Origin of the sequence: Niallia taxi (assembly GCF_032818155.1) — a bacterium.
GTDB classification, from domain to species: domain Bacteria; phylum Bacillota; class Bacilli; order Bacillales; family Cytobacillaceae; genus Niallia; species Niallia taxi_A.
On the sequence record NZ_CP102589.1, the window covers coordinates 2,723,643 to 2,835,266 of the forward strand.

A 111,624-nucleotide genomic window follows, 5' to 3' on the forward strand; every position below is an offset into this window, starting at 1 on the left:
GCTTGCTGCAATACCACCTTGAGCCAAATAAGAATTACTCGTTACAAGACTCATCTTTGTGAGAATCATCACATTTAAATGAGATGAAAGCTTACGTGCCAGCTGTAAACTGGCGATACCACTGCCAATTATCAATACATCTGTTTTCATTATCCCCCTCATGTTTTTACAGGTGTCTTGACACTTATATTTACATAGTTTTAAACTAATGACAAGTGTTTTTTTAGATTACTAGTTTTTGCTTTTTGAAAGGGTGAGCAAAATGATTTATTTAGATTACGCAGCAACATGTCCTCTTGATTCAGATGCAGGCAAGATGTACTTAGAGGTTTCAGCGGACTATTACGGGAACAGCAGCAGTCTTCACGATATTGGCGGAAAAGCAAGCGATTTACTGGAAGGCTGTCGAGGAGAAATGGCACGATTGCTTGGGGTGGAAAGAAGCGGCGTATATTTTACAAGCGGCGGAACTGAAAGTAATTTCCTTGCGATAACTGCACTCCTCTCTGCCAATAAAAGAACTGACAAGCATATTATTACAACAGCAAGTGAGCATTCATCTATCCATGGAACGATGAAAAGATTAGCAGCAGATGGGTATTCGGTAACCTATTTGCCGCTTGGTGCAAACGGAATTATTGATGTACAGATGCTTGAAGCGTGTATAAAACCGGAAACTGTGCTTGTATCGATTCAACATGTTAATTCTGAGATCGGCGCCATTCAGCCTATTGAAAAAATCGGTACAATGTTAAAGGAAAGAGGTATTTATTTTCATAGTGATATGGTGCAAAGCTTTGGAAAGCTGGATATTGCCGCGATTTCTGCCAAAGTCGATTCCCTCTCCATATCAAGCCATAAATTCTACGGTCCTAAGGGAGTCGGTTTAACTTATATTTCTCCTGCCATCCCATGGACCGGCTATCTTCCTGGTACAACACATGAAAATGGCTTCCGGGCGGGAACAGTGAATATTGCCGGTATTGCCGCAATGTGTGTCGCTGCCCAAAAAGCTGTGAAAAGGTTGGCAGTTGATTATGCTCATTATCAAGCATTACGAGAAATCGTAATGGAATTGGCCAGCTCTGCCGATTACTTAACTGTTTTTCAGTGCGGTAACCAGCTTCCAGCCATTGTTGGCATGCAAATATTGGGAATGGAAGGACAGTGGACAATGCTTGAATGTAATCGCAGAGGCTTTGCGATTTCTACAGGAAGTGCTTGTCAAACAGGACAGCAGGCACCTTCGAAAACGATGAAGGCTTTAGGATTATCGGACGAGGAAGCGAAGGAATTCGTACGTATTTCTTTTGGGAGAGCAACAACTATTGATGATGTGAAAGCCTTTATGCAAACAGTAATATCCGTTGCAAATGAGCGTAATGCCTTAAAGAAGTAAAAATGGAGGTACGCATTATAATGCGTACCCCCATTATTTTTTCAATGCTTGCCAATATACCTTCCAGCAAGCCGCCAGTTTTTCTTCGGCTTTCTTTTCGGTATGATCGTATACGAGTTCCACCATGATGCTCATCAAAATACCAGTGTATGCAATCGTGAGGGTCTTTTCATCTAAGCCTGTGATGACATCCTCTTCAAGCCATTTTTTAAAGGACTGTTCAAGCATGTTCTCCTGAAGCACGTCGACCTCAACCACTTCCTCGACAATTGCATCATATAAATGACTTGGTGGAAAGAAGCTCATTCTGAGCCAGAATTTCAAGCTCTGGTTTTCTTCGAACAGTCTTTTCACTGCCACTAAATATTCATATAAAAAAGTCTCTGGTCCAAGATCAGCAAATTCCCTGAAATAAGCTTTTTTCGTCTGGATCTCAACTGCCTTTGCTTCTCTTAGCACCTCTAAAAACAGGGCATCCTTGCTGCTGAAATGGGAATAAATAGAGGATTTTTTTATGCCGACCTCATCTGCAATCATCGAAAGTGATGCTCCTTCGTAGCCTGATTGCGTGAAATGCTTGATGGCCGCTTTTTTTAAATCTTCTTTTGTCATCTTTACTCGTTACCTCCTTTATCCGATAAGCTTTAAGCCAATTGCAGCAGCTAATATAAGTCCAATAAAAAAGAGTCTTTTTGCATCCTTCGGTTCTCCATATATAAACATTCCAAGAATAGCGGACCCGACCGTGCCAATTCCCGTCCATACACCGTAGGCTGTCCCCATCGGAATGGTATTCATGGCATATGACAGCAGGGAAAAGCTGCAGGCAAACCCGATAATTAACAAAATAATGGCATCCCATTTTTTCATGGCAGCCCGCTTCATATTAACAACACCGAACACTTCAAATAATCCTGCACCAACTAATGCTAACCATGCCATTAGGAGCCCTCCTCTGCTGAACTGTTTTCATCTGTGACGACTTTCAAGCCAATTACCCCTATAAGCAATACGATAACAAGCAACAGCTTCATAAGATGGAACGGTTCTCCGAAAAACAGCATTTCTGCAATAACTGTTCCAATTGTGCCAAGACCTGTAAATACTGCGTAGACTGTTCCAACTGGCAAAACCTTTGTTGCATATATTAGCACAGCAAAGCTGATTATAATAGCGATAGCTGTACCAGCCCATTCTAAGGCAGTATCAGCATGCTTTAATCCTGACACCCAAGCAACCTCCATTAGGCCTGCGGCAAGCACCATCATCCAATGTCGATTCATTGTTGTTCCTCCTTTGAAATTAACTACCGACCGTTCGTTAGTTATTATTTCATGAAAATTATTTGAAGTCAACTACCACAGCTTTGTCTAAAAATCATTATAAAGAAAGAAAGCAGCGGTTTTCAAACAAATATGTTTGAAAGCCACTGCTTTCTAAAGTGTTTAAGCTAATAGGTTGGCCAGCCGCTCGAGTCCCAATACAAATCATTTATGAGCATTGTTGGCATGCCATTGTTCAATGCATCATACGAATGGCGAACGATTAGATTGTTGTTTAATATATCTGAATGTCCTGGACCTTTCCAGCGGTCATTTCCTGTATCGAATATCGTGCCGCCGCCATTTAACATATTGACACCATTTTTATCTACATAAGGTCCAGTAATGGACGTAGATCTGCCAACAGCCATTTTGTATGTGCTGTTAACGCCTTGACAGCAGCTGTCAAAGGACACAAATAAATAGTAGTATCCATTGCGATAGACAATATTCGGCGCTTCAACTGCTCCATTATTATTCGGTCTTGCAGCAATGGAGTACAAGCTTCCTGTTGGCTTCATTGTTGTCTTATCAAGACGTGTCAGCTTAATACCGCTCCAAAATGAACCAAAGGACAGCCATGGATTGCCATCCTTGTCAATGACAAGATCACCATCGATTGCATTATAGTTATTGGAAGATACAGAGCGTGTAACAAGCCCATCATCGCGCCATTGGCCGGAAGTAATACTAGAGGTTGAAAGAAGACCGATCAAAGATGTATTGGAGCCGAAGGAAGAAACAGAATAGTAGAGCCAGTACCTGCCATTATAGTAGCTAATATCTGGTGCCCATTGGTTTTTCTCATAATTAGGCACATAGTTGGCCCACCAGGAGGGAGCAGTTGGAAAAATTGTTGGTGCCTGATACCAGTTTGTTCCATTATCACTTCGCAGCACCCTTATTCCATTTGGACTTCCTGTCCCAAATGTGTACCATGTGTTGCCTTCTTTAATAATAGAAGGGTCATGGATTTGCAGGTCCCCTGTCAAACTCCAAAAGCTGGCAGATGCTGAACTGCTGATAGATAAACAAGCCACCAGAACAAGTAATGCTATTTTCAGCTTAAAGCCCTTTCCTTTTCTTTTCATCGTTATCCCCTCATTTCTTTTTTTAAAAGACTAAAAAAACGATACTGGACCCTCCCTTCTGAAAAAATTTCAAACAATTATATATTCTCCCTTTACAATTGAAAACCCTTTCATAAATACACTGAAAATGAATAGGAATGGTAACTGTTTCAAAAAAAAGATACCCTTGCTTGTCAAGGATATCTGTCCATTTATTGCTCACTCTTTTCTCTAAGCAGCTTTACAATTGCGGCCCAGTCGAGATCACTCCAGCCCTGCTCGATTCCTTCTTCATAATGCTTTTTTGCTATTTCGGCAGTTGGCAGGGTGATTTTAGCATTATGCGCTGCTTCAAGCATTAAATTAACGTCCTTCAAGCCTAATGCAAGCTTGAATCCTCCTTCTTCAAATCTTTCTTCTACCATGATTTTCCCGTAGTTTTGATAAACTGGTGAAGCGAACAATGTATTTGCAATTTCTAAAAAGGCGTCTGCCTTGATTCCATACTTTTCAACGAATACAAATGCCTCTGATAATGCCTCAAGCATGGAGACAATTAAGAAGTTATTTCCTAGCTTTACAACATTGGCTAAATGTCCTTTTTCTCCAACTATAAAGATATCTTTGCCCAGCGCATTTAGGACTGGCATAATTTTCTCCCTCGCTTGCTTTGGTCCTGCTACAAGTAATCGCAACGCAGCTGCAGCTGCTGCATCAGGTCGCCCCAATACTGGACAAGACACGAAGGCTTGACTATTTTTCTCGTGATCTTCTTCAAGCTTTTTCGCTAATTCTACACTTAATGTACTGACTGAAACATGAATTCCGCCTTTTGGCAGTCCACTGATTATCCCTTTCTCTCCATAAACTACTGCTTCTGCTGCTTTATCATCAGAAAGTATTGTAAATACGATAGTTGCTTTTTCTGCTGCATCAGCGGGGCTTACTGCCATTTCAGCACCTTTTTCCACAAGTGATTGCCGTTTACTTGCTGTTCTGTTGTAAATGACAAGCTCATGCCCGCTTTTTAATATATTTTCTGCAATTGGTATGCCCATATTGCCAAGTCCAATCAATGCTACCTTCATTTCAGCTCTCCTCAATCTCTATATTGTTGTTATGCTTTATTCGGTGATTTCTGTCATTTTTCCTGCATTGACAAAAACATTTCCTCCTTGCATACATCCTGTTGGAACGAACAAGCTATTTTTATAACACAGTTTTGGAGGACATAATATGCTTATTAAAATAAATGAACATATAGAAAATATTCAGAAGCACAGCAAAGCCTTTCAAGGGATAGACGATCTTGAACCGCTTATCAAGGAAGCCGGGAAGGCTAAATATGTTTTGCTTGGTGAAGCGACACACGGTACAGCTGAATTTTATTCTCTTCGTGCAGAAATTACCAAAAAACTGATTCAGGAACATGGCTTTTCCTTTGTGGCAGTGGAAGGCGACTGGCCGTCTTGCTATGAGGTGAATAAATATGTAAAAAATAACTCAACAGCTGCAAATGCCAAGGAAGTGCTGGCCCATTTTAACCGCTGGCCGACATGGATGTGGGCAAATGAAGAAATCATTCCATTGCTCGAATGGCTGAAAAGCTTTAATAGCAATAAAGAGGCTGGCAATAAAGCTGGTTTTTACGGCTTGGATGTGTATAGCCTTTGGGAGTCAATGGAAGCAATTGTTCACTACTTGCAAGAAACGAAGTCTCCTCATGTGGAAAAGGCATTAAAGGCGATTGAATGCTTTGAGCCGTATAACAGAAAAGCCCAAACGTACGGGATGTCAGCGGCATTACTTGGCGAAAGCTGTCGGGAAGAAATGCTAGAGCTGCTGCAGGCTATCCAGCAGGCTAACAGCAAAAGCGGTGATTTTAACGAAGAAGAGCAGCTTAGTCTTGAGATAAATGCCTTAGTATCGAAAAATGCGGAGAATTATTATAAAACAATGATTACAGATGATCAGGAATCATGGAATATTCGGGATCATCATATGGTCGAAGCATTATCCCATATCAGCAGCTTCTATGGCAGTGATGCAAAAGGGATAATATGGGAGCATAACACTCATATTGGTGATGCGAGGGCAACGACAATGGAGCAGGAAGGCTTAGTGAATGTTGGCCAAATCACTCGTGAAAAATATGGGACAGACAATATCTTTTCCGTTGGTTTTGGGACATATAGCGGTACGGTTATTGCCGGAGACAAATGGGGAGCCCCTTATGAAAAAATGACATTACCGAAAGCAATGCGTGGCAGCTGGGAGGAAATGCTTCATCGTGCAGGGTCCCACGATAAATTTTTAATGTTTTCACAGGAGAATAAAACGCTGTTTGAAGAGCGTGTCGGTCATCGTGCTGTTGGAGTTGTATACCATCCTGAATATGAGCAATATGGAAACTATGTTCCATCCAGCATTTCAGAAAGATATAATAGCTTTATTTATGTGGACAAATCAACTGCCCTTTCGCCACTGCCTGTTGAAGTAATAAGTGATTAGCTTGTTTTTACCATAAAAAAAAGGAGTAGCATATGCTGCTCCCTTTATAAACGCTGATTATTTTCTTCTTATAAATGTTAACACGATTGCGATAACAGAAATAACGATCGCTGCAATGGATAAAACGTTGCTTGTTGAAGAACCTGCAGTGTCTTCATCGCTGTCAGCTGACTCATCAGTGTCTGCATCATGGTCTGAAGTATGGCCATGGCTATCTGTTGTTGCTGTAGACTTAGTAATTTCTGTTACAGAATGAGGAAGATCCGCATCTGCATCACCAGTCCATTCTACAATGCTTCCATCTGTGTAATATTGGAATGCATCCCAAATTACTTCACCTGCATCAGCAGGATTTTGGGCAGTAAAGCTGAAAAGACGGTATTCGCCTGGTTTGATTGCTGCATCATCATTTTCTGCTTCCCATGTAACAGTCGTTACTTTATCATCATCATTCTTTTCAGTAGTTACCTTCCAGCCATCAACAGGCTGATACATTTTAAAATCTACATTGTCTGCAATTTTGATGGATACTTTATTTGTGTTAACTTCCTTTTCAACAGGGATTTTAACCGTATACGTTTCCCATGCCTCTGTTGTGGATGTTGACGGGTTAACAGTTACATGAGCGTTAGCTGGAAGAGCAATTAAAAATACTGCTGCAAATGTAACTAAAAATGCTGTAATTCTTTTTTTCATATGTATCATGCTTTTAACTCCTTTTCGTTCTTTTTTTCACAAGCGTTTAAAACACTATGTAAATAGGAATAACCTTCTTTATCATAACAGATGTGTTAAGCGCTTTACATTTATATTTGTGGCAAATTTGTGAACAAGTAATATTAGCCAGTTTGGCCGCTTTTTCTACTTTTAAAACATATGGTGATAAAGCGTCCCATAATCTTATTTATAAGTCACATAATAGACACAACTTACAAACTAAGCCTGTAGCTACTCCTATATACAGAATTTAGGTAATTCCTATTTAACTAGCACAAAAATTTCTTTTAAGGCCATGCTATGCAATTATAAAATACAAAATAAAGCGATTAATTCCATTATTCTTGACCTGTCCTTACACGGCTGCCTATACTTCTCCCCAATCCCCCTCATATTGTAACGGTAAAAGGAGGGATTTTATGTTTCATAGTACAAGATTACATGGAGGTGTTCCAGTTGTTGTCGGGGCCCCCACAGTGGGAGGAGTGCATGTTGCACCAGTAGTTGGTCATGGAGCCGCAACTTTAACTGGCTTTGTTGCACCGTCTGCGGGCTTTAGTGCAGGAAATCCAACGATCATTTATCCATATAAGCAGTATCCACCCTACATGAACCCAAATCAATATTATCCTAATTATCCTTACAATCCTTATTATCCACCGTATTATTGACTTGCTGTCAAACAAAAAAGCATTTCGCCATATTAGCGAAATGCTTTTTTTATTAAACGATAGATGTTGTTTCTTGCTTTTTCGTCTTTTTCCAACCAAGCATCATTAATACAAGGCCACCAACAGAAACGACAAGACCAGCAATGCTAAGGGCTAATTCTAACACACTCTTATTTTCCGCGCCTGTACCTGGACCATTCATGCCATTCATTGCTGGCATATTACCTTGTGCCTGACTTGAATCAAATCCAGAATCAGCAGTTGCTGTAGAATTTTCTGTGCTGTCCGTGCTTTCCGTCGTATCACTAGTTGAACTTGTTGAACTATCCGATGATCCATTCATTTGCATGCTAGGCGCTTGTCCACTCATTTGCCCCATATCTGGTGCAGAGCCAGCGCTAAAGTAAGAGGTAACACCTAATATCGATTGTGCTAGTAATAAAAGCATTGCTGCAATAATTGCGATAGATTGTATTTTTTTCATTTTATCTCTCTCCTAATTCGTAATGTAGGTTCATTATGGATTAGGAAGCTTAAGTTTTTCTTAACTTTTATTAATAGATTTATTTTTCCTTGTAGCTTAGCTGCCATTGGATTTCATGGTGTCATCAATAAAATCTAGTTTAATCCCCTGCCAATAAAATTAGCACTTACACAGTCCTGCCCAATTTCTCTCGCCCATACGGACAGCTGCCCAATATGATGGACTTCGTGAACGATGCAGTGATTGATAATTTCCGCTCTTGAGAAGGCTTCATCTTGCCATGAGACTTTGATTCTTTCAGACTGGTCTTTGGCAAAATTTGCAATCAGCAACTCTCTAACCTCTGCTTTCACCTTGTCTGATAAGGTCTTTACCTTTTCAATGCTATTGTACTCAGAAGTTGTAAATTCTACTGTTTCCTTTCCTGTAAGGGCGAGCAGCCAGCTGTACTCTACATCAACAATATGTACAAGTGTTGCCAATATCCCTTGCAAGCCTCCTGTTCGCTTGGCAAGCAGCTCCTGTTCAGGAATGGACTCACACCATTTCAGCCACTCATCCCTTACTTGCCAGTTGTATTCAAATAATGATTGCATGGCAATCTCCCTTCTAGTGTTATGGTCTTTCAACAGGTATCCAAATTTCTGAATAATAATCCGCGCTGTGTAAATTTCCTTCTCCGTATACTTCTAACTGCGGGGAGGCTACTTGTACATAGCCGCTAGTCGGGAACCATTCTCCATAAATTTTTTTCCATGTTTGCTGCATGCTGTCAGGCATTGCTCCATGTACTGCAAATATCGCCCATTTTGATGGTGGAATTGTAATGATATCGTATCCTTGCTGAGCTTCTTTCGTGGAGGCTGCTGCAATCCAATAATCCATATCCTTGTTTTCGCTGTTTGTTTCTGTGCATATACCAAGAATCCCCTTAATTTGCCCGTTATTCCATGCTGCTAATGCTTCTGTTGATCCATCACCATTTGCCTCACTCCAAAAAAGCGGTATTTCTCGAAAATTCTCTCCTTCCTTATAAGAAAAGGATCTTTTCTTGCCAATTGCTTGAAAGCCTTCCATTTCGACAATTTTCACATTCATCGGTTCTGCTCCCTTCAAAAGAATTTGTATTGTAAAAGGATTATAGATAGTCAGCTTTCCCTTTCCGTTGCGGATATCACTCGGTGTTGAGCCATGCTGCTTTCGGAAAGCTTTTGTGAATGCTTCTGGTGATTCATAGCCATATTTAAGGGCAGCGTCTAACACCCGCAGCTCTTTATTCATCAATTCCTGTCCCGCACAAGACAGACGTCTTCTCCGTATATATTCACCAACCGTTGTGTCAGTCAAAACAGAGAATGTCCGTTGAAAATGGAAAGAGGAAATGCAAGCCTGCTTGGCAATTTCTGACGTCTCCAATTTCTCGTCCAGATGTTCTTCAATATATTGGAGTGCCTTTTGCAAACCTTCAAGCCATGTCACTAGTATCACATCCTTCCTTACAGTTTAGCTGCAATAATATCCTTGCGCCTGTCATTTCTTGCTCGATTCAAACAGGTTTTTCAACTAAGCATTCTTGATTGCTTCTCCTATTTCCTTCTTCATAATGTTGATATTTGGAGAAAATAAAAACAGCCCCATTAATTTGGACTGTTGTGATGAAACTTTATCCCTTATGCGCTGCCGCCATCTCCACCACATCCGCCGTCTGAGCTGAATGATGAACCGCAGTCATGATTCGAATGGTGGCTGTGACCGCCATCATGATATCCGTTTCCAGGTAAATCCCATGGTGTGTAGCTCGCATGTGAAGACTTGGAAATTTTAGATGCTTTTGAACCCTTTGAAAAAAGCGATGCGATAAACAGTATCCCTACTAATATAATGACAATGTACATAATTTTCAGCCTCCTTTTTACTATTTACGAATTAAAGTTCATTTAGTTTCACTTTTTTACAGAATTTTCACCATAAATGTAAAAAACTGCCGAATAAATCGGCAGCTTTCGTTGTTATTCATTATTGGCTGCTTTTGCTTTTACTTTTTTTTGCTTTTGAATGAAATAAACTACGACTGTCACTGCAAGGATAATCAGTACAATGAGAATAGGGTTAATATCGGTGGACAGAAAACCAAACGGGATTAAGGATAACACAAAAAAGTACAAAAAGTTGCCTGCAGCTGTTCCGGCCACAAATCCCTTTAAGGAGATGGTTGTTACTGCAGCCAATATATTTAGTATGCTTGTAGGGAAAAATGGTAAAACCCTCGCATAAAACACATATTGTCCACCTTTATTTTCAATTTTCCGAAGCGCCTCACCATGTGCTTTTTTTTGGACGAAATCCTGTAACCAATAACGGACTGCCACAAACACAATGATTGCCGCGACAATACTGGAAATCCAGCTCCACATAAACCCATAAAAAAAGCCGAAGGCATAATAATTTATTGTGATTACAAGTATTAACGGAATTACTGTAAAGCTATTTTGTATAATCATTATAATTAAGCTCAGTATAAGTGCATAAATTTCGTTATTCCGATAATAAGCTGTGAATTCCTTCAGTTCTCCATTTCTTATTGCATGAAATATTTCTAGCTGGTATAACATGAAGCTGATCAAAACAACTGTTCCAACAAAAGAAAGTAATTTCCATAATTTTTTTATAGCGATCACCTTTTTTCTTATATATATGGCAGGCTATTTTACGAATTAACCATAAGCTACCCTATTTACTTTTTCTCTTTTCCTAACATACCTGCTAAACATGTAAAAATAAACATAGCTTTTCTCCGTTTTATTTAGATAATAGTCGATTTCCATTACATTTTGATTAAATTTGTCAAATATACAAGAAATGGTATTTTATGAGGAGTATAATAGATTTAATCCACAAAGGAGGTTTATCTATGGCTATTTTATTAGAAACACATTTAGGCCAGAAAGATACAGAGCTTTATATAACTTATACAGAGGATGGACGAGTTATTGTTGCGATTCCGACAATCCATTGGTCTGCAGAGTTAAACATAAGCGATGATGACATGCAGAAAAATGAATACATCCAAGCATCCCTCCATTACCATATGTATGAAGGGGACATCATGAGCTTGGCTGATAAGATATTAGAGCATACTGCAAAATGCTAACATATTTTTTTCATTTGCACCACCTCCTAATTTACTGACTGACAAATCCCTTTTTCCTTTGGACGAATCGTGCGACTTCTGATACTCTAGGATATGATAATTCGTTAAAGGAGTTTTGAATGTGAGCTATATTTTTAAAAGCGAAAGGCTGGGCTTCCGTTTATTGACTGCTCAGGATGCTCCAAATTGTGATTTGTTTTGGGGCAATGATGAGGTTATGGCCTATACTGGCGGAAGCATTTCAGCAGAACTACTGCCGCAAGTCATTGATTTCTATGCTCAATCACAGCAGGATTACGGCATTACTGTATATGGTGTAGAAGATATCTCGTCTGGCCAGCTCATCGGTGCTGCAGGATTTGATATAGAATCCGCTGTTGAGGATATCGAGCTGGTTTTTCATTTTATGAAGGACGCTTGGGGCAAGGGCTTGGCTTCTGAAGCTGCTGTTGCCTGCATTCGATATGCAGCAGAAGTTTATCAGCCGAAAAGTATCATCGCCTCCAGCAGTGTTGAAAACAAAAAAGCATTAAATATCCTGGGTAAGATTGGGTTTGCCTATTTGGGAATTCATTATTTGGAAGATACTGCTCAAGACGAAGCCCTCTTTCAGCTTGTATTATAAAACATATGATCATTTGCTTTCCGCAAACAGAAAGCAAATGAAATACTGTAAAAAATTAGTTGATTATTACGAACTCTTTACTGTTTTGTAACACTGTGCCTGTTTTCTTGACTGTCCATATCCATCTGCACTACAATGTGTAGTGTGAGGTGCAGCAATCATGAAGATAAATAAATTTAAAGTTCATGAAAAAGGTTTAAATCGTTTTTTTGGACCGTTGGAAGCTAAAATAATGGATTTGCTCTGGGAAAAGGAAGAGCTTTCCATAAAAAGTGTGCAGACACACTTGGAAACAGACAAAGCTGTTAGCTTTAATACCGTGATGACTGTTATGAACCGCTTGGCAGATAAAGGGATACTTAACAAACGCCATGTTGGCAGAAGCTTTCTTTACTCCCCTATGTTGTCGCGAGAAGACTTTTTGAATACACAGTCCAAGGAGCTTACATATGAGCTTATGGATGAGTTTGGATCAAGTGTCGTCGTCAACCATATGCTTGATGCATTGCAAAATGTTGATGAAGGTTTAGTGGCAAAACTGGAACAAAAAATAAAAGATTGGAAAAAGGATCGATAAGAATGACGAAAAATTATGCTAATTACCTGTTGCTGATCAGCATATTGATAAGCGGCAGTATCCTCCTTCAGATGATATGGTATATTTATTCGCTCACAAGCAATTTTGACATTCGCTTTAACCTGTTCCAAGCTTGCCAGCAGCTGTTTGAGATGTTTGGAGTTCCTTTTTTGGAATATATCCTGCTTGCATTTGTCACCTTTACACTTCTTCATTTGTTATGGTTTTGCATGATACAAATAAAGAAACTGCATAACCTTAGAACAAAGATAACTGGTCTGACATGCAGCGAGTTGAGCCGTGAATGGAACAGTCGTTTTCAGACAAACCGCATCCATGTTATTCAGTGCGAACAGCCTTTTGCGATTACTGTTGGATTTACGAAGCCGCAAATTGTGCTGACAACTGGTTTATGGGATATCCTATCTGATGAGGAAATTGAGTCTGTAATTTATCACGAATTTCATCACTCCTACCAGTTTGACCCGATGAAAACCTTCATGATGGAGCTTTTCGCAAAGGTGCTTTGGTTCCTGCCTATCCTTAAATGGCTGGCCCAGCAATTTTCAATCGTTCGGGAAGTGCTTGCTGACAATTATGCAATCGATAAAAGTGGACAGAGATTGCATATATCAAGTGCTCTGTTAAAAATGATTAACAGTAAACAAGTGCAGCATCCTGCAAGCTTCGTTTCGTTTGCAGACGGCTCTGTTAACTACCGTATTCAAAATATGATTGAGCCTAATACGAGCAGTAAAATAAAATGGCCGCTAGTTAATAGTGCTGCTTCCCTATCCATTTTTACGCTGCTTAGTTTAGTTTTCTCTAAACTGCTGCATTACTAATTTTTTTTACACCGTTACACTACATAACGTAGTGTAAACAATCTTCTAAATATACACACTGCATTTGTAGTGTTTTATATACACTAATTAATTAAAGGAGGAAATCATTAATGAAATTTACACATATCGGTATTGTTGTTATTCGCGTTGTTCTTGGAGTGATATTTTTTGCACATGGGTTATCTAAATTCCAGGGAGGAATAGACAATACTGCTGGGTTCTTCACTAGTTTAGGCCTGCCTGGGTTTTCTGCCTATCTTGTCGCTGGAATTGAACTAATTGGTGGTGCTCTTATTATCCTTGGACTTGCAACGAGAATTATTGCCGCATTGTTTGCTGCTATTATGGTTGTAGCAATTGCGACAGTCAGCCTGCAAAATGGCTTAGTGGGCGGATTTGAATTTGATCTATCACTGCTTGCAATGTCTCTATTATTAGTTTTAAATAAAGAACAGGCATATTCTGTAGATAATGTTATACTATCTAGTAGGAAGAAAGAACAGAATGTTTAAAATGCTTGTTAAATAAAAGGAGAAGTCATTGTGGCAAAAACGAAAAATCAGAAACAAAAAAAAGCACAATCAACTGGGAACAAGCCTTCTAAATTTATTTATTGGATCATCGGCATCGTTGTCGTATGTATTGCAGGGCTTGTCATTTTAGCAAATCTTCCTGAAAAAGGGTTTGATTTCAACTATGAAAATCAACCTGTATTAGGAGAAGAATCTGCTAGTGTCAGTATCGTAGAATTCGGAGACTACCGCTGTCCTGTCTGTAAAAACTTTAATGAATCCTTTTTCCCTGTTGTAAAGGAAAACTTAATCGATACAGGTAAAGCGAAATTCTATTATATGAATTATCCGTTTATACATGCTGATTCCACTACTTCGGCACTTTTTGCTGAAACTGTTTATAGCGAACTAGGCAACGATATTTTCTGGAAGTTCCATGATTCCATTTTCGCTAATCAGCCTGATAATGAAACAGAAGAAACATATACAGAGGAATTCTTGAAAGAGCGTCTGAAGGATGCTGGAGCGACGGATGAAGACATCACAAAAGTGACAGAAGCGTTCCAAAAGCAAACAGCGAAAGACTCTTTGCAAAAAGATTTAGATTATGTGAATCAATTAAACATTACCGGCACTCCAACAATTTATGTCAACGGTGTTAAATTCGAAGGCTCAAGCTATAATGAATTATTGGATATGGTGAATGAAGCGGCTGAAAAGTAAACAAATCTAGAGAGTACACACTTGTACTCTCTTTTTTATGCACTATTTATTTTTCTGCATATGCCGTCTTGCATTTGATAGACCCCCATCCCTTCCATTCTCTCTAATATTCCATTATGAAAGTACATACCAGTTTTTTCATCAATACCATATACATAAGCATTTGGATGCTTCGCGAAAATTGCTTGTAAATGGGGTTTTTCGTTCCATTCAGAAAAATGAACGGCAAAATATGTATTAAAAAGCAAGCCAATGCCTTTTCGTTCAACATATCGCTGCTCCTTGTTATCTTTACTAGAAATAATGCAGTTTTGCGGACTTATCAATGCGCCTGCTGAAAAGCCTGCAACTGGTACTCCCCGCTCATACGCCTCTTTTATCGCTGCCCCGATATTAGTATCGGCGATATATTCTGCATAACGGCTCGTGTCTCCGCCGCAAATAATCACGCCTCCACTGTCTTTAATCGTTTTTATTACTTGCTCTTCTGTAGTACTTGGGAGCGGTAAATACCGAAACTTTTCTGCACCATATTGTTTTAGTTTATCTGTATAGTCAGGCATATAGGCAAGCCAGCCTTCCCGATCAACCAGCAAGATCGCAATCATTCCCCTTTTTGTCTGGTGCACATATTGCTGCGCCATTTTAGTAGTAAATGGCGGTCCGCCCCCAAAAGCATAAAAATGACGTGCCATCTTATATCCCCCTTATCCTGTATTCTCAAAAGGCTTCCTCTATTATTATATTAAAACTAAAGATTAAGTGTTTCTTTAACCAAATGTCTTTATTTCAAGCCTCCTGTTCTATGTGCAAATTAAAGCTCCAAACGATACGCCTAAGCCTACTATCACTATGCTTTACACGTTAATTCCCTTATCACCTTAAGGCATATTCCAAATATATCCTTATTGTATCACAGTATTTTTTAAAGAATTAAAAAAACCCCTCTCTTAACGAGAAAGGTTTCATTTGCTTTATTATTCACCTAAATCAACATTGTGGTAGACTTGGCGAACATCCTCTAAATCTTCAATAGCATCGATCATCTTTTCAAATTTCGCTTGTGATTCTTCATCAAGTGTTACATCGTTTTGCGCAAGCATTGTTAATTCTGCAACAGTAAATTCTGTAACACCAGCACTTTTGAATGCTTCTTGTACTGCATGGAATTGGTCTGGCTCTGCATAAACAATAACAGATTCGTCTTCAGCAATAATGTCACGAACATCAACATCTGCTTCCATCAATAATTCCAATACTTCTTCTTCTGATTTGCCTTCAACACCGATAACAGCTGTTGCATCAAACATATAAGCAACAGATCCACTGACACCCATGTTTCCGCCGTTTTTCCCGAATGCAGCACGAACATCTGAAGCTGTTCTGTTTACATTGTTTGTAAGTGCATCAACGATTACCATTGAACCACTAGGACCAAATCCTTCATAGCGAAGCTCATCATACGTTTCTTCCGATCCGCCCTTCGCCTTTTCAATAGCACGATCAATGATATTCTTTGGTACACTGTACGTTTTAGCGCGCTCTAAAACAACCTTTAATGCTTGGTTTGATTCTGGATCTGGCTCGCCTTGTTTTGCAGCCACATAAATCTCACGGCCAAACTTAGCGTATATACGGCTTGTGTTTGCATCCTTTGATGCTTTTTTTTCTTTAATATTATTCCATTTACGACCCATTTTGAACACTCTCTTTCTGATTTATCCATCATTACCTATTATAGATAACAACTGGCCGGCTCTTCAATGCCTGTTATGGTATTTTTAATTTGACTTTTTCTTTTAAGCAATGCTTAAGACGAATAATATTATACCGTAAATATGAAATTTGTTCATCTTTCTGGACTATGATTATTGATTTTTCATAAATTTACTAAAGTACCAGCATTCTTCATTCCTTTTAACAGTAATAAATGGTACAGTTAGGTGACAACTAAAAAGGAGCAATAGACAATTATGATTGAAGTAAAAGTATCTCCAATAAGTGATGGGGAATTCAACAGAGGTGTTTTCGCTACAGAAGATATCAAAAAAGGCGAGCTTATTCATAAAGCTCCTGTTATTTCCTACCCGAACGAACAGCACGAGCATATTGAAAAAACACTGTTGGCTGACTATGCATTTGAATACGGCATAAATCATACTGCCATTCTGCTTGGCTATGGCATGCTGTTTAACCATGCTTATGAACCAAATGCTGTTTATGATATTAATTTTGATGAACATACATTTGATTTTTACGCCTATAAGGATATTAAAGCAGGCGAAGAAATCTTAATCAACTATAATGGCGATGTAGATGATAAAGAACTGCTTTGGTTTGACAAAGAAGAATAAAAAAACAGACCTTCATTAAAGATGAAGGTCTGTTTTTTTTAACGGCCGTCCACAATCTCCTTAAAGATTTCGTAGGAGCGGATTTGCTTTTTCTCATCATAAATATAAGAAACGGCCATGATTTCATTTACATCGTATTTTTCCTGGAAGCTTTCTAGCTGTTCCTTCACCGTATTCTTGCTGCCGATGAATGCCATGCTGGACATGGAGGTAGCCATTTCTCTTTCCATCATGCTCCAAACTGCCTCCATGCTGTCAACAGGTGGGCTTAAAGGTGTGCGTGTTCCTCTGACAACATTCAAGAAAAATTGCTGCATTGTTGTTGCTTCCCTTTTTGCGTCTTCATCTGTTTCTGCGGCAATGACATTTAAGCAGACAATCATATACGGTTCAGCCAAATATTGTGATGGCTTAAATCTTCGTTTGTATATAGAGATTGCCTCTTCCATTTGCCCTGGTGCAAAATGAGCAGCAAATACATATGGCAGCCCTAATTGTGCTGCAAGATAAGCAGAGTCTGTTGAAGAACCAAGAATATAAAGAGGTATGTTCTTGTTAGCCCCAGGATATGCACGAACATAGCCCTGCTCTTCCTCTGGTCCAAAATACGTCAGCAATGCCTGTACATCTTCTGGGAAGGTATAGACAGTATCATGCTGTGCTCTTCTTAAGGCACTGGCTGTTTTCATATCTGTTCCCGGCGCCCGTCCAAGCCCCAAGTCCAATCTGTCAGGATACAGGACAGCCATTGTTCCAAACTGCTCTGCCACAACAAGTGGTGAATGGTTCGGAAGCATAATGCCGCCAGACCCAACCTTGATTTTCTTTGTGTGCTCTAATGTATGTTTTATTAAGATAGAAGTCGCCGAGCTCACTAATGTCGGAGAGTTGTGATGCTCTGCAATCCAATAGCGTGAATAGCCCATATCTTCTGTTGCTTGTGCTAAATTTACCATTGCATCAATGGCTTCTTTTTCTCCCTGTCCAAGGCGAATTGGTGCCAAATTTAAGACAGAGACAGGTATATTTATGTTAGACATGTCAAAAGTCCTTTCTTACAGTAGATTCTCTATTATAGTAACAATAAGTATAACTGAAACAAACTTATTTGCTCGTGGTTAAAGAATTCACCAAAAAAAATAGGGAGAAGCTGTTCTCCCTCATGGACCTTCAATGATAATTGACTGCTTTGCTTCATCCATCTTCGCAAACACTTTATGACATAAGCTATAATGCATCCAAGCAGCAGTGCTGAAAATAATGATGCCTGTAAATGGCATATAAAAAAGCACAACACTCAGCATTCCGAATACCACAAGTATAACTGCTGTTATATGAATATTCATCATGGAAAGCAGCAGAGAATTTTTTAATGCCGTTTTTGTTGGCAGTTTATAATGGGAGATCATCGGAAAAATATAAAATAAAGTGGTCAAAAAGAGGAAACTGACCAATAAAACAGGCACCGTCATCACTATTTTCAGCAGTGATTGGTCTTGGTTCAAATAAAAATAGTTAAAAAACAGCACGGCAAGCAAGACTGCCATAATGGCACCGATTGTTATGCTCTGCCTGAAATTTTCCTTGAAATAATGAAAATAGTTGCGGACAACGCTCGTATCACCGTTGACTTTCCATTGCCTGATCACACTGTACATCGCACTGGTTGCTGGTGCAATGGTAAAGAGGGGAAGGCATGACAGCAGCCAGAAAATATTCAGAATAAAGAGATTGGAAAGTTTGTCTATGACACTATAAAACTTACTGTCGATAATATTCACTAGCAACAGCCTCTTTCCTACATTAATTTAGATTGATTCTCCAGCAATAAATCTGTATGAAAGCTCCGTATTCTCGTTGTTTATGTAACTGCCCTTTTCAATTTTATAAACAAGGCTTTCCACCGCCTTATCGCCTATCGCCTCGACAGGATATTCAATCGTTGTTAGAGCGGGGGTAACGTACTTCAATACATCGATATTATCAAAGCCCATTATTCCTACATCGTGAGGAATACTATAGCCCTTGGTTTTCAAAAAGCGCATAACCTCTAAAGCATATAAATCACAAGAACATATGATTGCCGTCCGCTCTCTTTGCCTGAAGTTTATCTTTTCCAAGTAATCGAGATAATCATTATGCCTAATAATCTCCGCCTCTTTCAAATCGTTAGAAGCTAGTGCTTCTAAAAAGCCCTCAAGCCTTTCTTCCTGTGTATAAATATTCGTTATTCCCTTATACTTCAATGGTGGCGATATGTAGATGAACTGCTTATAGCCCTTATCAATAATGTGACTGACACCATTTTTCATTGCAGCCCTTTCAGGTATGCCAACATATTCCCAATCTGTGGACAGGAAATTGAAAATGGTGATGATTGGAATGGAAAACCCGTGGAGATATTCTTCAAACTCATTCCCTTTATTAACGGAAAAAAGAATGATTCCATCCACCTTATGATTTGCCAAATATTCAATGCATTGCTTTTCATTTTCCATATCCTTATCTGTTAAAGCAATATACAAAAAATAGCCGTATTCTCTTGCTTTGAGCTCGACTGCTGTTAAAAGCTGTGCATATGAACGGTTATAAAGATCAAACAGTACAATCCCAAGTGTCATCGTTCTTCCTTTTACTAAGCTTCTTGCTGTAAAGTCAGGACGGTATTTCAAATCCTTTGCTGCCTGCAGTACCTTTTGTTTTGTTTTTTCTTTAATGCCAGGGCGGTTGTTCAGCGCACGGTCTACCGTGCCTGATGATACCCCACAATATTTTGCGATATCCTTGATTGTAACCCTCATAATGCCTCCATATTAGCTGTTATTGCAAGCTTTTTTTGCCAGCATTCTGCGATGGAATGCTGGCAAAATTGGAAACTTTGCAAATAGTTTTAGTTATATGATTCTATTATACATATAATATCATTCCATTTCTTCCTATAATAGGAATATTCCATCCGCTTATCGTTTCATTTTGCTATTGCCAGCGGCTTGTGAAAACGGACATTTCTATCGCTTTCTAGCAATCACTTTTTTGCCACTTATTCAATCGGAATAGATTATCAGCCTTTTACGGAACCAATCATAACCCCTTTTTCAAAGTATTTTTGAATGAATGGGTAAATAATCAATATCGGCAATGTGGAAACAATGATGACTCCATACTTGATCTGGTCTGCATATTTCTGTGCATACCCGCCAGCAGCGCCGCCTGCGCCTGCACCTTCGGCAAATACTTGGTTTGATAAAAGAATATCTCTTAGCACAATTTGTAATGGCTGCAGACTATAATCTCTTATATAAATCAAGCCTGTGAAGAAGTCATTCCAATGACCAACTAAATAGTATAAGCCAACAACAGAAATGACTGCTTTTGATAAGGGCAAGGCAATTTTTCCGAAGAATTGAAAATGTGTACACCCGTCCATTTGTGCTGCTTCAAACAACTCTTTCGGCAAGGAGCTTTCAAAAAAGGTTCTTGTAATAATTAAGTTAAAGACATTAACGGAAAATGGCAGAATGAACACCCACATATTATTGATTAAGCTTAACTCCTTCATTAACAAATATGTCGGGATAAGTCCACCATTAAAAAACATTGTGACAACAAAGATGAACATCAAAAATCGTCTTGCCTTAAAATCCTGCCTTGAAAGCACATATGCTGCTGGCAATGTTAGCAGGAGGTTAACAAATGTCCCTAATACGGTATAAATAATCGTGTTTTTATAGCCGACCCATATTCTTGAATCATTAAATATCTCTTTATAGCCGAACAAGCTGAAGCCTTTCGGATACAGCGTCACTTGCCCTGTTGAGACTAGGGTCGAATCACTGACAGATGCGATGATGACAAAATATAGCGGGTATGCAACCAATAAGAAGATAAATAAACATAAGATTAAAATGATTGTATCAAAAACAATGTCGCTCTTTGTTTTACCTTTTGTGCTGAAAATCTTCATGACTTCCCTCCTTCTTTTGCATGCATCAATAATCGCCTACCATAAGCTAATATTGGAAAACCTTTTGGCTATATAGTTCATTGCGATAAGGAATACGAAATTAATCATTGTGTTAAAAAGGCCGATGGCAGCAGAATAGCTGAACTGGTTTGAGATTATCCCGATTTTATACACATATGTCGCTATGACTTCAGAGACTGGAAGATTAAGAGGATTTTGCATTAAAAAGATTTTTTCAAAGCCGGTATTAAGGATATTCCCCATGCTTAAAATAAACAGAATTATCATCGTTGGCACAATTGCCGGGAGGTCGACATAGCGAATTGTTTGCCACCTGCTTGCACCGTCGATTTTTGCAGAATCATAGAGCTGTGGATCGACACTTGCCAGCGCTGCCAAATAAATGATACTGTTCCAGCCTGCATGCTGCCATATATCTGATAGCACATAAACAGGAACAAATGCCTTTTCTGACGCCAAAAGGTTAATATCCCAACCGAAGGAATGCATAATATGCCCAACAACGCCTGAGTTAGGGGACAAAAGAACATTAAGCAAGCCCACCATAACTACCAAGGAAATGAAATGTGGCAAATAAACGGTCGTTTGGATCGCTTTTTTCCATCGCTTCCAAATGACTTGATTTATGATTAATGCAAGGATGATTGGTGCAGGGAAGCCAAGTATAATCGTCGCAAGGCTGATTACTACAGTGTTTTTCATCAAGTCGGCAAACATATAGCTGTTAATGAATTCCTTAAAGTAATGAAGCCCAACCCACTCTCCGCCTGTAATGCCCTTCGTGAAGTCATATTCTCTAAACGCTAACTGCACACCATACATCGGGATATAATTAAAGATGATAATAATGACAATCGCTGGCAGAATCATAATCCATAATTGGTAATCTCGTTTCAAGCTTTGTAAGATATTTCTTTTTTTTGCAGGCTTCGTCGTCATCTCTGGGACTGCTTTTTTTGCTTGAGGATTGATTAAGGCCACAAAGCTACCTCCCTTTTAAAAGGATGCAATTTTGAGGATTATGCTCAAATTGCATCCTTCATCATTTATGGTTACTTATTGGTTCTTTTTGTAGTCATCATAATATTTCTGCATGATTTTGATGTTTTCAGGCAACCCTGTTTTTTCGGCATTCTCTAAATATGCATCCCACTCTTTATCAACTCCGCCTTTTGTAATCCATTGCGAGTATTTCGCTAAGGCAAGGTTCATTAAGTTAGTGTTATTTAAGCTAAGCTTCGAGTTATCTTCCTTGCTGTATTTAATGAACATGCTCGGAAGAACATCATTTTCTACATCAATGGCATCTAACGCTTCTTGCAGTGGTTCTGTTTGTTTGCCGACAGACTGCATATCTGTTCCAAGCTCTAGCTTCAAATCGTCCGATACATACATTGGTCCGTTATCAGCCCATGTTGTTGTCCATTTCCATGTTCCTGGGTCCATGTTTTCATCTTTTGGCGGCAATACTTTGAAGCTGCCATCTGCATTTTCTTCAATATTTGTTCCAATCGAGCCGAATAGCACTTGCATGCTCACCTTAGGATCGTATAATTCATTGATGAATTTTAATGCGGCTTCTTTATTTTGGGACTGTGCAGATAATGTGATCATATTGACACCATAGTTTAAGCCATTATAGTCATAATCCCATGAGACTTGAACATCATCTCCTGCTGTCACTTGCAGTGGCGCCATGGAAGCATATTGTGGTGCAAGCTCATTGCCGAATCTGTCTGTCACTTCCCAGCCAAAGGTATAGCCGACCTTCGCAGTGTCTTTTTCGCCTCTAGCTAATGATTGGTATTTCGTGTAGTCCTGTGTAAATACTTCTTTATTAATCAAGCCCTCTGCGTAGCATTTATGCAAAAACTCGACAAGCTCTTTATAGCGCTCATCTGTTAGGAAGTTTTTGACCTGCCCATCCTCCACATAGTAGCCTGAACCGCTCGCATCAGTCAGTGTGATGCCGAAGCTTCCTAACAGGACAGTTGGCTGGAAGAAGCCAAAGCCGATTGTGCCCGTTGGTGAAAAGTCCATTGGAATTTCGTCATTTTTGTCTCCGTTTCCGTTTGCATCCTCATCCTTGAATGCTTTAAGAACTGTATATAGCTCATCCCAGTTTGTCGGCATTTTCAAGCCAAGATTATCAAGCCATTCTTGGTTGATGAATTGTCTTGTAGCTGTTCCAGGCCAAAATCTCTGGTATTTAGGCAGGCCGTATATCTGGCCGTCAAGCTGTGTCGCAATTGCTTTTGTTTCCGGCTTTGCATCAAACATCGCCTGGACATTTGGAAGACTTGAATCAACATCATCAGACAAATCCTCAAACAATCCTGGAAATTGCACATAATCTGCATCTGTAATGGCATTAGGACCAATAATTAAATCAGGCACATCACCACCAGCAAGCAAAGCCCCTTTCTTTTGATCCCAATCTGCCGAAACTTCCTGCCACTTAATATCAATCCCAAGACGGTCCTCTATTTCCTTGAGCCATTCAATTTTATTAACATCCTGTGTTAATGGATGCTTTGTTATGAGTGCTGTAAGCTGCGGCTTCCCATCCTTTGTGACGGCTGCCTTTTCCTCTTTGTCTGAACAGCCTGCTAAAACAAGAGCGGCGAGTGATGCAGCCAGAAAACCATAACCTAATCTTTTCATCTTGTTTTCCCCCAATAGAAAATTTTTTCGTCACTAAAACTACCGTTATCTTTTCGTTTTACCTCCTTTTATGAAAATAGCTTTAAAAGTTTATGTAATTGTGAACGTACACGAAAAAGTCCATGTGCGCTCAGCAGATACAACAAAGTTTGATAGCGTTTACATTATGCTAGAAAAATAAGAGTGAAATAAATAGTGAAGGCACTGTGTACGTACACGAAAAAAACTAAAAAAAGGAGAGGCAGTAATTGAGTAAGAATTCTAGATGAGCATGTTTGCAGGTAAGGTTTTTTTGTTTAAATGCAAGTTAATGATAACGCTTTCTTTTTAATCCGTCAATAAGATCCCCTCTGCAAATTTCTACTGATTTTGGCAAAAAAAGCAGGTTTTTTTTCATCTTTTCGCCTTTTCTATTTTCCTTCCTGTCGAAGCTTCGCCTGCAGCAACGAATCATGCGATATTTTAATTTATTAAAGGAATTAACGGAACAGCTTAAGCTAGTGGTAAGCTTCAAATCCATATAAACTAAAAAAATTTCAGCTCCCTCATAAAGCGCTAAAACTTCGTCTCGTTCTCTAATCCTTTTATAATAAATTCAACATGGTCCCCTGCCGAGGTTGACTATAGGTAGAAATAATATAGAATGCGCTTTACGTCTTACAATATGTAAAATAGATAACATCACTTCGCTGATATAAATCTTTTAATTGCACCTCTTTTTTTATTTATGTTAGTTGTTTTGGATGCATAAAATTTATTTTATAATACCACTTTTTCTATTGTCTGCATGTTTTTTTCCGCTTTCCTAATATTACAAATAGGACTTTTTTTTGAACCCTTCTTGATTACGAACGTTTGTTCTGATATATTAAATACTATAAGGAGATGATTTTCATGATACGAGACAGAGGGGCCATTAAATGGACGGCAATGATGCTGCCAGAGCATGTGCAAAGCATTAAAGACGCACTGAAGGAAGACAAAAAAATAACTCAGCCCGTCCTGGATGAGGATCAAATTCGCGAAATGGAAATGCTCATTTTAGAAAGCCTGGAATACGGATGGGTGCTTGAGTGCGAAATGTTTAAAAACGGTGAGATTTTCCATATCAGCGGCCATGTTGTATATATTGACAAGCTGAAGCAGGAAATTCGCATACAGGATACTAAAGACGGTCTACATTCTATTCCTTTTCGCAGCTTAGTAAACATTCAAAAAGATTAACAAGGAGGTGCTGCATGATGTTCGACTATTCTCAATTTCCAGATCGCTCCATTCTTTGTGTAGATATGAAAAGCTTTTACGCAAGCATTATCGCCGTCCATGAAGGCTTGGACCCTCTTACATGCCATCTTGCTGTCGTCGGCAATACAGATCGAACAGGCAGTGTTGTCCTTGCAGCATCTCCGGCTATGAAGCGTGATTTTAAAATTAAAACAGGCTCCAGGCTTTTTGAGATACCAGATGATCCGAGAATTAGCATTCATAATCCGAAAATGGGCTTGTTTGTCCGTGTCTCAACGGAAATTACCAAGCTGTTCTTCCGGTATGTCCCTCCATCAGCCGTCCACACCTATTCTGTCGATGAAAGCTTTCTTGATGTAAGCGGTCTTGAGAAGGTTTGGGGCACACCAGAGGAAATTGCAGACCAAATTCAGCGGGATATCCTTTTAGACTTCGGCTTACCATCCACAATCGGCATTGGCCCAAACATGCTGATGGCAAAGCTGTGCCTCGACTTGGCTGCAAAAAAAACGGCCAACGGCATCGCAAGCTGGTCGTATGACGATATTCCCGCAAAGCTGTGGCCCCTTTCTCCATTGCGGGAAATGTGGGGAATCGGTCGACAAGTGGAAAAAACACTGCACAGCATGGGGATATTTTCTGTCGGCCAGCTTGCTCGCTACGACCTGTCCCTTTTGGAGAAAAAATTCGGGATAATGGGCAACCAGCTGTATCACCATGCATGGGGAATTGACTTATCAGAAGTCGGTGCACCAATTATGCAGGGGCAGATCAGCTATGGAAAAAGCCAAATACTGCTTCGCGACTATAAGGACGAGAAGGAAATTAAATCGGTCATCCTTGAAATGTGCGAGGAGGTTGCCAAAAGAGCTAGAGCCCATCATCACGCAGGCAGAACAATCAGCTTTGGCCTCTCCTACAGCAAAGAGGAATTCGGCGGCGGCTTCCATCGGTCGAGAACGATTGAGAACCCAACAAATATTACGATGGATATTTACCGTGTCTGCCTCGAGCTGATGCGCGAGAATTATCATGGGCAAACAGTGCGGCAAATCTCTCTGTCTATAGGAAAATTGGAAAGAGACGATGAGGTTCAGCTCGATTTATTCGATACAAATAGCTGGAAAAAAAGAAAAATCGGCTATGTAGTTGACGGCATCCGCAACCGTTACGGTTCCGCCTCCCTGCTTCGTGCTGTTTCGTACACTTCTGGCGGCACTGCCAGACATCGAGCCAAGCTTCTTGGCGGCCATAAAAAATAGAGGATTTGCCAATTTGCTTATCGAATATACTTACAGGTTACGGAAGGCTCTTGAAAGGGGAATTTACATGTTTCTAAAAAAAATAACCCTCCTTAAAGATGACATACCGCAAGTAAGCAGCTACCCCTTTTCCATTCCAGCCATTAAAGGCTTGCGGGAATTGGAATTGACAAATAAGGTGACGTTCTTTATTGGAGAGAACGGTTCGGGAAAGTCAACACTGCTTGAGGCTGTTGCCGATAAATGCGGTTTTCATACGGCAGGAGGCGGAAAAAACAATTATTACGAAGTTCATTCTTCTCACTCTGATTTAGGTGACTATATTCGTTTATCTTGGATGCCTAAAATTACAAATGGCTTTTTTCTGCGAGCTGAATCCTTTTATCACTTTGCAACACTTCAGGATGAGCTGGAAAAGGATCCATTCACACGCACAGACTACCGGGCATACGGCGGCAAGTCTCTGTTGCAGCAATCACACGGTGAATCCTTTTTATCGCTTTTTCAGCATCGATTCAATGGGCAAGCGATTTATTTGCTGGACGAACCAGAAGCAGCCCTCTCTCCGCAAAGACAATTAACATTTATCCGTATTTTGCATGATTTGGTGGAATATGAGGACTGCCAGTTTATCATTGCCACACATTCCCCTATCCTGTTAGGCTATCCGAATGCTTCTATCTTGAACTTTGATGGTGGCGCAATAACAGAAACACAATATGAACAAACAGACAATTATCGACTCACAAAATACTTTTTACAGCATCGGGAAAAAATGCTGAATGAACTGCTAAGAGATGATTAAAACCAAGCTAACAACAAACACACCCCTTGAGGGATATTCTTCTAGGAATAGGAAAATATAAGAATATCTTCATCAACAAGGAGTCATTTATGATTGGGATGCTAGCTGCCATTATTATTTTTAATGCTGTCACCTTTTTTATGAAAAAGCGTTTAACAGGAAACCAAATTTTGCATATATGGATGTTTACAATAGTATTGCAGCTCGTTTTTGATGTGTATATTGATTTGAAATACCATGCTTATTGGTATTTATCAAAAGGAATAGACTGGATGGCAATCCCACAGCTTTTTTTGTTGGTGCCGCCGGTAAACATTATTTTCTTGAATTATTATCCATTCAAAAAAAAGGTTAAAACAAAAGCTATCTATATCGCCATATGGGTATGTGCGATCGTCCTTTACGAGCTGTTGACATTAATTCCAGAGCCATGGGGCTATTTTCATTATGGCTGGTGGCGAATTTGGTACTCCATCCTGCTAGATCCATTTTTGTTTATCATTTTAATCAAATACTATAAATTTATTTGCCGTTTGGAAGCAAAAGCTGAAAAGCATGCACCAACATAAAAATGAGTCATTATTACCACATCAAAAAAAGTAAAAATTACACAACCGAAAATACCGCTAAAAAAGACCCATTTTTCACATCGAACCAACTGGCATACTCCTTGACAATTTTTTGAATAATGATATAAAATTTACTTGGGCAAATTTTACGAAAGTAAAAGACGCAAAGCCACGGGCCTAAAGCAAAAGCAATGGCAGCCGGGTTGCAGATAAAGAATGTGAGGCTTTTATTTTGTTTATGGAGTTACAATTAGCTAACTCCGACGCAAAAGCCTATAAAAAACAACACATTTCCTGTCTAATTGCCTTAATAAATTAGAAAAGAGGAAAAGTATGTTTTATCCAACTGTTTTGAATGAAAAAACCAGTCTTCGTCATATCGTAAAAGATAGGCAATATTGCATGTGCGGGTCCAAGTACAACCCATATGCTACTCTTGAAAAACGAGATTTTAAGCGCATTGAATTCAAACAAGAACACGAAATTTCATGTCCTAGCTGCAAAAGGATGTCACATTAACACAGCGCAAAGATAATAAAAACGATAACAACCAGAAAGGGAGCTGAAGGATCAGCTCCCTTCTTCTATTTGCACAAAAAAAGCATCTTAACGGATGCCAATAACATTCATATACTCTCTAAAGCTTACTAGTAAGTCTCTTTCTTCATTATGCAATTCATAGCTTTTCATTCTTAGCTTATGTAATTCCTGGTGTAAGCTTTTATTTGCTGAATCACTTTGGAGCTGTTTCATAATTAAAATGGACTTAGCCTTCGCTTCAGATTGAGCTTTGGCTAATACTTTCATTTCATTGATAAAAGAATTCTCTTTTAGTATAGTAAACACCTCCTAAATTAGTTAATTCGACACATCCAGCTATTCCCCTTTTTTTTCAATAGAAGTGAATGAAATACTTTAGTACTTTAAACCCAAAAACATTTTATTAATACAGGAAAAATATACCTTATTCTCTTTAGAAGTAAAAGCTACAATAAAAGTAGACAAGCCTAGACATACTCAAAAATATTTTTGAGGAGGATTTCTATGATTAAATCTTTTATTTGCTATTTTCGCAGGTACCACAAATTTGATTATTACAATGACAAGTGTAAAACTTGCGGGAAGCTTAGAAAACGTCCTTAAAAGTATAGAGCCTTTATTGAGCTCTTTTTTTTGCAAAAATGCCCCCATAAATTTTTGTAATGATGTTTAAGCAGACAAGCAGTAGGGAAATAATGGAGTGTATAATGCTACAGGAGGTGTTTAGTATGTCTTCCTTAAGACTCCTTAGTGATAAATCCTTGCTATTTGCCTATAGACATGCACAGCGTTTAAAACTAGACATGGAATTTATTACAATGCTGAAACAGGAAATAACCGAGCGAAAGCTAATTCATATTGTCTTTAACAAAAACACAAAAATTCTCTATAATCAACATAATAAAGAGGATAGTTAAAATATATTGCGATTGCATTTTGGCAGAATCTAACCAAAAAATATTTTTGTAAAAGCAGAATAAAAATATTTTAATTCCTCATACTATTATTAGGACTTGTAGCTCAAAGAATAGAGCAACCGAGTTGTTCCAACAGAGAAGCAGCTTGTGTATCTTGCGGGTTCAAATCCCGCCAAGTCCTAATAGCTTACCTATATTGCTTCTATTCGTAGAAGTACACTATATAAAAACGCCTTTTCTTTTGGAAAAGGCGTTTTTTGATACTATATTTTACCATTCCCCGGGAAATTCACAAGGCTTTTCTACCTTATTTTATTAAAATGGTTTGTACTTGATTTGGCTTTATACAAATGGATATGGTATAGAGCCTATCGCTAATATGCTAAGTACATTAAAAAAACCCAAAATTTGTTCCTTAGAAATGAACGAAAGTTTTTGGCGAGTCGCTTTACACCGAATGTAAACTTTATTCCGAGCAAATCTATTTGCAGTCTGTATTTGAGCTGTAAAAGCAGTATAGGTTTACACTCGTTCTATACTTCGCTTCCAAATCATATGATGTGCGCCATTCCCCCAATAATCCTTTAACAAATAGTCAGGTTCGCCGAGTTTTTTCGTCCAGATTTTTTGAGCGATTGCATAGCCGCTGTCTAAACAATAGTGATGAATTTCTCTTATTTCCAAAGTACGGATAATGGCGTTAAGTAGCATTGTGCCAATCCCTTTATTTTGGTAATTAGGATGAACAAATGCAGTACCAATCTCCATATAACCGGCTAATGCTCCATTTGTTTCCATTACAATAAGGGAGCTTGCTGGCCCATATGCAATGCAGCCAAGTAAATTCCCACTCTGTTTGTCCACTGCAGTTAAAAAATGTCTCTCTATCCCGCCGCTCGCAAAATCCGCTGAAAGATGCTCCCGCTTTTCCTTACATTCCTGCTCATAATCCTCAGTAAGCTCCTCTAAACCATTTATGATAAATGTATCTTTCAGAACAAAATCAAAAAAAGCAAATAGTTCTTCCTTATCCGATATTTGCGGCCTTCTTATTTCCACCGAAAGCATATAACCACTCCCTAAACTCCATATTTGTTCTAGTGTAATACTTTTTCAGTTATATATAAATAGAAGAAAAACAAGACCGTTTCTCCTCATAAAAACAGCTTGTATGTTTTTACAAATAATGTAATAGTAAAGAAAAAGGAGCTGTTAGTAATGAAAATGGCTTGTGGAATATTTCGTTTTGCTGAAGAAATAATTGCTTGCCGCTGCAAAAATGAGTGCATGGGCGTCCTTCGAGGGAAAATGGCGGAAATTCTAGTTAATGGGGTGGCAGAAAAATGATACCATCACCTCTACCTTGGTACTTGAGGGAAAAAGCACTTTTTATTATTTGCTTTTTAGTACCACCAATAGCATATATCATTGTTATAGGAAATAAAAAGAAACTAGAAAGAAAACGCTACTTAGAGTATTTAACATTAGCGACAATAATAGTGAGCATATGGCTTTTAAAGTTTACTCCTGGCCTTATCCGAATTACCGTCTTATTTACCATCATCCTCATACTCCTATATCGCCGTATAAAAAAGACAAAGAAGAAATAAATCATGCTTTCTTCTTTGTCTTTGTCTTTGTCTTCTTTTATAAGTATGCTTACGGTTCAGAAATGCCCAGTGCTAATAGCAGTAATAAAACAAAGCCTGTCATGAAAACAAAAAAGACAGAATTAGCCAAAATACTAAAAATGACAACAGGTTTAATTTTCGTTCTTATTCCAATTACCATCGCAACAATAAACCCAATATCGATCAGAAAGTAAATGGCAATAACAATCCACAAGTTTACGTTTGGGATTAACCTTGACAGCACGAGAACTAGAAATGCAGCAATAACTAAGGAAACCGTTAAAGCTAAAGGATTTATTCTCGATAGATTTTTGTCATTCAAAATCACATTCCCCTCTCTCTTCATATGTAATTTTATCAAAAAAATGTATATTTTCCCATCCAGAACTTATGATTCACTATTTTTTATTAAGGAGGTATGTGCAGATTGTCGTTAATTAAGGGAAATCCACTAAAAATCGTATTAATCAATACCGTGATTATTTGGTTAAGCCAATTTTTATTAATGCACACCAAATTATCCATTTTGCCTTTTCACCTTGGCTTCACTGCATTAATTTTTTTGCCTATAAATACCTTAATAAGATTGAGTAAAATAAAGCTCGACCTTTACCAACATTGGTTAAGTATTTACATAGGATTTTTTTGTTCCACTGTTATTTTTTATGTTATAGAAGCTTTATTATTAGATAGTCTAAGTGATTCTCCACCTGGCGAACCATACTTTGATTTATTTTTAATTGTTTTCATTTATGGATTTTTACAACTTTTAATTTTCATATTTATCAATGGTGTTTCCTATATTATTAATGTGTCTACAAATAAATTCTGATAACAGATGCAAGCACTACTATCAGCAACTGTTCTATTTATTACCAGTTTTATATTTTTTAGCGTACTAGATTCAGCTCCCTTGAAAGCTTAATCTATTAAATGAACGTTTAACGGAATAATGAACCGGGTACAAATTAATATAACAAGTTAAAAGGAGTGTATAACAATGGCAGAAAATAAACAAAGTGTTGCGGATAAAGTAAAAAGTGGAGTATCTAAAGTAAAAGGTGAAGTGAAAGATCAGATTGGTAACGCAAAAGGCGATAAGAGTATGCAAGCTGATGGTAAAAAGGATAAAGTCAAAGGTAAAGTACAGGAAACAACAGGTAAACTTAAAGAGGATTCCGACCATAAGTATTAAAAAAAGCAGCTGCCGTTTGGCAGCTATTTTTTTAATACTTGTCTATCTCTTTAAGTGACCTGACCACTTCCGTTCAATAGTAAATCGCCAAACACCTCTTTATAGTAACTAATAATCTATTACTATCCATACATAAAAATCCATAACTATTTTAATAGCATTATTTTTTTTCAGTTAAATATTGTATAATCTCTTATAATAAATGCGATGAAAAGAAGAGTAAGTGTGCTAAAGCATAGAACTCCAGTTGCTGAGAAAGAGGATGTAATGGCACCAGAAGCGGAAGTGATTATTATTTTAATTGTTGATTGTCGTACAAAAGACTTTCATTTAGAAGTATTTTGCTAACGTTTGTGCCCACCGACTAACCCTGAACTTTGTATTGGCATCCCACCAGGTTGAAACTGCTCATAGTAAATTACTTATCCACTTTAATATTAAATTTTCCTCTTGTTTCCCCTAATAACTCTTCTACACGACTACGGTCATTAGGATACTTCTCCAAATACAGCTCGCAATCTTCTAATAGATACTTATAAAATGTATCGTAATCTAAAACAAATTGTACATCTTCGTCCACTGCAGGTTCATCAAAATAGGAGGTTATTATACTGTCAATTGTGAAACTAGTAAGACTGCTATAACATTACGAACCAAATATAAATACTACGAAAGTAAAAAAGCTGAAAACATGCAAAGAATAGTCTGCATGTTTTCAGCTTTTTATTATCTTCTCATCCTCTATAAACACTATCACATGTACCTGGTGCAGGTTCATAAAAGCAATGTTGTTTAAATTGACCTGTAAAAGGTTGATTGTACCATGTTTGAGGACAATCACCACTTGGGTTAAAGTACCATAAAGCAAATTTCGCTGGGTGATTTCTCCAAAACTTCAAATTTTGCCGTGCTAATCTCCTTTCTGAATCTCTTGCCCTTTGATAAAATACATTGCCTTTTTGCACTGCTTCAAACGAGTAATTTCCCCCTTGTACTTGAAAAATGACTTGTTCAATCGTTCTTAAATCTTTAAAGTCAATACAATTTGCTACAAGTCGGTTCACTATTACATTTCCAACATAAAGCATTCCTTGGTTTCCTTCACCCTCAGCTTCCGCTCTCATCATTCTCGCCATTAAGTCAACGTCAGCATCTCTAAATGCAACTCTTGCCATTTTTCCACCTCCATAATATTGTATGTGTATGAAAAAACAGCTAGTTTATATGACCTTGTTTATAAATTTTCATTGAATACTTATTAGCTACCTCTTACAGCTATGGAGAATTCTCCGTTAGGCATGAATCATTTCCCTGTCCTAATGCATTAACACCATTTTTAGCATTAATTTGTTACATAATTGAGTGAATACTATAAATTATTTTGAAATCAGAATACTCCATTCTTGAACGAAAAAATTATTAATTCTATAATATTTAGGTAAGCGAACTTTTTTGTAATAGGGGGATTTAATATGAGTCAAAATAAAGTAGCTATTATTACAGGTGGCGGAAGCGGATTAGGTCAAGCGGTAGCGTTAAAATTAGCAGATTCTGGTGTCTCCATAACAGTTGTGGACATTTCCGAAAAAGCCGGAAATGATACAGTAAGCCTAATTAAAGAAAAAGGGGCAAAAGCAATCTTTGTTCAGGCAGATGTTAGCAAGGCAGAGGATGTAAAAAATTACGTAGATAGAACAGTCGAAGAATTCGGGACGATTGATATGTTCTACAATAATGCCGGAATATCTGGCCCAGGCGTAAAATTTTTGGATAATACAATTGAACAAATTCAACAAGTAGTCGGTATTAATTTATTAGGTGCATTATACGGTATAAAATATGTAACAGAAGTAATGCTCGAAAACGGTGGTGGTTCCATTGTTAATACATCGTCTACTGCAGGAGTTGTAGGACAAGCTACTGTGGGTACTTATTCTGCAACAAAGCACGGCATTGTCGGCATAACGAAAACGATTGCTGCCGAATATGCAGAGCAAGGGATACGTTGTAACGCCATCGCACCTGGTACAATCGAAACGCCGATGGTGAAAGAATATCGCCAAAAGAATCCTGAAAATGTAAAAGCGGTTGTAGAAGCCATTCCGCAAAAACGCCTTGGCGAACCTGAAGAAGTGGCAGAACTCGTTACGTTCCTTTTAGGTGATAAAGCGAATTATATTAACGGTACAGTAGTATCTATAGACGGCGGCTTTACTTCTATCTAAATCTGAATGGACAAAAAGAAGCAAGGAACTTTTTTCTTGCTTCTTTTTTCAGCTTCAAAGATCCTTTTATTAAAAAACGTTTATATTTTCCAATTGTTTATCTAAATCCCAACACTCTGGCTTTTCTTCTTCTCTAAACCATTCCGCGCCGTTTTGTATCCACTCATTTCGTTAGGCTTCAAATGTATAGCCCAATTCAGTATCGTCATAGCCAGGTTGAAATCCACAACAACGACAAATAAGGCTAACATTAGGGATTCCGTTTTTATACAGAGGCCGTGGCAATCTGGCAAAACCACAAACAGAGCAAACATAAAATGTTTTCCTTCTAAAAAACATCACTAAGCACCTACTAAAAAGGTAATTTATTTTCGATTATTACCGATTTGCTTTTTTCCACAAAACCACCTTGATTGTAACATATATAATTATTAATATGACCTGCTTGTATTAACAGGATTAAACTATATATAAAGGCTCTCCTTAAATGAAAGGAAAGCCTTAGTTGTTTGTTCTATTTCTAAATTAAAGGAAATCATACTGGATGCAGATACAAATACTAAGCAAAATGATTAAGAATTACCAAACAGAATGTTTATTAGCTTTTTTTCCTAACTAATTCATAACCAGTTAATTCAATTGCATAACGAACTCCTTGTTGTAATGTTGCGAACGTTTGAACATCCGATCCGCTATATTCTGAGTTCAGAATTTGCATTGCTAGATTGGAGGAAATTCCAACTATAAAACATTCAGCTCCTAGTAATCGACAAGCTTGGATTAATTTCTGGATACCATAAATTAAAAACTCATCAATATTGTGAATACCCGTTACATCGATTAAAAGGTATCTTGCCTTTTGTCTAGAAATCTCAGTTAATGCATCTTCAAGTAAATCAGAAGCTCGTTGCTCAGAGTACTTGCCAATTAAAGGAACAACAAGAATTCCTTCTAGTATCGGAATAATAGGTGAAGATAATTCTTTCACTAAGTTAGATAGTTCTGCCGTATGTTCGTTTACTTTTTCCTCCAATGCTTGGATACTTTGTGTTTCTTTTTGACGTGCAAAATCGTGAATATTTTTTTGAGGAGTAATACTCGAAGGGAAAATCTCAATTATTTCCTTATAATCCGCTTCCGTTGCTTCACTATTTTTGACTTCATACCACATATCACATCCTAAAAATCCTCCGAAAATCCCTGCCCAAAAACTAGGTATGAAAGTGGATACATGATTTTCATTGGAATCCTTGAAAATTCTTTTCTCCCAACTGTTTGTTATTTGAATAATAATTTTATTTTCCTCATTAGAAAAATGTATTATCTTAAAATTTCCCCAACCAGCTGTTTTATAAATCTCAGAATAATCATTTATAATGTCCTCTAAATTGCTTCTGTCTTTATAATAGGAACATACCAAATGACCCATACGATATCCGGTTGCTTCATAAACAGTTTTCGAAGCATCTTTTCCAGAAACTTCATCGATCGTTCTTAAGAACAATTCAATTGCAGAATCCCACATTAAGAGTGTAGACTCGCCTTGTAAATTTAATAATCCTTTTTTATAATCCCACGTTATATCCTTACTTTTAACTTTTGCTTTGTATGTATGCTCTTCCATTTTATCATCCATAAAACACCTCATTGATTCAAATTTTCCCCAAAGTAAATTTCAAATAATTCTAGGATTAAATACCCAAACGAAAGAAAAATAAACCTAAATTCGAGTCTTTTTTTCATTTTAGAATTAAACATCTTCATATGAAGCATGTGGCTGCTTTATTGTAATAATTTTAATCGCATTATTTAACCACTATTGTATAGCAATACATTAGTTTACTGAGTATAAACATAACACAGATTTTAACTAGTTCCTCTATATCTCCTCACAGTAATCTTTGGTTCTTCTTATTTAGGTTGTAGTTAGCGTTCTGTATTGTCTCCTATTGCCAAATCTTGATTTCAAAAGTATAAAAAAATATGCCGATAGCTGTATCAAAAAAATTTGCATGCAACCTTTTACAACTCAAATCGTAAATACCTAATAAAAGAAAAAAAGGAGGATTAAAATGACGGGATACAACAAAGCAAACAATAGTTCAGTAATATCATTAACATTCGGTATCTTATCATTATTGATTCCATTTATCGGTTTAATCTTTGGCATTATTGGGATTGTTTTTTCAAGAAAAGCTGTAAAACAGATTAATAAAATGAAGGAAAGTGGTGCTGGCTTAGCAACCGCAGGTTTAGTTTGTAGTATCATTGGACTTATTCTTCAGCTTTTTATGATCTTAGGTTATGTTGCATTTTTCTCGGTAAACATTGGGTAACGACAATATGTGTAAAAAGACCTTTATTCAAAAGAAGGTCTTCTTTGTCTGAGCGAAGAAGATAATCACGCCTTTTACGTTGAAATAATAAAAGTTTATATTTATTTATAGTCCTTCATTTCCTTGTTTCATTATTCCTCCAGCCCAACACCCCAACCGTCGATTTCTCCATCTAACGGAGTAACCAAATCTCTTAATTTGTTTTGTATCTTAACAATACCTTCATAAGTAAGCATCATGTCAATGAAACAGTAAACTGTCCACAGCTCTTCTTCTTCATCATGATCCAATTCACCTCTGTACCCTTCCATCTTTAACGCTCCAAGAACTTGTTTGCCAGAACTCTCATTCGTAACATCAATAACAAATTCCACTGTCTGTTCTACACTAAAATCACAGCCATATTTATCTAGCGCATGTAGTACATCTCCATCTTCGTCTCTTGGAAACTTTCGTTTTTTAAAAAACATTATAAACTTCCCTCTTTCTAGTAATTTTAATCAATTATGTTTATAGCAATCATATCATTATTTACTTGCTGCTATCTGTACAAATAAACGTTCAATTAGATTTCCCTTTTTAAACAAACGGACAGATATTATTTTTAGAGTTAAAATTCCTATGTTTTGAGAGATTAATTGCACTAAATGCATCATATGAATTTATTGTTTTCTAACGCTCTAATAGTTTAAATTGCATCTCTCTGTACAAACATATTTTAAAAGTTTATATATTACAGGAATGCCCCCTAATTAAAAAGAGGCTGGGACATAAGTATGTAAATCTGCGTAAAAACCGAACCACTTAATCAACTAATGATTAAATAGTTCGGTTTTTTTGTTTTTTTTAGTTTTAATACAAATGATTAGATATCTTAGTGGAATATATGAAAATTAATTCCCTCATTAATAAAGAAAAATGAGCTTACTAGTTTAATATATTTATGTACTCTTTATTTTATTTTTCACCATTTACTTGTTTCTAAAAGATGATATATTCTTGCATTTATTTATGGGCAGTCTCCAATCCTTGCGCGTAATTAAATTTAAAAAATTGACTTTAACGCTTTTCTGTGACTGAAGTAATCAATTGAATATTTAATACTGACGTATAAAAGGAAAAGTCCAGATACCCCAAAATAAGCATATTCAAAGATTATCCATAAAAAAATAAAAATTATAAAACCAATAAAAGCCAAACCTGTATATAAAAGAAGTGAAGTCATTTTCCGTTTTTCTCTCTCTCTATATGATTCCTGGTCAGAAAAAATATCGACTTGTGCATTTGTAGAGGTTCTATAAAAAATATGCTTGGAGTACCACTTACTTTTTGAAAGTATGGTCCAACCAGAATCTTGAAAAATCTCTTTATACTCCTCAAATTCTTCCTTTTTATTAAAATTTTGAAAGTCAATTTTATAAAATATATTTTCAAGATTTTCACTTTGTGCATGTTCGAAAATATATTGACAGTCATCAACATCCTCAGAATCATAACTTTTAAGTATCCAACCTTCACTTAACATACTCTGTAACCATTCTTCTTCTTTTGAAAAATCCGAAAAACGTTTTGTTACCTTTTTAATAGCATTATTTTTCACCTTTTCCATCCCTTCCTTGAATGATTATCTTTGAGTAATTAATCATTCTAATATATCTCTCATACTCGGAATGAAGTACACCTTTTCCTTTAAACGTAATACAATATGTTTTCTTCTTACGTTTTTCCTTTTCTAAAGCTACTGTTTCTATCAACTCTTGTTTTTCTAAATTTTTTAATACTCCATAAAGGGTCCCAGGTGCAATAATATACGTGCCTTCACTGGTATTTTCAATTTCTTTAATAATACCGTAACCATGAAGTGGCCCTTGGTAAAGGGCTAATAAAATTAAATATGTAGATTCTGATAATGGATTAACAGGAATCACCTTTTCTTCTATATATTGACCTACGATATATCGACATCCATAATATACATGAATATATACCGGCAGTCAATATATATATCCAATATTGTAAATTTTATACAACTCGAATATCTTTCTACTGAGGATACAATATACACTTGAAAAAATGTAAATAAGGTGCCTCTCAAGCTATAATATCTACTGGTATTATAGCTTCAGAAAAAAATCCGTACACTATCCTGTCCGATTCGTTTCAGAAAAAATAAAAAAGAGGCTGGTACATAAGTATGTGAATCTATTTAAAAACCGAACCATTTAATCAACTATGAAATGCCCCCTGTCAAGTAGACAGTTGAAATAATAAAAAAGATTTAAACAGCTTGAGCTCTATATTCCATAGGGCTTAAGCCGTTTAATCGTTTTTGATATCTTTCATAATTATAAAAATGAATATACTCCTCTATCGCATGTTCAAGTTCCTCAAATGTCTTATATTTATGTATATAATACTTCTCACATTTCAGTGTTCCCCAAAAAGATTCCATCGGTCCATTATCAATACATCGACCAACTCTTGACATACTCTGCGTCATTTTCGCCGCATCTATCCTTTGCTTAAATCCTTTGGAGGTATATTGATACCCACGATCACTATGGATAAGTGGATGTTCCTCCTCTAATAATAGTGCAGTTGCTTGGTCTAGCGTCTTAAATACAAGTCTATTATTATTGGAATGTCCTATAACAAAACTTACAATGGAGCCATCATAAAGGTCACGAATCGCACTTAAATAAGCCTTCCTTGATTGGCCATACTTAAATTCCGTTACATCTGTAACCCATTTTTCATTTGGTTTTTCCGCAGTAAATTCTCGATTTAGTCTATTTTCCGCCACCTGTTTAGGAGTAAAGTGTTTATAACGTTTCTTCTTGATGCGGATAATCGAGCGTAAGCCAGCCACTTTCATTAGTCGATAGATTCTTTTATGATTAAGTTTCTCTTTAAACTGTCTATTCATGTGAAGCGTCATCTGACGATAACCGAAGGTACTATCCACTTTTTCATGAAGAATCTTCATTTCTTTTATGATTTTTTCATTCAGTAAATCCTGGGAAGTAGGGAGACGATTCAGCCATTTATAATAGGCGGATCGTGCTATTTTGACTATTTCACAAAGTAAAGAAATACTTATGTTTTCTTCCCTGTGAAGCTCCTGGATAGCGATATATTTATCCTCGAATCGGATAGGCTTTATTTTCTCCTCCTTTCTATCTCCTCCAACTTTTTTAAATACAAATTCTCCGCACGTAACCGTTCATTTTCTCTTTCTAGCTTTTTCATTTGAAGCTTGAATTTTTCTTCTGGAGTTAGCTTTGATTCCTCTTTCCTTTTACCACGTCTATCTTTCAACGCTTCTTCTCCGCCATCTTCATACTTCTTTACCCAGTGATAAACTTGTTGATAAGAAACTTGATACGTATCCGCTGCTTCTTGATAATTTTTTCCGTTCCCCAAGCAATCAAGTACAATATGTAATCGTTCTTCCCAAGTTAGTTTGCTTTCATTAGTCATAGAGCCCGTCCTTCCTTGTGACGCATCTTTTAATTCACTATGACTATTATACTTCCTAATCCAACTTCTGAGGACAGAGGGATGGGATATTTCATACATTCTAGAAACCTCACGAATCGAAGAACCACCGGACAAATACTCTTTTATGGCGGATAACTTTAGTTCTTCCGAATATTTTTTCCATGCGGAAGACTCCTTTAATCCTTCTAAGCCAAAGGTATCAAACTTATATTTCCATTCCAAAACGGTGGCATGATGTACTTTATAAATGGATGCCACTTTAAGTGAAGAAAGTGATTCATCAAACGCCTTCACTATTTCATATTTTTCTTCTGCAGAGTAAAACTTTCGAGACATAAAAAATACTCCCCCATAGTATCCAGATTTTATTTTTTAACCTGTCTACCTATAGGGGAGCTTATCACTAATGATTAAATGGTTCGGTTTTTTTGTTTCTTCAGTTTTAATACAAATGATTAGAAATCTTAGTGGAGTGGATCGGAGGACACTCGACTCCTGCGGGAAATAGAGGACGCTTTAGACCCCGCAGGCGAAGACAAGGAGGCTCAGCTTCCTCCCCGCGGAAAGCGAGTGGCTGCAGCGCAATGAAACGAACTAATTTTATACCCATATTCTATTTAGTCACGTGCTTCATTTTTCCAATTTAGATGTATTTTATTATTCGTGTTTAGAAAGGTTATCTTTTGTTTTGTCCCAGCCTCTTCTACTCACCACACTATCACTAGTTAATCGTCTCTTTATATTCAATTATTTAACTAAGCTTTTCGTCCTTTCTTTAAAACTCCAGTAAGTTTTGTTTCACTGACAAATGTAGAGCCTAAAAGAAGCACGGCCCCTATTAGTTGAATAATAGTCATTTGTTCCTGAAATATTTAACGTTGATATTTATAGAAAAAAAACATAACTTCCACAAAAATGGAAGTTATGTTTGGTTTTATAGAATTCTCAGCAAAATTGAAACTTAGCTATTCCATTTTAAAAGTTCAGCAATAACGTCAGAGCTACCAGGAAGCAATAATATTAACGACATTACTATAAATACAATACCAATTACAAATAGAAAAATAACTATTTTAACTGAACGAGGCACATCCTTTTTAAGTGCTCCAATTACAATTAGTACAATTCCGATAACAAGTAATAATAAATAATAAAATCCCATCAAGCCACCTCCATAATTTTTTCTTCTATAAAGAATATTCGATACTCGAATAAAGAAATAACCTTTATACAGTAAATTTGGATAATCTAAGGTATCATATGTTTCTGTATTTGGAATTAAATTTCTCTTTATTATCATGTCGTTCACTGTCATATCATTTCTCTGATGATGGATGCTCTCTACTGAAACCGCGCAAGGTAATTGTTCAGATATTTGGTCGCCACACCGTTAAAACGCTTAATCCGATCTTTTAGTCTTCGGTGGTAGTTGTCGACGTTCTGGGATGTGATATAGACCCATGGTGCGAATTTTACCGTCAGACTCAAACTGGTAAAATGAATTGCAAAATCAAACCCCAATATGGAATATTCATGGCAACATCTCCTTTCTAGTTTTGTGATGAATGAGTTCTGTTGTCATATTTGTGTTCATTGGTAGAGAAATTAGCAAGAAAATTATACCAATTTTTCATCCAGGAAATGTTTTAATGGCTTCTGAAGTACATCCACAATGGCAGTGATGATACATGTTGCTAAAATTCCCATCAAACATATTGATATAGGACCTGCAGCATCATCTTCATTTATTGCAGAAATCACCTTTAAGCTTATTATCATTAATAACAGAAAGAAAATGGCGGTAAATGCACATTTTTTTATTCTCTTCAAAGAGGTTAGAGCTAACTCGGAAAAAGCGTTATCCCTTCCGATATAGGTTAATAACTTATATACTTGGAAAAGTGCAATAGAAAAGGTAATACAGACTCCATACGCACATACTAAAAGAGGATATAGCGTATAATCTCCGCCTGGATGAGCTTTTAAATCTTTAATAGTTAATACAGGCATCCAATAAATACATAAAGCAAACACTGCAATTCCCACCAGAAACACCACGACCTTTAAGAAGGTGACAGAACCTTGTTTAACATTCATTTATAACCCTCCTTTTTGTTAATGAAAAGTTCCTTTTTAAATATGTATAGCTAATCTTAAAAACGATTAAATACTGAATTTTACTTTTTTGTATCTGCGCTTTACTCATTCAACCCTATTCTTTGCTGCTAACATGCCGATGTTTCTTTAATCTGATGTGTCCAAACGTATGGCCTTGTTTATCACTCTATCCCCTTCATCCGATTGTTTATACACGTTTATAACCGCGATATTATCGTCTTCCCATGTAACTTCCACATTTTGAGGCGTCATCACACCGAGCCTTTTAAAGCTCCTTATACCTGGCCAAACTGCCACTGTACTTTCCATAATAAATCCGGAAGGAATAATAACCATAGACTACCTTATTGTCCTTCTGATCCAATTACTCAACACTCATTTTCTTTAGGTCAACCTCATTCATTTGATTTGGAGAAGAGCTTTTTAGCAAGGATGTATCTATTAAAGAGGTGGGGTTAGCATAGTCCATCTCCTCTACCTCTTTTCATCTTCTACAGAAAAGGTCTCGGTTACAACCAGAGATCCTATTAGAACAATGAAACATGCGCATATAAATTTTATCTTTGAGCGTTGTTTGCTTCTCATAGAACTCCCTTACCTCTACTATTCTTAATCAAATACAATATAAGCTCTTCCCTCTTCTAAAAACTCTTCCAGTTCATCAAAACCGAAATAGGTGAATCCTTCTGTTTTAGATACACACGTGATCACATTTGCCACAACATCTACATTAAGAACAGAAAACCTCTTACCATTTAAGACAAAAGCTAATCCTAAAGAAAGAACTTCGTGATATTCGTTGCTATGTAATTCTGCTGCTTCTTCCATAACTTTCAAAACTATCACCCTTATTCCAAAATGAAATCAATCATTATCCGGTCTGTATTCTAATAAATCTCCAGGTTGGCAATCTAGTGCCTTACAAATCGCTTCTAAAGTGGTAATACGTACAGCTTTTGCTTTCCCGTTTTTCAGTATGGAGAGGTTGGCCATCGTAATACCGACCTTCTCTGATAATTCTGTTACACTCATTTTTCTTTTTGCTAACATTACATCTATGTTTATTATGATTGCCATATTATCCACCTCATATCGTATGCTCGTTTTCATCTTTAAGGTCAATTGCGTCTTTTAGAAGCTTTTGAAGAACCGCCGCAAACACCGCGATGACAATAGACGCAAAGATAGGAACCATCCCAATAATAACTAAGCCAGGTGCATCATCTAGCTGTGCTACAAAATAGACGAATGGAAGCATGATGGCATACAAACCGCTAATTATGACAGCACAGTATTTTATCACTTTTAAAGCTCTTACGGAGTCTTGAGAAAACGCATGATTCTTATCGATAAAGCTCAAAAGTCGAAATGCCTGAACCAATGCGTGGAAAAATGGCGCTGCTGATATATACATAATAATGACCATAGGGTATAACAAGTGTGCATAATCAGGATTAGCAGGATTCTTCGTTAAATAAAATATCCCAAATACACCTAGAGCTAATATAGGCAGCCCTATTAAAAATACAGCTAACTTCAAAAAGGTTGTGGACCCTCGTTTTAACATAACATTACACCTCACTAAATAATTTACAAATCGAATTTACCACAAAATTTATTGATTTACAATAAATTATTATTCTTTTTTATTATTTAGTTATTGAATATCATAATCCTTTTAAGAATAGTTAAAACATAAATCTAATTAACTCCAAAAGAAAAAGGCTTAGAAATCGTCCTAAGCCTTTTTCTTAAATACATTGGGATAGACCAATATATTCTTTTAATCTGAAATCGGTAAATTAAACCATTATTTATTTTTAAAAATGCTCATACTACTAATATTTTGACGTCTGATGGCTTAAAGTTATTTCCTCATATAAAACGAATCTGTAATGAACAAGAAAATATAATGATGCAGGTAGAGGACTTGCATCATATTCAATCTGGGATCATTCGAATTGGAACGTTTTCAAGTGAAGCAACTCATTGGCTTCCTCCTAAGATTAAATCTTTTAAAAAAGATTATCCAATATTGATTTTTAATTACTGTTAGGGGACTATACAGAAATAGAAAGCTGGATTGAAGAAGGACGTGTAGACTTTGGATTTTTAAGGCTACCTACAAATAAGGAGATTGAAACTATTAATTTGAACTTTTTGTGATAAAAATAGAAAAGAGAAGTAAACAATTTATGTTCCTGATTACTTCTCTTTTACAATTTTACCACTCTAATTGCTCGAGGAATGTTAGGATATCACTATGTATTTTGTCTTTATCTGGTCCTAATGTCATTAAATGCTTGGAATCAGCATAGCCTGTTATATTTTTATGTGAGGAGGATACTTTGGAATATATATAATTAGCACTATCTTTATATAATGGGTCATCCCGCAATCCATATAATATAGAAATTGGTTGATTCAGTTGAGCTAAATTTCCCATTATTAAATCAATGCATTCTTTGAATTCTAATAAGTTATTAGTTGAGATTGCTTCTAACTTATCTAACTCCTCCGAAATTTGTAGCTTCTCTTTCCCTTGCAGCAGTTTTACATAATTAGCATAATTTAATACTCGTTTTTTTAAAGAACTAATCTCCGTCTTATATGGAACAGACATAGTAACTATACCTGTAACATGCTTTTCTTGGCCGACTTTTAAGGCCAAGAGCCCACCTAAAGACACCCCAATAACAGCAATATCCTGATATCCTTCATTTATTAAAAAGTTATAGCCCTCTTCTGCACTTTCCCACCAATCTTTTGGGGCTGTTGTCATTAAATGTTCTGCTGAATAACCATGGCCTTTATACAAAGGAGCATAACAGGTATAATTCTCTCTATTTAGATAGCCCCCAAGCTTTTTCATATCAACCGTATTACTAGTGAAGGAGTGTAATAATAAAACTGCTTTCGGACCTCCTTTATAGAAAAAAGATTTTGGTTCACTAATTTTCACCATCATTGATTACCACCTTATATATAATAATCCTTCATTACCTATAATATATACATACACAAAAAAGCTAATTGCTGCAAACACTAAGCATATTCCAATATTTTGATGAATATTTAGAATTCAAAAAAAGAATGCTAATAAAAAAAGTGAGGACAAACACATGTCATATAAAAGTCAAAAGTTCCTTAATATTTGCATGCTTGTGCTGTCTTGGATATCAGTAGCTTTTATTGGTGCTAATAATTTAAGACGATTTTCCCCAGCGACAATCATCATTGGTATGTTAGAAATTTTAAACGGACTATTAGGAAAAAAAAGAAAATGGTGGGTTTTTTACAATAAACCCAACTCGTACTTATCTGGTGAATTCTCCTATAATATCGGCCCGTTCATCTTAACTTCCTTTTTAACACTAAAGTTTGGTTATGGAAATTTTAAAAAATTCATGTTTCTTAGTGCACTGATACATGCTTTTTTTGCCTTCCCTTTTGCATACTTCGCTAAAAGGGTAAAACTATTCTCTTTAGTACGTATTAACCATTTTCAATTTTTCTTTTATTACTTACTAAAGGCACCTTTATTATATTTCATGCAGTTTCTTTTTGATAAGAAGGAAAAAGCGCTGTAAATAGTTTCTATCGATATGAGGATTATTAAAGGGTTAATATAAAATACCTCCTCTATACTCAGAGGAGGTATTTTGGTGAGATTACGTAATGCTCAGCATATTACATACTTTTCTATTATTTGATTTTTAAGCCTAGAACTCTTGTCACAAATTATCCTATTAGCCCATATTTTTCAAAGCTATTGTAAATACCGTTTTCATCTACCGCTTCTGTAACATCATCTGCCACGCTTTTTACTATTTCATGTGCATTCCCCATTGCTATCCCATGTTGAACAAATTGTAGCATCTCTATATCGTTAAAGCTGTCGCCATATGCAAAGGCATTTTCTTTCGTGATATTTAAACGTGCCAATACCTTTTCGATAGCAGTTGCCTTGTTAATCCCAAGCAGAGATATTTCTCCACTATTGCTGCCAAATACAGGGACAGTACTTGGAATAACTGTATACCTAGCCTCAAATTCTTGCATCACTGAGTCAATTGGTGTTGCTGAATCAAGGAAGACAATTTTATTAATGTCCTCTCTTATTAACTCTTCCCCTTCAATTAAAGCTTCATAAAACGGCACTATTCCTTTTTCTATTTCCTTAAGAAAATCTGGATTATTAGTTTTCAGCTTTTCAATAAAACCAAAGACATTTTGTTTGCAATTTTCACTAGCAAACAATCCAGTATTTGTTTCTAAATAAAAATCAATTCCTTTTTGGTAGAAGAAATCTAAAATTTGCTGGGCGTCTGTTTTCTTAAATTTTTCATGAAATAATGCTTGTTTTTCCACTTCAATATAACAACCAGCGCCTCCAATTAATCCATCAAAGCCAACACTTAATATGTCATCAAATATTTCTCCTCTTGATCTTCCTGTACATAAATAGATAATATGTCCATTCTCTCTCGCCTTTCGTACGGCTAATTTAGCAGATTCTGGTATCATCCCTTTTTCATTGACTAACGTACCATCAATATCCAAAAAAATTATTTTTTGCATCATTACACACTCCTATAATAGAAGAAACTTAGCACTGAAAAATTAGTTTGTTTTCAAGTTTTTCATCATATTTTTATTATATAAAATAGAGATGATGAAAACTGGTCTGTTATAGACCAACTTGGCGGGATATAAATGAAAAATGTGGTTTTCTGCCATTAAATTGCCACATCAGAAAAGGCTCACCCTTTAAAGGTAAGCCATCGTAGTTGAGAAATTATTTGCTTACAGATTTGTTTCCTTCAAAATGTTTTCCGCTAGTATATTCTTTAACCAACCAACAAAGTTTTTACTTGCTCCGAAATCAATGTTGATAACTTTCAGCACTTCCCGAAGTCATACATCTCACCTTATTTTCGCCATCAAAATTTTCGAGGATAACTGTTAATGTTGCCCTTCCAGATGTACGGAAATAATATCTTTCAAATATAAATGTACATATTTGTTTTCCTTCGTCTCCAACTACATGATTTTCCCAATATAGTAAATCGTCCATTATATTTGGTGAATTAAGAATAATATCTGCTGCTTCAAATGGTGATACTGCTAGCTTAAATTCAATAGGTTTTTGCATGTTAACTCCTCTTTCGGATTCTCTTTCTATTATTTACGAGCGTCCCAATAAAAGGTTTCATTTTTTCTAGTTTTATCCTTCTATCAATTTCACATAAATTAAAGCCTTTTACTTTTTCGAGAAGGTTTCCTTATTTAAATTCTCACAAATTACTGCTTTGCAGAAAGTTGTTTCTACTCAACTAAACTCGCCAAATCAGGTTGTAGTTTGTTCCGCAAAACAAACAGCATGATTGCACCAACAAGAAATGCGACTGCATCTGCAATCACAAGGGACCAGACTACCCCTTCAAAGCCATACATAGAATTTGCAATAAATAATACAGGTATTAGTGTAATCCCTTGAATAATCGACATAATAAATGCGGCTGTCCCTTGTGCTGTTGCTTGGAAAATCCCAGTAAACAAAGTGGTCATTCCTGTAATAAACAAGGATAAAAACGTTACATGTAAGATGTAGCTACCCATTTCAATTAATTGTGGGTTATTTGTAAATAAGCCAATCAAGTGGTCAGAAATAAAGTAGACAATGATGCCAAACACGACTGCTAGCGTCACGATTGCTTTTATTGTAAAGGATATAGTCGTTTTCATACGTAATTTATTCGCTGTAAAAGCAAAGGCAATTAACGGTACGACTCCTTCACATAGGCCCATCACGATAAATTCAGGAAATTGTAGTAATCGCGAGGAAATTCCGTAAGCTGCTACAGCATGTTCTCCGTAATCAACAAGAAAATGGTTGAAAATAAGCGACATGGCACCTAAAAAGACGCTCATAATAAAGATAGGAACTCCAATTTTTAATACATTGCTCAGAATGTCCTTAGAAGCCTTGAACCATTTTAGAGAGATTGTTAAGAATTGGCTTTTCGATTTCATATGATAGGCATAATACAAGCTTGCTGCTATGTTGGAAATAACGGTTGCGGCTGCAACGCCAATCACGTCCCAATGAAACACGAAGATGACTAAAGCATCAAGAATTATATTTAAAACAACACTGAGAATCATCCCAATCATCGATTGTCTAGCTGAACCCTCTGAGCGGACAATATTCTCTAGTGTAAAAAACAAGATAACGAATGGTGAACCAATAAGCATAACCGTCACATATTCCTTTGTAAATCCAAAGGAATCTGAATTTGCTCCCAAGCCATGAACGATTGGATCAATCAACGGGAGACCAATAAGCATCACGATAATACCAAGAACTAAGCTGCTGTAATAGGCGAATGAAGACACATGCTTTACATCATTATACTTTTTCTCTCCTAGTAAGCGGGAGATGAATGTACCGCTGCCCATGCCAATCAAATTGCCAAGCGCCATAATAATGGCGAATAACGGCAATGTTAATGCAAGTGCAGTTAACATCGCCGTATTATGAAGTGTACCAAGGAAATACGCATTCAGAATGGAATAAATAACATTCATTGATGAACCTATCATCATCGGCACAGCAAAATGAGCTACAGCTTTTGCGACAGGTGCTTTTTCAAAATAATAGAGATTTTCTGTCTCCATATTTAATCACTACTTTCTATTTGTTTTATCAATAATTTATTTAACGACAACTATCACCCTATAAATAAACGCGCTTTATTATGGCTATTACCTAACAGTGTAAGGTTGCCTCTTACAGTGTTAGATGATATCATGATTTTATAAGCGTGTAAAGCATAAACTTACACTGTTAGATAAAAGGATGATTAAAAATGAAAAAACAGCAGCCGCAGATTTCAGAGGATAAAATTTTAGCAACCTCGTGGGAGCTTCTTGGCGAGGATGGAATCGAAAAATTAAGTATGAGGAAATTAGCCAACAGGCTTGGAATACAGGCCCCCTCTTTGTATTGGTATTTCAAAAGCAAACAGAATCTCTATCAGCGTCTAGCAAACACTGTATCCAAAGTGATTCTAGAGGAGTTTCACTCTGATGGAGACTGGAAGGAGCAATTGACCGAGCTCGCGATCACAACAAGGAGCGTACTCAGCCGCTATCCATGCTCCACCCAGCTCATGATGATGACACTTCCTCATGAACCAGACATTATCCGCTTCACTAACACCATGCTGCTTTGTGTGGAATCGACTCCGCTTGAGCAAGAGCAGAAAATGCAAGTCGTAACAACGCTTGTAAACTATGTGTTCTACTTCGTACTTGACGATTACCAGCATGAGCGCAATGTCTCGGCTATGCTTAAAGAACAGGAAACACTTCCAGGTGATGAGTTAATACGCCTTCTCGACACGATGAGTGAACAAGATGCCGGCTTGTTTAAAAGAATGTTCACAGGCGGGCTGTTCGAAATGATGGGAACAGACGCAGCCTTTGATTTTGGATTGAAGGTAATCATTTTGGGAATTGAGCAAGTGATTATGGAACAGAATAAGTAATAGAAAAAACCGCGCATCAGCTTAACGATGGGCGGTTTTCACTTGCTAAATATAAAAGAAAAAAGAGCTATTAATAATAAATAAAGCTTGCGACTATATAATAAATATACATGATAAAACTTATGGTAACTAAGCTAAGTGAACAAATACTTATTGGCTTTGAACCTCCAGCCCTTTTACTCATACGATTTAGTAAAAGGGAGAAAACTAGAATAATGACTTGTGTAACAATTGATATATAGTAATACGCTTTTAAAGTTTGTCCTCCTCCAATGTATGCCTGTTCCTACTAAAAGAATTCCAATTAAACCATAACCTGCAGCAATATTATTTAAAATTTTACTATTACTTTTAACTGAGTCAAAGGAAATGAATGTAATTGCCAACACCGTAAAGCTTATAATGACATCAAATAAAAAAACTAATATGAACAATTTATTATCCCCTATCAAATGCTTGAAATACTACTTCCGATATCAACACGATTCTTCCAATTAAAACCGCTTTTTTTTGATACCCAGTCACCAATGATCAACTATAAAGCGAATCAGCATCCTTGGAATAAATGTTATAATGTTCCAAATCCCTTCAAGTACTATTTCAAACAAACTCTCTTTAAAAAAGTCTTTAAATTTGTTTGGTTTTCTTTTTCTATATTTCATCTTTGAACTTCCCTTGCTTTATTTGGTTTTTTCTCTGAAAAAGATTTTCCCTATCATGATTATCGACAAATTCCGGGTAGATTGAACGGTAAAAGAAGTTAACTTTTTTGCTTTTTGATTAAATCAATTATGTAAAATAGCTGAGTTATAATAAATGAACCAAAGAAAATGCAAAGTATCCCAATAACTGTATCCACTTCACCCACTGAGTCTATCCCAATCATTAGAGGAATTAAAAAACCTAATAACACTAAACCTAATAATATGCTAAGTATAAAAATACTTATGTACCGTTTCATACCTGCCCTCCCAGTTGTTTTTAGTATATACGATTAAAAAATGTGTAAGTTTCATTTAATAGAATAAACGATAATAGAACAACCAAACTTTCTCTTTCACGTACTAAGCTATGCAAAAAAGACCTTAGCTGAACTAAGGTCTAATAAAAATGCTGGTATCATTTATTCTTTAAATAATCTTGGTAATTTTTATTCCCTCCAGAAAGATTATAAACATCTTGAAAACCAATTTGGCGCAATACATTTTGGGCCGCATTGCCAGTGACTCCACTGTTACAATAGGTTACTGTTGGGAGGTTAGGATCAAGCTCTTTACATTTTTCACGCAGGTCTGCTAGTGGTATATTTAGAGCGGTTTCCACTTTTGAGACATTGTATTGTTTTAGTGCTCTTGTATCAATTACTTGAATTGCTTCACCTTTTTCGATTCTTTCTGTTAGGTCTTTCGGTGTAATCAGCTTATTTTTCTTATCAATCGCATTTTGCAAGGCCATTCCTGTATACATGACAGGATCTTTTGCAGTGCTGAATGGAGGGGCATAGGCGAGATCAAGGTGAAACAGATCCTCTGCTTTTGCTTTAAATGTTATTGCTGTAACAAAAACATCTATTCTTTTATCAACGCCTTCTTCTCCTACGATTTGTACACCGAGAATTCTGCCTGTTTTTCTATCTGCAATTGCTTTAATGACTATTTCCTTTCCGCCAAGATACTCTGCTTTTGCTGGTTTTATATTATGAAGAACTTCGATATCAAAACCTTCTGCCAATGCTTCTGTTTCATTCATCCCCGTTTGACCAATAGCCAAATCAAACACTCTTAGGATGCCTGTCCCTAAAACGCCTCTGTGCTCTAAAGTCCCGCCTGTAATAACATCTCCAGCAATTCTTCCCATTTTGTTTGCTGTACTTCCTAACGGGCGATAAATAGGTTTTCCCGTTATAACAGAGTAGCTTTCTGCTACATCTCCAACAGCATATATATGTGGCAGATTCGTTTGCATTTTGCTATTAACGGCAATAGCTCCAGTATCGCCAATTGTTACGCCGATTTCTTTTGCTAATTGTGTATTTGGGCGTACACCAACAGCTAATATAACCATATCCGCTTCTATCACTTTTCCTGACTTTGTTTGTATATCCGTCTTACTAATAGCTGTTACTTCATCATTTAAAATGAGGGTGACTCCCTTATTCACTAAGTGATCTTCCACACGTGACGCAATATCCTCATCCAGATGTGCCATTATATGATTACTGCGTTGAACGATCGTTACATCTAACCCTCGCTGAGTCAGTTGCTCGGCCATTTCCAGACCTATATATCCACCACCAATGATGGTTACTTTCTTTGGTTGATTTGCCTTCATATAGCGATCAATAGCTGCAGTATGCTGAATAGTACGAACTTGAAAAACATGCTTTTGATCAGCGCCTGCAATATCTGGAGTAATCGGTGATGCTCCTGTTGCAAATACTAATACGTCATATGTATCTTCCTTCACTTCAGCTGAATCTAAATTTTTTACTTTTATTTTCTTTTGCTTGGCATCAATCTGTTTTACTTCATGTCTCGTAAAAATATCCACATTATAGCGTTTTTTGAAGGATGCAGCACTTCTAGGTGTTAAGGTATCTAACTCGGCTACTTCTCCGCCAAGGAAATACGGAATGCCGCAGCTAGAATAGGAGATATCATAGTCAGCATTATAAAGAGTGATTTCAGCTGTTTCATCGTTTCGCCTTGCTTTTGCTGCTACAGATGTACCTGCTGCTACAGAACCAATAATAATTATTTTCATGATATTAACCTCCAATATAAAATCTATATTTGACTATGTTAGAATGGAAAGCCACAAATATAAGCCGATTAAAGTAATCAAAAGCGTTGGTATCGTTAGGATGATACCTGTTTTGAAATACGTTCCCCATGAGATTTTCATTCCTTTTTGTGATAAAACATGGAGCCATAATAAAGTTGCCAGTGAACCAATCGGTGTAATTTTCGGTCCTAAATCAGAACCAATAACATTTGCATATATTAAACCTTCCTTGATTACCCCAGAAGTATTAGTATTTGCGATTGCTAATGCATCTATCAGTACTGTTGGCAGGTTGTTCATTACGGACGAAATAATGGCAGCAATGAAGCCCATACTAAGTGTAGCGACAAATAATCCTTGGTCTGCTGCTGCTTGAATAATAGTAGCTAGTAAATCTGTTAACCCAACATTTCGAAGGCCATAAATGACAACATACATGCCAATCGAAAAGAAAACAATTGCCCATGGTGCCCCTTTTATTACATGCTTAATAGACACCGCAGAGCTTTTTCTCGCAAACAGCAGAAATGCGATCGCAATAACAGAAGCAACAAATGAAACTGGAATAGAAAGAAACTCACTCGCAAAATAGCCAATCAGCAATACAGCTAAAATAATCCAAGATATCCGAAACATTTTTTTGTCCTTTAAAGCACTCATGGGGCTTTTCAAATGGCTTATATTATACACCTTTGGAATTTGCTTGCGGAAGTATAAGTAAAGGACCAGAATGCTTGCAATGATCGAAAAGATTGTTGGAATGATCATTCTTGACGCGTATTCTACAAATCCAATCTGAAAGAAATCGGCAGACACGATATTAACTAGGTTGCTTACAACTAAAGGTAATGAAGTTGTATCTGCGATAAATCCACTTGCGATGATAAATGGAAAGACCATTTTTTCTTCTAATTTCAATGCCCGCACCATTGCCAGCACAATTGGTGTCAGTATAAGTGCTGCGCCATCATTAGCAAAAAGTGCGGCAACGATTGCACCTAAAACTGAAACGTAAATAAACATCTTTATCCCATTTCCACCAGCAATCCTTGCCATATGTAATGCAGCCCATTCAAAGAAGCCTATTTCATCTAATATCAATGAAATGATAATGATTGCAATAAATGCCAAAGTAGCATTCCACACAATCCCTGTTACGTCGACAACATCACGGAAATCAACCACCCCTGCAAGCAGAGCGAGCATCGCTCCTCCACAGGCAGACCAACCTATTGAAAGATTTTTCGGCTGCCAGATAACGAAAGTTAGTGTTAATAGAAAAATAATGATAGCTAAAAAAGTTTGTAGCAATGCTGTTACCCTCCGTTAATTACATATAATTCTCAATCCATTGTTTTCTAACCAAATAAATTTATCCCGCTCACTCGGAATATGCTTTAATACATCTTGTATCAAAAGAAAATACGCACTTTCCTTATTTAACGAGTAGACTACCCATTGCCCTTTTCTTTGTTCCTTCACAAGTCCAATATCGCGAAGCTTGCGGAGATGCTGACTGATTGCCGGCTGTGACATTTGAAAAATCTCCACAAATTCACATACACAGCATTCCTGCTCTGCCAACATATTGACCATGGATAATCTAGTTTTATCGCCTAACAGCTTTAGCACATTCGCAGTCTCTTTTAATTCCAGCGTATCTTCTTGGTTCATAATGCACCACCACCTTATTTAGGTTAGTTCCCTACATAAGTATATGCTTATATACAAATATAAAAAAGAGTTAATTTTACATGAAGCTTTATTAACCCTTTTCCCGATTTTTCCGCCATTCAAATCCTAAACCTTTCTTTTAGAGTTTTTTTACCTTTAAGAAGGATTCGGATTGATTCGTTTTTAAAAATAGCAGTATTCCAGAAATATTGCTTATGTTATTATGAATAAGCAAATCTAATTTGAGGGTGATCGCTTGAGCGAAGAAAAATATAACGGTTATGATACAACGATAGTTTATGATTATAAGGAATACCCTGATGTTAAGAGCGGACGGTGTGATAATTGCGACAATGCTCAATTCAAGAGCTCCGTTAAGGATTTCATTTTCATCCGTGAATGCCGTCAATGTGGTATGAAGAAAAGTATTTGACCCTTGTTGGGTCTTTTTTATTTAGTAGGCTAACCGCAAATTACATTTATTTAAAAGCTCTAACCTTCATTGCTTGCATTATTCTTCTGAGTAGACTTAACAATCCAATAAGATTCCACTTGTCTTTTTATACAATCTCAAGTATTCCTTCTACATAAATGACAATTTTTTCAATATAATGTATTGTTCTGTTTTGTTAGAAAGTATAAGATGTAAATAGTTGGAAGATATATTACTTGGAGGGGAAATGATGTTCTCAATTTTGTTTTTAATTGGTTTGTTAATCGGAAGTGTTTCTTATGTAATCACCTACATATACGGAAAAGAGATAAGTAATGTAAAAAGATCAATAGCTGTCACTGTGGTGGGAGTTATTAGTTTAATAGTTTCTATGGGTGTCATTGGTGGGTTTGAAGGTATGCCATTTGGAGTTATAAGCGCAGGAATTATTTTAATGGCTATTGTTTTTTTCCTTATTGGGAAAATAGTTTTCTTGCGAAAGACAGTCATTTTGGGCGTGGTGGTTTATGCTTTAATATATGCTGCATACATTGACTACAATCAAGTGAATTATTGGATAGACGATAAAACGGTGCAAGACCAAGATGGAAACATTCTAGCTCATCTCCATAACATTGAAACAGATACCTCTATAAAAGGATTTAAAGTGTTTACTATTATGGAAGGGCAAAAGGAGATTGCTTTAAGCCTAGGTGAAAAGATGGCAGGAAATAGAATTGAAGTGACAGATGTAGAAAACAAAGAAGGACAGACAGAGGTTCACATCAGAACAACATATAACCAATCAGAAGAAAAAAATCCTTATATCCTAGTCGGCTTAGACAATGAAGAATCGGAGATAGTAGTTATCGATACAGATGGAACAGTGTACGAAGAATTAAAATGATAAAGTGGTAAATTAAGAGAGGAACAAAATGACTACTTGTATATTTAGTCATAAAAAAACTTCACCCAATTGTTAGACACTGTCTAACAATTGGGTGAAGTTCAAATTGGCAGCTTCAAGGTGAAAAAAATATAAAAGATTAACCGAACGAGGTATCCATTTTGCTAGGGAATATAACAGTATCATCTGTTAGCATTACACTGTGACATTTAATTAACATGTCCTTTAATCCATTAGGTGTACGGGTTTTATCATAGGCACATACGGAGATTATTCCCTTTTCATTTACATACCGATCGACCTTTTTTTCATAAATTTCAATTTGGTTTAATATTTCCTTATCATCCCCCCACTCCACAAGCCCCCATGTCCATACAGGAATGTTGTTATCCAAAGAAGGCTGGATGCTTTGTTTATAATAAGCATATATTCGTTGAGGATCAAAACATTTATTTTCAAAATAAAAGTCAAAATTATTGATAAGAAGAACTTTGTCTCTTTCACTTGGATTTAGTTTCTTATTTAAAGTTTCCTTTATTCTGGATATATTTCTGTCATTTTCAATGAGAATAATATTAGAGCCTAATTTTACTCCAGTAGTTATAAAAGTTATTACATTCTGAAGGTACTTTTCTTGATTTTCAAAATGATAAAATATATGTCCTTCTTCCCCTTCAAAATAATGTAATAATTCTACCAATCGTGTATTCTCCACTTTTATATCTCCCTACGTTTATTACATTACTGGCTAAATTATAACCTTGCTATACTAATTTGCAACTAATTTTCCCTGGTAATTTGAAATATAAACTAATAATCCTGCAAGTTTGTAGTGGACATACTGCTTTTATTATTCTCTATATAAACAGCTAATATAGTTAAGGGGTAAGTTTCAGCCAAGTATTTAGCGGTCCTTAAGACATAGTAAAACAAAATCGGTCCACAGGTATTAGAGAAAGTAGTAATCAACAAAAAAAATGAGTGACCGATTGGCCACTCATCATTATATTACAACAGATAAAAGCCACTACTGTTTTTTAAAATACAGGAAAAAGAAAGCAGCTTACTACGAAAATCTACTTTAGGAGGTAAGTTTAGCTATAACTTACGATACGTCCATTAACATCTGCTACATAACCCGCTTAAACATCTTCTCCATCTCATAAGAAGAATAATGCACAATAATCGGCCGGCCATGAGGGCATGTAAACGGATCTGATGTGTGGCGCAGCTCTTCAAGCAAGCTTTCGATCTCGTCATTGCGTAAATGGCGGTTTGCCTTTATGGACCCTTTACAGCTCATCATGATGGCTGCTTCTTCGCGCAGCAGCTTGATGTCGACTTTTTTCATGGAAAGGACTTGTTCGATCATTTCTTCGATTGTTTCTGTTTCTTCGTCCTTTGGGAACCATTGAGGATGGGAGCGGACGAGATAGCTTTGCTGGCCGAATGGTTCAAGGAAGACGCCGACCTTTTCGAGCTCTACTTTATTCTCTTCAATTTTCATCCATTCGTCTAATGAATATTCTAATGTTAGTGGAATCAACAGCTCCTGAAGCTCGTTATGAACCTCGCCGACCTTATCTCGATAGAACTCATATTTAATTCGTTCCTGGGCGGCATGCTGGTCGATAATATACAGGCCTCTTTCGTTTTGGGCGAAAATATACGTGCCATGCATTTGTCCGATTGGATATAATGGCGGGACGCGGTTTTCTGAGGCTACATCCTCAAGCACTTCCTCTTCCCATGTCTCCTCATTATGTTCTGCTTCTGACTCTGGCTTTTGCGCGTAATTATCCGTACTATTAAACGCTGGAATAAACGGCTCATTTCGGACAAACACATCTTGCTCCTCTGTCACTGCAGGCACAGCTATGTCATCAAAAATCGGCGGTTCGTTTGTAAATGCCGGGAAGGCAAAGGACTGTGCCGGTTGTGGTACTTCTGGTCGAGCTTCTTTCACTTGATCAAAGGAAAGAAACGTTTGTTCATCCTTGGTCGCTTTTGCTTTTTCACGGATGAAGCCAGCCGGAATCAATTCCTTTTTCTTGAATGCTGCCTTTATGCTTGCACTCACCAATTCATTTAACTCCTGCTCCTTGCTGAAGCGAACCTCCATTTTAGAGGGATGCACATTGACATCGACAAGCATCGGGTCCATTTCCACATTTAAGAGCACAATCGGGAACCTGCCGATTGGCAGCAATGTGTGGTAGCCCTCCTGAATACTGCGAACAAGCGAGTAATTCTTAATGAACCTGCCATTAATCATAGTTGAGATATAATTGCGCGATGCTCTTGTGATTTCAGGCAATGCCATGAATCCTGATAAAGTAAAATCCAATGATTTCCCTGTGATTGGAATCATCTTCTTGGCGATATTTAAGCCATAAATACTAGCTAAAACCTGCCTCACATCGCCATTCCCGTTCGTATGAAGGAGCTTTCTGTCATTATGGATGAGCCGGAAGCTAATCTCAGGATGTGATAATGCAAGCCTGTTGACAATATCCGTTATATTGCCGAGCTCTGTATGAATGGATTTCATATACTTAAGCCTGGCAGGGGTGTTAAAGAACAAATTGGAAACCGTTATTTCTGTTCCTTTTCGGCTGGGCGCGCTCTCGTGCTTCTTTAGGTGTCCGCCTTCAAGCTCTACACTTGTTCCCTTTTCCCCAGTTGATGTAGTTAAAAGCACATGGGAGACAGAGGCGATACTCGGCAGCGCCTCTCCTCTGAAGCCTAGTGTACGTATTCGAAACAGATCATTTTCGTCCTTGATCTTGCTTGTCGCATGGCGGGAAAAGGCTGTGAGTACATCCTCCTCGTCAATTCCGGCACCGTTATCGAGAATTCGAATGCTTTGCAGTCCTGCTTCCTCAATAAAAATTTCGATGTTTGTGCTTTGCGCATCAATGCTGTTTTCTACTAATTCTTTAACAACAGAGGCTGGCCTTTCAACTACTTCTCCTGCAGCAATTTTATTGGAAAGTGCGTCATCCAGTTGAAATATCTTTGCCATTTTCCTCACCTCTTCTTTTATTTGCACTTAGTCATTTTTTATTTTTTTATGCAGTTCATAAAGCGTATTTAATGCTTGCATTGGTGTCATATCTAAAATGTCTAATGATTTAATCTTTTGCAGGATTTGTTTTTCCTTACCTGCCAATGGCTTAGCCGCTGGTGCTTTACCTTCATCAAAAAACGACAGCTGAGCATCTGACTCCACCTCAACAACCGGTGATTGCTCCTTCACTATTGTCTGCGGCTTGTCCACTTGCTTGTGTTCCTCTTTTTGCTCAAGGGATGTAAGCAGCTCTTGTGCTCTTTCAATCAGCTCTTTCGGAAGCTCTGCCAATTGAGCAACATGAATTCCATAGCTTTTGTCTGCCGCTCCTTCTTTGATTTTATGAAGGAAAACAACCTTGCCGTTTTGCTCCATTGCACTGACATGGACGTTTTTGAGACGGCCAAGCTCCTCATCTAAAACAGTCAGCTCGTGATAATGGGTGGAGAATAATGTTTTCGCGCCAACAATGTCATGGATATGCTCGATGATTGCCTGAGCAAGAGCCATTCCATCATATGTGCTTGTCCCTCTTCCGATTTCATCAAACAATATTAGACTGTCCTTTGTTGCATGAAGAAGAGCATTTCGCGCCTCCAGCATCTCTACCATAAAGGTGCTTTGTCCAGAAATCAAATCATCTGCTGCACCGATTCTTGTGAATACTTGGTCGAAGATTGGCAATGTCGCCTCCTCTGCCGGAACAAAGCAGCCGATTTGGGCAAGGACGCTAGTTAAAGCAATCTGTCTCATATACGTACTTTTACCGGACATATTTGGACCAGTAATAAGCAGCAGCTCTCTATCACTGTCCATCAAACAGCCATTGGCAACATAGCTCTGTGAATTCATGACCTTTTCCACGACAGGATGGCGTCCATTTTGAATGGAAAGTACTCTTTCAGATGAAAAGGCTGGTTTCACATAACGGCGCTCCTCACTTACCGTTGCAAAGCACTGGAGCACATCGAGGGCACTGACTGTTTTTGCAAGCATCTGCAGTCTTGGAATATAGTCTTTAACCGTTTCGCGAATAATCGTGAAAATATCATATTCCAGCTCTACGATTTTTTCTTCTGCCTGTAGAATAAGGCTTTCCTTTTCCTTCAATTCAGGCGTAATATAGCGTTCGGCATTTGCTAATGTTTGCTTCCGTTCATACTGGCCTTCCTCAAGCAAATGAACATTTGCTCTTGTCACTTCAATATAGTAGCCAAAGACACGGTTATAGCCGATTTTCAGCGATTTTATGCCTGTTTTTTCCCGTTCTTGTCTCTCAAGCTGGGCAATCCATGTTTTCCCGTTACGGCTCGCATCACGATACCTGTCCAGCTCTTCATTATAGCCGTCTAAAATGATATTGCCTTCCTTTACAGACAGAGGAGGATTTTCAACAATTGCTGTTTCTAGTAAGTCTGTCACCTCTTCACAAGGATCCAATTCAAGTGCTAGTCTGCTTGCTGCATCTGTTCCAAACTGTGCTACCAGCTCTTGGATTGCCGGAATTTGCTGCAGTGATTTTTTCAATTGCACAAGATCACGGGCATTGACGTTACCGAATGCAACCCGACCTGCAAGTCTTTCGAGATCGTACACTTCCTTCAGCTTTTCACGAAGATCCATTCTTTCAAAATAATGGCTTATCATCGTCTCAACCAAATTTTGCCTTTCAGCGATTTTCTCCTTATTTAAAAGGGGACGGTCGATCCATTGCTTTAAAAGCCTGCCTCCCATCGCTGTCTTTGTTTCATCTAACAGCCACAGTAAAGAGCCTTTTTTTCCTTTTGAGCGAATCGTTTCTGTCAGCTCTAAATTTCGTTTCGAGAAGTAATCGATTTTCATGAAATCATCAATCACATAAACAGCAACAGGCTGCAAATGATCGAGATTTCTTTTTTGCGTTCTGTAAAGGTAAGCAAACAATCGTCCCACAGCAAGACGCAGCTCTTCATCGAGCACATCAGCTAACAAGGCTTCATATTGCTCCAGCCCCTCTGCCTCCACTTCATAGGAAACAGTCAATGTTGTCCGCTCCTGCAGGCGCTTTTTGCTCTCTTCTGGGAAATCGGGGCTAATAATAAGCTCCTTAGCTCCTGATAAAGACAGTTCATTCAAAGTTGCTTCAAATCCGATCGTTTTTGTTGCTTTGCATTCTCCTGTAGACAGATCACTATAGGCAAATCCATAGGAATTGTTACCTAATACAGTGATTGTAGCGATATAATTATTTTCCTTATCGGAAAGGTTTCTTCCCTCCATCATCGTTCCAGGGGTAATCAACTGAACGACTTCTCTGCGGACAACTCCCTTTGCTTGCTTCGGGTCCTCTGTCTGCTCACAGATTGCCACCTTGTAGCCGCGCTCAACTAGCTGTTCAATATAGTTTTTCGCCGAATGGTGGGGAACGCCGCACATCGGAATTCGTTCACTTCCCCCGCCTTCTCTGCTCGTTAGCGTAATTTCTAATTCTTGTGATGCTTTAATTGCATCATCAAAAAACATTTCGTAAAAATCGCCTAAACGAAAAAATAAAAAGGCATCCTGATAATCTGCCTTTACTTGTAAGTATTGTTGTATCATGGGCGTATACGTCGTCATAAAATCCTCCAAAAGCATAACTCATATTTCAATTTATTATTCTACCATTATAGCATAATCGACCAGCATGTTTCAGGTGGTTCCTTCTGCCAGAAAAAAATGGTTTGCAGGCATCTGCAAACCATCTCATATGTGTGAAAAAATAAGAACTAGGAAGTCACTCCTAGTTCTATTCTTCTTCAGATCCTACAAGGAAATCAGGATTCAAATCTTCAAACTCTTCATCCTCAACATCCAAGCCCCATACATCATCGCCATCATGTTCTTTGTGTTCAGGGAATACTTCTACAACTATCTTTGTTTCCCCGATTACTTCCACTAGGAATTCTCTTTCGACATGGACGATAATTTTGTTGCCATTTGGTGAAATGACTGCTTCAATGCAGTTTGGCTGTTGAAGAACACGTGCAATTACATCGTGATCATCAAGGCAATCTGGATCACGGTATTTCAATTTCACGGTATCTGTATATTCAACTCGTTCTGTCACGACTTCTGTTTGTGTGTTGTCGTTATAGGAATACCAAACGTTGATATCGTAGTAGCCGCAAATCTCTACTGTCTTTCCAATCTTTTCCGCTTCGTACGTATGGTTGATGATCCAGCACCCTAAAATGCTGGAAGGGCTGTTGTCTGGGCAGATCGTATGGTTGGATTTTGTAAATTTACGTCCTTTCGCAACGACTGCCTTTGTAATAATCTCTCTATATTCTCCCATTTTCGAGCGAAACCTCCTCATTCATTTTCATTTCATCCTATGCGGGATAGGAGACTAGTGTGCGATAATTTTTGAAGCATACAAATTAAAGCTTAAGCCTAATTCATTGTATGAAAATGACGGGCAAATGTGCCGAAGTTCGAGAGATTTTCTAGACGAACAACATGAATTCTTCTTGAAGGCAATAAAAAATGATTTTTAAGCTCAGCCTGCTTGATAAATCTACAATTTGTACATAACAGCTATTGGCGCTCCTTTTACAGGGCTTGCGCTAATCGAATCATATCTCTACACTTAATGCCGTTTTCAATTATTTCCTCTTCATAATCTGTAAAAAAATCAAACTCAACTCCGACAATACGGAAACCGCATTTTTGATAAAAAGCAAGCTGGTCAATGCTCGAATTGCCTGTGCCAACCTCGATTTTTTTAAATCCTTCAAGCCTTGCCCTGCGTACAGCGTCCTTTACAAGCAGCTTGCCGATGCCCCTATTTTGCACCTTTTCTTCCACTGCAATATTTACTAATTCTACGGTGCCTGGTTTTGTCGGCAGCAACACGTATACAGCTTGTAATGTTGAATCCTCCTCGGCAATATAACAATTCCCTCTTCTTAAGTAATCATTTATATGCTCAAGCGAAGGATCTGCTGACAGGAGCAGCTTTAACGGTGCAGCTTTTTCTTCTAATTTGCGTATTTTCATAACACATCTCTCCTTTATCATGTAGCTACTTCGTTTAATATGAAGGATAAGCTGCATAATAAAAAGCCCAAACACTTATTGGACTCAAAAGATGCAGCAACTCATTAATAAGGCTTTTTTACATTAAATGTTCCGTACAATTATAAAGATGGCACTCCCATATGCTGTTAACTAACGTCAATGAAGTTAATGATGAATTTTTAAGGGATTGTTCGTACACAGCTTTTGGTGTCAACTCAAGAATGATGGCCTTCAACAAGGCTCCATGGCTGACTATCAAGGTGTTTTGTTGAACTGCTGTCGCTGCCAGCTCCTTTACAAAGGATTGCGTGCGTGCTTTTACGCTTGCGCTGCTTTCAATACCTAAATCCTGCTCACGCCAGTTCATTCCCCATCTTTCTATTCTTTCTGCTTCTGTCGTTCCTTCTATCAAGCCGCCTTTTGTTTCGCGTAATCTTTCATCTAACACTAATTTAATTTGTAGCTTATTTGCGATTATTTCTGCTGTTTGCCTTGCTCGTGTTAAATCACTTGAATAAATAATTTTCCAATCGCCCTCTTGAAGACGTTCTGCAAGCAGCTTAGCACCTTTAAGCCCTTCTTCGTCTAAAGGAATGTCTGAGCTTCCCTGTGCTCTTCCCTCTTTATTCCAAGCCGTGCTGCCATGCCTAATTAAGCCTAAGTCCATCTGCTTTTCCCCCGTTTCTTTTAAAATTTCAGCAAAGATAATTGCAGTTACGCTTAAAATTTTTAAAAGCCCATATATCATTACTCAGCTTTACAAAGCAGATATTAACAGTCCGCTCTTAGGAACGAGTGCGATGCATCGTTTTGTGGAATTGTAAACATATCCCCAAGGACTCAGGGTAACAGTCCTGTTGTTTTCTAGATCAATAAACAGCTCGCCCTCTAGTTCATAAACAATTCATCAAAATCGTCATGCTGATGCAAATGAAATTCTCAAATCAATTACAGCAATACGAAGTGCATGATTATTAACCTCAATGACAATAAAATTACTTTATTCTGGCTTGTTTTTCACTATATCCAGTAAATTAATTAATTCCAATTGACCGTTCTTATTCATCGCACTTTCCTTCCCTCCAAAAGATTGTCTTCTTTAATTCGTCACAACGATACTTAACTCCTGTTAATACAGCCTATAAAATGTCAGATAAAAGGATAAAAATAGAAAAAATTGTTCATTCTATACTTAGTAGAAAAAGGAGGAATATTTATGGAACAAACACTTTATGACAAAGTAGGCGGAGAGGCTGCCATTTCAAAGGTAGTTGATTATTTTTACAATGAGTTAGTATTAAAGGATGAATCAGTTAAGCATTTTTTTGAACACACAAATATGGAAAAACAGCGCAGCCATCAAACAAAATTTATCAGCTTTGCATTAGGTGGTCCAAAGCAATATGGAGGCAAAGCAATGGCAAAAGCCCACGAGGGAATGAATATTCAGCCAGAACATTTCCAGGCGATCGTCAAGCACCTGCATGCAGCACTTGCACATTACGGAGTTGGGGAAGAAGATATCCAAACAGCCTTAGAGAAGGTTGGCACATTAAAGGATGATATTCTATACAAATAAAAAAGCGAAAGAAGGAGCACTCCTTCTTTCGCTTTTCATGATCTTATTTAGGCTTAGACAAATCATCACGACTTACCGCATGTGGCGGTTCTTCCATCCAGCCATTTTCCATCATAATTTTAGCACCGTTCGAAACGAACAGCATGATGTTCATAAGCGACTTTGAGTACATCAGACCGATATCATGTCGGCCATTAACAGCAAGTGAATTTCCAAATGCTCTTATTTTCATGGAAAACATGTCCACTTTATGAAAAGTCATTAATTTATCTGAAAAAGGTGCAAATGTTGATGTTGTCACGAGATGATCTAAAAATGCTGGTGATGGCAGATTTTCGTTGTGAAGATGGTCCATATAACGTTCCAGATTTTTATGTGTCATCTCTTTCCCTCTTACAAAGAGGCTTTTTACCTTTTCGTGCCTTGCTACTTGGCTAAAGCCTAAAATAAGCGCCTTACTCGTGACATTGTTTTCGATATTGTCGTAAAGATGGGCAATTTCCATTGCGTGCAATGGTCTGACCTTCCCTAAATAGCCGTTAAGAAAATCCTCATTTGCAAATTCCGGTCTTTCTGGGACAGGTATATACGGCGGCTTCATAATAAGCCCCTTTTTCATTTGGATTGATTTGATTTGTTCAATAAGAGCAATCGTAGCATCCATACAATAAATGAAAAATTCCCTAACATCCTTCCGGTAGACAATTGGTATCGCAATTTGGTAAATGCTCAAGCCAGCCTTTGCTGCATACTTTAAGTAATGAACGTAAAATTCATCCTCGTATAATCTTGGTGCATTTATATTGACATCCTTTTCTGTAAAACCAATTGGATAAGGAATATTCTCTTTGTCGAAAATTCCTTTTGTCGTGTCCAAAAATACCGTCGACAATTTTATAGCCTCTTGCAAGAGTGCTTTAATTTCTTGATCTTCACAATGCTGCAAATAATACCTTAAAATACACAAGGACATGCTGTTACCCATATAAGTTGCCCACAGCTTTGCCATTTCGGTTGATGTTAGCCTTTCGCCAGAACTGGATTTATGTGCGCCTATTTTAATCGGTTTGATTGTATTCAAGGCATTTTCCTCCACGAATCATTTTGCTTATTTTTAACGTGAAGGTTTTACTTTATGCAATGGAATAATCTAGCATAACCAACCTTATAGCAAACCTACCATTTGCAAACCGTGAACAATACCGTCCTCATCAACTGACTTTGTCACATATTTAGCAGCAGCCTTAATATGGTCCTCTGCATTGCCCATTGCCACACTATTATAAATTGCTGTCAGCATTTCCATATCATTTTCTCCATCACCAAAGGCATATTGGTTGCTTTTTGCAATGCCGAGCTTTTCTGTCATTTTTGCTATGCCTCTTGCCTTTGATCCTCCTTTTGGAAGGACATCGACAGACAACGGATGCCATCTGACAAAATCAAAATCCTCAAAAATTTGCTCGTATTGCTTCTCTTCACCCTCTTGACAAAACAGAAGGGACTGGAACAGATCTCTGCCTTTATAGTAAAGAGGATCGTGTGTCGGGAAGCGGCCGATTTTAAGTGTTTGGATGCTTTCTTGGATAAAAGCATGCTCTACAACATTTGCTTTCATATCCTCGTGATCCATATATACAATAGGATGGTCATTAAGAAGAGCCGTTTCTGCTAGTCTCTCTAACGCAATAATATTTAATGGATTCTTATAAATGACTTCTCCTTTTAAAACAACATATTGGCCGTTGTAGCTAACATAAGAATCAATCTCTAATTCCTTGCGCAAATCCTCATACATAAATGGCGCTCTGCCTGTTGCTATCGCTACTTCATGGCCGTTTTTCTTTAATTGAAAGACAGCTTCCTTTGCAGACTGTGGAAGTTGCTTTTCGTGTGTTAGTAAAGTCCCATCTATATCAAAAAAAACAATACTTTTCTCGTTCATTTCATTCCCTGCTTTCCATAAGTTGATTTTCCTGCTGCCAAATTAAATTGTTATTTCTTTATTAAAATAAGCCCTTCATTTTAACAGCTCTCATTTGCACTAAGTTTATGTTATGAAACGCATTTCAGGTCAATAACGAAATACTTAATCATATGTAAACGAATTACTCACCAATTATTTTTTTATTTTTTTCTAATGTTTTATACAAGAAATAGCAGCTTACTGAACATAATAGTGCAAGCAGCCCGATGAACCCATAACCAAACTTCAAGCCAATCACAGCACTGTTTGCAGCACCAAAATTACCTGCAATAATTCTTGCTGCATCAATTATCAGTCCTATCAAAAAGTTGCCGATAACGCTCGCAATTCCCATTAATGTAACAGTGAAGGTTATTGCTGTACCCGTCTTTTTCGGATAACGTTTTGCAAGAAGTGCCATTATTGTTGGATAAACAATAGCAATGCCTATGCCTGATATAGCATATAAAATCGCACCCTTTTCACCAATTAAAATGGCTGCTAGCGTACAAATGCCAGAGAAGCCTGAAAATATCATGATCGATAACGCAAAGCCTATTTTATCTGTTATCGGTCCAAGAAAAAGCCTCGCAAGCATAAAGAATAGAAAAAACAATGACAGCATATTGGACGCCTGCTTCAAATCCCAATTATATGCCTGCACTAAAAAGTTTATGAGCCAGCCACCGATCGCCATTTCTGATACAACTCCTAAAGAAAGGACGGCGACAATTAGCCAAGCAACCCGATCCTTCATCAGTGATTTAAAGGAAGCGGTTTCTCCTTCTTCATGCTCTTCTGCCGGAAATTTACCAAAAAGCGACGGAATAATTGGCAGTAAGGACAATGCTAGGAAAAGAACGTACATACCACGCCAGCCAAGCGCCCCTGCTCCCACCTGCCAATCCATTACAGATGCAGCAAACATTGGAGCAACAGTGGAGCTTAATCCATAAAAGAAATGGGAGATATTGAGCATTGTGCCTGTGTTTCTTGTGAAAATACGGGCTGCCATAATGCCCAGAGCGATTTCAAGCATGCCATTGCCTAAATACAAAATAAAAAAGGAAACAGATACTGTCTTAAATCCTGCAGATAAGTAAATGAATACACCTGACAATGCCATAATGAGAAAAGCGGATGTCCCTGTCCATTTAACACCTATTTTATCAGACATCCAAGAGGTGTAGGCGCATGCAAGGAGATAACCAAATGAGTTTAATGCCAAAAGCAAACCAATCTGTGTCTGGCTCGCATTGAAATCTGACTGGATAAGCGGGATAGCAGGTCCTTTAATATTTTCCGAAAATCCAAATATTAAAAAGCCTCCAAATACAATGCTTATAAGCAAATATTGATTCCATTTCGTGTTACTCTTGGTGCTTTGCATGATTGCACCTGCAGCACTTTGTTTGTTTAAGTTCCCCATAATTATTCCCTTTCTATATTTATTAAGGAGTTGGTGTTAGTCAGAGATTTTTCAAAGCAAACGCTTCACTATTGGATTGATAGTATCCGCAGCTTACGATACGCTGATAGCCATGTTTTTCATAAAAAGTGACCGCTGCCTTATTAATCCTTCGTTTTTACAAGAATGGAGGTAATGCCTAAGGCTGTGGCTTCCAGCTCTAAAAAAGCAAGGATGTGATCCAATGCCTGCGTGACTATACTTCGCATACATTAGCTTCCGTTCTGCATTGCTTCTACCCATTCGGATGTTCTTTGTTAACAGTAAAGTTCATTTTTCCTCCTAACATTTTTACGATGTATGTTTTTGTTATATTAAGGAAGATTTCAATTAATTACTAGCGCGACATATAACGACGAAATTTCCTCCGATTATTTAATTCTTTATAAAGCTTCCATATTCCTGCATTCCTTTTATGCAGGAAAACAAACTATTCATCCCTTACGTTTTTTTCTTAAAATACATAAAATTGTTGGATTTTTTCCTGTTAGCTGGCAATCATTATGGTAAACTATATTTTGCAATTCATATTCCTGATAATTGCTGCAAATATTAGAAAAAGGAGAAGGAGAATAGACATGCATGAAAAATTAAAAACCATCCCCTCCCTTTCCTCCAATTCGATTTATATGGGATTATTACTAGCTATTGTTGGGGGATTCCTTGATGCTTACACCTTTGTCAGCAGAGACGGTGTGTTTGCAAATGCCCAAACAGGCAATATGGTGCTGCTCGCTGTTAAAGCCGCAAACGGCGAATGGAAAGGGGCACTTTTGTACATTCCTCCGCTTGTTGCTTTCGTATTAGGGGTGCTTGTTTCTGAAATAGTGAAAATCCCGCATATACGGCATCTCGTCTACAGCTACCGCCGCTCCATCCTCATTTTAGAGTTTTTTGTACTCTTAGTTATCGGCTTCCTGCCAATGAGCGTGCCAAATATGATTGTTACTGTCAGCATTGCATTCGTATCTTCGCTGCAAATATCGACATTTAATAAGATTGATAAATGGGCATATAATTCAACCATTGCAACAGGTAATCTCAGGACTGCCACACAAGCTGCATACGCTGCCTTTGTAAGCCATGATAAAGAGGCGAAACGGCAGTTTATTGATTTCGGGGTAATTATTGGCTCCTTTTTATTTGGTGCCTTGCTTGGAACCTTTTCCACAACCTATATTGGAAAAACATCTATTTGGATTGCTGCTGCTTTCCTTATTGTTGCTATTCTGTTATATCACCGTGATAAAGGCTACTATAGAAAAGCATCCCTTCAATAAAAAACAAGTAATAAAGCATGCTTTGTAAATAGCAAAAGCCCGCAGCTTTTATACTGCGGGCTTTTTGCTATTTGTCATGTTCCTGCTCTTATAGAGTGAAGCCTAAATATAGTACAATAATAAGCGCGACGACAAACTGAATCCATAAAACGATTGTTTTCTTTTCTTTTTTTGTGCGGATGAGAATCATCTCAAGTGACGCAATCACCCATAATCCTACTAATGTTTTCAATGTGTGCATTACATCAAGCCCTGTGTATGTTAGCATCGTTACACCAGTACCAATAATCGCTAAATACATCAGCCTTAATACCATATGGACAATTTTACTGCCCTTTTCTTTGCCACCTTTATACAAAAGTAATGAAATGACAAACAGAATAAGAGCCAACGCCCATGCTGTTATATGTATATGTCCCAAACTTTCCCCCTCCTTTCCCTCTCAAAATAGTAACATAGAATAAAAATAAATATCCAATAAAACTATCAATTTCGACAAACCTAAGTTTCAATAAACTGAAAACGCACTCAAACCTACCACCTCCGTAAATAAACCGCTTTTAAATTACCGTTTTTCTATCTTCCGAGTAACGAAACATCTCAGAAACTCTTGAAATTTTAATTTTAATCATTTAACATAGTGAACGTTGTTTATAAAAAAGCAAGAAGTTTATAACTGATACAATTTTTTCAGCCATTGTAAATGCCACCATGATGTTACACTATTTTCTAGTAATTCTAAACTTTTTAATACTTTTATGATATATTGCCTTGTCATTTTCCAAGTACTACAGGCAGCAATTTTATCGTTTTCGATATTGCAAGGACTAAAAAACCCTAAAGACATTTCATTTAAAAGTTTAAATATGTGAATGAAAGGCATTCTAAAGACAGACAAACATGTGGTAACATCTGATGAATTTTCATTTGGCTATAATTTTTTGAAAATTGCTATTCTATTTACGATTTCGCCAACTAAGATCGTGTAGAGGTATTTTCAAGCAATTAACTTTTATATTGATTTAAGTTTTGGAGGTTTTATTGTGTCAACTAAAGTACCATTTTCATTTATCGTTATTATTGGTCTCATGTTGTTTGCATTATTTTTTGGTGCTGGTAATCTTATCTTCCCAGCAATGCTCGGTCAATCAGCAGGCAGTGAAATTTGGTCCGCGAATGCAGGCTTCCTTGTAACTGGTGTAGGTTTGCCACTTCTAGGGGTTATGGCTTTTGGATTTTCTGGCAAAGAGGATCTGCAATCATTGGCTAGCCGTGTGCATCCAATGTTCGGACTTGTTTTTACAACTGTATTATATTTGGCAATTGGTCCATTATTTGCAATTCCGCGTACTGGAAATGTTTCCTTTGAAATCGGTGTAAAGCCATTTGTTTCAGAAAGTTTTTCCGGCATTGCACTATTAATTTTTACAGTTATCTTTTTTACTATTACTTGCTTCTTGTCACTGAACCCAGCTAAAATCGTCGATATTGTCGGCCGTTTTTTAACACCAATTAAATTGACGTTTATCGGCATCCTAGTTGTTGTTTCTGTGATTTTCCCAATCGGCAAATTCCAGGCACCTTCTGAAAAGTATATGACTAATTCCTTCTTTAACGGTTTCCAAGAAGGTTACTTAACAATGGATACACTGGCGTCCTTCGTATTCGGAATTATCATTATTAACGCAATTCGCGAAAAAGGAGCCAACACAAAAGGACAAATTCTAAAGGTTTGCTTAATGGCAACATTAATTGCCGCTGTCATTCTTGCAGCTATTTATTCAGCCCTTTCCTATATGGGTGCATCAAGTGTAGAAAAGCTGGGACATTTGGATAATGGTGGAGAGGTTTTAGCGCGTGTATCTGAATTTTACTTTGGAACATACGGCGGAGTATTGTTAGGCTTAATGATTACTGTTGCTTGTTTAACAACAAGTGTTGGCTTAATAACAGCTTGCTCTACTTATTTCCATAAGCTTTTCCCTGCTATCTCTTATAAAGTAATCGCAATAAGTCTTTCCGTATTCAGTGCTATTATTGCAAACGTTGGACTTACTGAGTTGATAGCCATTTCTGTACCTGTATTAACTATCATTTATCCTTTGGCAATAGTGCTGATATTCTTAACATTCCTTCACCCCCTATTCAAGGGTAGATCTGGAGTATATCAAATCAGTCTATTGTTTACCTTTATTATCAGCCTTGTGGACAGCCTCCAGGAAACAGCACTGAAGATTCCTGCACTGGATTCCTTCTTCGCAAGCTTCCTTCCAATGTACGGCATTGGCTTAGGATGGATTGTCCCAGCTATTATTGGCGGCTTGATTGGGTATGTATTGAATTTTAAGCAGGACGATACTTTACTTAATAATTAATAAATAAACTTTAATGTGGCTGACCTCGTTGTCAGCCACATTTTTTATGAAAAAACAAGCCTATAATAAGTTGCTTATTCGATGTATAGTACAATTAATTAAAAGGAAGGGACTGTTCATCATTGTTTTATAAATTAACAAAAGAACAACAGGAAATGATGATTTCCGATATCCAAACTTTTTTCTCCCAAGAAAGGGATGAGGAAATATCCGAATTTGCTGCAGAACGAGTGCTTGATTTTTTCAAGGAAACAATCGCGCCTCATTTTTATAATTTGGCAATTTCTGATGCGAAAAAGCTAGTAGAAGAGCAATTCATGGCGATTGAGGATGAAATATTGACATTGGAAAAACCAATCAGGAAATAATAAACAAAGCAATGTATGTATAATTACGTGTTTGAAAGCTAACCTTAGCAAAGAAGAAACGTTTTAAAGGGAGGTTCACACGACATGCGTAAAACATTGCTTGCAGTGCTGCTTGCTGCTTTTCTCGGTACGATGATGACAGGCTGTAACGAAATTAACCCAGGCACAGATCAGCCTGGCGAGGATGAAATTGGCGATAATGAGATTAATGATGAAGAATAAGGCATCGATTTCAATCGATGCCTTTCAAAAATTGCAGATGTGCAAGCTTACTTATAAGCAAGCCTTAACTGCCGTTATTAGCATATTTCAGTTCATATCTCTTTTTTCTAGCAAGCCTGAAAGCTCCTCGATAATTGTGCCTAACTGTATTATTCCATCTGTACCCACAAGTGGCAGCACTTTTATTGATCACTACGGCAACCTCTTCAAAGGCAGCAATTGCTGTACTACCCTCACGGATATGCCTCAATACTGTTTCAGCAAGCAAAGCATCTTGTTCTCTCGTAAATGTATCTGGCATTTTATCACCTTTGTTCGTCTTGATTAATCTTAATATCGACACGAAACAGTCTAGGTTTAGTGCCATTTTATATTTCTGCCTAAAACTTTTTATCAGTTGGCAAGCAAATTTTATCTTTAGCTAGGAAAGCTGGATTAATTGTTCAGCAAAAGCCTTCAGCGATTTTTTATACACTGACTGAAATCGGAGTTTGGTTTGCTGCATAAGTATCCAATTTAGTCTTCCTTAAATCAATTGTAGTCTATTAGACGTTTATTGTTGTTTAGCTCCATTCTCGAAATACTCTTCAAGTGTCCAGTCCTTATCCTTCATCATTTTTGCGGCATCTTTGCCAACATAACGATAGTGCCAAGGTTCATATTCATATTGAGTGATGTCTACCTTATCTTTTGGATAGCGCAGGATAAATCCGTACTTATAGGCATTTGCCATTAACCATTTGCCTTCCTTATCCTCGCCAAATTCCTCTGTTAACAGGAAATTTTGCTTTTGTGACGTGATATCCATCGCTAAGCCACTTTGATGTTCACTTGAGCCAGGGATAGCAACAGCCTGTTCTGCATCTTCCTCTCCTACATTGGCAACCTCTTGCTTAAATACAGCAGATTGTCTCTCATACGAGCGGTATCCTGATGCTGCATAAAGAATGTTTCCCTCTTCTTTTGCTGCATTAAACATATCTGCTAGTGCCTCTGCCGCTTCTTTTCTCATATGACTTTTTTGTATATCCTCATCACCAAAAGAAAACGCAACATCTGGTCTGACGAGATCCTTTGGTTCATAATCACTCGGCAAATAATATTCCTTATTGACAAGTGCTAACATATTTTCTGGATTTTCAAGGACAAAGTGTCCATCTTCTTTTTTTACTTTATTTTGGTTTTGTGTGGGGATTGTCCACTCTGTTGTTTGCGTCTCTTCCTTTTTAACAGTATCCTGCTGTGAGGCAGATTGATTAGTGTTTTCCTTTTGCTGATTATCTTGTTGGATCGTGCTGCAGCCGCTTAACATTAAAGCAATGGCTGACGCTGTAAGTACTTTTTTCATATTTTCACCTTTCTTTTGTTGCTTTACAACTTATTTCTATTACTCACTTTTTTATAAAGGGAATATTATCATTATAAAGTTGTTTGTACATAAAACCATTACAAATGAATAACAAAACTAAAAAAACTAGATTACACACCCAACATGGATTTATGTTATTGGATTACTAACATAAAAACATTCCTTTCATGTAACAATAAAAAGACTAAACTTTTTGGAGGGAATGCCACTATGCCTAAAGATTCAGGCAATATCCATGTAGAGACAGAGGCACATAAAGATGGCTCAAGAGAAGGCATCATCACAAACGCTAATGGTGATACGATGGGAATTAAAACAGATGCAGGCAAAACAGATGCCAATCCTTTCCATGTTGATTCACTAAAAGCAGATGCTAATATGCAGCAATTTAGTCATACACTAAATGATGCATTTCCTAAGAAATAGGAAAACAGGATGCGCAGGCATCCTGTTTCTAGCTTAGTCCAAATCTTTCCTTTGCAATTGCCAGAAATTCTTCTTTGTTGATCTCTTGCTTGTGTTTATTTCCGTCTGCCCATTCTGTAAAGGAGTCTTGTGATAATACAATACTTCCTTTATCTGTCAACATGCTTATAAGCGGACCTTTATTAAAGCGCGAATCAGGATGCTCAACAATTTTTTTTTGCATTTCGATCATATCCTTAACATCACGAAAAGCTACAGTTGATTGAAAGGCATATCCTAACGTCCAATCCTCACTTTTATCCTTCAGCTTCATATAGAAACAATAGTCTCCATACTCAGTCTCTTCTTGCTTTACTTGAAATTGACCGTTTTCAGATTGGATAATTTCACCATCAAGGGGCACTGGTTTTAACGGCAGGTTTGCACCATATCCTGAATCGACAATATAACGTTTCCCATTTTCCTCAAGCAAAATCGTAGCATGTGTAGCACCTGTTTTACTCCAAACATTATTTGCAGCATCATAAGTGATTCCTTTTAACATGGTTACTTGGAAGCCGTTTTCAAGTAAAAACAGGTAGAGAAGTGGATTCAAATCAAAACAAAGACCGCCTTCATGTCGTCCAATAACCTTTTCCATTAAGTACTGTTCTGAAATAGCCTCTGTTCTTCCTTCGATAATGGCTGTATTTTCAAACGGTACTGTTTTAGCCATTCTTTCCAGAACAAATTCTAAATTGTGAAATGTAATAACCTCATCAAGAGGAAAGCCGATTCTCTCGCGAAAGCTTTTATTGATTTGTTGCATATAATTACTCCCTTTCTCCTAATGGAAGGCTTTCTCCTTGCAGCACAAGTACTGTCATGCCTTCCTCACTGCCAGATTCATGACCTTCTCCTTTTTCCCACAGAACGCCCTCACCTGACTGTATCGCTTGTTCTAGCTTATCAGCACCTTTTATCCAGCCTTTCCCTTCCATAACAATAAAGGCTTGAGCAACAGGGGCCTCATGATAGCCAACCAATCCGCCTGACTCAATATGGATAATCCCAATATTGACTGGTTTATCTGTTCTCATTATTTTGGTGTAATAAGCAGACATAGACTGATAATTGCCAATCTCTTTTCCTGCGAGCTTATTAAATGACATTATTTTCTTCATGCACTTCCACCTCTTGTCCAATCTATTATCGCATAGTTCATTTCAAGTACGGTAATGGACTGCTTATGAGATTATTTTTAAGATTTTTGTTTATGTTTTTTATAGGCTAATGGAGTCATCTGGATTTCCTTGCGAAATTTCAGAATAAAATAGCTCGTGCTATTAAAACCTACTCTATAGCCGACCTCGGTTATATTAGCATCCTCTTCTTGAAGTAACAGCAAGCTCTTCTGTATGCGATAATGCTCCAAATAACTGAAAGGTGATCTTTTCAAAATTCTTTTGAAATAGCGGCAGCATTCAGAGCGGCTCAATTGACCTGCAGAAGCAATATCCTCTAGGCTTACCTTCTCTTCATAGTGATGATGAATCCAATCGAGCATCATTTTCATTTTTTCATTTTTACTCGCCTCTGTTTTATTAAAAGCTGGCGGTATCCCATGCATCATTAAGCTTTTCCAAGCTTTAGCCAGCTGTGTACTTATATCAATTTCAAAAAAAGGCTGTTTTTCATTTAGCAAACGTTTAGTTTCTAGAATTGACTCCAGAATGATTTTCCCCCATTCCTTTTTGCCATCAATGCTGACATATGCAAGGTTGCTTGCTTGTACATAAGGATACACAAAGGTGGAAAACAGCTCTTGTGACAAAACAAAAGAAGGTGCTACATTCATGCATATATAGGAAGCAGCTTCTGTCTTTTCTTCTGCCATATGAAGTAAGCCGCTGTTAATAAACAGTCCGTTTCCTTCTAATAATTCCATTCTTTCCCCATTTATGTGAAATATGGCTTCACCCTTCTTCATGTATACAAATTGCAGCTCATCATGCCAATGAAGGGGAATATGGCCTTGAATGTTTTGGTTAATTGTTGTTTCATAGCATGCAATTGGCAAAAGAACGGTAAGATGCTCTGTCAGCTCTCTTAAATTATGATCAATTAAAAAATGGCCTGTATTCATACCGTCACCTCCATATTGTTATATTTTTTCATGTTATTTACGTATTTTCTAACGGTTTATTGCTTTATTATAACAATATATTTATATAAAGGTGGAAGAAATATGATTAGCAATGATCGAAAAAAAGGTTTGTTTTTTGTGATTACAGGGGCAGCATTTTGGGGTGTTGGCGGTACTGTTGCCCAGAAGCTGTTCCAATCTTATGAGGTAAATGTTGATTGGCTTGTTGTTGTTAGGCTGCTTTTGTCTGGCTGCATCCTGTTGCTACTTAAGCTTTTCAGCAAAAACCGCAGGGCAATTATTAATATATGGAAGGAGCCAAGCACTGCCATCAGACTTGTTTTATTTTCTGTTTTTGGAATGCTGGCAGTCCAATATACGTATATGGCATCCATCCATCATGGCAATGCAGCAGTTGCTACCCTGCTACAGTATTTATCTCCAATCATGATTATGCTGTATTATCTTGTCACAAGAAAAATGCGTTTGACTAAGGTGGATGTCTACACGGCTATTCTAGCATTATCAGGCTGTTTCTTCCTGCTTACAAACGGCACCTTCTCTGAGCTTTCCGTTCCTGTCCCTGCTGTCGTTTGGGGTGTTTTGTCCGGATTAGCTGCTGCCTTTTACACATTAAATGCAGGCTCGCTGCTAAAAAAATTCGACTCTTTAGTGGTAGTCGGCTGGGCAATGATTATCGGCGGACTTTGCTTAAATATAGTTGAACCGATTTGGAGAACAGCACCAGCTTCCATAACTGCTGTACAGCTTATTTATTTAGTGTTTGTTATCCTTTTTGGAACAATGATTGCCTTCTGGTTCTACATCAAAAGCCTTGAGACACTCATGCCAAAGGAGGCAAGCTTGTTAGGCAGCATTGAACCATTAGCAGCCTGTTTAACAACTGTTTTCTGGTTGAATATGCCTTTTGGATTATTCCAATGGCTTGGTGCAGCATGCATCATAAGTGTGGTACTGCTCCTTACCTCTAGCAAACGCCAAGCAGCTCCCTCTGCCTCTGATGACATTTCGATTTGATATAAGGAAGAAAAAAAGCTGCCGGTTGCTTCGGCAGCTTTCAAATTGCTTGTTTTTCGACATGATACTTATAAAATTTCTTATCTACCTCCATAAGAGGAAATGCTTTCGGAAGCTCCGACATCTCAATACTAGTAAAGCTGTTTTTCTCATAAAACCGATGCGCAGCTAAAAATTGTGGAGTTGTTCCTAAAAACACCTCTTTTACAGAACGCTCCTTTGCCCAATCAAGCGAATTCTGCAACAAACGAGCTGCTGTGTTAAATCCTGAACCGCGATAATCTTTGGCAACAAACATTTTCCGTAAAGCTACTTGGCTATTGCCAATATCAAGTAAAGCAATCGTTCCTATTACCCTGTTCTCCACACACGCAACCCAAAAGTTTCCTTTACCTCTTTGATAAAATGTTTCAATCATCATTAAGTCAGGCTGGTCTTCTTTTGTTATCGGAATATTATATTCCGTTTGCTGGATATGTATTATCAAGTCTAATACTTCTGTTTGATATTGCTCGGAATATGCTTTTACGATTGGTTCCTTGCTCATCTTGCCACCGCCCATACAATAATATTTTGTTCGTTTTTATCCTTTGTTTTAATTATGGAAGGAAACTAACTGTTAAAATTTCTGACTTTTCAGTCTATAATAACAAAAACATTTATTTTTTTCAAATAGAATAATTCTGTTCTTTTAAGGAAAATTTATTTTTTGGGAGGTGATTTATATGGCAAGAATTGGTGTAGAACAAGCATTAACAAATATTTCAGAAGCTCTTCGTGAGAAAGGGCATGAAATCGTTGACCTCAAGCAGGAGTCAGATGCACAAGGCTGTGATTGCTGTGTTATTTCAGGTGTCGATTCTAATGTAATGGGCATGCAGGATACACAAATGCAAGGCTCTGTTATTGAGGCAAACGGCCTCTCTGCTGATGAAGTATGTCAGCAGGTAGAACAACGAACAAGCAGATAAAAATGCAAGTCAGCCCGTTTCTATGGCGGGCCGGCTTCTCTCCTCCACCCCCCCCTCAGAATACATTCCTGTTTGTATGAAAATCGTCATTTTTGGCGATACCATTTACTAAAACATGATGATAGCCTATTGTTATTGGAACATGTTGTTTCCGTAAATATTCTATTCAAGATAATGTAGTTTTTTCCATCCTGTCATATGATGAAAATATATAGTGTGAAGGGAGATGAATGAAATGATTATCTTTTTAATCGGATTAGGCATATTGATTGTGGATGTGTTTTTCTAATTCTCCCAAATCCTTACAGGCTGATAAAAAACATGCCCCTTTTAAGCAATGTTTTTCATCAGCCTGAAATATTTATCAATTTGCCTTAAAATTATATAATGGTTTAATTACTTGGACAATTTCAATTGTATCATCTGTATGCTTCACAATATCCTCCATCGGTTTATAAGCCATTGGACTTTCATCCAATGTACTTTCATTAACAGAAGTCGTCCAAACATCCTTCATTACATCCTTGAATTGCTCTAATGACACCAATTCCTTTGCTTTTGTTCTGGACATTAATCTGCCTGCACCATGTGGAGCCGATTCATTCCAATCCTTATTCCCCTTGCCAATTGCAATAATGCTTCCATCTCTCATATTCATTGGAATAATCACTTTTTCATCTTTTCTGGCAGAGATTGCTCCTTTTCTGAGAATCATTTGCTCCATATCAATGTAATTGTGAATGGTCGTAAAGCTTTCAGATATGTTCCAGCGCATACGGGAAGTAATTTCCTCCACCATTGCCTTTCTGTTTAATAAAGCATAATGCTGGGCTATCTTCATGTCATTCATATAATGCTCAAAGCTTTTCCCCTGAAGGTATGCAAGATCCTTTTTAACATATGGTCGTTTCAGAGCCTTTAGTGTCTCTTCAATTTCACTTTCCCTTCCTGCTGCTTTCAGTTCATCAATCAAGCCTTGCCTTTCCTGATGTAAACTCAACAGCTCATTATATGCCAAGTTTTGATAATGCTCAGCAATTTGCTTACCCAAGTTTCTAGACCCAGAATGGATGACAAGCACAATTTTGTCATCCATTTCGTTCAACTCAACAAAATGATTACCTCCACCTAACGTACCAACAGATGACTTGGCTCTTTTCAAGTTAAACGGTGCCACTACATTGCGAAAGTCTACTCTTTTTGAGTAAGGGTGAAATTGACTACTTTCTCTTGTGGAAAAACCGCTTGGAATATGCTTTCGGATAACTTCATCCAGTTGGTCAAAATTCACTTCTGCTTTATTTTTATCGATGACTGCTACTTCCATGCCACAGCCAATATCTACACCAACTAAATTTGGGACAATTTTATCTGTTATCGTCATTGTTGTACCAATTGTGCAGCCTGCTCCAGCATGTGTATCTGGCATGATTCGTATTTTCGTACCTTTTGTAAATTCCTGATCACAAAGCTCCAGTATTTGAGACATCGCTGTTTCTTCCACTTTATCTGTATAAACTTTCGCATAATTATATTTTCCTTGGATTTCTAACATAATGATTCTCCTTTTTTGGATTGGAGGCAGCAATTAAAAACAGCAATCCATTGCAACCTTCCATATTTATACTTTACTGCCAATTCGCTCTTTCTAGTATTAAATCCTGCATTTTTTTCGAAATGAATGTAAAACCTATAAATGGGAAAACTTTTTTGTAGAATAATGCCTTTAGGAGAAACTTATGAAAAACAATACAAAAGCACCACTTACCTCTGCTGAAAAAGCGAATCTCTGGAATTTTTATATGGCGAACACAATGTCTCACTGTATGTTTCAGCATTTCTTAGCACAAAACAAACAGATTAAGGAAATTATTAAAGACAGTGATTTACTAAGAGGAAAATATTCCATTGCCAACAGGTTTTTCAGAGCAGGATGTGAACCTGACTGCACCTCGGCTGTTTTCCGATAGCTTCTACCTTTTATGCATAGACATGATGTATAAGCTAGGGTTAATCTTTTACAGCATCACATTACCAAATACAACGAGATTAGATATTCGGCTATTTATTACAGAAACAATGCATGATGCAGCTAACTATTCCAATTAAGTAACAGAGTTAATGTTAGAAACCGGAATTTATGTGCGACCACCAAATATTCCGACGATGAACACACAAGAAATGGTTCAGGACCAAAGCTTTTTTAATGGCTTTTTTGGTGATAAACGAACATTGACAGGACTTGAAATTTCCCAGTTATTCGCAAACATCCAGTTTAATACCATGAAAACAGTCCTTTTACTAGCATTCAGTCAGGTTGCAGAATCTAAAGAAATTCGGAACTACTTTATACGAGGAAAACATATAAATGTTAAACAAAATACTGTTTTCTCAAATGTCTTAAAGGAAGAAGATCTCCCCCTGACAATGCCAAGTCAATTTAATGTGACAACAACCAATATATCTCCGTTTTCAGATAAGTTGATGCTTTTTCATATCAGCAATCTATCGTCAGCAAAGCTCCGAAACTTCGGGGATTCCATTGCAGTCAGTCCTCGTCATGATTTGGGTTCCATCTATTTCCGGCTTATGGTGGAGACTTCAAATTATGCGGAAGATGGAGGAAACCTTTTAATTGAAAATAGCTGGATGGAAAAGCCTCCACATAATGTCGATTGGAATCTGCTCGCCAAGAAAAAGAAGTAACGATGCTAACCAGAGTTTGGCAGCTCTTTTCTTTGTGACTTCCTACTCTTTGACATTTCATATGTAATTTTATGATAACGAACATAATGCTCACTTCTTTTATCAAAAAAATAATAGCTGCCAAGTAAAAGGCAGCTATTACACATTCTACATTCACAGTCTGACAATACCTAATGTCTGATACTTTTTTAAAATCATCTCCACCATATTTGCCTTATCCTCCTCACAATTTATGATGAGCAGTACTTCTGCAGGAGAGCGTGCTGGTTTTTTCCGCTTGCTTTTTTTTATGGACAAATCCAACAATATCCCGACAAGAGCACCAGCCACCATACCGATTAATCCCCAAATAATAGGACCCAGATAAAGAACAAACCCGTAAATTGTCCCTAACAGCATCATAATCATGCTTATGCATGAAACTAAAAATAAATTCATACCATTATTATTAAAAGGATCAATAAAACTATATTCTGTCTGTTCGAGGAAAATAGGTTTTGCTAATATGCATTCACGACCAATATGGTTGTTTTCAAGTTCACTTATGGCAAGCTCCAGCTTTAAAGAATGTTCAAACAAAGATATGACAGTCATTATTTTTTCTCCAATATTTTCAAAAAGTCTCTTCTATTAGCCTGATTCCAATAGTTGTTTTCTAAAAAGCGCGCTTGCTCCATTTTAAAAAGACTGTTAAGTGTGATTGTATGATAATAGCTGTCACATACAGCAAAACAATATAACGAAGGCAAATACAGCGCCCATTGTGGATCGAGTGCAACTATTGCTTTAACATAATCTCCGTTGCAGGTGTAGTAGAAGCTGCTTAACAGGTTTGATTGATTTAATGTAATTAACAGCCAAAAACTTAAGTACAATCCTGTTGTAATATTGCGGATAATTAAATGTCCTAGTCCAGGTGTGATTATTGACCAAAAAACAGGTATCCATACACTTAACTTTTGAAAATAATTGATTTCAAATAGGCTTAATTGAAGACCTGGTATGGGGGCTTTTAGCCTTGCTGCAAGCTGAGAGAGTTGATTAATATCTGTTGCTAATCTATATGCATCCCATATATTGAAAATATAAACACCGATATAGATAAAAAAACATTTTATATCAAGGCATTGCTTCGCCATGTCAAAATGGCCAGTACAAGAATAGACAATAGCTAAATTTAGCTTCGTTTCTGTATTAACAACAAACTCAAAAAGGAATAAAATGAATCCTTTCCATCGTTTCCCTAACATGATATGACCTGCACCAGGCATCGCCATTCCCCACCATAATGGCATATACGGGTTAATTACACGCAAATAATTACTACCTAAGGATGTTATTTTAACTTGAGGTCTTCTTAGCACATCATGCATCCTACTCACCAGTTTCTCTAGATGTATATTATGTATGATTCTCCAAGAAGCTCTTTTTATTCGAGCAGCATCATTCTTTATATAAAGTTACTCTACTCCATTTTCTTTAACATTTATTTTATGTTCATTACAGTTTATTTCTGGATATTTTATCAGTAAAATAACTATATGCCATATGTACTAAAGCAGCTATTTATTTATAAAATTAGTATACGGAAGTATATATTTATCCAGTACTAGCAAAAATAAAAACAAAAAGGCGGGAGTCATTGGACGAGATGAAAAAAGAAGAAGTAATATCAGATGATTTTTTAGAAAAGCTTGTAGAGGAAATCAATGAGCTGTATGGGTGGGATGAAACGGAAAGGCCTGTAGAGGAATAGCTAATGGCGAAGTATAAAAGGGCCATGACAAAATGTTAGTCCTCATTCTATCATGGCAAAATACAATAGTATTAGAGCTACTACTCTAGGCATTTGGAAATAGCCCTACTATCCTAGTATAACGTTCTTTATTAAGAATGTCTCCTATTTTTTTAAATTTATTACAAATTATTTCTATCCATTAATTAAATGGAAGAGTAAACTGCCAGGAAACCCCATACTTATCGATAATCCATCCAAATTTTCTGCTGAAGGAATAATCTCCAAGAGCCATAAGCTCATGGCCTCCACTAACGAATGCTTGATAATAATGGTCAATTTGCTCCTCTGTTTCACATTCAACATAAATGGAGAATGAGGGGGTAAATCCAAAGTCATGAGCTATATTGCTGTCTATACACATGAACTCTTGGTTCTTCAATGTGAAGACAGCTTGCATGATGCTTCCTTCCTCTCCAGCTTCGTCTTTACCGTAACGGATCACATTCTTTATACTTGAGTCTTCTATTATGGTTGTATAAAAACGAATCGCTTCTTCCGCATTTCCTTGAAACATTAAAAATGGGGTTATCTTAGTCATTGGTTTGTGCCCTCCAACCATTAAAATCTTTTTTTATTAAAGAGTACATATACAGGTCGTCCATTTTTCCGCACGTAAATTCATAGCTTCTCAGCAAGCCTTCACACAAAAACCCATGCTTTTTGAGCAAGCTTTGTGAAGACAAGTTGGGCGGTTCAATCAGTGCTTGAATTCTTTCAAGTCCCATATGCTCAAAGCCGTATTGAACGACTGCCTTTAAAGCTTCACTAGCAAGCCCTTGTCCCCAGTAATTCTTATGCAGCTCATAGCCGATTTCTGTCCGAAAATGACGCTTATCCCAATTCAAAAATCCGCAGCTGCCAAGCACCTTGCCATTTTCTTTTAGTGTAATTCCCCATCTTATGCCCGTTTGCTTTATTTGAATTGACTTGTACCATTCGACTTCCTCCAGCACATCCTCTAGTGACTGAAAAGGCTCCATCCCATAATATTTCATGACATCCTTGTCAGAAAGATACTCGAGAATATCTAATGCATCTTCATTTTGGATTTCTCTTAACAGTAACCGTTCTGTTTGCAGGACAGGAAAATCATTTGACTCGGAGTACAATTTGTCCCCCTCCATTCCTAATAGTAAAACGCTATTTATAAGACTCCATAAAGATAGGCGCAACCTTACATGGCAAAACATCGATCCTTTGCCATACATTGCCTGTCACATACGGTTCTTCCTTCAGCCACTCATCAAGCGCTTCTTTTGATGGGTAGTCTACTACCATCATCGAACCAATCATTTTTTCTGTATCATCCAATAAGGCAGCACCATATAAATGATTGCCCTCATTAAATCGTTTCTCAACCGACTTTAAATGCTCTTCTCTTGCACGCAATCTTCTTTCCAATGCATATTCATCTGTACCGTCATATGCTGTTACAACAAACTGCATGGTCATTTCCCCTTTTATTCAATAGGATGTATTTCCTTATATTTCTTCGACGCAAAAAACACTTTTCCTTCTGGAAAAGTGTTTTAGCTTTCAGATGTAAATGGTAATTTAGTTGGACAGCTCTTTCAGCATTTTTGTTAGTTCATTAAATTTAGCATCAAGCTCGGGATATTCTTTATCTTGCGGGAGCATAAAGCTGAGCCTTCCTAAAATCTCTTGTCTTTCTGTTTCGAGCTTTAGCCTCAGCTCTTTTTTGTCATCTCTTGCAGGTGCATGACTTTGCCATTGTTTGCGAATTCCTGTATCTGTTATAACAAGTTGGCTTGTTGTTGTTTTCTCAAGGAAATAGCGATCATGGGACACGATAAGCAACGTTCCATTATATTGTGACAACGTCTCCTCCAGCTGTTCACGAGAGGCAAGGTCAAGGTGATTGGTCGGTTCATCTAAGAGCAAAACGTCCTTATCCTCAAGGATATATGCCATTAGCTTGCATTTGACACGCTCACCCATACTCATTAACTCAATCGGTTCCCGCCATTGAGCTGCTGTGAACCCCAAATGCCTCATTAGCGTTTGAACCCTTCCTCTCTCTTCAAAGGTTTCCTTATAAAAAAGCTGCTCTGGTGTTGAATCAAGGGGCAAATCAAATACCTCCTGTGTTAAATAGCCAATACTGGCAGCAGGTGACACCCAAATATCCCCTTTTCCAATTACACTTCCGACAATCATTTTCAACAATGTGGACTTACCGCTGCCATTTACACCTGTAAGGGCAATTCTTTCTCCATGTTTAATTGTAAAATGTACATCCTGAAACAAGGTGCGTTCACCAAATGATTTCGACAACCCTTTCACTTCTAAAAAACGTTTGCCAACCTTATTGTTTGCTGTAATGGAGAACTGAACAGAATGCTCCTCTGTAACAGGCTCGACATTCCGCTTTGCGAGTTCCTTTTCTAAACGTTTTTGTTTTGATTTTACTTGAGCATCCATACGCTTTGCTTTAACACGATAGTATTCCTTCACGCCTTCTTTTTTTGTTGACTGCGCATGAGCCTTTTGTGACCATGTATTCAACTCTTTTATTTGACCTTGAATTTGTTCAGTCATTTTTTGCTGTTTTTCATATTCTCGTTGCTGCACCAATCTCTTCGCATTGCGGGCCTTCATATAGTCAGAATAATTCCCCTTATGCTCTATAAGCTTCTTATCCTCTATTGCCCAGATTTTTGTGGCAACAGCATCAAGAAAGTAGCGGTCATGGGAAACTAAAATAATCGTTCCTTTATATTCCTTTATCTGTTTTTGCAGCAAATCAAGACTTTGGCTGTCAAGGTGATTCGTCGGTTCGTCTAACAGCAAGAGATCTGCTTCACTTGCAAAGCCTTGTGCAAGCCTGACTTTCAATTTTTCACCGCCGCTTAAATGTTCATATGGCAAAACAGGCACAGACCATTTTTCAAGAAGTCTTGTTTCCTCGACAGATTTATTTGCTGAAAAATATGTTTTTGCCTCCTGAACAACAAAGACAACATCCAAACCTTGATTAAGCCACTGTATTTGCCCGTCAGCAGGCTTAATATCTTCGTTTAATAAATGTAATAGTGTTGATTTACCGGCACCATTATTGCCGATAATCCCTATGACATCTTCATGCTGAACTGATGCATTTACCTTTTCAAACAGGAGCTGATCTGCCACCTCATACCTTATATTATGCAATTTCATTATTTCTTTCATATAATCAATCCCTCATTTCATAGGGAGGACAAAAAAATCCTCCCAAAATAAATTTTGGAAGGATTAGCCGGACATTTTAAGCATCATGAAATAAGCTGTTTTAAAACAGCTATATAGAAAATGGGCAGACTAATCCTATTTTAGTTTAATTTGCATTATGCATTTCAACTGAAAAAATAAGATTAGTTATCCATCGGCCACCCATCATCCCTTCTGCTTTAGTAATATAAGTGTAGCATAACCTCTTTTTAGGATGCAATGGGCAATTCTGCAAAAGAGGTTATGGTCCTCAATTAATAACAGTATTATCAAGCTGTCGTTTATTCTTTTCCCATTCTTCCCGCAGCAATCCCATACGAATTGAATCATAGTAAACACCATTATAGAAACGGCATTTTCTTAACCGCGCTTCGAGCTGCATTCCAAGCTTTTCCCCGACCTTCATCATGCGCCTATTGCCTGACCAAGTCGTAAAGCCGACTCTTACAAGTGGAAGTGTTTGAAATAGATGGTTTATCCACAGCTTCAGCGCCCTTGTACCATATCCACCGCTCCAAAACTTTGGATCATATAGGACGATTCCCATTTCAAGCCAGTTTGATGGCTTATGCTCCCAATAATAGCTGACAGTTCCGATAAGCTTTCCATCTGTCTCTATCGCCCAAAAATCATCTTGATAAAGATACTTGTCTTTTTGCTTTTGAAAGTCATCCCATGAAATTGCCTGATGCGCAAAATAAGGAGCATCCCATTTTTTCCATTCCGGGTCTTCCTCTTTATATGCCATTTCCCAAAGAGGATAAAGGTCGTTTTTCGTTATCTGTCTAATAATCACGTTTGCTTCTTTATAAGACACAACACGGCTTGGAGTTTCCCCAAGCAAAATTCTCTCTAAGTCTTGCACACTATTTGCAAGAAATGTGGGACTGCACGCAGTTAATTCTTCTCTTGCACCATATCCATATGTAACAGCTATTGAATCTATGCCCGTGTTATTTGCACCTATTAAATCATACTTCCTGTCACCAATCATAATAAAGTCTTGCAGTGAAAAGTCCTTGTAAAGCTTAAGTATGTATTCAATAATCTCTGCTTTTTCTGACCTTGTTCCATCTTGATTACTTCCGACAATAACATCAAAATAGGAAAAAATGTTAAAATATTCTGCTATTTTTTCTGCAAATGCTGTCCATTTAGATGTAGCTATAGCAAGAATACAACCTTGGTCCTTTAATTTTTGGAGCAAGCCTGCCATTTCTGGATAAAGCAAATTTTCATACATGCCAGTCTCTTTATATCTTTCTCTGTAAAAATGAATCCCCTTTTGAATTGTTTCCTTATCAAATCCATAAAAATCAGCAAAAGACACATGCAAAGGTGGGCCAATAAAGCATTCTAAATCATCCAAATCCGGCACTTGTCTATCAAGCATGCTCAACGCATATTGCACCGATTTCGTAATACCAACCTTCGGATCTGAGAGTGTCCCATCTAAATCAAACAAAATGACCTTATATGAACTCATTGCGGTATCCTCTCCCTTTCTAGTAACCATTATATATAAATGTAAGAGTAGTAATAAATTCCAACAATATACAACACTACTCTTTTCTTCTGTCAACCAGCTCTTTATAGATAAAAACTAGCATCACAAATATGGCTACTGTTAACATGCCATGGATTTCATATCTTAAAACCTCTGCCACATACGGAATTGCGGGAACAATGAAAGCTACTAATACGCTTATTAGGACTGCTGAGACAACCTTATTCATGATAAATGACTCCTAACTTTGTTATAAGTAAATCTTTAATTCTATCATATTCTCTTTTAGTAATTTATGTAAATAAAAAGTTACAACTACTGAAATCTGAATAGTGCTTAGTTCATGAAAATAAATACAAAAAGCTGCTTCATTCAGCAGCTTTTTGCACAATTATCCAAATACTAATGACGCTCTCAAATCATGAATACCATGCTCCAAATAGGCTTTTAGGCATGTGATGGTATAGACCCAGCCTTCCTTTTGGTTGAGCAGCTTTTCCACTAACAAGGGATCGTCTTCTTTAAAGCCTGATTCTTTCACTTCCAAAACTGTTTTCAAGTTATGCTCTTTAAGTGTGATGGAAACGATTGTTTCTTCGTGCTTTTCACCCCATGCGAACACGATTTTCTCCTTTTCTGCTACTTCCATTATACGAATAGCAACTTCTGCCTGATACTCCTCGTATCTCAATAGTACTGTGTTTCCTTCTGTCCACTTTTCGGAGCTAGAACTAAACCAGTAGTTACCAATCTTTTCTGGATTTATTATCGCTACAAACACTTCCTCAGCAGGTTTGCTTATTTGCAGTTTAACCGTTACCTCTGTTAACACTTTATCGCCCCTCCTTGTTTTTTAGCTATCATATCACAGGCAATAAGCTAAACCAAACTGCCTTTTGCAGTAAATAAAAGAGAGTACATCAATGTAGATGTACTCTCTTTTATTTATTAAAATAATCGTTTTCTCCGTAAGACAATCGCTGTCAGGCAGGACAAAACAAATGAAATTGCTAACGCTACAAAAAAAGCATGCTTATAATCTTGAAATGGTATGTTAACATTCATTCCATAAAAGCTTGCGACTATTGTTGGAAGAGAAAGAACTATTGTAACAGATGTTAAGAATTTCATAACCATGCTGACATTATTAGAAATAATCGACGCAAATGCATCCATCATACCGCTTAAAATCGACGCATGTGTTTGAGCCATCTCTATCGCCTGCTGATTTTCAATAATAACATCCTCCAGCAAATCTTGATCATCCTCGTACATTTTTAAAAATCTGGTATTCATCATTTTATTCATGACAATATTATTCGATTTAAGTGATGTTGTAAAATAAACAAGACTTTTTTGTAGATGAAGAAGAGAAAACAGTTCCTTGTTTTTCATTGATTGCAGAAGCTGGTCTTCAATTGTGTCAATCTTTTTACTGATTTGTTTAAGATATTTTAAATAAGACGTTGACATGCTATACAGTATTTGGAAAGCAAATCTTGTTCTTTTATACGTAAAGAAATCCTTAACCTTTCCTTGTGAAAAAGCATGAAAAATCGGATTATCCTTGAGACAAATTGTCACAAAACAATTTTTGGCAATGATAATTCCTAAAGGAATTGTATCATACATTGGTTTTTTCTTATCATCAAAGGTTACAGACGGAATGTTGACGATTATTAATATATCATCGCCATCTTTTTCTATCCGTGAACGTTCCTCTTCATCCAAAGAATCCTTTAAAAATTCAATTGGTATATCAAGCTCTGCTGCAATGTACTGAATCTCCTGCTCTTTTGGAGCAACTAGATTAATCCAGCAGCCGCTCGTAATTTTATTCGTTTCCTTAAGTACTCCTTCTTCGTTAGAAAGATAAATATTTAACATGGTAAAACCTCCTCTTATTGTGAGGAAGTCAAATGCGTTGCCATAAACAAGCTGAATTTTCACTCGTATTCAAAATTAAACGGAATGACTCCTTATTGACTTCCCCCTGTCTCGACTCGGGCTCAGGTTCACTGCAATAATGACTACTCATAAAAATTCAACTCCTTTAGTTTCTGTTTTAAATACTATTACATTTTACTTGAATTCTTTATTTTTGCAACTAAACTAGCAAACTTTTTAAAAAATTAATAAAACCAATTTGTTAGTCTGATTCTTTCCCAAATTAGCAAATCCATATTCCTAATTACCACCACATCATTGAATGAATTCCAGAGACCTTTTTCCTGTGGCCATACAATATTATTATTTACTGTCTTTAACAAACGCTATATCTAAAAAAGCTATTCCTAAAGAGCAGCCTAACGGAGTCCAAATAAACTGCATTGTTTCAATATATTCAGGCCGTATAAAGAGGTCTAACAAAAAGGAAAACAAAGTTAAGATTATAAACCATTTTATGAATTTAATTGTCCTATTCCTAATTTCCACCTTGCCTGCTTTTTTCCAATAAAAGAAAGATAGGACCAAAAGATATAACACATACAGGAATAGAAATAAAAGATACCCATACAAAACCATATTTGATGTATTTGCCACAAAAACTAGCACTGTTGCTATCACAAACAACACAAATAAGAGCCTATTTAACCAAACAATCTTTTTCACTAGCATTCACTCCTTAACCATTTATACTGAAAAATCTCGTATACCTAAAATACAATCTGTCAAAGAAAGTTAATCGTCACTGCCCTCCTCTAGAATCCAGGGAATTTCTGTTTCAAAGTTCAACTGAAATACAGGCTCTGAAAAGCTCTCTGGTACCTGATTATTTTCCTTTGATAAACAAAATGCCAATTTATCGAGCGTATATGTATGATGGTCCTGCCAGTTTGACATTGTACAAGTTTCACCTGTTAGGATTCTGCCGACAACATGATAAAACCCAATATACTGGTGATTATTATCCGCTTCAGTTGGAAAATGAGAAAGCATAACAGGTTTTTCTGGCATAATGCCTAGTTTCATAAAAAAGGAAGTTTGTCTATCTTCCAAGCTTAAGACTGTCGAAGCGAAATTTCGACAATAAGAGCAATCACATATCTCTATTTCATTACGATAATATTCGGCCGTTTTCTCAACATCGACTTCCAAAAGCCAATTCTTTATTACTATTTTTTTCAACAGTATTTCCCTCTTTCACTATTTTCAAATACTAATTAACTATCGAAAACATACAACTTCCGTATATAGCTGTCAACAATTACCTTAAAAAAAAGGAATTATTGACTAAAAAACCGACCGGACGGTACAATAAATACATATATACATTTTGGAGGAGTCGCATGATGGAATCAAAAGCAGATATGAAGCGCCATCTCATTTTAGAAACAGCAAAAAAAATTATTCATGAGCATGGAATAACGAACCTCACCCTTGATGCTGTTGCTAAAAAGGCAAGCATTAGTAAGGGCGGTCTTCTTTATCACTATCCAAGTAAAGAGGCATTAATGAAGGGAATTTCCATTGCTATTTTTGAAGATTTGGAGAATTTTATGGCAGAATACGCAGAAATAGATCAAATCGAAAAAGGCAAATGGACTAGAGCTATGATCCAAGTTACGAAGGATGACTTAGAACATAATGCAGAACTGAACGTTGCCGTAATGGCTTCCTCCTTATTGGATGAAGCGGTGGCGGAAAGTATATCAAACAGCTACCAAACTGCGTTGACAAAGCTAGATAATGATGGCATTTCTCCTATCACGGCGTCTGTTATCCGCCTGGCCCTTGATGGTCTTTATTATTCACAAATGCTTGGTGTTGCTCCATTGAATAACACAAGGCAGCGTGCTGTTCTTGACCAGCTTATGCAGATGACACATCAGGAGGATCTGTGATGAATCCATATTTATTACTGGCAATTTCCATAATTAGTGAAGTATTTGCAAGCTCCATGCTTAAGGCAACGGACGGCTTCAGGAGACTTTTGCCGACAGTTGGGGTTGCAGTCGGCTATAGTATTGCCTTTTATGCTCTTTCCTTAACATTAAAAACATTGCCGCTTGGTACTGCATATGCCATTTGGGCAGGTGTTGGTACGGCACTTACTGCATTGGCGGGAGCATTATTTTATAAAGAGAGCTTAAACAAAAAGAAAATACTTGGCCTTTTACTCGTTATCAGCGGGGTTGTCCTCTTAAATATTGGCGGGGCCCATTAAAGAAAGGAGTTGTTACTATGAAGGGATATGTTTATTTAACCATTTCCATCATTTCTGAGGTTTTTGCGACAACAATGCTTAAGATGGCAGAGGGCTTTACAGTGCTCCTCCCTTCCATCTGCGTCATTATTGGCTATGTACTTGCCTTTTATTTTATCTCAAAAGCACTACAATCACTACCTTTAAGCTTATCCTATGCTATTTGGTCTGGCGTTGGGACAGCTGCAACAGCATTGATTGGCGTCATTCTTTGGAAGGAACTAATTAACCCTGTCATGCTATGTGGTATTGTCCTCATTATCGGCGGTGTTTTTTTGTTAAATGGTGCGGAAAAAGGAGAAACAGCCAAAAAGCCGGCAAACTGAGTCTGGCTTCTCGGCTGTTTTCTTATTAAGTAGCAGCTGAACTGTTCAAATGGAAAGCAATTTCCCGAATTCTTTTATCAATTTCAGCCTCTAGCTTCTCCCGCTCTGCTGTATAAGCATAAAAGGTATCACCTTGAAGCAGATGGTCAGAGAGATTAAGCAAGCTGACTGCTTTCCGATTAAATTTATTGGCAACAGCAAGTGTTGCTGCCGTTTCCATATCAACCCCAATATGTCCATCAAGCGACCATTTAAGAACGAGCTTGGACGTTTCAAGAAAAGGCGTGCTTGTAGATATGACACTCCCTGTTATATAGCTATAGTTCTTTTTCTCACAATACTCCATTGCTTTATTAACCAATTGCTCATCCGATTTTACGACATTGTGTCCTGGTTTATAGTGCGAAGACACCCCATCTTCCATCTTTGCTTCTGTCACTATAAAAATATCGCCATACTTAACGGCTTGTGACAAACCGCCAAAATATCCTGTCTGAATAAAACACTTCGTTCCAATAGAAGCAAATTGATGACAAATAGCAGCTGCCATTGGACTACCATATACGTTAGCAAATCCTGTTAACACACCATTTTGTTTGCCTAATACTGTATTCCATTTAGGAAGCAGCATATCATCACTTAATTGCTCCTTCCATAATTTTAAATTTTCTGCGTGATTCCACTCGCCATGAATAATAAAGGATTTTGGCACATCATTACTCTCGATACCAATTGCATGCAGCCAGTCTTGCTTCGAAAACTCTCCGTACAGTTTCACATTCTCCCTCCGTCCTTTGTTACATAGTTTTTTAAGAAATGTCCTAATTCCACGAAAACGCTCTTTTATTCCCATATCACATCTAATTTATCAGCATAAAAGCGTATTGCTTTCTGATAGTTTAATAGTTGTTCATCTGCAGTCGTATCCACCAAACAAGTTAACAGTAGCTTCATTGCTTGATTGTGCTCCTTAAGATTGTAGAGGGTCATCGCGTAAAATATTTGAAAGGCTTTATTTTCAGGGAAGCTCGCTATCCCCTGTAAAAAGGTATTTCGGGACTTCTCATACTCCCCTAATGTACGATATGTGCTGCCAAGTCCAAGTAACGCACCCTCCAATTCATCCATGTGCAATTTCAGCTCTATTGCTTTTTCATAATAGGTCACTGCTTTTCGTTCTTCCCCTAATAAATCAAAGCTCCATGCACATTGATAAAGGATAGACGCGTCCTTAGGGAATTGTTCCGCCAAGCCTAAAAGCAAGCGGTTCGATTTGACATATTCTCCACATGCTCTTAAGTGCAAGGCTGCCGATAATTTTTTTTCCATCTAATCCCTCTTTCTAATAGGCTTTCTTTACCATTCGACCATTTCAACATATCCCCTTCTTTTACTTCCGAGAAATGAGAATCATTAGATTATTTGATTATTTTTATAAATTCCACCTAAACCACTTGGATTAGTTCATTTTTTTAAGTATAATGAATATACAATAATAAGAACACCAAATCAGAGTGCAAGTTTTCTTGATTTATAGACTATCCATTAGGAGGGATTACCGTGGTAAATCTTAATGAAGCAAAAAGAAGAATCATGATCCAAAAATTAGAGGTGTATGGCAACTATTCGTTTGATGCATTACACAGCTTTTCTCTTTCTGAATTGAATAAAAGATACCATGAGTGTATGGCAGCAATGCATCCTCATGATGGAACAGGCTCTATTAAATGGAAAAAACTGCGTTAACTTTACCATTAAACCAACTTTACAGGTATGAATAATTATATTTAATAATGACTAACTAAATGAATATGCCGATCAGTCAGCCTGAAGGCCCTAATGTATAGAGTTTGCTATACTTAGGGCCTTTTATTGTTCACTTGAAGGGTGGTGATAGATGCTTAACTGATTTATGTTTGTTACTTTCTATTAAAATCGTATTGGAGGATACATAATGTTTTCATTAAAAAAAGCATATTTTCTACTATCTGTGATTTTATTAACCTTAATCATTTCAGCATGCGGTGCTGCCTCGTCTACTAACGGCTCTGGTGACGGAGATGGCGAAATAACTGTAAATATCGGTGTACAGCAAAGCATTTGGCCCATCCTGCTTGCAAAGGAAAAGGGCTGGTTTGAGGAAGAGTTTGAGAAGGCTGGGGCTAAGGTCAAGTGGGTCGAATTCCAAAGCGGTCCATCCTACTTTGAATCCATTGCCTCTAATCGCCTTGACTTCGGTCGAGTTGGTAATATACCAGTACTAGCTGGTCAAGGCGGCGGCATAAAATTTGAGGAAATTGCCACAGCAAGCACTGGTGAGCTTGGCGATGCAATCATTGTCCCAGAGAATAGCTCTATTAAAACAGCACAGGATTTGAAAGGCAAAAAAATCGCGGTTGCAAAAGGAAGCAGCGCATATGGACTTTTATACAGATTGCTTGAAAAAGAAGGCATTAAACCATCAGAACTAGAAATCATTCAGCTTCAGCCAGATGAAGCACAGCCTGCTTTTGAAACCGGCTCTGTCGATGCATGGGCCATTTGGGAACCATATCAATCGGTTCAGGTAGTCAAAAACAAAGCGAAGGTAATCGCAACAGGCAAGGATATTGGCAGCTACAGTCCCGGCTTCCAAATTGTTCGCACCGAATTTGCGAAAGAGCATCCAGAGCTTGTAGAACTATATTTGAAAGTAACAGAAAAAGCGACAAGATGGCAAAATGAGCATAAAGAAGAGGCAATAAAAATTTACGCAGACTTAAAAAACACAGATGAAGAAATTATCAGCAGGGTGCTTGAAAATTCCGTGCCAGAAAATACACCTATCAGTGATGATATTATAAAGGAACAACAAGCAACAGCTGACTTGCTGTTAGAGCAAGGCGGTTTAACAAAAAAATTGGATGCAGCGGATGTTGTTAACAACACATATATCGAAAAAGTGTTGAAGGAATACGATAACTAAAATAGAAATTTGCCCCCCTGTCATTTCGTAGGGGGGCCTTGTTTGTTTTTAAATTCACAATCGTAAAGGTCATTATACAGCATAAAGATAATAGTCAGTAGTGAGCATATGTTTACAGAAACGCTCCTTTTTATCCGACGAAATGTTATAATACTTACAATTATTAGAAATAAATAACAAATAGAAAGGCTGATAAGAATGGCATATGTAATTCGAAAAATAACACAAGAAGATATTACACAAGTTCAAGATGTAGCAAAAACGACTTGGAACGCTACTTATGAAGGAATAATTCCTGCAGAGATACAAGAAAATTTCTTGAAATCAGCCTACAATGATGACAGAATGAAGCAACGAATAGAAAGCTCTACTCTTTATGTAGCTGAAGTTGAAGGTACAGTTGTCGGGTTTGCCAACTTTTCTCCAGTAAGAGAAAATGGTAAAGTGGAGTTAGGGGCTATTTATCTTTATCCAAAGCATCAAGGGAAAGGTATTGGTTCAGCATTAGTACAAACAGGAATTAAAGATTTAGATGGTGTAAATGAAATTTATATAAATGTCGAAAAGGATAATAAGATCGGAAAGACCTTTTATGAAGCCAAGGGTTTTGAGGTTGTTAAAGAGTTTGATGACGATTTTGATGGTCATATTCTAAAGACTGTGAGAATGGTGTTAAAAGTTTAAAGCTCGCAAGATGCGAGCTTTTTTAGTGCAAATAGATAATATAACTCCAAGTAAATTGGTTTTCTTGCAATTTTGATGCTTACTCTTAAACCGAACCTGTAACTAAAAAAGAGACACGTTTTCTTTAGCCGCCTCTAATCCTAAATTGCTTCGCAGTGTGCCGCCAGCATATTCTGTTTTGAATAATCCTCTGTGCTGCAGCTCTGGGATAACGAATTCTACGAATTGAGACAAGCCTTCACTCATTTGCTGTGGCATAATGTTAAAGCCGTCTGCTGCTCCATTTTCAAACCATAACTGCAATTCATCAGCAATACTCTCTGGTGTTCCAGCAATGGTGTAATGCCCTCTCCCGCCAGCCAAACGCAATAAAAGCTGTCTGATTGTCAGGTTTTCCTTTTTCGCTAGATCACTGATCAATTTTGTCCTGCTTTGATGTCCCTTGATTGCCTCTATTTCAGGCAGCTCTGGGAATGGTCCATCTAACGGATAGGAAGTCAAGTCAAAGCCAACTCTGTTGGAAAGCTGTAAAAGACTGTATTCAGGATTAGTGAGATTATGGAGCTCTGTCTCTTTTGCATTTGCCTCCTCCACCGTATTGGCAATCACAGGGCAAATCCCAGGCAGGATTAATACTTTTTCTGGGTCACGGTCAAAGTCACGAACCCTGGATTTCAACTTTTTATAGAAGCTTTTAGCCTCTTCTAATGTTTGCTGTGCAGTAAACACGATTTCTGCATATTTTGCTGCGAAATCTATTCCATCCTTAGAGGACCCTGCTTGGACAATAATCGGTTTTCCTTGTGGAGATCGTGGACTGTTTAAGGGACCTTTTACAGAAAAGTGGCTGCCTTTATGGTTGATTTCATGGACCTTCTCACTTAACGCATACACCCCTGCCTCTTTATCCTTAACAAGTGAGCCTTCCTCCCAGCTGTCCCAAAGCTTATGTGTCACCTCTAAAAACTCTGTTGCTCTTTTATACCTTTCCTCATGTCCGGCAATCTCTTCAAGACTGAAGTTACTTGCTTCCTCATCTGTTCCAGAAGTGATGACATTCCAGCCTGCTCTGCCATTGCTCAAATGGTCGAGAGAAGAGAAGCTTCTAGCGACATTGAAGGGCTCAGTAAATGATGTTGAAACAGTTCCAATTAAACCGATGTTTTTTGTAACAGCTGCTAGTGCGGGCAAGAGGATGAGCGGCTCCATCCCACCTCCTCCAAGCTCACCATACTGAACAGCTTTTTTCGAAACAGAATATCTGTTGGCCATAAAGATTGAATCAAATTTTGCTGCTTCTGCTTTTGCCGCAATTTCCTGGTAATAATTGAAATCTTGGACCCTTTCTACCTCGGAGGATGGATGCCTCCATGCCCCCTCATGATGTCCCATACTTGTTAAAAACAAATTCAAACGCATCTCTCTAGCAGTATGATTAGCCATATAAATCTCCTCCTTTTTCTTTTTTATCCTTTAAAGCTATCCTGCCATTTGAGCAGTCTTCTTTCAAAAAGCCTAACAAATGAATCAGACACTTTTCCAAATACAGCAAAGATAATAATTCCCACAAATACAACCGTCGTTTGGGAGAACTGTCTTGCATCGGTAATCAGGTAACCAATCCCTTCACTTGAACCCATAAGCTCTGCTGCTACTAACGCAAGCCATGCTGCACCTAACGCAAGGCGGAGGCCAAGCAGGATATTCGGCAATGCAGATGGGATAATTAAGTTTGTAATCTGTTTCCATTTGCTGTATTGCAAAATTCTAGCAACCTCAAACATCTTTCCGTCGACACTGCGAATGCCAAGAAAGGCATTTACATAAAGGGGAAAAAACGCGCCTTTTGCAATCAGGAGAATCTTTGAAACCTCTCCAAATCCGAACCACAATATAAACAGGGGAATTACTGCTAATGTCGGAATTGTCCGCAGCATTTGCATCGTCGGATCAAGTGTATGTTCCATTTTGTTCGAAAATCCAACCGCCAGCCCTGCCAAAAGGCCAAGTGATCCGCCAATTAAAAATCCGCCAATTGCCCGCAGAAAACTGACTTGAAAGTGATACAGCAGATTTCCATTCCTCAGTAAATCAATGAAGGCCATAAAGATTTCGCTTGGCCTTGGCAGCAGCGTTTCTGACACAAATCCGTAAATTCCGGCTGCCTCCCAAACAGCGATAAGAAGAGCTGGAAAAATGAAGCCTCTAAGTAAGATAATGAGCTTTGAATCAAGCTGCCTTTTTTTCTTGCTTTTCTTCGTTTTATTCACAACGGTTTCTTCGTAAATTAGTTCGGTATTATTACTCAACGTGCACTCCCTCCAATCAATTCATTATCCCTTTGCTCTGTTTTCTCAAATTCCTGCAATATTTGCTGACGGTATGATTGAAACGTAATATCTGATTTTTTCCTTGGGTATGGCAAATTCACATCGATAATCTTCTGAATTGACCCTGGTCTGGCATTCATGATCACAACCCTATTACCTAAATAAATTGCTTCATCAAGGTCATGTGTAACAAAAAGCATCGTTGTTTTGTTTTCCTGCCATATATTTAATAGAGCATCCTGCATATGTGTTCTTGTGAAAGCATCTAAAGCACCGAATGGTTCATCCAGCAAAAGCACCTTAGGATTGCGTAGCAATGCCCTTGCGATTGCTGCTCTTTGGGCCATTCCACCTGAAAGCTCTCGCGGATACGATTTTGCAAAGCCGTCCAATTTCACTAGCTTAATTAACTCTGCCACCTGCTTTTTTATGTCTTTATTCTTTAAGGAGAAGTTTGCTGCAATATTCTTTTCAACCGTATGCCATGGAAACAGACGCGGTTCTTGAAAGATAAAGCCTTTATCAATGCTTGGACCAGCCACTTCCTCTCCATCAATCAGTACAGAGCCAGTTGTATCGATATCAAGACCAGCAATAATTTTCAACAACGTGCTTTTTCCACATCCGCTTGGACCGATGATTGTGATGAATTCGCCTTTTTCTACCGTTAAATCAATATCCTTTAATGCATGTGTATCACCGTTTTTTGAGCTGAACCTTTTATTTAAATCATGGACTGCAAGTAATGCCATTGAAAACTTCTCCCTTCTTTGTCTTCAAACATTGAAATTAATATGTACAAAAAAAAGACACGCGCTTCCAATAGCAATCGTGTCTTCTCCGGATGACCGGTCGAATGACTTTATGTTATTAGCCTTTTTTGGGATTGTCCGTTTGAATGCGGATTTTTTCTTCCCGTTCAATTTGAGCAATCTTTCCAGCATGGAGTGTGATTGTAACAGAACCGTACTCAATTTCCTTTAAAATCGAAATGATATATTTTTCATTTTCGAAAGTCACTTCTGCCATTTTAATAACCCCTTTACGAATTTTTTCCAAATCTTTTGCTAGATAAAAAAAGCCGCTTACTCCATTTATCTGGGTAGCGGCCTTCAGTTTTCTGATCAGCACTATTATTCTTTTATATTTTTCAAGCGCGCAAACTCGATTTCCAAATCTGTTAAAGTTAATTCATACAAATGCTGTTCGCCTTTTTTATAATGCTTAGCTGCTATTAAAGAATCAATGATATAATGCTTTCGTCTATCAACCAACTCTTTTAATATACGAGACATTGTCATCTCCCCTTAGTAAACTAGTGTTGAATACTAATTATTCTAATCTTTTTACTTGGTTTTAGAACAAAATATAATTAACGATGAATTTTTTCCATATATCTCGCCTTGTAATCCACTGTATCTGGATATTTGATGCCAACACCTGTATTTAAGCAAACTACTTTTTCTGTATTGCCAATCCAGCCTGATTCACGCAGTTTGTCTGCTGCGGCAACTGTTGCTGCGCCTTCTGGACATATGAACTGTCCCTCTGACTTTGCAATAAACTGCTGGGCATTTGTGATTTCTTCTTCTGACACTGCAATCGCACAGCCTTTCGTCTCATAGATTGCTTCTAAAACAAGAAAGTCGCCTAAAGCCTTAGGCACATTTATTCCGAATGCCTTCGTTTCAGAGTTATCCCAAAAGTCAGATTCTTTTTTTCCTTCTACATATGCTTTAACAATTGGTGCACAGCCTTCTGCTTGAACGGCAACTAAGCGTGGGAATGGCCCATTAATCCAGCCGAGCTCCTGCATTTCAAGAAACGCCTTATATATACCGATTAATCCAACGCCACCTCCAGTTGGATAAAGAATAACATCTGGAAGCTCCCAGCCAAATTGTTCAGCAATTTCATAGCCCATCGTCTTTTTACCTTCTATGCGATAAGGCTCCTTTAATGTAGATGCATCGAAATAACCGTTTTCTTTTATAAGCTCTGCTGTGATTTTTCCTGCATCACTAATTACTCCATCAACAAGGTATAATTCTCCCCCAGATATACTTACTTCCTTTCTCGTGATTTCAGGAGCATCTAATGGCATTACAACATGTGCACGAATACCAGCTTTAGCAGAATAAAGGGACCACGCTGCACCTGCATTGCCATTTGTCGGCATTGCCAGCTCCTTTACACCAAGCTCCTTTGCTTTCGAAACCCCGACTGCAGCGCCTCTTGCTTTAAAGGAGCCTGTTGGTACAAGCCCTTCATCCTTTAAATAAAGCTTGTGAAGCTGTAATTCCTTTCCTGCTCTTTCTAGTGGAAGAAGTGGCGTCATCCCTTCTCCTAGTGTTTTAACATTCTTTTCATTAAGCACTGGCAGGACCTCGTGGTATCTCCATAGAGTTTTTTCCCTGCTTTGTAAATCGTCCTTATGAATTTCATTTTTTAATGATTGTAAGTCATAACGAGCAAGCAATGGCGAGCCACAGCTACATAGTTGCTGTATTTCTTCGGCAGAATATTGATTGCTGCATTTCGGGCATTCTAGATTGTTTATGTAGCTATATCTCATGCTAACCTCCAAAATTAATTTATTTAAGATGAAAAAAAGAGACCAACAAAATACAGGCCGGAATGGACCCGTAATTCGCTGAATCTCTAGTGATCTAGTCGATTCTTTTCAATATTTTGCAATATCTGATAAACCTATGTTAACAGCATCTAAAAGTTGTTGTCAATCATTTTTTAGGGTATTCTTATTGATTTACTTGGAATAATTGTTTAGTCCCATTATTCAGTCTGTATTTTTTCTTTTTCCATTAGCTTTTTGTTAGGATAGACTGTCGAAACATAATGATAAAACAATCCAGTCACTGATTGGGTAAATAAAAAGATTGGAAAGGCAAAAGGTAAGCTATAGTTATTCTGATATGTAATAATATGCAGGATGGTGAAAAGCCACTGTGCAAGAACCCCGAATAAAGCCCACCCAGCTATGTAATATCCAAACGTCCTTTTGCGTATTTTCATCACTTCATAAAAATACATAAAGGCATAACCAAAAGGACCATATAATGCATAGTAAACCAGGTCGAAAAACTCATAATGGTTTGTGTCATTTTCGCGATATAAATCCAGTAATCCTCCCCCTATCGTAAAGTCGTACACGATACCTGTTGAAATCCCCCATAATAAACTCATACATGTTATTTCCCTGCGAAGCTTTTTTGGCGAAAACACAACGAATAAGTACGCGGCAACAGTAAAAATCAATAAGGAAATTTCATTGATATCAAATTTTCCGATCCAAATCATCGTGTCAGCACCTCGTTTTCTTTTTCTACTATGTATGTTTGATACCACTTATGTATCAAAAGCCCAAAAATATGCAATGCAACATAGTAAGAAAAATCATACAGTATGGACCAATCTTTAACTGTTGTCACCTTTAAATAATGACTAATACTAGTCACAGCTAAAATAACCAAAGATGAAACAATGATGTGTGTAAGCTTTTTGAATAGTGAAGCATCTGTACGCCCAAAATTTAAAGAAATTAAGACAATTAGCGGAATAATGATACTCCTTTTTATTAAATAAGCGATAAAATTCCAAGTATCATGGGAATAGGTAATGAAACCAAGCTCTTCATAAATAAGCCATGTCCAATTAAGATTAACAATTAACACACATAAAAACAAAACGGTGTTTTCTACGACACTAAGCTTCTTTTTTTGTACAAAAAAACAAATGATGGAAATCCAGCCTATAAAAAAGTAAACTGCAAACGCCATTTTAACCTCCAGTGACTTTTTTTTCTATTATTTCCTTTAAAAGTGCACATTATTATGCGTTTTTTGCCGTTTGGCTCGTCTTTTTTTTTAGGACTACACGAATGCCTTACCGTTTTTTCAAATACTTCATTTAATAATATAGAGTAAATTTAGAATAAGAAGAGAGGTGTAAAAATGAGGGAACAGGAACTGCACATTTTTCTACACATCCCAAAAACCGGTGGATCTACCTTAAACTCCATTTTCACAAGACAATTTTCAGCAGAGGAATTGTATGACCATGAGCTTTTTCAAAATAAGATTATTCCGTTTGCCGACTTAACTTCCGAGGACAGGAACCAGATTCATGCGATTGCAGGGCATCTTCTGTATGGTGCTCATGAACAATTTACAAAACCGTACCATTATTTCACGATGCTGCGCCATCCAGTCGACAGAGTTCTTTCGTTATATTCTTATTTAAAAAATTATCCAGGCTATGAACGATTGCAGAACATGAGCTTAGAGGAATATGTTCGGACAGAACCAGAGGCTCAAAATGGCCAAACTCTCCTTTTATGCGGTACCCCAATTCAATATGATGTCAGCCTTGCGAAACAACGGCTAGAGACATTTGATGTTGTTGGCATTACAGAACGATTCGATGAATCCTTGTATTTGCTGAAATCTGCCTTTGGTTGGACAGACATTCATTATGAAAAGGTAAACATCACAAAAACAAAGTTAAGGCGTGCGGATGTACCTTTGGAAACAATTAAGCTGATTGAAGAGCATAACAAGCTCGATTTAGAGCTGTATCAATTCGCTAAAGAGCTTCTCCAAAAAAGGCTAACAAACTTGCCAAATCGAGAAAAAAAAGCCATGAAAAGCTTCGTGCAAAAACAAAAATACATGAACAAGCAAAGTAAAAAAGCAAAGCCAAATTAATTTAGCTTTGCTTTTTTACTTTTAAGAAATATGTCCAAATTTAATTGGAAGCATAATATGTTATTTACTAACCGAGCTCCCTTTCACAGAAGTCTTCACTAAAACAATTAAGTATAACAGGATTGGCAGCATAAACTGCAGGGGCATACTTAAAAAATAATGTATTACACGAAGTCCTTCATATACGTGGTCAGCAAAATATCTGCTAATAAATATAGAAAAGACAGAGATTATAAATATCATTGGCATAACAAAATATCGATATGGAAGCTTAAAGATATATTCAAGACCTTTTAAGCCGCCATATATAAAAACCGAGCTTTTTACAAGGACGCCCAGCATGATCATAAACACAGAAATAACATCTATTCTCTCAATAAATTCGCCGATGGAGACAAGCCTTGTTGCAGATAGAAGCGGAAAGTTGGCACGCAGGGCAATATTACTTCCTAAAGAGGTCGTAATCAACAAGCTTGTTAATGTCAAAAATAGCCCGGAAGAAACTACAGAAACAAAATAGGTCAACCTGCTATCCTTGAAATTTCTTACTAATGGCAGAATACACATGAAAACGACCATTTCTCCATAAGGTCTTGCCACTTCGTACGGAAACATGCTTTTAATAAAGATTCCTACACCTCGCCCCATTACCGGCTGGATATTTTCCAGAGACATACTTCTGCTTCCATACAAGAAGATTATCAATAATAATAAAAAGAAAATGGAATAAGGTGTCAACACCTCTGTGGTCCGCCCAAGCACTTCTATACCAAGATATAATATATAGCCGAGCAAAACGGTTAATGTTAAGGAAATAAATTCAATTGGAGTTACTGGTAATATTGCTGCTGAGGTTAACTCACTAAAATCTCTTACAATGCGGGCAGCAATATAAAAAAAATAAACAGCATATATGAAACTGATGATAATAGCAACAGGCCTGCTGAAGCAATATTCTAAAATTTGATACAAATTTTTGTCTGGCAGCATGTAAATAATTTTAAAATAAAAAAACGCAACGATAACGCCAATAAAGGTAGACAATAGGATAACAAGCCAGCTGTCTTCTCTTGCCTCTAAGCCAATCCCAAAAACTAAAGAGCTTCCTAAGTTAAAGGCTAATATTAATGCAAATAATTGTGTTAAAGAAATTCTTTCTGTTAACATAGCTGCTGCTTCCCTCTTTTCCCTACAATCCTCAATCGGCAGAAAGTAATCATGCCTATATTTCCCATTATTATGTGTGAATATGTAAGGCTATTGAGAGCAATTTGAAAGGACTGGAAAAAGCCCCTTTCATGCTTTAGAAAGGGGCTTCATTTCAGTATGGAGCTAGAACAGCATGTAATTCACGCAGGTTATCTATTACCTGATCAGCTTGAACAAGCTCCATTACCTTCGCAAAGTCAAAATTACAGCCGATTGCAAGTAAGTCATTCGCTTTTGCTGCTTGTATATCTGACAAACGGTCACCAACCACAGCACCCGAGGTTATGTTATATTTATCTACTACTAATTTCACTAAGTCAGCTTTATCCAATGTATCGATTTGCGCTATACTAAATGTTTCTGTTACCCATTTATCTAACGTGTAATACTTCACAATTGCCTTTAAATAGGTGGGCAGTCCATTGCTTGCAATGAAAATAGAGTAGCCGTGTTCCTTCAATAAAGGAAGTATTTCTGTTACATATGGATATAGTGCTCCTTTACCATTGCGGATATTTCCGACCAATCTTTCCAAAAAATAAGCATCTGTTTCCGCACGGACTTCCTTGCTATGTTGAGGTAATAAAGCTTCCCATACTTGTGGAAGCGGTATCCCCATAATATCCCTGTATTTCTCTATTGGTGTTTTTTCATTCCATAGATTTTTATCCCTTAAACGTTGAAAAGCATCCTCTAGTGATAATTCGAGAATAGTATTTGTTTGGAACAACGTCCCATCCATGTCAAAAATAATGGCATTTAGCATTTAAACGCTCCTTTTTTAAAAGGCTATTAATCAGAGAGACGGAGGGGATTTTAAAGGATTTTATCAGTGCTAGTATTACTTAAGTGGGCTGCCAGAAACTATATGCCAATGGAGATGCTTCGAATCTTGATATTTCCCTAAGTTTGTAATGACACGGCATGCTCCGTTTTCCTCTGTCACCATTTTTGCCGTTGTTTGAATAACAGTCATCAGTTCCAGTAATAAGGGATGATCACTTTCCTCCAGTGTTAGCAGGGAGGAAATATGCTTTTTCGGAATTGCTACAATATGAACTGGATAAAAAGGATTTGTATGATAATATGCCAACACATTGTCTGTTTCTAACACTTTCTTCACAATCGTTTTGCCACTCAGTACTTCCTCACAATAAAAATCCTCTGTCATCTTTTCAACCCCGCCTTCTTCAAATTTAACTAGTTTACGAGATGAATATTTTTGATTGGCCAATAAACAATATTTGTAGTGCCGACAACTTTATTTGCTGGAACAAAGCCAATAACCCGGCTGTCTGTGCTATTCCTTCTATTATCACCAAGGACAAAAAAGGTGTTTTTTGGAACACGCTCATATCCTAACAAATTTGTTAATGTAAAGTTTTCCGTTAATAGCACTCCACTCCTGTATAGCTTCCGCAGTTCCTGTTTGTTATTTTCCAAATATGGTTCTTCATATGCTTTGCCATTTATATAAAGTGTATCGTTTTTATACGCTATTTTATCGCCAGGCAAGCCAATGACTCTTTTTATATAATCCTCCTTTTCATTTGCGTGGAATACAATGATATCAAACCGTTTAACCGTTCCCACCTTCGTTACAATCATCCTGTCTCCATTATCTAAAGAAGACTTCATTGATTCACCGTCCACAATTATCGGAACAAAGATGAATAACCGGATAACCAGTACTGCAGCAATAGCAAACATGACTGATTTAAGCCATTCGTAGTTTTCATTGTTCAGCAAATTTTTCAACCTATCACTACCTTTTATTCTTCTATTTACACCTATTATCGTACCATTTAATGGCATTAAATTGAACTAATTAAATATTACTGTAATGGAAATAATACACTTGTTGGCTATAGGAGGTATGAAAATGAAAACCTGGAAAATGTATGTACTATTAATCGGACCAATGTTAACATTTTTTCTGTTTGGAGCAAAATCCTTTAGACGCTTTTTACCAACTGGTATGTTCAGCTCTCTTCTTATCACGCTAATCAGCGAGTTCTCTAAAACCTATAAGTGGTGGAAGGTCAAAAACCCGATTGTTCCAGGTATCGCCACAGATATCACCTTTGTTTTCGGGCTATTTTTTACATTGAATTTATGGATCTTTAAATTAACTTATGAAAAACTTTGGCTTTATATTATCACGAATATCTTTGCAGACTATTTATTTGCGTACCCGCTTACAGCACTTGCTCAAAAATTTAAGATATATAAACTAGTCAACATGAAAAAAAGCCAGCTATTTGGACTCAGCTTAATTGTCGCTGCACTAAACTATGTATTTCACCGCTTTATTGTCGAGAAAGGAAAAAAGCAGATAAACTAGGCGATCATCTGCAATCATTAAGAGGTAGGAATTATCTCCCTGTGGTCTTATTTTTACTTAAAAAGGGATAACTTAATGTAATATCATTAGTCGGCAATTTACAGACAGCTTATAGATAAAAGGGTTTTTGCCGACTTATTTTACCGATTTAACGTATCCTACTTCAGGAGTTTTCTTAAAACTTAGTTTTTAAAAATAGCGAAATGGAGAAAGGACGATTTAAACACCCACATGCTACTTCAGAGGAACACCAGAGCGCTATAAAACGAACTAATTTTAACGCTTACTATAATCCCTATTATTCAAGTTTGCTTCGTCTGCAATAAAAGCCTTGAATCAGAAATGATCCGAAATAGCGACTAATCTCCGTAAAACCACACTCATGAAGGAGTTCAACCATTTGCTTATCAGAAATGACCTCTGTGCCCTTGCCAAAGTTTTGGGCAAAATCTAAAAATTCCTGCTCTGATACACCGTTTCCACACATATATTGCTTCCAAGCAGCCATATGCATTTCGAAGGATGTACTTTTTAAGTCTCCAAAAATAGCTGCAACCAAAAAGGGCGCATCTGGTTTTAAGTGTTTTGCAATGTTTTTTAAGAACTTACGTTTATTGTCGATTCCCTTAATAAAATGAAGAACAAGTAAACAGGTTGCACCATCAAACCGTTCACTGCTTGAAAACTCTTCCCATTCTTGCTGCTGAAAACATATGTGCTTATTTAATTCCGCTGTTCTGCTTTTAGCAAGCTCAAGCATAGGCTTTGAGGAATCCACTGCCATAAATGACCACTTAGAATCTGCTCCTAAAGCTAACAGCTCCTGGCCTCCTCCTGCACCAACAATTAAGATTGATTTTTCCTCCTCCTTATTGACTGACACTGACATTAGTTTGCTTGTTAGGTCATATAAAGTGGAGTATCCTGCTATTTTTCTTGATATTTTCTGTTCATATGTAATTACATTTGGCTCATGCCAGCTTTGTGCTAACCTATTTCCCATTAAATTTTCCTCCTAAACTCACATGAGTTTTTTTATTTACCTTCTGTTCAGTTACAATTACAATAAATGATATTGATAATCATTTTCAGTTTAAGGTGTAATCTTATTAAATGTAATCCCAAATTAGTGGGATATAAACTATTGAATTAGAAAGGAGGGATTTAATGGCAACGAATTTTTCATCAGAGACAAACTCTATTCAAGAATTTTTGCATAAGTGCCTAGCTGATTTAAAAAAGAGGGTTTACTTTGATGCAGCGTGTTTTACGACAGTTGATACGGAAACATTGCTTTCGACTGGCGCTTATACCGATGACCTAATAGAAAAAATTCATCCTTATTTGTTTGAAAATGAATATTTAAAGCAGGATTTTAATCATTTTGAAGAGCTTTTAACAACAGCTACCAATATTGCTTTATTAAGCAACACGACAAATGGTGTGCTTGAACAGAGTGAACGATTCCGCGAAATTCTTTCTCCCGCAGGTTTTGCCGATGAATTACGTGCAGTCATTATTCATAAAGGTAAATGCTATGGATTTTTGACATTGCTTCGCAATATAGATAAAACAACCTTTACCAAAATGGATATAGAGGTGCTTGCTTCGCTTTTGCCACCTATCGCTGTTAACCTTTATAAGCTTCTTGCCTTCCCCCAAAAGCTTGAAAGTGACGTTAATTGGGCGAAAAGCATTATTCTTCTGGATGAGGATTTTCACATTACCTCAGCAAACAATGAAGGATTTTTATTGGCCGACATGCTTCGGAAAGCTGAAAACATTAAAGCAAATGTATTACCACGTCCACTTCGAGCTGTCTGCATGAAAGCAAAGGCATTGATAACAAACAATGCAGAGGAAATGGAAGCAAAGATATGTTTGCATCCTTCTGCTGGTGAATTCCTGACAATTCATGCGACTGTATTGCAATCAGACAAACAGCAATATGCGGTTTCCTGTCAACAAACAACACCACAGGAAATTCTAATTAAAACATCAGGCTATTATGGGCTCTCAGACAGGGAAAAACAACTAATATTCCATTTACTTCATGGTGATTCCACTAAAGAAATAGCGGCAGCGCTTTTTATTTCACCACACACTGTGCAGGATCATTTGAAGTCGATTTTCGTAAAAACGGGTACAACGACTAGAGGTGAATTAATATGGGTGCTACTTAATAAGTATAATTTCTCCATATAAAAAAAGACTTCACAAAAGTGAAGTCTTTTTTAGGATAGCTTATATTTTAAACAGTCATTTTCCAGTTTGAAAAAGCCAACCAGTTTTCTTTTTGTTTATAATCTGGCATTATTTTTCCTACAAGACGCCAAAACGAGCGATCATGGTTTAAATGAACCATGTGACACATTTCGTGAATAACTACATAATCAATCACATCACGGGGTGCCATGGCCAGCTTCCAATTGAAGGTTAAGCGCAGGTTGGAGTCACAGGTCCCCCAGTTCGTTTTACTATCTGTAATTCGTACAGAACGGGGTTTCGTTTTAAAATTACTTTGATAAATAGAAATGCTCTTCTCCACTAAGGCCTTACACTGCTGATAATAAAACCGCCTTAATGCTTGTTTGCTCTTTTCCTCATTTAACTGTGTCACATATATATACAGTATTTCTTGTTCAAATACAACATAATCCTGACTAATAGTAGCATCTTGGACGATTTTTATAGGATATGATTTGCCTAAGTAAAGAAAGCTTTCATTATTTTCATACAGCTTTTCTTGTGGGCCATTCATTCTAGCCTTTATTTCTGCCAATTTTTCCTGGATAAGTTCCCATCTGTTTTCTAATGCTTGAAGTATTTTTTCATCAGGTGTCTTTTTCGGAGCTTGAACCTCAATTTCCCCATAGCTGTTCATTGTTATCCCGATAGAAGTTCGGTTTTTGTATTTCACCTCATACTTTATAGTCGAACCTGAGTAAGTATGTAACATTTCTCATCACCTGCATAAGCATTTATGCCCTTATCCTCTATATTTAACTGCCAGTCCTTTTAGGAAGTTTCTAGCGAATTTATCTCCGCACTCTTTATAATTTTTATGGCCCTCTTTTCGTAATAAAGCACCTAATTCTCCTTTTGTTACTGTTAGTCCTGCGTTTTCAAAAATATCTAGCATATCATCAGTTGTTAATGACATGGCTATTTTGACTCTTTTTAAAAGAAGATTATTTATATGCTCCCTTTTTGGAGAGGATTGGGCTGGTGGATTAGGCATTCCTGGTTTAGGCTCTTGTACTCCCCTTTTGTAAATAATTAGTCCATTTAAAAAGGAATCAAACATACTTGTTGTACATTGTAATTTGTCGTCATTTTCCTCTTCCTCATCATCTGACTTTGTGAGTATTTCGATCACTTCAGGCACCGTTACGTCAACACCGCCAAGCTTAAAAATCTCTACCATTTCTTTATTCTTTATTTCCAAAGCATATCTTAAGCGAATAACCATATCTTGAATTTCCATTATGTATAAACTCCTTGTATTTAATAGTATCTTTAGTAACTAACAGGTACTTAATTTTAGTATAACTAATACTTCTTCGCAACAACCTGACTAGGTTTGTAAGCTGTAAAAATAATTTGCCTTAGCAGCAAATAATGAAAAATGGCAAGAATGAGTTCAGGATAACTGTTCTCACACCTGCCAACTAAATATATTCAAATAATTGCTAACTTTCTTAAGGTCCTATCAATCAATTGTTTCTTCTATATTCTTCTCGAAATGATCAAGCATTGCTCGTACTTCATCAGAAGTAGCTGTGCTCATCAATTGATTCCTTAATTCACCTGCACCTCTAAAGCCCTTCACATAAATCTTAAAGAAGCGATGTAATGCTTTAAATGAACGTGTCTCTAGCTCTTTAGAATATTTATCATGCAAATCAAGATGCAATCTTAAAAGGTTAAGTAACTCTTTACTGCTATGCTCTTTTGGCTCTTTTTCAAAGGCAAATGGATTTTTAAAGATACCGCGCCCAATCATAACTCCATCAATGTCATATTTTTTTGCCAGCTCCAAGCCAGTTTGATAGTCAGGTATATCACCATTTATCGTCAACAATGTATTTGGGGCAATTTCGTCGCGGAGCTTTTTAATCTCTGGAATCATCTCCCAATGCGCATCTACTTGGCTCATCTCCTTGCGTGTACGCAGATGAATCGACAGATTAGCAATATCTTGTTTGAAGATATGTGTCAACCAGTCACGCCATTCGTCTAGTTCAGTATAGCCAAGTCTAGTTTTCACGCTAACAGGTAATCCTCCTGCTTTTGCTGCTTGGATGATTTCTGCAGCAACATCAGGACGGAGGATAAGACCGCTCCCCTTACCCTTAGATGCCACATTCGGTACAGGACAGCCCATATTGATATCGACGCCCCGAAATCCAAGTTCTGCCATCCCAATACTCATTTGGCGGAAATTCTCAGGTCTATCTCCCCATATATGTGCAACCATTGGCTGTTCATCCTCTGTAAAAGTCAAACGGCCACGCACACTTTGCTTCCCATCTGGGTGACAATAGCTCTCTGTATTTGTAAACTCTGTGAAGAATACATCTGGTCTAGCTGCTTCACTTACTACATGACGGAAAACAACATCCGTCACCTCTTCCATTGGTGCAAGTACAAAAAATGGTCGTGGTAGGTCACGCCAAAAATTATTTGTCATAGTCATATTCAAATCCTCTCTCAGGTTTGGGATATTATGTTAGTTTTGTCCTATCTATATTAAAAAATCAAACATGTTTTTTCTTATCTATCACTTATACCATGCTTTAATACTTATTATCAATGAATAGGTAATCTACTATCAACAAATAAAAAACGCTCCTTACAAAGTGTAAGAAACGTTCATTTCACTGTAATAGCATACAGTCAAGTTAATACCGGTGGCCGGGGTCGAACCGGCACTCCAGAGGAACACGATTTTGAGTCGTGCGCGTCTGCCAATTCCGCCACACCGGCATAATTGGAGCGGGTGATGAGAATCGAACTCACGACATCAGCTTGGAAGGCTGAGGTTTTACCATTAAACTACACCCGCGAATTAAATAATGGCGGTCCGGACGGGACTCGAACCCGCGACCTCCTGCGTGACAGGCAGGCATTCTAACCAGCTGAACTACCGGACCATATATAATTTTCAAGTAAAAATGGAGGAGGAAAGGGGATTCGAACCCCTGCGCGGTTTGACCCGCCTGTCGGTTTTCAAGACCGATCCCTTCAGCCGGACTTGGGTATTCCTCCGTTTTGGTGGAGCCTAGCGGGATCGAACCGCTGACCTCCTGCGTGCAAGGCAGGCGCTCTCCCAGCTGAGCTAAGGCCCCAAAACGTAAATCTATATGGCGCGCCCGAAAGGAGTCGAACCCATAACCTTCTGATCCGTAGTCAGACGCTCTATCCAATTGAGCTACGGGCGCATTTTTTTAAATTTATAAGTAATTCTGGAGCGGAAGACGGGGTTCGAACCCGCGACCCCCACCTTGGCAAGGTGATGTTCTACCACTGAACTACTTCCGCATATTAAAATTAATTGGTGCGGGTGAAGGGAGTCGAACCCCCACGCCTTGCGGCGCTAGATCCTAAGTCTAGTGCGTCTGCCAATTCCGCCACACCCGCAAATTAATTTATCAATGGTGCCGACGAGAGGACTTGAACCCCCAACCTACTGATTACAAGTCAGTTGCTCTACCAATTGAGCTACATCGGCATATATGGTGGAGGATGACGGGATCGAACCGCCGACCCTCTGCTTGTAAGGCAGATGCTCTCCCAGCTGAGCTAATCCTCCGAATATTGGTGACCCATACGGGATTCGAACCCGTGTTACCGCCGTGAAAGGGCGGTGTCTTAACCGCTTGACCAATGGGCCATATTTTCATTTTCCATTGCTGATTCATCGTTTATTTCGTTTGTTGTTTCAGCGACAAGGATTATTATATAAAGTAATAAACAAATCGTCAATACGT

133 protein-coding genes, 12 tRNA genes, 4 pseudogenes and 1 riboswitch (1 of these 150 cut by a window edge) are annotated in these 111,624 nt (G+C 37.4%); of the genes and pseudogenes, 47 read left to right on the plus strand and 102 right to left on the minus strand.

Annotated features, from left to right (window positions below):
• On the minus strand, positions 1-150 hold the start of the coding sequence (nadB, locus tag NQZ71_RS13600) for an L-aspartate oxidase (protein ID WP_317010843.1). The gene continues 1,428 nt to the left of window position 1, outside the view; the window shows 150 of its 1,578 coding nt (coding positions 1-150); its start codon is at positions 148-150; its stop codon lies off the left edge, out of view.
• Between the two features lie 112 nt (positions 151-262).
• On the opposite strand from nadB, the gene NQZ71_RS13605 reads away from it, so the two are divergent.
• The gene (locus NQZ71_RS13605) at positions 263-1,399 is read left to right on the plus strand and encodes an IscS subfamily cysteine desulfurase (RefSeq protein ID WP_317010844.1); all 1,137 of its coding nucleotides are present in this window, start codon (positions 263-265) and stop codon (positions 1,397-1,399) included.
• A 33-nt stretch (positions 1,400-1,432) separates the two neighbouring features.
• Here the strand turns inward: NQZ71_RS13605 and NQZ71_RS13610 are convergent, their stop codons facing one another.
• The 5 genes from NQZ71_RS13610 to NQZ71_RS13630 form a co-directional block, all read right to left on the minus strand.
• Positions 1,433-2,011, minus strand: coding sequence for a TetR/AcrR family transcriptional regulator (locus tag NQZ71_RS13610; protein WP_317010845.1), 579 nt, complete (start codon positions 2,009-2,011; stop codon positions 1,433-1,435).
• Between the two features lie 18 nt (positions 2,012-2,029).
• Positions 2,030-2,341, minus strand: a complete 312-nt coding sequence (locus NQZ71_RS13615; RefSeq protein WP_144454754.1) for a DMT family transporter — start codon at positions 2,339-2,341, stop codon at positions 2,030-2,032.
• Entirely contained in the window at positions 2,341-2,682 is a 342-nt protein-coding gene (locus NQZ71_RS13620; protein WP_144454753.1) for a DMT family transporter, read from the minus strand. Before NQZ71_RS13620 ends, NQZ71_RS13615 begins: the two co-directional genes overlap by 1 nt.
• A gap of 167 nt (positions 2,683-2,849) precedes the next feature.
• On the minus strand, positions 2,850-3,812 hold the full coding sequence (locus tag NQZ71_RS13625) for an arabinan endo-1,5-alpha-L-arabinosidase AbnA (protein WP_127742746.1): 963 nt from the start codon (positions 3,810-3,812) through the stop codon (positions 2,850-2,852).
• Between the two features lie 191 nt (positions 3,813-4,003).
• On the minus strand, positions 4,004-4,879 hold the full coding sequence (locus NQZ71_RS13630) for an NAD(P)-dependent oxidoreductase (RefSeq protein WP_317010846.1): 876 nt from the start codon (positions 4,877-4,879) through the stop codon (positions 4,004-4,006).
• 148 nt (positions 4,880-5,027) lie between these two features.
• On the opposite strand from NQZ71_RS13630, the gene NQZ71_RS13635 reads away from it, so the two are divergent.
• Positions 5,028-6,302, plus strand: a complete 1,275-nt coding sequence (locus tag NQZ71_RS13635) for an erythromycin esterase family protein (protein ID WP_317010847.1) — start codon at positions 5,028-5,030, stop codon at positions 6,300-6,302.
• 57 nt (positions 6,303-6,359) lie between these two features.
• Here the strand turns inward: NQZ71_RS13635 and NQZ71_RS13640 are convergent, their stop codons facing one another.
• A complete protein-coding gene (locus NQZ71_RS13640; RefSeq protein WP_394374129.1) occupies positions 6,360-6,998 on the minus strand; it encodes a YcnI family copper-binding membrane protein in 639 nt (212 codons plus the stop codon).
• 440 nt (positions 6,999-7,438) lie between these two features.
• Here NQZ71_RS13640 and NQZ71_RS13645 point away from each other — a divergent pair, with 440 nt between their 5' ends.
• Positions 7,439-7,690, plus strand: coding sequence for a hypothetical protein (locus tag NQZ71_RS13645; RefSeq protein WP_260055428.1), 252 nt, complete (start codon positions 7,439-7,441; stop codon positions 7,688-7,690).
• 52 nt (positions 7,691-7,742) lie between these two features.
• Here the strand turns inward: NQZ71_RS13645 and NQZ71_RS13650 are convergent, their stop codons facing one another.
• The 5 genes from NQZ71_RS13650 to NQZ71_RS13670 form a co-directional block, all read right to left on the minus strand.
• Positions 7,743-8,174: a hypothetical protein gene (locus NQZ71_RS13650; RefSeq protein ID WP_317010849.1), complete on the minus strand. Its 432-nt coding sequence runs from the start codon at positions 8,172-8,174 to the stop codon at positions 7,743-7,745.
• Between the two features lie 134 nt (positions 8,175-8,308).
• On the minus strand, positions 8,309-8,770 hold the full coding sequence (locus tag NQZ71_RS13655; protein WP_317010850.1) for a DinB family protein: 462 nt from the start codon (positions 8,768-8,770) through the stop codon (positions 8,309-8,311).
• Between the two features lie 19 nt (positions 8,771-8,789).
• Positions 8,790-9,653, minus strand: coding sequence for an AraC family transcriptional regulator (locus tag NQZ71_RS13660; protein ID WP_144454746.1), 864 nt, complete (start codon positions 9,651-9,653; stop codon positions 8,790-8,792).
• A 191-nt stretch (positions 9,654-9,844) separates the two neighbouring features.
• Complete coding sequence (locus NQZ71_RS13665) at positions 9,845-10,069, minus strand: hypothetical protein (RefSeq protein WP_144454745.1); 225 nt, start codon at positions 10,067-10,069, stop codon at positions 9,845-9,847.
• A gap of 114 nt (positions 10,070-10,183) precedes the next feature.
• Positions 10,184-10,675 carry a TVP38/TMEM64 family protein gene (locus tag NQZ71_RS13670; RefSeq protein ID WP_186304024.1) on the minus strand — a complete coding sequence of 164 codons (492 nt, stop codon included), beginning with the start codon at positions 10,673-10,675 and terminating at the stop codon, positions 10,184-10,186.
• A gap of 410 nt (positions 10,676-11,085) precedes the next feature.
• Between NQZ71_RS13670 and NQZ71_RS13675 the strand changes: the two genes are divergently transcribed.
• The 6 genes from NQZ71_RS13675 (at position 11,086) to NQZ71_RS13700 (ending at position 14,607) form a co-directional block, all read left to right on the plus strand.
• A complete protein-coding gene (locus tag NQZ71_RS13675) occupies positions 11,086-11,325 on the plus strand; it encodes a YueH family protein (protein ID WP_164849807.1) in 240 nt (79 codons plus the stop codon).
• Between the two features lie 121 nt (positions 11,326-11,446).
• Entirely contained in the window at positions 11,447-11,950 is a 504-nt protein-coding gene (locus NQZ71_RS13680) for a GNAT family N-acetyltransferase (protein ID WP_144454743.1), read from the plus strand.
• Positions 11,951-12,110: 160 nt separating this feature from the next.
• Complete coding sequence (locus NQZ71_RS13685) at positions 12,111-12,527, plus strand: BlaI/MecI/CopY family transcriptional regulator (RefSeq protein ID WP_144454742.1); 417 nt, start codon at positions 12,111-12,113, stop codon at positions 12,525-12,527.
• Between the two features lie 2 nt (positions 12,528-12,529).
• A complete protein-coding gene (locus tag NQZ71_RS13690; protein ID WP_144454741.1) occupies positions 12,530-13,372 on the plus strand; it encodes a M56 family metallopeptidase in 843 nt (280 codons plus the stop codon).
• A gap of 110 nt (positions 13,373-13,482) precedes the next feature.
• On the plus strand, positions 13,483-13,884 hold the full coding sequence (locus NQZ71_RS13695; protein ID WP_127742721.1) for a DoxX family protein: 402 nt from the start codon (positions 13,483-13,485) through the stop codon (positions 13,882-13,884).
• A gap of 30 nt (positions 13,885-13,914) precedes the next feature.
• Positions 13,915-14,607, plus strand: a complete 693-nt coding sequence (locus tag NQZ71_RS13700; RefSeq protein WP_317010851.1) for a DsbA family protein — start codon at positions 13,915-13,917, stop codon at positions 14,605-14,607.
• A gap of 35 nt (positions 14,608-14,642) precedes the next feature.
• Here NQZ71_RS13700 and NQZ71_RS13705 read toward each other — a convergent pair whose 3' ends face one another.
• Complete coding sequence (locus tag NQZ71_RS13705; RefSeq protein ID WP_317010852.1) at positions 14,643-15,302, minus strand: Type 1 glutamine amidotransferase-like domain-containing protein; 660 nt, start codon at positions 15,300-15,302, stop codon at positions 14,643-14,645.
• 282 nt (positions 15,303-15,584) lie between these two features.
• Positions 15,585-16,304, minus strand: coding sequence for a YebC/PmpR family DNA-binding transcriptional regulator (locus NQZ71_RS13710; RefSeq protein ID WP_144454738.1), 720 nt, complete (start codon positions 16,302-16,304; stop codon positions 15,585-15,587).
• Positions 16,305-16,580: 276 nt separating this feature from the next.
• On the opposite strand from NQZ71_RS13710, the gene NQZ71_RS13715 reads away from it, so the two are divergent.
• Positions 16,581-16,961 (plus strand): SET domain-containing protein, encoded by a 381-nt coding sequence (locus tag NQZ71_RS13715; protein WP_127742713.1) that lies wholly within the window; start codon positions 16,581-16,583, stop codon positions 16,959-16,961.
• A gap of 38 nt (positions 16,962-16,999) precedes the next feature.
• On the opposite strand, the gene NQZ71_RS13720 is transcribed toward NQZ71_RS13715, so the two are convergent.
• From NQZ71_RS13720 to NQZ71_RS13745, 6 genes are all read right to left on the minus strand, one after another.
• Positions 17,000-18,001 (minus strand): LLM class flavin-dependent oxidoreductase, encoded by a 1,002-nt coding sequence (locus NQZ71_RS13720; protein ID WP_127742711.1) that lies wholly within the window; start codon positions 17,999-18,001, stop codon positions 17,000-17,002.
• A 120-nt stretch (positions 18,002-18,121) separates the two neighbouring features.
• Positions 18,122-18,742, minus strand: a complete 621-nt coding sequence (locus tag NQZ71_RS13725) for a YesL family protein (protein WP_186304023.1) — start codon at positions 18,740-18,742, stop codon at positions 18,122-18,124.
• A gap of 27 nt (positions 18,743-18,769) precedes the next feature.
• The gene (locus tag NQZ71_RS13730) at positions 18,770-19,762 is read right to left on the minus strand and encodes a LacI family DNA-binding transcriptional regulator (protein ID WP_144454736.1); all 993 of its coding nucleotides are present in this window, start codon (positions 19,760-19,762) and stop codon (positions 18,770-18,772) included.
• Between the two features lie 260 nt (positions 19,763-20,022).
• A complete protein-coding gene (locus tag NQZ71_RS13735) occupies positions 20,023-20,925 on the minus strand; it encodes a carbohydrate ABC transporter permease (protein ID WP_144454735.1) in 903 nt (300 codons plus the stop codon).
• A gap of 36 nt (positions 20,926-20,961) precedes the next feature.
• Positions 20,962-21,885 (minus strand): ABC transporter permease, encoded by a 924-nt coding sequence (locus NQZ71_RS13740; protein ID WP_144454947.1) that lies wholly within the window; start codon positions 21,883-21,885, stop codon positions 20,962-20,964.
• Positions 21,886-22,002: 117 nt separating this feature from the next.
• Positions 22,003-23,610 (minus strand): extracellular solute-binding protein, encoded by a 1,608-nt coding sequence (locus tag NQZ71_RS13745; RefSeq protein WP_144454734.1) that lies wholly within the window; start codon positions 23,608-23,610, stop codon positions 22,003-22,005.
• 894 nt (positions 23,611-24,504) lie between these two features.
• Here NQZ71_RS13745 and NQZ71_RS13750 point away from each other — a divergent pair.
• The 4 genes from NQZ71_RS13750 to NQZ71_RS13765 all read left to right on the plus strand — a co-directional run bounded on the left by NQZ71_RS13750 (position 24,505) and on the right by NQZ71_RS13765 (position 27,491).
• Positions 24,505-24,834 (plus strand): YolD-like family protein, encoded by a 330-nt coding sequence (locus NQZ71_RS13750; protein WP_275005221.1) that lies wholly within the window; start codon positions 24,505-24,507, stop codon positions 24,832-24,834.
• Between the two features lie 17 nt (positions 24,835-24,851).
• Complete coding sequence (locus NQZ71_RS13755) at positions 24,852-26,117, plus strand: Y-family DNA polymerase (RefSeq protein WP_144454946.1); 1,266 nt, start codon at positions 24,852-24,854, stop codon at positions 26,115-26,117.
• A 67-nt stretch (positions 26,118-26,184) separates the two neighbouring features.
• On the plus strand, positions 26,185-26,922 hold the full coding sequence (locus NQZ71_RS13760) for an AAA family ATPase (protein WP_317010854.1): 738 nt from the start codon (positions 26,185-26,187) through the stop codon (positions 26,920-26,922).
• A gap of 89 nt (positions 26,923-27,011) precedes the next feature.
• Positions 27,012-27,491, plus strand: a complete 480-nt coding sequence (locus NQZ71_RS13765) for a hypothetical protein (RefSeq protein WP_260055419.1) — start codon at positions 27,012-27,014, stop codon at positions 27,489-27,491.
• Positions 27,492-27,619: 128 nt separating this feature from the next.
• Positions 27,620-27,702: riboswitch (cyclic di-GMP riboswitch) on the plus strand.
• A 395-nt stretch (positions 27,703-28,097) separates the two neighbouring features.
• Here NQZ71_RS13765 and NQZ71_RS13770 read toward each other — a convergent pair.
• Entirely contained in the window at positions 28,098-28,298 is a 201-nt protein-coding gene (locus NQZ71_RS13770; RefSeq protein WP_260055418.1) for a hypothetical protein, read from the minus strand.
• Between the two features lie 461 nt (positions 28,299-28,759).
• Here NQZ71_RS13770 and sda point away from each other — a divergent pair, with 461 nt between their 5' ends.
• Positions 28,760-28,948 carry a sporulation histidine kinase inhibitor Sda gene (sda, locus tag NQZ71_RS13775; RefSeq protein ID WP_144454730.1) on the plus strand — a complete coding sequence of 63 codons (189 nt, stop codon included), beginning with the start codon at positions 28,760-28,762 and terminating at the stop codon, positions 28,946-28,948.
• Between the two features lie 92 nt (positions 28,949-29,040).
• Positions 29,041-29,129, plus strand: a tRNA-OTHER gene (locus NQZ71_RS13780).
• Positions 29,130-29,470: 341 nt separating this feature from the next.
• Here the strand turns inward: NQZ71_RS13780 and NQZ71_RS13785 are convergent.
• The gene (locus NQZ71_RS13785; protein ID WP_317010855.1) at positions 29,471-30,016 is read right to left on the minus strand and encodes a GNAT family N-acetyltransferase; all 546 of its coding nucleotides are present in this window, start codon (positions 30,014-30,016) and stop codon (positions 29,471-29,473) included.
• Positions 30,017-30,166: 150 nt separating this feature from the next.
• On the opposite strand from NQZ71_RS13785, the gene NQZ71_RS13790 reads away from it, so the two are divergent.
• Positions 30,167-30,295, plus strand: a complete 129-nt coding sequence (locus tag NQZ71_RS13790) for a hypothetical protein (protein ID WP_317010856.1) — start codon at positions 30,167-30,169, stop codon at positions 30,293-30,295.
• Positions 30,296-30,607: 312 nt separating this feature from the next.
• On the opposite strand, the gene NQZ71_RS13795 is transcribed toward NQZ71_RS13790, so the two are convergent.
• Positions 30,608-30,901, minus strand: a complete 294-nt coding sequence (locus NQZ71_RS13795) for a hypothetical protein (RefSeq protein ID WP_260055415.1) — start codon at positions 30,899-30,901, stop codon at positions 30,608-30,610.
• 105 nt (positions 30,902-31,006) lie between these two features.
• Here NQZ71_RS13795 and NQZ71_RS13800 point away from each other — a divergent pair, with 105 nt between their 5' ends.
• The 3 genes from NQZ71_RS13800 to NQZ71_RS13810 all read left to right on the plus strand — a co-directional run bounded on the left by NQZ71_RS13800 (position 31,007) and on the right by NQZ71_RS13810 (position 32,122).
• Complete coding sequence (locus NQZ71_RS13800) at positions 31,007-31,411, plus strand: hypothetical protein (protein ID WP_317010857.1); 405 nt, start codon at positions 31,007-31,009, stop codon at positions 31,409-31,411.
• A gap of 168 nt (positions 31,412-31,579) precedes the next feature.
• Complete coding sequence (locus tag NQZ71_RS13805) at positions 31,580-31,774, plus strand: CsbD family protein (RefSeq protein ID WP_144454723.1); 195 nt, start codon at positions 31,580-31,582, stop codon at positions 31,772-31,774.
• Between the two features lie 225 nt (positions 31,775-31,999).
• Positions 32,000-32,122, plus strand: coding sequence for a hypothetical protein (locus tag NQZ71_RS13810; protein WP_317010858.1), 123 nt, complete (start codon positions 32,000-32,002; stop codon positions 32,120-32,122).
• 70 nt (positions 32,123-32,192) lie between these two features.
• Here the strand turns inward: NQZ71_RS13810 and cdiI are convergent, their stop codons facing one another.
• Both cdiI and NQZ71_RS13815 read right to left on the minus strand, forming a co-directional pair.
• Positions 32,193-32,354, minus strand: a complete 162-nt coding sequence (gene cdiI, locus NQZ71_RS26205; protein WP_394374110.1) for a ribonuclease toxin immunity protein CdiI — start codon at positions 32,352-32,354, stop codon at positions 32,193-32,195.
• A 154-nt stretch (positions 32,355-32,508) separates the two neighbouring features.
• Positions 32,509-32,949: a cell wall hydrolase gene (locus NQZ71_RS13815; RefSeq protein WP_144454722.1), complete on the minus strand. Its 441-nt coding sequence runs from the start codon at positions 32,947-32,949 to the stop codon at positions 32,509-32,511.
• A gap of 297 nt (positions 32,950-33,246) precedes the next feature.
• On the opposite strand from NQZ71_RS13815, the gene NQZ71_RS13820 reads away from it, so the two are divergent.
• Positions 33,247-33,999, plus strand: a complete 753-nt coding sequence (locus tag NQZ71_RS13820) for an SDR family NAD(P)-dependent oxidoreductase (RefSeq protein WP_275005206.1) — start codon at positions 33,247-33,249, stop codon at positions 33,997-33,999.
• 598 nt (positions 34,000-34,597) lie between these two features.
• Here NQZ71_RS13820 and NQZ71_RS13825 read toward each other — a convergent pair.
• On the minus strand, positions 34,598-35,635 hold the full coding sequence (locus NQZ71_RS13825) for an STAS domain-containing protein (protein ID WP_275005205.1): 1,038 nt from the start codon (positions 35,633-35,635) through the stop codon (positions 34,598-34,600).
• 436 nt (positions 35,636-36,071) lie between these two features.
• On the opposite strand from NQZ71_RS13825, the gene NQZ71_RS13830 reads away from it, so the two are divergent.
• Entirely contained in the window at positions 36,072-36,335 is a 264-nt protein-coding gene (locus tag NQZ71_RS13830; protein ID WP_144454718.1) for a DUF4190 domain-containing protein, read from the plus strand.
• Positions 36,336-36,466: 131 nt separating this feature from the next.
• Here NQZ71_RS13830 and NQZ71_RS13835 read toward each other — a convergent pair whose 3' ends face one another.
• The 10 genes and pseudogenes from NQZ71_RS13835 to NQZ71_RS13880 form a co-directional block, all read right to left on the minus strand.
• Entirely contained in the window at positions 36,467-36,805 is a 339-nt protein-coding gene (locus NQZ71_RS13835) for a ribonuclease E inhibitor RraB (RefSeq protein WP_317010859.1), read from the minus strand.
• Between the two features lie 575 nt (positions 36,806-37,380).
• Positions 37,381-37,935 (minus strand): DUF2812 domain-containing protein, encoded by a 555-nt coding sequence (locus NQZ71_RS13840; RefSeq protein ID WP_317010860.1) that lies wholly within the window; start codon positions 37,933-37,935, stop codon positions 37,381-37,383.
• Positions 37,925-38,263, minus strand: coding sequence for a PadR family transcriptional regulator (locus NQZ71_RS13845; RefSeq protein WP_317010861.1), 339 nt, complete (start codon positions 38,261-38,263; stop codon positions 37,925-37,927). The genes NQZ71_RS13840 and NQZ71_RS13845 overlap by 11 nt, the downstream gene beginning before the upstream one ends.
• A gap of 350 nt (positions 38,264-38,613) precedes the next feature.
• A protein-coding gene (locus tag NQZ71_RS13850; protein WP_317010862.1) for an IS3 family transposase occupies positions 38,614-40,172 on the minus strand; the annotation gives its coding sequence in 2 pieces (ribosomal slippage) (positions 38,614-39,521 and positions 39,521-40,172; 1,560 coding nt in all).
• 625 nt (positions 40,173-40,797) lie between these two features.
• The gene (locus NQZ71_RS13855; RefSeq protein WP_260055410.1) at positions 40,798-40,998 is read right to left on the minus strand and encodes a hypothetical protein; all 201 of its coding nucleotides are present in this window, start codon (positions 40,996-40,998) and stop codon (positions 40,798-40,800) included.
• A 64-nt stretch (positions 40,999-41,062) separates the two neighbouring features.
• Positions 41,063-41,331: pseudogene (locus tag NQZ71_RS13860) on the minus strand (IS1595 family transposase); the annotation flags it as partial.
• 122 nt (positions 41,332-41,453) lie between these two features.
• Entirely contained in the window at positions 41,454-41,933 is a 480-nt protein-coding gene (locus NQZ71_RS13865; RefSeq protein WP_317010863.1) for a DUF2975 domain-containing protein, read from the minus strand.
• A 630-nt stretch (positions 41,934-42,563) separates the two neighbouring features.
• The gene (locus NQZ71_RS13870; protein WP_317010864.1) at positions 42,564-42,791 is read right to left on the minus strand and encodes a hypothetical protein; all 228 of its coding nucleotides are present in this window, start codon (positions 42,789-42,791) and stop codon (positions 42,564-42,566) included.
• A 27-nt stretch (positions 42,792-42,818) separates the two neighbouring features.
• Positions 42,819-43,031: a helix-turn-helix domain-containing protein gene (locus tag NQZ71_RS13875; RefSeq protein WP_144454714.1), complete on the minus strand. Its 213-nt coding sequence runs from the start codon at positions 43,029-43,031 to the stop codon at positions 42,819-42,821.
• Between the two features lie 10 nt (positions 43,032-43,041).
• Positions 43,042-43,521, minus strand: coding sequence for a DUF2975 domain-containing protein (locus NQZ71_RS13880; RefSeq protein ID WP_144454713.1), 480 nt, complete (start codon positions 43,519-43,521; stop codon positions 43,042-43,044).
• A 276-nt stretch (positions 43,522-43,797) separates the two neighbouring features.
• Between NQZ71_RS13880 and NQZ71_RS13885 the strand changes: the two are divergent.
• Positions 43,798-44,102, plus strand: a pseudogene (locus NQZ71_RS13885) (LysR substrate-binding domain-containing protein); the annotation flags it as partial.
• Between the two features lie 76 nt (positions 44,103-44,178).
• On the opposite strand, the gene NQZ71_RS13890 reads toward NQZ71_RS13885, so the two are convergent.
• The 4 genes from NQZ71_RS13890 to NQZ71_RS13905 form a co-directional block, all read right to left on the minus strand.
• Entirely contained in the window at positions 44,179-44,922 is a 744-nt protein-coding gene (locus NQZ71_RS13890; RefSeq protein ID WP_317010865.1) for an alpha/beta hydrolase, read from the minus strand.
• 773 nt (positions 44,923-45,695) lie between these two features.
• Entirely contained in the window at positions 45,696-46,538 is an 843-nt protein-coding gene (locus NQZ71_RS13895; protein WP_317010866.1) for an HAD family hydrolase, read from the minus strand.
• A gap of 301 nt (positions 46,539-46,839) precedes the next feature.
• Positions 46,840-47,109 carry a DUF6054 family protein gene (locus NQZ71_RS13900; protein ID WP_317010867.1) on the minus strand — a complete coding sequence of 90 codons (270 nt, stop codon included), beginning with the start codon at positions 47,107-47,109 and terminating at the stop codon, positions 46,840-46,842.
• 173 nt (positions 47,110-47,282) lie between these two features.
• Positions 47,283-48,635, minus strand: a complete 1,353-nt coding sequence (locus NQZ71_RS13905) for an MATE family efflux transporter (RefSeq protein WP_317010868.1) — start codon at positions 48,633-48,635, stop codon at positions 47,283-47,285.
• A 191-nt stretch (positions 48,636-48,826) separates the two neighbouring features.
• Between NQZ71_RS13905 and NQZ71_RS13910 the strand changes: the two genes are divergently transcribed.
• Entirely contained in the window at positions 48,827-49,507 is a 681-nt protein-coding gene (locus tag NQZ71_RS13910; RefSeq protein WP_144454707.1) for a TetR/AcrR family transcriptional regulator C-terminal domain-containing protein, read from the plus strand.
• 760 nt (positions 49,508-50,267) lie between these two features.
• On the opposite strand, the gene NQZ71_RS13915 is transcribed toward NQZ71_RS13910, so the two are convergent.
• The 4 genes from NQZ71_RS13915 to NQZ71_RS13930 form a co-directional block, all read right to left on the minus strand.
• Positions 50,268-50,468 carry a hypothetical protein gene (locus NQZ71_RS13915; protein ID WP_144454703.1) on the minus strand — a complete coding sequence of 67 codons (201 nt, stop codon included), beginning with the start codon at positions 50,466-50,468 and terminating at the stop codon, positions 50,268-50,270.
• Positions 50,469-50,626: 158 nt separating this feature from the next.
• Entirely contained in the window at positions 50,627-52,270 is a 1,644-nt protein-coding gene (locus NQZ71_RS13920; protein WP_317010869.1) for an FAD-dependent oxidoreductase, read from the minus strand.
• 33 nt (positions 52,271-52,303) lie between these two features.
• Positions 52,304-53,602 (minus strand): arsenic transporter, encoded by a 1,299-nt coding sequence (locus tag NQZ71_RS13925; RefSeq protein WP_260055400.1) that lies wholly within the window; start codon positions 53,600-53,602, stop codon positions 52,304-52,306.
• Positions 53,603-53,617: 15 nt separating this feature from the next.
• Positions 53,618-53,965 (minus strand): ArsR/SmtB family transcription factor, encoded by a 348-nt coding sequence (locus tag NQZ71_RS13930; RefSeq protein WP_144454700.1) that lies wholly within the window; start codon positions 53,963-53,965, stop codon positions 53,618-53,620.
• A gap of 256 nt (positions 53,966-54,221) precedes the next feature.
• On the opposite strand from NQZ71_RS13930, the gene NQZ71_RS13935 reads away from it, so the two are divergent.
• Positions 54,222-54,398, plus strand: coding sequence for a DUF8096 family protein (locus NQZ71_RS13935; RefSeq protein WP_127734276.1), 177 nt, complete (start codon positions 54,222-54,224; stop codon positions 54,396-54,398).
• A 247-nt stretch (positions 54,399-54,645) separates the two neighbouring features.
• Entirely contained in the window at positions 54,646-55,305 is a 660-nt protein-coding gene (locus NQZ71_RS13940) for a hypothetical protein (RefSeq protein WP_317010871.1), read from the plus strand.
• 139 nt (positions 55,306-55,444) lie between these two features.
• Here NQZ71_RS13940 and NQZ71_RS13945 read toward each other — a convergent pair whose 3' ends face one another.
• From NQZ71_RS13945 to NQZ71_RS13970, 6 genes are all read right to left on the minus strand, one after another.
• Positions 55,445-56,005 carry an MEDS domain-containing protein gene (locus NQZ71_RS13945; protein ID WP_317010872.1) on the minus strand — a complete coding sequence of 187 codons (561 nt, stop codon included), beginning with the start codon at positions 56,003-56,005 and terminating at the stop codon, positions 55,445-55,447.
• Between the two features lie 429 nt (positions 56,006-56,434).
• Positions 56,435-58,330, minus strand: coding sequence for a DNA mismatch repair endonuclease MutL (gene mutL, locus NQZ71_RS13950; RefSeq protein WP_317010873.1), 1,896 nt, complete (start codon positions 58,328-58,330; stop codon positions 56,435-56,437).
• 27 nt (positions 58,331-58,357) lie between these two features.
• Complete coding sequence (mutS, locus tag NQZ71_RS13955; RefSeq protein ID WP_275005171.1) at positions 58,358-60,973, minus strand: DNA mismatch repair protein MutS; 2,616 nt, start codon at positions 60,971-60,973, stop codon at positions 58,358-58,360.
• A 169-nt stretch (positions 60,974-61,142) separates the two neighbouring features.
• On the minus strand, positions 61,143-61,691 hold the full coding sequence (locus NQZ71_RS13960) for an outer spore coat protein CotE (protein ID WP_127734284.1): 549 nt from the start codon (positions 61,689-61,691) through the stop codon (positions 61,143-61,145).
• Between the two features lie 257 nt (positions 61,692-61,948).
• Positions 61,949-62,395 carry a GNAT family N-acetyltransferase gene (locus tag NQZ71_RS13965; protein ID WP_275005169.1) on the minus strand — a complete coding sequence of 149 codons (447 nt, stop codon included), beginning with the start codon at positions 62,393-62,395 and terminating at the stop codon, positions 61,949-61,951.
• A gap of 118 nt (positions 62,396-62,513) precedes the next feature.
• On the minus strand, positions 62,514-63,083 hold the full coding sequence (locus NQZ71_RS13970) for a histidine phosphatase family protein (RefSeq protein WP_317010875.1): 570 nt from the start codon (positions 63,081-63,083) through the stop codon (positions 62,514-62,516).
• A 549-nt stretch (positions 63,084-63,632) separates the two neighbouring features.
• Here NQZ71_RS13970 and NQZ71_RS13975 point away from each other — a divergent pair.
• Positions 63,633-63,995, plus strand: coding sequence for a group I truncated hemoglobin (locus NQZ71_RS13975; RefSeq protein ID WP_144454693.1), 363 nt, complete (start codon positions 63,633-63,635; stop codon positions 63,993-63,995).
• Between the two features lie 43 nt (positions 63,996-64,038).
• Here NQZ71_RS13975 and NQZ71_RS13980 read toward each other — a convergent pair whose 3' ends face one another.
• From NQZ71_RS13980 to NQZ71_RS13990, 3 genes are all read right to left on the minus strand, one after another.
• Complete coding sequence (locus tag NQZ71_RS13980) at positions 64,039-65,076, minus strand: DUF3231 family protein (protein ID WP_144454692.1); 1,038 nt, start codon at positions 65,074-65,076, stop codon at positions 64,039-64,041.
• Between the two features lie 84 nt (positions 65,077-65,160).
• On the minus strand, positions 65,161-65,940 hold the full coding sequence (locus NQZ71_RS13985) for a Cof-type HAD-IIB family hydrolase (protein ID WP_260055685.1): 780 nt from the start codon (positions 65,938-65,940) through the stop codon (positions 65,161-65,163).
• A 163-nt stretch (positions 65,941-66,103) separates the two neighbouring features.
• Positions 66,104-67,390, minus strand: coding sequence for an MFS transporter (locus NQZ71_RS13990; RefSeq protein ID WP_375545280.1), 1,287 nt, complete (start codon positions 67,388-67,390; stop codon positions 66,104-66,106).
• A gap of 617 nt (positions 67,391-68,007) precedes the next feature.
• On the opposite strand from NQZ71_RS13990, the gene NQZ71_RS13995 reads away from it, so the two are divergent.
• Complete coding sequence (locus NQZ71_RS13995; RefSeq protein ID WP_144454690.1) at positions 68,008-68,709, plus strand: YoaK family protein; 702 nt, start codon at positions 68,008-68,010, stop codon at positions 68,707-68,709.
• Positions 68,710-68,797: 88 nt separating this feature from the next.
• Here the strand turns inward: NQZ71_RS13995 and NQZ71_RS14000 are convergent, their stop codons facing one another.
• On the minus strand, positions 68,798-69,130 hold the full coding sequence (locus tag NQZ71_RS14000; RefSeq protein ID WP_260055683.1) for a YisL family protein: 333 nt from the start codon (positions 69,128-69,130) through the stop codon (positions 68,798-68,800).
• A 622-nt stretch (positions 69,131-69,752) separates the two neighbouring features.
• Here NQZ71_RS14000 and brnQ point away from each other — a divergent pair.
• From brnQ to NQZ71_RS14015, 3 genes are all read left to right on the plus strand, one after another.
• Entirely contained in the window at positions 69,753-71,084 is a 1,332-nt protein-coding gene (gene brnQ / locus NQZ71_RS14005; RefSeq protein WP_144454688.1) for a branched-chain amino acid transport system II carrier protein, read from the plus strand.
• 122 nt (positions 71,085-71,206) lie between these two features.
• Positions 71,207-71,452, plus strand: a complete 246-nt coding sequence (locus NQZ71_RS14010) for a DUF2164 domain-containing protein (protein ID WP_317010877.1) — start codon at positions 71,207-71,209, stop codon at positions 71,450-71,452.
• An 84-nt stretch (positions 71,453-71,536) separates the two neighbouring features.
• Positions 71,537-71,674, plus strand: a complete 138-nt coding sequence (locus NQZ71_RS14015; protein WP_186304015.1) for a hypothetical protein — start codon at positions 71,537-71,539, stop codon at positions 71,672-71,674.
• 85 nt (positions 71,675-71,759) lie between these two features.
• Here the strand turns inward: NQZ71_RS14015 and NQZ71_RS14020 are convergent.
• Positions 71,760-71,975: pseudogene (locus tag NQZ71_RS14020) on the minus strand (RsfA family transcriptional regulator); the annotation flags it as partial.
• A 252-nt stretch (positions 71,976-72,227) separates the two neighbouring features.
• Complete coding sequence (locus tag NQZ71_RS14025) at positions 72,228-73,022, minus strand: M15 family metallopeptidase (RefSeq protein ID WP_317010878.1); 795 nt, start codon at positions 73,020-73,022, stop codon at positions 72,228-72,230.
• A gap of 231 nt (positions 73,023-73,253) precedes the next feature.
• On the opposite strand from NQZ71_RS14025, the gene NQZ71_RS14030 reads away from it, so the two are divergent.
• Positions 73,254-73,469, plus strand: coding sequence for a hypothetical protein (locus NQZ71_RS14030; RefSeq protein ID WP_317010879.1), 216 nt, complete (start codon positions 73,254-73,256; stop codon positions 73,467-73,469).
• A 28-nt stretch (positions 73,470-73,497) separates the two neighbouring features.
• Here NQZ71_RS14030 and NQZ71_RS14035 read toward each other — a convergent pair whose 3' ends face one another.
• From NQZ71_RS14035 to NQZ71_RS14045, 3 genes are all read right to left on the minus strand, one after another.
• Positions 73,498-74,277, minus strand: coding sequence for an arylamine N-acetyltransferase family protein (locus tag NQZ71_RS14035; RefSeq protein WP_317010880.1), 780 nt, complete (start codon positions 74,275-74,277; stop codon positions 73,498-73,500).
• A 4-nt stretch (positions 74,278-74,281) separates the two neighbouring features.
• Positions 74,282-74,632 carry a cupin gene (locus tag NQZ71_RS14040; protein WP_260055680.1) on the minus strand — a complete coding sequence of 117 codons (351 nt, stop codon included), beginning with the start codon at positions 74,630-74,632 and terminating at the stop codon, positions 74,282-74,284.
• 77 nt (positions 74,633-74,709) lie between these two features.
• On the minus strand, positions 74,710-75,594 hold the full coding sequence (locus NQZ71_RS14045) for an AraC family transcriptional regulator (protein ID WP_317010881.1): 885 nt from the start codon (positions 75,592-75,594) through the stop codon (positions 74,710-74,712).
• 102 nt (positions 75,595-75,696) lie between these two features.
• On the opposite strand from NQZ71_RS14045, the gene NQZ71_RS14050 reads away from it, so the two are divergent.
• Entirely contained in the window at positions 75,697-76,632 is a 936-nt protein-coding gene (locus tag NQZ71_RS14050) for an EamA family transporter (protein ID WP_317010882.1), read from the plus strand.
• Between the two features lie 40 nt (positions 76,633-76,672).
• On the opposite strand, the gene NQZ71_RS14055 is transcribed toward NQZ71_RS14050, so the two are convergent.
• Complete coding sequence (locus NQZ71_RS14055) at positions 76,673-77,179, minus strand: GNAT family N-acetyltransferase (protein ID WP_275005153.1); 507 nt, start codon at positions 77,177-77,179, stop codon at positions 76,673-76,675.
• Positions 77,180-77,357: 178 nt separating this feature from the next.
• On the opposite strand from NQZ71_RS14055, the gene NQZ71_RS14060 reads away from it, so the two are divergent.
• Positions 77,358-77,603, plus strand: coding sequence for a YkuS family protein (locus tag NQZ71_RS14060; protein ID WP_144454679.1), 246 nt, complete (start codon positions 77,358-77,360; stop codon positions 77,601-77,603).
• 364 nt (positions 77,604-77,967) lie between these two features.
• Here NQZ71_RS14060 and NQZ71_RS14065 read toward each other — a convergent pair whose 3' ends face one another.
• Positions 77,968-79,158, minus strand: coding sequence for an RtcB family protein (locus NQZ71_RS14065; RefSeq protein ID WP_144454678.1), 1,191 nt, complete (start codon positions 79,156-79,158; stop codon positions 77,968-77,970).
• A gap of 184 nt (positions 79,159-79,342) precedes the next feature.
• Here NQZ71_RS14065 and NQZ71_RS14070 point away from each other — a divergent pair, with 184 nt between their 5' ends.
• Genes NQZ71_RS14070 through NQZ71_RS14080 form a run of 3 tightly spaced genes read left to right on the plus strand, consistent with a single transcriptional unit; the run spans position 79,343 to position 80,309 of the window.
• On the plus strand, positions 79,343-79,573 hold the full coding sequence (locus NQZ71_RS14070) for a DUF3231 family protein (protein WP_317010884.1): 231 nt from the start codon (positions 79,343-79,345) through the stop codon (positions 79,571-79,573).
• Positions 79,539-79,712, plus strand: a complete 174-nt coding sequence (locus NQZ71_RS14075; protein WP_317010885.1) for a DUF3231 family protein — start codon at positions 79,539-79,541, stop codon at positions 79,710-79,712. Before NQZ71_RS14070 ends, NQZ71_RS14075 begins: the two co-directional genes overlap by 35 nt.
• A 12-nt stretch (positions 79,713-79,724) precedes the next feature.
• On the plus strand, positions 79,725-80,309 hold the full coding sequence (locus tag NQZ71_RS14080) for a DUF3231 family protein (protein WP_317010886.1): 585 nt from the start codon (positions 79,725-79,727) through the stop codon (positions 80,307-80,309).
• 153 nt (positions 80,310-80,462) lie between these two features.
• Here NQZ71_RS14080 and NQZ71_RS14085 read toward each other — a convergent pair whose 3' ends face one another.
• Positions 80,463-80,903, minus strand: coding sequence for a hypothetical protein (locus tag NQZ71_RS14085; RefSeq protein WP_275005148.1), 441 nt, complete (start codon positions 80,901-80,903; stop codon positions 80,463-80,465).
• Complete coding sequence (locus tag NQZ71_RS14090) at positions 80,903-81,673, minus strand: hypothetical protein (protein ID WP_317010887.1); 771 nt, start codon at positions 81,671-81,673, stop codon at positions 80,903-80,905. Before NQZ71_RS14090 ends, NQZ71_RS14085 begins: the two co-directional genes overlap by 1 nt.
• Positions 81,674-81,951: 278 nt before the next feature.
• Between NQZ71_RS14090 and NQZ71_RS14095 the strand changes: the two genes are divergently transcribed.
• Positions 81,952-82,065, plus strand: a complete 114-nt coding sequence (locus NQZ71_RS14095) for a bacitracin ABC transporter ATP-binding protein (protein ID WP_394374111.1) — start codon at positions 81,952-81,954, stop codon at positions 82,063-82,065.
• 181 nt (positions 82,066-82,246) lie between these two features.
• Here NQZ71_RS14095 and NQZ71_RS14100 read toward each other — a convergent pair whose 3' ends face one another.
• The 10 genes and pseudogenes from NQZ71_RS14100 to NQZ71_RS14145 form a co-directional block, all read right to left on the minus strand.
• The gene (locus NQZ71_RS14100; RefSeq protein ID WP_317010889.1) at positions 82,247-82,645 is read right to left on the minus strand and encodes a VOC family protein; all 399 of its coding nucleotides are present in this window, start codon (positions 82,643-82,645) and stop codon (positions 82,247-82,249) included.
• The gene (locus tag NQZ71_RS14105; RefSeq protein ID WP_317010890.1) at positions 82,638-83,216 is read right to left on the minus strand and encodes a GNAT family N-acetyltransferase; all 579 of its coding nucleotides are present in this window, start codon (positions 83,214-83,216) and stop codon (positions 82,638-82,640) included. Before NQZ71_RS14105 ends, NQZ71_RS14100 begins: the two co-directional genes overlap by 8 nt.
• A 31-nt stretch (positions 83,217-83,247) precedes the next feature.
• A complete protein-coding gene (locus tag NQZ71_RS14110; RefSeq protein WP_144454672.1) occupies positions 83,248-83,553 on the minus strand; it encodes a YciI family protein in 306 nt (101 codons plus the stop codon).
• 108 nt (positions 83,554-83,661) lie between these two features.
• Entirely contained in the window at positions 83,662-85,296 is a 1,635-nt protein-coding gene (gene abc-f / locus NQZ71_RS14115; protein WP_317010891.1) for a ribosomal protection-like ABC-F family protein, read from the minus strand.
• 289 nt (positions 85,297-85,585) lie between these two features.
• On the minus strand, positions 85,586-86,083 hold the full coding sequence (locus tag NQZ71_RS14120) for a GNAT family N-acetyltransferase (RefSeq protein WP_375545281.1): 498 nt from the start codon (positions 86,081-86,083) through the stop codon (positions 85,586-85,588).
• Between the two features lie 117 nt (positions 86,084-86,200).
• A pseudogene (locus NQZ71_RS14125) lies at positions 86,201-86,851 on the minus strand (HAD hydrolase-like protein); the annotation flags it as partial.
• A 46-nt stretch (positions 86,852-86,897) separates the two neighbouring features.
• The gene (locus tag NQZ71_RS14130; protein ID WP_275005136.1) at positions 86,898-87,071 is read right to left on the minus strand and encodes a hypothetical protein; all 174 of its coding nucleotides are present in this window, start codon (positions 87,069-87,071) and stop codon (positions 86,898-86,900) included.
• A gap of 162 nt (positions 87,072-87,233) precedes the next feature.
• Positions 87,234-87,674 carry an SRPBCC domain-containing protein gene (locus NQZ71_RS14135; protein ID WP_317010892.1) on the minus strand — a complete coding sequence of 147 codons (441 nt, stop codon included), beginning with the start codon at positions 87,672-87,674 and terminating at the stop codon, positions 87,234-87,236.
• A 116-nt stretch (positions 87,675-87,790) separates the two neighbouring features.
• Complete coding sequence (locus NQZ71_RS14140; protein ID WP_144454669.1) at positions 87,791-88,729, minus strand: magnesium transporter CorA family protein; 939 nt, start codon at positions 88,727-88,729, stop codon at positions 87,791-87,793.
• Between the two features lie 795 nt (positions 88,730-89,524).
• The gene (locus tag NQZ71_RS14145) at positions 89,525-89,971 is read right to left on the minus strand and encodes a hypothetical protein (RefSeq protein ID WP_317010893.1); all 447 of its coding nucleotides are present in this window, start codon (positions 89,969-89,971) and stop codon (positions 89,525-89,527) included.
• Between the two features lie 161 nt (positions 89,972-90,132).
• On the opposite strand from NQZ71_RS14145, the gene NQZ71_RS14150 reads away from it, so the two are divergent.
• From NQZ71_RS14150 to NQZ71_RS14160, 3 genes are read left to right on the plus strand one after another with little or no spacing between them, the layout of a single operon-like run.
• A complete protein-coding gene (locus NQZ71_RS14150) occupies positions 90,133-90,687 on the plus strand; it encodes a TetR/AcrR family transcriptional regulator (RefSeq protein WP_317010894.1) in 555 nt (184 codons plus the stop codon).
• Positions 90,687-91,010: a DMT family transporter gene (locus NQZ71_RS14155; protein WP_317010895.1), complete on the plus strand. Its 324-nt coding sequence runs from the start codon at positions 90,687-90,689 to the stop codon at positions 91,008-91,010. The genes NQZ71_RS14150 and NQZ71_RS14155 overlap by 1 nt, the downstream gene beginning before the upstream one ends.
• Before the next feature lie 17 nt (positions 91,011-91,027).
• Positions 91,028-91,375 carry a DMT family transporter gene (locus NQZ71_RS14160; RefSeq protein WP_127734345.1) on the plus strand — a complete coding sequence of 116 codons (348 nt, stop codon included), beginning with the start codon at positions 91,028-91,030 and terminating at the stop codon, positions 91,373-91,375.
• Positions 91,376-91,400: 25 nt separating this feature from the next.
• On the opposite strand, the gene NQZ71_RS14165 is transcribed toward NQZ71_RS14160, so the two are convergent.
• On the minus strand, positions 91,401-92,153 hold the full coding sequence (locus NQZ71_RS14165; RefSeq protein WP_317010896.1) for a phosphorylase family protein: 753 nt from the start codon (positions 92,151-92,153) through the stop codon (positions 91,401-91,403).
• 65 nt (positions 92,154-92,218) lie between these two features.
• Entirely contained in the window at positions 92,219-92,704 is a 486-nt protein-coding gene (locus NQZ71_RS14170; protein WP_275005123.1) for a tetratricopeptide repeat protein, read from the minus strand.
• A gap of 231 nt (positions 92,705-92,935) precedes the next feature.
• Between NQZ71_RS14170 and NQZ71_RS14175 the strand changes: the two genes are divergently transcribed.
• The 3 genes from NQZ71_RS14175 to NQZ71_RS14185 all read left to right on the plus strand — a co-directional run bounded on the left by NQZ71_RS14175 (position 92,936) and on the right by NQZ71_RS14185 (position 95,024).
• Positions 92,936-93,121 carry a hypothetical protein gene (locus NQZ71_RS14175; RefSeq protein ID WP_144454666.1) on the plus strand — a complete coding sequence of 62 codons (186 nt, stop codon included), beginning with the start codon at positions 92,936-92,938 and terminating at the stop codon, positions 93,119-93,121.
• A gap of 208 nt (positions 93,122-93,329) precedes the next feature.
• Positions 93,330-94,340: an aliphatic sulfonate ABC transporter substrate-binding protein gene (locus tag NQZ71_RS14180; protein WP_260055662.1), complete on the plus strand. Its 1,011-nt coding sequence runs from the start codon at positions 93,330-93,332 to the stop codon at positions 94,338-94,340.
• Between the two features lie 198 nt (positions 94,341-94,538).
• Complete coding sequence (locus tag NQZ71_RS14185; RefSeq protein ID WP_260055661.1) at positions 94,539-95,024, plus strand: GNAT family N-acetyltransferase; 486 nt, start codon at positions 94,539-94,541, stop codon at positions 95,022-95,024.
• A 102-nt stretch (positions 95,025-95,126) separates the two neighbouring features.
• Here NQZ71_RS14185 and NQZ71_RS14190 read toward each other — a convergent pair whose 3' ends face one another.
• The 8 genes from NQZ71_RS14190 to NQZ71_RS14225 all read right to left on the minus strand — a co-directional run bounded on the left by NQZ71_RS14190 (position 95,127) and on the right by NQZ71_RS14225 (position 101,151).
• Entirely contained in the window at positions 95,127-96,467 is a 1,341-nt protein-coding gene (locus NQZ71_RS14190) for an LLM class flavin-dependent oxidoreductase (protein WP_317010897.1), read from the minus strand.
• Positions 96,468-96,490: 23 nt separating this feature from the next.
• A complete protein-coding gene (locus NQZ71_RS14195; protein ID WP_144454662.1) occupies positions 96,491-97,333 on the minus strand; it encodes an ABC transporter permease in 843 nt (280 codons plus the stop codon).
• Positions 97,330-98,106 carry an ABC transporter ATP-binding protein gene (locus NQZ71_RS14200; RefSeq protein WP_260055659.1) on the minus strand — a complete coding sequence of 259 codons (777 nt, stop codon included), beginning with the start codon at positions 98,104-98,106 and terminating at the stop codon, positions 97,330-97,332. Before NQZ71_RS14200 ends, NQZ71_RS14195 begins: the two co-directional genes overlap by 4 nt.
• 118 nt (positions 98,107-98,224) lie before the next feature.
• The gene (locus tag NQZ71_RS14205) at positions 98,225-98,383 is read right to left on the minus strand and encodes a DUF2292 domain-containing protein (protein WP_317010898.1); all 159 of its coding nucleotides are present in this window, start codon (positions 98,381-98,383) and stop codon (positions 98,225-98,227) included.
• Positions 98,384-98,487: 104 nt separating this feature from the next.
• Entirely contained in the window at positions 98,488-98,649 is a 162-nt protein-coding gene (locus NQZ71_RS14210) for a Fur-regulated basic protein FbpA (protein WP_317010899.1), read from the minus strand.
• Between the two features lie 77 nt (positions 98,650-98,726).
• Complete coding sequence (locus NQZ71_RS14215; protein ID WP_144454658.1) at positions 98,727-99,929, minus strand: threonine synthase; 1,203 nt, start codon at positions 99,927-99,929, stop codon at positions 98,727-98,729.
• A gap of 218 nt (positions 99,930-100,147) precedes the next feature.
• The gene (locus NQZ71_RS14220) at positions 100,148-100,672 is read right to left on the minus strand and encodes a hypothetical protein (protein ID WP_317010900.1); all 525 of its coding nucleotides are present in this window, start codon (positions 100,670-100,672) and stop codon (positions 100,148-100,150) included.
• Positions 100,669-101,151 carry a hypothetical protein gene (locus NQZ71_RS14225; RefSeq protein ID WP_260055658.1) on the minus strand — a complete coding sequence of 161 codons (483 nt, stop codon included), beginning with the start codon at positions 101,149-101,151 and terminating at the stop codon, positions 100,669-100,671. Before NQZ71_RS14225 ends, NQZ71_RS14220 begins: the two co-directional genes overlap by 4 nt.
• 174 nt (positions 101,152-101,325) lie before the next feature.
• Between NQZ71_RS14225 and NQZ71_RS14230 the strand changes: the two genes are divergently transcribed.
• The gene (locus tag NQZ71_RS14230) at positions 101,326-102,078 is read left to right on the plus strand and encodes a sulfotransferase family 2 domain-containing protein (RefSeq protein ID WP_186304011.1); all 753 of its coding nucleotides are present in this window, start codon (positions 101,326-101,328) and stop codon (positions 102,076-102,078) included.
• Between the two features lie 60 nt (positions 102,079-102,138).
• On the opposite strand, the gene NQZ71_RS14235 is transcribed toward NQZ71_RS14230, so the two are convergent.
• From NQZ71_RS14235 to lepB, 4 genes are all read right to left on the minus strand, one after another.
• Complete coding sequence (locus NQZ71_RS14235; protein ID WP_317010901.1) at positions 102,139-103,245, minus strand: GerAB/ArcD/ProY family transporter; 1,107 nt, start codon at positions 103,243-103,245, stop codon at positions 102,139-102,141.
• Between the two features lie 154 nt (positions 103,246-103,399).
• Positions 103,400-104,053, minus strand: coding sequence for an HAD family hydrolase (locus tag NQZ71_RS14240; RefSeq protein ID WP_317010902.1), 654 nt, complete (start codon positions 104,051-104,053; stop codon positions 103,400-103,402).
• A gap of 75 nt (positions 104,054-104,128) precedes the next feature.
• Positions 104,129-104,458 carry an HIT domain-containing protein gene (locus tag NQZ71_RS14245; protein WP_144454653.1) on the minus strand — a complete coding sequence of 110 codons (330 nt, stop codon included), beginning with the start codon at positions 104,456-104,458 and terminating at the stop codon, positions 104,129-104,131.
• Between the two features lie 29 nt (positions 104,459-104,487).
• Complete coding sequence (gene lepB, locus NQZ71_RS14250; RefSeq protein WP_225314790.1) at positions 104,488-105,045, minus strand: signal peptidase I; 558 nt, start codon at positions 105,043-105,045, stop codon at positions 104,488-104,490.
• Positions 105,046-105,169: 124 nt separating this feature from the next.
• Here lepB and NQZ71_RS14255 point away from each other — a divergent pair, with 124 nt between their 5' ends.
• Positions 105,170-105,631, plus strand: a complete 462-nt coding sequence (locus tag NQZ71_RS14255; RefSeq protein ID WP_260055656.1) for a hypothetical protein — start codon at positions 105,170-105,172, stop codon at positions 105,629-105,631.
• Between the two features lie 298 nt (positions 105,632-105,929).
• Here NQZ71_RS14255 and NQZ71_RS14260 read toward each other — a convergent pair whose 3' ends face one another.
• Positions 105,930-106,634 (minus strand): class I SAM-dependent methyltransferase, encoded by a 705-nt coding sequence (locus tag NQZ71_RS14260; protein ID WP_317010903.1) that lies wholly within the window; start codon positions 106,632-106,634, stop codon positions 105,930-105,932.
• Positions 106,635-106,798: 164 nt separating this feature from the next.
• Between NQZ71_RS14260 and NQZ71_RS14265 the strand changes: the two genes are divergently transcribed.
• Positions 106,799-107,836, plus strand: coding sequence for a helix-turn-helix transcriptional regulator (locus NQZ71_RS14265; protein WP_275005095.1), 1,038 nt, complete (start codon positions 106,799-106,801; stop codon positions 107,834-107,836).
• A 46-nt stretch (positions 107,837-107,882) separates the two neighbouring features.
• On the opposite strand, the gene NQZ71_RS14270 is transcribed toward NQZ71_RS14265, so the two are convergent.
• The 14 genes from NQZ71_RS14270 to NQZ71_RS14335 all read right to left on the minus strand — a co-directional run bounded on the left by NQZ71_RS14270 (position 107,883) and on the right by NQZ71_RS14335 (position 111,527).
• Positions 107,883-108,590: a M48 family metallopeptidase gene (locus NQZ71_RS14270; RefSeq protein WP_144454648.1), complete on the minus strand. Its 708-nt coding sequence runs from the start codon at positions 108,588-108,590 to the stop codon at positions 107,883-107,885.
• Positions 108,591-108,620: 30 nt separating this feature from the next.
• Positions 108,621-109,118: a YehS family protein gene (locus tag NQZ71_RS14275; RefSeq protein WP_260055653.1), complete on the minus strand. Its 498-nt coding sequence runs from the start codon at positions 109,116-109,118 to the stop codon at positions 108,621-108,623.
• Between the two features lie 225 nt (positions 109,119-109,343).
• Entirely contained in the window at positions 109,344-110,324 is a 981-nt protein-coding gene (locus NQZ71_RS14280) for a tRNA dihydrouridine synthase (RefSeq protein WP_260055689.1), read from the minus strand.
• Between the two features lie 215 nt (positions 110,325-110,539).
• Positions 110,540-110,620: transfer RNA gene (locus NQZ71_RS14285), tRNA-Leu, on the minus strand.
• Positions 110,621-110,625: 5 nt separating this feature from the next.
• Positions 110,626-110,699 (minus strand) — tRNA-Gly (locus tag NQZ71_RS14290).
• Between the two features lie 11 nt (positions 110,700-110,710).
• Positions 110,711-110,787 (minus strand) — tRNA-Asp (locus NQZ71_RS14295).
• Between the two features lie 22 nt (positions 110,788-110,809).
• Positions 110,810-110,902 (minus strand) — tRNA-Ser (locus tag NQZ71_RS14300).
• A gap of 4 nt (positions 110,903-110,906) precedes the next feature.
• Positions 110,907-110,982: transfer RNA gene (locus NQZ71_RS14305), tRNA-Ala, on the minus strand.
• 16 nt (positions 110,983-110,998) lie between these two features.
• Positions 110,999-111,075 (minus strand) — tRNA-Arg (locus NQZ71_RS14310).
• A gap of 25 nt (positions 111,076-111,100) precedes the next feature.
• Positions 111,101-111,175 (minus strand) — tRNA-Gly (locus NQZ71_RS14315).
• A gap of 14 nt (positions 111,176-111,189) precedes the next feature.
• Positions 111,190-111,274: transfer RNA gene (locus NQZ71_RS14320), tRNA-Leu, on the minus strand.
• Between the two features lie 15 nt (positions 111,275-111,289).
• Positions 111,290-111,365 (minus strand) — tRNA-Thr (locus tag NQZ71_RS14325).
• A gap of 5 nt (positions 111,366-111,370) precedes the next feature.
• Positions 111,371-111,446 (minus strand) — tRNA-Val (locus NQZ71_RS14330).
• A gap of 6 nt (positions 111,447-111,452) precedes the next feature.
• A tRNA-Glu gene (locus tag NQZ71_RS14335) sits at positions 111,453-111,527 on the minus strand.
• Between the last annotated feature and the right edge of the window lie 97 nt (positions 111,528-111,624).

Excerpts from the sequence above, each read along its gene's own strand:
- NQZ71_RS13605 (WP_317010844.1), top strand. The coding sequence starts at position 263 with ATGATTTATTTAGATTACGCAGCAACATGTCCTCTTGATTCAGATGCA.
- NQZ71_RS13610 (WP_317010845.1), bottom strand. The coding sequence starts at position 2,011 with ATGACAAAAGAAGATTTAAAAAAAGCGGCCATCAAGCATTTCACGCAA.
- NQZ71_RS13615 (WP_144454754.1), bottom strand. The coding sequence starts at position 2,341 with ATGGCATGGTTAGCATTAGTTGGTGCAGGATTATTTGAAGTGTTCGGT.
- NQZ71_RS13620 (WP_144454753.1), bottom strand. The coding sequence starts at position 2,682 with ATGAATCGACATTGGATGATGGTGCTTGCCGCAGGCCTAATGGAGGTT.
- NQZ71_RS13625 (WP_127742746.1), bottom strand. The coding sequence starts at position 3,812 with ATGAAAAGAAAAGGAAAGGGCTTTAAGCTGAAAATAGCATTACTTGTT.
- NQZ71_RS13630 (WP_317010846.1), bottom strand. The coding sequence starts at position 4,879 with ATGAAGGTAGCATTGATTGGACTTGGCAATATGGGCATACCAATTGCA.
- NQZ71_RS13635 (WP_317010847.1), top strand. The coding sequence starts at position 5,028 with ATGCTTATTAAAATAAATGAACATATAGAAAATATTCAGAAGCACAGC.
- NQZ71_RS13640 (WP_394374129.1), bottom strand. The coding sequence starts at position 6,998 with ATGAAAAAAAGAATTACAGCATTTTTAGTTACATTTGCAGCAGTATTT.
- NQZ71_RS13645 (WP_260055428.1), top strand. The coding sequence starts at position 7,439 with ATGTTTCATAGTACAAGATTACATGGAGGTGTTCCAGTTGTTGTCGGG.
- NQZ71_RS13650 (WP_317010849.1), bottom strand. The coding sequence starts at position 8,174 with ATGAAAAAAATACAATCTATCGCAATTATTGCAGCAATGCTTTTATTA.
- NQZ71_RS13655 (WP_317010850.1), bottom strand. The coding sequence starts at position 8,770 with ATGCAATCATTATTTGAATACAACTGGCAAGTAAGGGATGAGTGGCTG.
- NQZ71_RS13665 (WP_144454745.1), bottom strand. The coding sequence starts at position 10,069 with ATGTACATTGTCATTATATTAGTAGGGATACTGTTTATCGCATCGCTT.
- NQZ71_RS13670 (WP_186304024.1), bottom strand. The coding sequence starts at position 10,675 with ATGATTATACAAAATAGCTTTACAGTAATTCCGTTAATACTTGTAATC.
- NQZ71_RS13675 (WP_164849807.1), top strand. The coding sequence starts at position 11,086 with ATGGCTATTTTATTAGAAACACATTTAGGCCAGAAAGATACAGAGCTT.
- NQZ71_RS13685 (WP_144454742.1), top strand. The coding sequence starts at position 12,111 with ATGAAGATAAATAAATTTAAAGTTCATGAAAAAGGTTTAAATCGTTTT.
- NQZ71_RS13690 (WP_144454741.1), top strand. The coding sequence starts at position 12,530 with ATGACGAAAAATTATGCTAATTACCTGTTGCTGATCAGCATATTGATA.
- NQZ71_RS13695 (WP_127742721.1), top strand. The coding sequence starts at position 13,483 with ATGAAATTTACACATATCGGTATTGTTGTTATTCGCGTTGTTCTTGGA.
- NQZ71_RS13705 (WP_317010852.1), bottom strand. The coding sequence starts at position 15,302 with ATGGCACGTCATTTTTATGCTTTTGGGGGCGGACCGCCATTTACTACT.
- NQZ71_RS13710 (WP_144454738.1), bottom strand. The coding sequence starts at position 16,304 with ATGGGTCGTAAATGGAATAATATTAAAGAAAAAAAAGCATCAAAGGAT.
- NQZ71_RS13715 (WP_127742713.1), top strand. The coding sequence starts at position 16,581 with ATGATTGAAGTAAAAGTATCTCCAATAAGTGATGGGGAATTCAACAGA.
- NQZ71_RS13720 (WP_127742711.1), bottom strand. The coding sequence starts at position 18,001 with ATGTCTAACATAAATATACCTGTCTCTGTCTTAAATTTGGCACCAATT.
- NQZ71_RS13730 (WP_144454736.1), bottom strand. The coding sequence starts at position 19,762 with ATGAGGGTTACAATCAAGGATATCGCAAAATATTGTGGGGTATCATCA.
- NQZ71_RS13735 (WP_144454735.1), bottom strand. The coding sequence starts at position 20,925 with ATGAAGATTTTCAGCACAAAAGGTAAAACAAAGAGCGACATTGTTTTT.
- NQZ71_RS13740 (WP_144454947.1), bottom strand. The coding sequence starts at position 21,885 with ATGACGACGAAGCCTGCAAAAAAAAGAAATATCTTACAAAGCTTGAAA.
- NQZ71_RS13745 (WP_144454734.1), bottom strand. The coding sequence starts at position 23,610 with ATGAAAAGATTAGGTTATGGTTTTCTGGCTGCATCACTCGCCGCTCTT.
- NQZ71_RS13750 (WP_275005221.1), top strand. The coding sequence starts at position 24,505 with ATGATACGAGACAGAGGGGCCATTAAATGGACGGCAATGATGCTGCCA.
- NQZ71_RS13755 (WP_144454946.1), top strand. The coding sequence starts at position 24,852 with ATGTTCGACTATTCTCAATTTCCAGATCGCTCCATTCTTTGTGTAGAT.
- NQZ71_RS13760 (WP_317010854.1), top strand. The coding sequence starts at position 26,185 with ATGTTTCTAAAAAAAATAACCCTCCTTAAAGATGACATACCGCAAGTA.
- NQZ71_RS13765 (WP_260055419.1), top strand. The coding sequence starts at position 27,012 with ATGATTGGGATGCTAGCTGCCATTATTATTTTTAATGCTGTCACCTTT.
- NQZ71_RS13770 (WP_260055418.1), bottom strand. The coding sequence starts at position 28,298 with ATGAAAGTATTAGCCAAAGCTCAATCTGAAGCGAAGGCTAAGTCCATT.
- sda (WP_144454730.1), top strand. The coding sequence starts at position 28,760 with ATGTCTTCCTTAAGACTCCTTAGTGATAAATCCTTGCTATTTGCCTAT.
- NQZ71_RS13785 (WP_317010855.1), bottom strand. The coding sequence starts at position 30,016 with ATGCTTTCGGTGGAAATAAGAAGGCCGCAAATATCGGATAAGGAAGAA.
- NQZ71_RS13790 (WP_317010856.1), top strand. The coding sequence starts at position 30,167 with ATGAAAATGGCTTGTGGAATATTTCGTTTTGCTGAAGAAATAATTGCT.
- NQZ71_RS13805 (WP_144454723.1), top strand. The coding sequence starts at position 31,580 with ATGGCAGAAAATAAACAAAGTGTTGCGGATAAAGTAAAAAGTGGAGTA.
- NQZ71_RS13815 (WP_144454722.1), bottom strand. The coding sequence starts at position 32,949 with ATGGCAAGAGTTGCATTTAGAGATGCTGACGTTGACTTAATGGCGAGA.
- NQZ71_RS13820 (WP_275005206.1), top strand. The coding sequence starts at position 33,247 with ATGAGTCAAAATAAAGTAGCTATTATTACAGGTGGCGGAAGCGGATTA.
- NQZ71_RS13825 (WP_275005205.1), bottom strand. The coding sequence starts at position 35,635 with ATGGATGATAAAATGGAAGAGCATACATACAAAGCAAAAGTTAAAAGT.
- NQZ71_RS13830 (WP_144454718.1), top strand. The coding sequence starts at position 36,072 with ATGACGGGATACAACAAAGCAAACAATAGTTCAGTAATATCATTAACA.
- NQZ71_RS13835 (WP_317010859.1), bottom strand. The coding sequence starts at position 36,805 with ATGTTTTTTAAAAAACGAAAGTTTCCAAGAGACGAAGATGGAGATGTA.
- NQZ71_RS13855 (WP_260055410.1), bottom strand. The coding sequence starts at position 40,998 with ATGGGATTTTATTATTTATTATTACTTGTTATCGGAATTGTACTAATT.
- NQZ71_RS13865 (WP_317010863.1), bottom strand. The coding sequence starts at position 41,933 with ATGAATGTTAAACAAGGTTCTGTCACCTTCTTAAAGGTCGTGGTGTTT.
- NQZ71_RS13875 (WP_144454714.1), bottom strand. The coding sequence starts at position 43,031 with ATGGCAATCATAATAAACATAGATGTAATGTTAGCAAAAAGAAAAATG.
- NQZ71_RS13880 (WP_144454713.1), bottom strand. The coding sequence starts at position 43,521 with ATGTTAAAACGAGGGTCCACAACCTTTTTGAAGTTAGCTGTATTTTTA.
- NQZ71_RS13890 (WP_317010865.1), bottom strand. The coding sequence starts at position 44,922 with ATGATGGTGAAAATTAGTGAACCAAAATCTTTTTTCTATAAAGGAGGT.
- NQZ71_RS13895 (WP_317010866.1), bottom strand. The coding sequence starts at position 46,538 with ATGATGCAAAAAATAATTTTTTTGGATATTGATGGTACGTTAGTCAAT.
- NQZ71_RS13900 (WP_317010867.1), bottom strand. The coding sequence starts at position 47,109 with ATGCAAAAACCTATTGAATTTAAGCTAGCAGTATCACCATTTGAAGCA.
- NQZ71_RS13905 (WP_317010868.1), bottom strand. The coding sequence starts at position 48,635 with ATGGAGACAGAAAATCTCTATTATTTTGAAAAAGCACCTGTCGCAAAA.
- NQZ71_RS13910 (WP_144454707.1), top strand. The coding sequence starts at position 48,827 with ATGAAAAAACAGCAGCCGCAGATTTCAGAGGATAAAATTTTAGCAACC.
- NQZ71_RS13915 (WP_144454703.1), bottom strand. The coding sequence starts at position 50,468 with ATGAAACGGTACATAAGTATTTTTATACTTAGCATATTATTAGGTTTA.
- NQZ71_RS13920 (WP_317010869.1), bottom strand. The coding sequence starts at position 52,270 with ATGAAAATAATTATTATTGGTTCTGTAGCAGCAGGTACATCTGTAGCA.
- NQZ71_RS13930 (WP_144454700.1), bottom strand. The coding sequence starts at position 53,965 with ATGAACCAAGAAGATACGCTGGAATTAAAAGAGACTGCGAATGTGCTA.
- NQZ71_RS13940 (WP_317010871.1), top strand. The coding sequence starts at position 54,646 with ATGATGTTCTCAATTTTGTTTTTAATTGGTTTGTTAATCGGAAGTGTT.
- mutL (WP_317010873.1), bottom strand. The coding sequence starts at position 58,330 with ATGGCAAAGATATTTCAACTGGATGACGCACTTTCCAATAAAATTGCT.
- mutS (WP_275005171.1), bottom strand. The coding sequence starts at position 60,973 with ATGACGACGTATACGCCCATGATACAACAATACTTACAAGTAAAGGCA.
- NQZ71_RS13960 (WP_127734284.1), bottom strand. The coding sequence starts at position 61,691 with ATGGGAGAATATAGAGAGATTATTACAAAGGCAGTCGTTGCGAAAGGA.
- NQZ71_RS13965 (WP_275005169.1), bottom strand. The coding sequence starts at position 62,395 with ATGAAAATACGCAAATTAGAAGAAAAAGCTGCACCGTTAAAGCTGCTC.
- NQZ71_RS13970 (WP_317010875.1), bottom strand. The coding sequence starts at position 63,083 with ATGGACTTAGGCTTAATTAGGCATGGCAGCACGGCTTGGAATAAAGAG.
- NQZ71_RS13975 (WP_144454693.1), top strand. The coding sequence starts at position 63,633 with ATGGAACAAACACTTTATGACAAAGTAGGCGGAGAGGCTGCCATTTCA.
- NQZ71_RS13985 (WP_260055685.1), bottom strand. The coding sequence starts at position 65,940 with ATGAACGAGAAAAGTATTGTTTTTTTTGATATAGATGGGACTTTACTA.
- NQZ71_RS13990 (WP_375545280.1), bottom strand. The coding sequence starts at position 67,390 with ATGGGGAACTTAAACAAACAAAGTGCTGCAGGTGCAATCATGCAAAGC.
- NQZ71_RS13995 (WP_144454690.1), top strand. The coding sequence starts at position 68,008 with ATGCATGAAAAATTAAAAACCATCCCCTCCCTTTCCTCCAATTCGATT.
- NQZ71_RS14015 (WP_186304015.1), top strand. The coding sequence starts at position 71,537 with ATGCGTAAAACATTGCTTGCAGTGCTGCTTGCTGCTTTTCTCGGTACG.
- NQZ71_RS14025 (WP_317010878.1), bottom strand. The coding sequence starts at position 73,022 with ATGAAAAAAGTACTTACAGCGTCAGCCATTGCTTTAATGTTAAGCGGC.
- NQZ71_RS14030 (WP_317010879.1), top strand. The coding sequence starts at position 73,254 with ATGCCTAAAGATTCAGGCAATATCCATGTAGAGACAGAGGCACATAAA.
- NQZ71_RS14035 (WP_317010880.1), bottom strand. The coding sequence starts at position 74,277 with ATGCAACAAATCAATAAAAGCTTTCGCGAGAGAATCGGCTTTCCTCTT.
- NQZ71_RS14040 (WP_260055680.1), bottom strand. The coding sequence starts at position 74,632 with ATGAAGAAAATAATGTCATTTAATAAGCTCGCAGGAAAAGAGATTGGC.
- NQZ71_RS14045 (WP_317010881.1), bottom strand. The coding sequence starts at position 75,594 with ATGAATACAGGCCATTTTTTAATTGATCATAATTTAAGAGAGCTGACA.
- NQZ71_RS14050 (WP_317010882.1), top strand. The coding sequence starts at position 75,697 with ATGATTAGCAATGATCGAAAAAAAGGTTTGTTTTTTGTGATTACAGGG.
- NQZ71_RS14055 (WP_275005153.1), bottom strand. The coding sequence starts at position 77,179 with ATGAGCAAGGAACCAATCGTAAAAGCATATTCCGAGCAATATCAAACA.
- NQZ71_RS14060 (WP_144454679.1), top strand. The coding sequence starts at position 77,358 with ATGGCAAGAATTGGTGTAGAACAAGCATTAACAAATATTTCAGAAGCT.
- NQZ71_RS14065 (WP_144454678.1), bottom strand. The coding sequence starts at position 79,158 with ATGTTAGAAATCCAAGGAAAATATAATTATGCGAAAGTTTATACAGAT.
- NQZ71_RS14070 (WP_317010884.1), top strand. The coding sequence starts at position 79,343 with ATGAAAAACAATACAAAAGCACCACTTACCTCTGCTGAAAAAGCGAAT.
- NQZ71_RS14080 (WP_317010886.1), top strand. The coding sequence starts at position 79,725 with ATGTTAGAAACCGGAATTTATGTGCGACCACCAAATATTCCGACGATG.
- NQZ71_RS14085 (WP_275005148.1), bottom strand. The coding sequence starts at position 80,903 with ATGACTGTCATATCTTTGTTTGAACATTCTTTAAAGCTGGAGCTTGCC.
- NQZ71_RS14100 (WP_317010889.1), bottom strand. The coding sequence starts at position 82,645 with ATGACTAAGATAACCCCATTTTTAATGTTTCAAGGAAATGCGGAAGAA.
- NQZ71_RS14110 (WP_144454672.1), bottom strand. The coding sequence starts at position 83,553 with ATGCAGTTTGTTGTAACAGCATATGACGGTACAGATGAATATGCATTG.
- abc-f (WP_317010891.1), bottom strand. The coding sequence starts at position 85,296 with ATGAAAGAAATAATGAAATTGCATAATATAAGGTATGAGGTGGCAGAT.
- NQZ71_RS14120 (WP_375545281.1), bottom strand. The coding sequence starts at position 86,083 with ATGGCATATAAAGAGGAAGACCCGGAATGGAAAAAATGGGATGCTCCT.
- NQZ71_RS14130 (WP_275005136.1), bottom strand. The coding sequence starts at position 87,071 with ATGAATAAGGTTGTCTCAGCAGTCCTAATAAGCGTATTAGTAGCTTTC.
- NQZ71_RS14140 (WP_144454669.1), bottom strand. The coding sequence starts at position 88,729 with ATGTTAAATATTTATCTTTCTAACGAAGAAGGAGTACTTAAGGAAACG.
- NQZ71_RS14150 (WP_317010894.1), top strand. The coding sequence starts at position 90,133 with ATGATGGAATCAAAAGCAGATATGAAGCGCCATCTCATTTTAGAAACA.
- NQZ71_RS14155 (WP_317010895.1), top strand. The coding sequence starts at position 90,687 with ATGAATCCATATTTATTACTGGCAATTTCCATAATTAGTGAAGTATTT.
- NQZ71_RS14160 (WP_127734345.1), top strand. The coding sequence starts at position 91,028 with ATGAAGGGATATGTTTATTTAACCATTTCCATCATTTCTGAGGTTTTT.
- NQZ71_RS14170 (WP_275005123.1), bottom strand. The coding sequence starts at position 92,704 with ATGGAAAAAAAATTATCGGCAGCCTTGCACTTAAGAGCATGTGGAGAA.
- NQZ71_RS14180 (WP_260055662.1), top strand. The coding sequence starts at position 93,330 with ATGTTTTCATTAAAAAAAGCATATTTTCTACTATCTGTGATTTTATTA.
- NQZ71_RS14185 (WP_260055661.1), top strand. The coding sequence starts at position 94,539 with ATGGCATATGTAATTCGAAAAATAACACAAGAAGATATTACACAAGTT.
- NQZ71_RS14190 (WP_317010897.1), bottom strand. The coding sequence starts at position 96,467 with ATGGCTAATCATACTGCTAGAGAGATGCGTTTGAATTTGTTTTTAACA.
- NQZ71_RS14200 (WP_260055659.1), bottom strand. The coding sequence starts at position 98,106 with ATGGCATTACTTGCAGTCCATGATTTAAATAAAAGGTTCAGCTCAAAA.
- NQZ71_RS14205 (WP_317010898.1), bottom strand. The coding sequence starts at position 98,383 with ATGGCAGAAGTGACTTTCGAAAATGAAAAATATATCATTTCGATTTTA.
- NQZ71_RS14210 (WP_317010899.1), bottom strand. The coding sequence starts at position 98,649 with ATGTCTCGTATATTAAAAGAGTTGGTTGATAGACGAAAGCATTATATC.
- NQZ71_RS14215 (WP_144454658.1), bottom strand. The coding sequence starts at position 99,929 with ATGAGATATAGCTACATAAACAATCTAGAATGCCCGAAATGCAGCAAT.
- NQZ71_RS14220 (WP_317010900.1), bottom strand. The coding sequence starts at position 100,672 with ATGATTTGGATCGGAAAATTTGATATCAATGAAATTTCCTTATTGATT.
- NQZ71_RS14225 (WP_260055658.1), bottom strand. The coding sequence starts at position 101,151 with ATGGCGTTTGCAGTTTACTTTTTTATAGGCTGGATTTCCATCATTTGT.
- NQZ71_RS14230 (WP_186304011.1), top strand. The coding sequence starts at position 101,326 with ATGAGGGAACAGGAACTGCACATTTTTCTACACATCCCAAAAACCGGT.
- NQZ71_RS14235 (WP_317010901.1), bottom strand. The coding sequence starts at position 103,245 with ATGTTAACAGAAAGAATTTCTTTAACACAATTATTTGCATTAATATTA.
- NQZ71_RS14240 (WP_317010902.1), bottom strand. The coding sequence starts at position 104,053 with ATGCTAAATGCCATTATTTTTGACATGGATGGGACGTTGTTCCAAACA.
- NQZ71_RS14245 (WP_144454653.1), bottom strand. The coding sequence starts at position 104,458 with ATGACAGAGGATTTTTATTGTGAGGAAGTACTGAGTGGCAAAACGATT.
- NQZ71_RS14255 (WP_260055656.1), top strand. The coding sequence starts at position 105,170 with ATGAAAACCTGGAAAATGTATGTACTATTAATCGGACCAATGTTAACA.
- NQZ71_RS14260 (WP_317010903.1), bottom strand. The coding sequence starts at position 106,634 with ATGGGAAATAGGTTAGCACAAAGCTGGCATGAGCCAAATGTAATTACA.
- NQZ71_RS14265 (WP_275005095.1), top strand. The coding sequence starts at position 106,799 with ATGGCAACGAATTTTTCATCAGAGACAAACTCTATTCAAGAATTTTTG.
- NQZ71_RS14270 (WP_144454648.1), bottom strand. The coding sequence starts at position 108,590 with ATGTTACATACTTACTCAGGTTCGACTATAAAGTATGAGGTGAAATAC.
- NQZ71_RS14275 (WP_260055653.1), bottom strand. The coding sequence starts at position 109,118 with ATGGAAATTCAAGATATGGTTATTCGCTTAAGATATGCTTTGGAAATA.
- NQZ71_RS14280 (WP_260055689.1), bottom strand. The coding sequence starts at position 110,324 with ATGACAAATAATTTTTGGCGTGACCTACCACGACCATTTTTTGTACTT.